Origin of the sequence: Lachnotalea glycerini, assembly GCF_003201285.1 — a bacterium.
Taxonomy (GTDB): domain Bacteria; phylum Bacillota; class Clostridia; order Lachnospirales; family Lachnospiraceae; genus Lachnotalea; species Lachnotalea glycerini.
Genome location: NZ_QICS01000001.1, coordinates 313035 through 428377, shown reverse-complemented (window position 1 = coordinate 428377; position 115343 = coordinate 313035). Strand labels below are relative to the sequence as shown.

The window sequence follows — 115343 nt, the reverse complement described above, 5'->3', positions numbered from 1 at the left end:
AAAACTGATTTATCGGTAAATTCATTGAATTCTTCCTCATTAATTAATCCATTAATTGGATTACCTTTTTTATCAATATCTGCATCAAAAATTGCTGACCATTCCAACTCACAATATACAGGTTCGTTGAAAATTTCAATATTTGATCTGTCAGCTTCTCTAAAATTTTTGCCCATATTTTTTTGATCAAAATAACGGGTAACCTGAGACGGAAGATTTGGTGAAATCTGAGGGAAGGAACCCTTAAAATTTACTTTTGTATAAACTTTAAAAGGAATATGAACAGTAGTATCTTTGATAGAGCCACCAATTGCAGAACCTCTTGAACAGGTTCGGGTAGCATATTCTATATTTTTTCTGATATATCCTTCAAGAAAGACTTTATCAGTGGGAGGGATATATCTGCATTGAGTTAAGAACACCTGTTTTTCTATTCTTTTAATTTCATATGCTGGTTCGTTCAGTTTGATTACTGATTCTGTATCTATTTGAACAATAAATTCCGTAAGAACCTTAGGAATTTTAAAATCTCCTCCACAGCAAGGATAATTATCGGCATTTGTAAGGGTGTCTGCATTGATTACTGAAGCATTACATTCATTACCACCGCTAGTATTGATTGCGTCTGTGCTAACTACTTTTACGTTATTTGTAACGTTTTTATTCATACTGTTCATCATTACATCCTCCTTTTTGATAATATATTAGGAATGAAATACACTTCACTCCTAATATATTATTCAAACAAGTAAAATTGTGTGATATAAAATAATGTTTTTCTTTTTTTTGCAGTTTATTGTAATATTTTCAGAATGTTTCTATAGATAAAACAATCGGCTCCTGCACTTAGTTTTTGTTCTACTTATAATTGGTACAAACAGGGAATATAATGATTAGTAATAAATAGTGGGGAGGGATATTTTATTAAGCTGTTGAAATGCAATGAATAGAATGAAAAAGGAGATGGGAGAGCTTATGTTACAAAATATTGTAAAGTATCTGTTTTGTTTGAGTGTTTTTTTTGTGTTAATTTTTATAGGACAGGCTCAGCACCTTCAGGCGGAGTCAAAGAATGATGAAACTACTTTAGTTAACGGTGAATTATGGTATGACAGTGATGGAAATGATATTCAGGGACACGGCGGAAATATTTTAAGTTACAATGGAAGATATTACTGGGTTGGAGAGTATAAGCAAAGTGCTAATTTTAGCGGTATTGCGCTGTATTCATCTAATGATCTGATGAATTGGAAGTTTGAACATATGATTTTGACTCCTGAAACACCTAAGGGGGATACTACAATTGGTTTTTGCACGATAGAACGTCCAAAACTCATATATAATGGAAGTGATTTTATATTATGGGCTCATTGGGAAAATGGAAATGATTATACGGAATCTAAATTACTGGTTGCCAAGTGTGATATAATAAACGGCAATTATGAATTTGTAAAGCTCTTTAATCCTCAAACAACTCAAAAAGGTGAAAATGGGGAATTTTTATATTCTACAAATCGCTCACTGGATTTTACAATTTATAATGATGCAGTTGACAATGGAAATGGAACAATTAAAAATCAGGCATATCTTATTTCTGCATGCGGTCATGACATGTGTGTTTACAAACTAACGGAGGACTGCATGGATGTAGTTCCAAAAGAGAGCTATAAATTTTGGAAAGGTGCAGGGCGCGAAGCTCCATCTATGGTAAAAGTGAATGATTATTATATATTGCTTACTTCCGGGCAGTCAGGGTGGTATCCGAATCAGTCGATGTATGGCTACACGAAGGATATTTCAAACCCTGATGAATGGACTTTAGCCAATGCTTTGATTACGATAGGAAACAACTCGACTTATTACAGTCAACCTACGAACATTGCAGTAGTGGAGGATAAGACAGGCAATAAACAATGCATTTATATGGGAGATCGTTGGGATAAAGAGAATTTGGGTGAATCAACCTATGTTTGGCTTCCGATGGACATCATAATTGATGAAAACAGTGACAAGAAGGTTCAGATTTCTATGGACTATTTAAACCAGTGGTCTTTTCAAACTTCCACTGGAACGTTTATTAAACCGAAGGAATCTTTGATATCAGAAAATAAACAGGTGACCGTAAGTATTGCTGGAACACAAAAACATCCTGCATCACAAGCAGTTGATGGTATTATTGATACGGATACGACATGGGGAAATAGCAATTATTATGAGTTGTCTCAGGCAAGGGTACCATTTACAATTGAGATTGATTTGGAAGAGGTATCTCCTCTAACTCGTATGGATCTTTCCACCAGACTGTGTAATGGTTCAGAAACCTATTATCAATACATTGTAGAGGGAAGTGTAGATGGAATTAGTTGGAGTACAATTTTAGATGAAAACGCGAATAAGGTGGTTGGGTTTCGAAGTCATAAATTGAAAGGAGATTATCGTTATGTTAAATTGACTGTACATGCTATTAAAAACATACATAATGAAAATATGGCAGTATGGGCCGCAGGCATTGTTGAGTGGCAGATTTACGCCTCCAAAGCTTTCTAAAGATGCACTTCCTTTATTAAAAAACAAATCACTTCTGGTTTGATTTCAACAGCCTGGTGGTAGATAACAATAACTGTATTGCCCTCAATTGAGCTCAATTTAGCCAATTTAGTAATTGACTATACAAATCGTCCATTCGTGCTTCCAAACAGTCCGCTTGTGATTTGTTATTGAAAAAAAAATTGTATTTTGTTAAATTGTTAATAGGATTTTTTAGCAAACCACTGAAAAAACTAGGAGCAAGGCAGATAATAGAGGTAACTAATGAGTCCCACTTACGGAAATTGCCATTTAAAATAGTATAAAAAATATTAGAATGATCTAAAGACCAAGGAGTAAATATGAGATATACCTATGTAAAACAGCAGGATGCAACCGATTGTGCAGCGGCGTGTCTGGCAATGATATGCTTGCATTATCGAAAAGAAACAACGATTACAAGACTTAGGGATATGATGGGAACGGACTTAAAAGGAACGAACCTGATTGGTCTTAGTAAATGTGCGGATGAGCTTGGATTTACTTCTCAGGCGGTATGAGTGGATAAGGAAGGTTTCTTAAGTAAGTATACACTTACTGCCATTGCAAATATTATTACGAAGGAAGGTTTAAGTCACTTTGTAGTAATCTTTAAGATTACAGACAAGCATGTGGTTCTTGGTGATCCAGCCAAGGATTTAATTATAGAAGGCTTTATCATTGAAAATTTAATTCATATTGAAAAATCGATAAATTCTGATAGGAGTCTATAGATGAACAAATTAAAACTAATAAGAACAATTTCTAGGATATTTTATATTGTAGCTTTATTAATTATTGTTACTATGGTATTAAGTGATTTATATGTACCTTCATATTTAATGATATTTGTGTGGGTTGGCACTATCGTATTTTGTATCACAGATTTAATACTTAATATTAAGAACAAAAAATAATTATAATTAAAGCAATAGTTAGAATCATTTAGAGTAGAAAGTTTTTCGGTTTCATAGGTGCAGTTGGTGCAGCAGGAGCTTGCTATTATTTAGCTACTCACAGAGTATTCTATTAGTATAATAATACGCCCAAGTTATTCTACTTGGGCGTATTATTGAAAGAGGTGATAAGGTGATATATTATATTTATATTATAATGGAAATGATGCTATTAGGCTTAGGTTTAGGTCAATCTGATTTTTTTATTAACTTAGGCTTTTTAGGTTTTGTTCTATCCATGATGGGGATTTCTTTATTAAATATAATATTGATTATTAACATTGGGAATATATTTCGATATATTTATAGTGTGAAAAAACATATATCATATTTTCCGCTCTATTTATGTCCATTTATAATAACAAGTATTAGTGAGAAACACATAAAAATAAAATATATAGGTATTAAAAAAGATTTTTTTCGAGTCATTTTACCAAAAGAAATTATCGAAGACATATTTACTTCGAATGATAATCATGATATAAAAAACGATAGGATTGTCTTAATTAAAAAAAGTATTCAAATCCAGATAGTTGGAAGATATTTGGGGATTATCGTTATAACATTAGTTGAAGCTATAACATTGCATTCTATTTCTATTTGTATGTATGGTATTGGATTGATTGTAATTCAAAGAGCACTTTCAGACTGGAGTTCAATTGACTATTATGTAGGTGAAGCATGGATACAAAAGTCATTTGATAAACCGAGTGATAAATTTATAGATTACTGTGCCTCACAGATTTCGTATCATGATACTGAGTATAATGTTTTATATAAAGTATACCAAGAAAATTTGCTTAGCCGCGACAATCTATTTTCAATAGATTGGTGTTCTTATAATTTAATGCATATGTATATATTAGAATACAGTAAAAAAATTGTTTTTACACAGGAATTTATCACACATCTGCAACATCAAATTAATCAAATAGATTCAATACAGGTATCCTCATATCAGTGGTATGGATTTGTGACTAATTTATATTGGGAAATTCTAACAAATAGAGAAAATACAGTAAAATCTTTTATTAGTATTATAGAATCAGTAAAAAATTCATATGAAATAGTGCCAGTCAAGATAAGGAGAATTCTCCCATTAAAAATATTTGATTGGTACTTAGACTTAGCAAAATGTCATAAGATTGGGCGAAAAAATTCTGGAAAACCAAAATATAGAATATTGATGCGAGATTCTTTATGTGTAATATCAGCGGAATATTTCAGTTGCTATCGTAAATTTGAACAGGAAATAGAAAAAGAAATGAGTTAAGCTGTACTTTTATTAAAATACTATCATTAAAGAAGAGATAGTAATTTTATAAATCCATGTATGATATAGAAATTAAAACATGAAAAATAATAAATAATGTTTGTGGATTATTTATTAGTCTAATTTATAACTTTAATAATATTAATTATTTTAATGGAGAAAAGAATGAATAAATTACTATTTAGTAATAACAAAACTCTAAAATTATCAAATGTTCTAATAAATAAGTTTATTTTAACAGATGATGAAGAAAGTTTTAATTTAACAGTAGAACAAATGCAAGCTTATATTAAAGTAAAAGGAGCTCTTCAAATAGGTCCACTTATACAACGATCAATTCCATTGTTAATACTGCAAATCAAATGGACATAGATACATTTTTGATGCTTCAATGCAATAATTACCTACATTCAGTAGAGAAACCATATCAGATGGAATCTGTAATTGAGTTCAACTACCATTTTGAGGATATGGTCTTGACATATGCACACCTTATGGAAAAGGGGTTTTTTAAAGCTAAAAAAACTGGACGCAGGAATGAATATGCACCTATCGTGACAGAACTAACTTCAATAAAGTCACGGTATTATATTGATAAAACTTGGATAATACTTGGAGGAAATAAATTGAAAAGATATAAGCAGTGGATGCTAGCTGGATATTTAATAGTAAGTGTAATTAGTTTTACAGCTTGTGGGACGCAGGAACAAGATAGTTCTAGTAATTCAGTTCAAAATGGAACAATGGCAAATGACAATGCTAACATAAATGAAAGCGAGAGGACTAATACATCAGAAAGTCAAAAGCCAAATCATTTATCGATGAATGTAACAGATCATATGGTAATTGATGCTGATATTGAGAATGAAACTGTTGGACAAAGTATGATATATCAAACATTACCCAAAGAATTTGATTTAGATAAAGTAAAACAATTATTTTTTTCAGACAATGGGGAATTAAATATCAGCAAAAATGGCCAGTCTACAATTATAGAATCAACTAATGGAGCTCTATTGATGATGGGGGATGGGGGATTAACATATACAATAAGTGAGAACATATGGGATTTAGAGAAATATATTAAGCAGGCCTATTATTCAGAATTAGACTATGGCACTCCACATGAACAAGAATTGAATGCAGTCGAACAAGAGTCGATTGTTCAAAACGTAGAGAAAAATTTGAATGAAATATGTGGATTAGAAGAAGGAGAAGAACTTTCACTGAAAGCAGGCGTTAGCGTTGATACAGACACAATATTAAAAATGCAGGAACAGCAAAAAGAATATTTAGAAAATGAAGGTGCATATCAAGGGGAAGTAGAGTGTGGTCTTTTTAACGAATTAGGTAAAGATTGGGAGGCAAATGAATGCTATTATCTTTCCTTTATTATTAAAAAGAATGGTATTCCTCTGACCAATTCAAACGAACCTTCAATAAGCAAGAGGGATGAAAATGCGATAACAGAGAAAACAAATTTAGAGGTAATTGTAGATGAAAATGGAATTCAACTACTTTATATAACAGGAATTTTTGACTTAAAAGAAACATCTGAAGCAAAAATTATGTCTGTACAAGATGCGGCTTCGCTCTTAAAGAAAAAATACAATCTTGAGATTATTACTGGTGATTGTGTAGTTGATAAGATATGGCTTGAATATCTTTTTGTTCAGGATTCTTCTACGCAGGAAGCTGATGAGGGAACCTTGGAGCCTTATTGGTGCTTTCAAATAAAAGAAATAGAAGAATATGAAGGGGTAGAAGACATTTCTTACGAAGGAGAACGATTTCACGCAGTAACAGGAGAAGACTTTGAATATGAATAAAAGAAATAAAATGTTATATTATTTAAGTGGATCTTTTAGACAATCCCTATCTTATCGAGCGGGATTTTTAATTATATCGATTGCTTTTTGCGTTTGTCTGGATACATGGAATCAGCTACCGTTTTTATGGACGGGCGCAAGAAATAGCATGGCCATCTATTATTATATATTTAATTCGTTGACGTTTGGAGGACATTATGTTCCTTATTTAGTACCAATGTTGTCTGTTGCGGTCTATACCATTAGCTATTACAAAGAAAGCAGTACTGGAATGGATGCATTTATTATTGGGAGACTTGGCAGCCGTAGAAAATATGCAGTTTCCAAATTAATCGCCTCCTCCATAAGCGGTGGTGTGATATCAGTAATGGGTTTTTTACTTTTTATCGTGGTGGCTAACCGATTTCAGCCTTTATATTTAAGTGAATTTGATATGGAGGCATCAGGTTTTCCTTATTTTAAGGCATTAAGTACTGGAAATGGAGTGGGTTATTTCATTATTATATTTTATTTAATATTTATAAATGCAGTATTATGGAATACGATTGCTTTATTATGTTCAGCATATTTTAAGAATGTGTATGTTACTATTGCTAGTCCGTTATTATTATCTTATTTTTTAAGCCGGATTTATACTTATTTACGAGTACCAGATAAGTTACGTATGGATTTTTGGTTATCAGCTAGAATCGTATATGTATCAGACAGGGTAACATTAATGCTAAGCACTTTGTCTGTTTTGGTTATCGTTGGAATTTGTTCATGGTTTTTTATTCGGAAAGTTAATTGGGAAAGCGGAGGAAAGTAAATGGGATATATAAGGAGAACTTTACAAGTTACACTATTTCAGCTAAGACGTGAATTATTATCAAAGCGGACAATCGTATTATTTCTTATCATAGGAATCTTTATTTATTCTAATATGGAACCGGTAGCAGTTTTTTGTGCTGCGGTTGGGATAAAGGCTACACCACTTGGTTTTGTTCATATGATAAATGATTTTATATTTCAGACAGTATTTATGCTTGGAATTCTTTTCTTACTCAGTAGTGCTCCGTTTCGAGGTGATTTTTATCCATATATTGTATACCGCTCTGGAGATAAAGAGTGGGAAACCGGAAATATTTTATACATTTTTATCATGACGTTTCTATATACCGTATTTCTTGTAATTATTAGTATGATTGGTTTAAAAGGAAGAATTGATTTTGTATGTGAGTGGGGCAAAATATGGGGGACGTTAGCGAGAACGAATGCAGCAAGTCAGTATGGAGTCCAATTTGCGGTAAGTGATTATATCATAGGAAAATATGAACCTTTGTATGCTATGGTTGTATCGTTTCTATTAGAGTGGATTTGCTTTATTTGGGTTGGGATGTGCATCTATTTCGTTAATATTCTAACAAAGAAAGCTGTTGGTGTGTTTTTAGCTGGCATTTTTGTGTTTTTAGATGCTATGATTTACAATTCTTGGACGCCTTGGGCATATCGTTTTTCGCCAGTTACCTTGTCTCATTTATCTGCTTTTACAAAAGGATACGTGTATTATGGAATTACATTGCAATACGCATGGCGATTTTTTGGTATTACAATTATAGGTTTTATAGTTGGAACAATTTTATTAACGAAGAAGGTTAGAGATTATGAATAAAATTAAAGTGTTGCATGTAGGGAAAAGAATTAGAGAACAAATCATATTAAATGATATCAATCTAGAGTTTCAAGACTCAAAAATATATGGCTTAATAGGTAGAAATGGTTCGGGAAAGACAGTATTATTAAAATGTATTGCCGGATTTATGAAACCTTCTGAAGGTGAAATTTGGTTCAATGATAAGAAAATAGGAAAAGATGTTAAATTCCTTGAAAATATGGGATTTATTTTAAATACGCCAGGGTTTTTGTTAGAATTATCAGGTTTTAAGAATCTTCAATATTTAGCTTCCATAAATAGAAGAGCAGGTAAAAAAGAAATTTCAGAGGCAATGGAATTAGTAGGTCTTGATCCAAAGAATAAAAAAAGTGTTGGAAAATATTCGCTAGGAATGCGCCAAAGGTTAGGCATTGCACAAGCAATCATGGAAGATCCTGAAATATTAATATTGGATGAACCAATGAACTCTCTGGATGAACAAGCAGTAGAAGAAATTCGTAATATATTACTTCAACTAAAGGAAAAAGGAAAGTTGATTATTATTACCAGTCATAACAAGGAAGATATTGAGTTTTTGTGTGATGAAGTATATCAAATTCGACAGGGAATCATAAAGAAGATAGAGAAAATTTAATATATCTGGATAAAAAGGAATTATAAAAATTTGTAATACTGGAAGTGTTGTTATATAATGATGTAAGCAAAATATATAGAAAAGAGGTTTATATGAAATCATTAGTTATAGCGGAAAAACCTTCCGTTGGAAGAGATATTGCAAAAGTATTAAAATGTTCAAAAAATATAAATGGTGCTATTGAAGGAGAAAAATACGTAGTGACATGGGGATTAGGACATCTTGTTACATTAGCTGATCCAGAGGCTTACGATGAAAAATATAAAGAGTGGAAAATGGAATATCTTCCGATGTTACCAAAGAAGTTTGAATTGGTCGTAATGAAACAAACCAGTAATCAATATAAAACGGTAAAGACGCAGATTCATCGAAAAGATATATCTGACATTATCATAGCAACGGATGCAGGTCGAGAGGGCGAGTTGGTTGCCAGATGGATATTAGAAAAGGCAATCAATCAAAAGCCCGTCAGGAGACTTTGGATATCTTCCGTTACAGATAAGGCCATTAAAGAAGGATTTTTACATTTAAAAAATGGAAAAGAATACGAAAATCTCTATCAGGCGGCAGTAGCAAGAGCCGAGGCAGATTGGATAGTAGGAATGAATGCTACAAGGGCACTGACTTGCAAATACAATGCCAGTCTTTCTTGTGGACGTGTTCAAACGCCAACTTTAGCAATGATTGCTGCTAGAGAAGAAGAAATAAAGTCATTTACTCCTGTCCCTTATTACGGATTAGTCGGGAAGATAAATGGAATGACTATTACCTGGACAGATAAAAAATCAAACGGTCATACTACCTTTGAAAGAAGTAAAATAGAGGAGTTATATAGTAGGGTAAAAGGAAAAACCGGAGTTGTTTGCGAACGTACATCAACGGTGAAAAAAGTATATTCCCCTGGACTGTATGATTTGACAGAGCTTCAAAGAGATGCAAATAAGAAATTCGACTTTTCAGCAAAAGAAACGTTAAATATTATGCAGCATCTGTATGAAAATCATAAAGTATTAACCTATCCAAGAACAGATTCCAGATATCTTCCTAATGATATTGTAGGTACGTTAAAAGAGCGTTTAGAATCCATTAGTGTTGGACCGTATAGGAAATTGGCAGGAATTTTAGTAAAAAAACCGATTGTTACCAATTCATCCTTTGTTGATGATCAGAAAGTAAGCGATCATCATGCAATAATTCCAACTGAACAATATGTTAATTTGGAAAATATGAGTTATGATGAGAGAAAAATTTATGACCTTGTAGTTAGAAGATTTCTGGCTGTATTATATCCACCTTATGTATATGAAGAAGTCACCATAAAGATTGACATAGAGAAAGAAGACTTTATTGCGAAAGGTAAAATCGAAAAGTCATTAGGGTATAAAGAGGTTTATGAAAAATCTTCTGAAGATGAAACAATAGACGATAAATCTACGGTATTACCCAATATAAATAAAAATGATGTTTTAGAAGATATTGTATTTTCAATTACCGAGGGAAAAACAAAGCCACCAGCACCATTTAATGAGGCAAGTTTATTATCTGCAATGGAAAATCCGGTTCACTTTTTAGAACAAAAAAAGAAAGCACTCATTCAAACGTTAGGTGAAACAGGAGGACTTGGAACTGTTGCAACACGTGCAGATATTATAGAAAAACTCTTTCATTCTTTCTTAATGGAGAAACGTGGTAAAGATATTTTTATTACATCAAAGGGAAAACAGCTATTAGAGTTAGTTCCTAAAGATTTAAAAACACCAGAACTAACGGCGCAATTGGAAATGAAATTATCTAAAATATCTACTGGAAATCTAAAAAAGCAAGAATTGATGAATGAGATGACAAATTATACGAAAGAAATCGTTGCAGAAATTAAAACAAGCGATGGAACATTTCGACATGATAATATGACTAATACGAAGTGTCCAAATTGTGGTAAAAAAATGTTGCTTGTCAGTGGAAAAAACAGTAAAATGCTAGTGTGCCAAGACCGTGAATGTGGTTATAGAGAGACAATAGAACGAACAAGCAATGCAAGATGTCCTGTATGCCACAAGAAGATGGGATTGAAAGGAAAAGGAGATGCTCAGATATTTACCTGTGCCTGTGGTTACAAAGAAAAATTATCCGCATTTACACAAAGACGCAAAAAAGAGGGTGCCGGTGTTGGTAAAAAAGATGTTGCAAACTACATGAAAAAAATGAAATCCGAAGCACAAGCCCCTGTAAATAATGCTTTTGCAGATGCTTTCGCTAAACTAAAGTTGTAAAGCAATAATAGAACTTATGATAGCGATATAAACTTTAACATTGGGAAAGGTTACTCTATCCTGTGCGCAGCCCTATTTTCTTAATTGATTATTAGATTACTTTTAAATATTAAGTTAAGACAAGATATTATGTGCTCGTATTCTAAGAGTTCATTATTATTGTACATATATTCGAGTAAAGATAAAATAGTCGAAGAAAATATATGCGCACAGAGTTCAAGGTCTTTTCCATGCTTTTTTAGCAAATTATGATTCATCATAATATAGATATTTTTTAATACACATTGCATATCGTCATAAAGATGAATATCATCGGTATGTATTTTTAATAAAGAAGTTAACAGTTCTCTTTTTTCAAACATAAAACGATATATATTATTAATTACTATAGGTAATTCATTACTCGAACTATAATTTTGTCTACGGTTCAATAATATTACATATTCATCCATAAATTCCTGACATAGTATATGAGCTAAATCATATTTGTCCTGATAATATTTGTAAAAGGTTGCCTTATTAATTCTTGCATTTGCAAGTAATTCTTTTACTGTGATAGAATCAAAGTCCTTTTCTTTTAAAAGTTCAAGAAATGCTTTCTCAATACTTTCTTTACTTTTTATGATACGAATATCTGTTCTTTTCTGTTCCATATTTCTACCTCCATCAATAAATTATACCATAAAAGTGATAAAAAACAATAATACTGCTAAACGATTATTACTAAAAAGTATGTTAATAAACTTTAAGTTTATTATTGTCGGTTGAAAGTTAGTTTTATACAACTTATACTAAATAAGAAATGATTGAAGAATGAGTATCTTCGTCATTATAATAAATATTTCCAGTTAATGGAACTTGAAATTAAAGAAAAATAGAGTAAAAAGATACGTATCATATAAAGCACCAAATTAAAGAAAGTTATAAAAACTTACAGTTGTTCACAACTAAAGATAGAAAGCGAGGTATTGAAAGTGAACTTAGATAAACTAGAAGTTGGCAAAAGTGCAATAATCGAAAGTGTAGGTGGAAATGGGGCACTCAGACGTCATTTCCTTGATATGGGATTGATTCCAGATACTGAAGTTACATTAATGAAAATTGCACCTTTGGGAGATCCCATTGAATTGCGTATCAGAGGTTATGAACTAACACTACGCAAAGAAGACGCTGCAAAAATAGGAATTGGAGTTCCATATGATAAAAAACAAATAGACGAAACTAAAAAAGATGCTCAAAGAAAAATGATTCCGCATCCCAGAGAAGGTGAAATGACAGCCTATCATCCTAAACAAAGAGGTACCGTAATACCAGATGGTAAAGCATTAACGTTTGCTTTAGCCGGTAACCAAAACTGTGGTAAGACTACACTTTTTAATCAATTGACAGGAGCAAATCAGCATGTTGGTAATTTTCCGGGAGTTACAGTAGATCGAAAAGATGGAAGTATCCGAAAACATCCGGAAACACTGGTAACGGATTTGCCAGGTATTTATTCTATGTCTCCGTATTCGAGCGAAGAGATTGTAACGAGAGAATTTTTGATTAAAGACCGGCCAAAAGGAATTATTAATATTGTAGATGCAACAAATATTGAAAGAAATTTATATCTAACTTTGCAACTTATGGAGCTGGACATACCAATCGTCCTTGCGTTGAACATGATGGATGAAGTTCGTGAAAATGGTGGAACCATTATGATTAATGAATTAGAAGCAGCATTAGGGATTCCGGTAGTGCCTATTTCAGCTGCAAAAAATGAGGGGATTGAAGAATTAATAGAACATGCGTTACATGTGGCAAAATTTAGGGAACGTCCTGGCAGAATCGATTTTTGTGATATGAACGGTGATGAAAAGGAAAGTGCAGTGCATCGATGTATACATGGAATTATGCCACTAATAGAAGACCATGCAGTAAAAGCTAATATTCCGAATCGGTTTGCCGCCACAAAGTTAGTGGAAGGAGACAAACTTATTTTAGATGCATTAAAACTTGATGAAAATGAAAATGATATGCTTGAACACATCCTGATTCAATTAGAAAAAGAAAGTGGAATTGATAGGGAAGCAGCTTTGGCCGATATGAGATTTAAATTTATAGAAAAGGTATGTGCGGATACGGTGGTAAGTCCCAAAGAAAGTAAAGCACATGCAAGAAGTGTGAGCGCGGATAAAATATTAACAGGAAAATGGACTGCGATTCCATCATTTATAGGAATTATGGGATTAATATTTTGGCTGACATTCAATGTAATAGGTGCAGCACTTTCTGATTTTCTAATTTTAGGAATTAATGCACTCACTGATATATGCGATAAGGGATTGACTGCGGCCAATGTAAATGCAACCATTCACTCCCTGGTAATAGATGGAATATTTGCCGGTGTTGGAAGTGTTTTAAGCTTCTTACCAATTATAGTAGTTCTATTTTTCTTTTTGTCAATTTTAGAGGATAGCGGATATATGGCCAGAGTTTCATTTTTTATGGATAAATTGTTACGAAAGATAGGCTTGTCTGGTCGGAGTTTTGTGCCGATGTTGATTGGCTTTGGCTGCTCTGTTCCGGCAATTATGGCAACCCGAACACTATCCTCTGAGCGCGATCGTAAGATGACCATTTTATTAACTCCATTTATGAGCTGCTCAGCGAAACTACCCATTTATGCTTTGTTTACAGCAGCGTTTTTTCCAAATCATCAAACTTTCATTATGATATTATTATACGTAACTGGTATGGTGATTGGAATATTATTTGCACTCATATTAAAAGTAACAGGTTTTAAAGGAAAGCCAATACCTTTCGTATTAGAGCTTCCTAATTACCGGATTCCAAGTCCGAAAAGTGTAGGCCAGTTGATATGGGATAAGACGAAAGACTTTGCGACCAAGGCATTTACCATTATATTTGTAGCATCGCTAATTATCTGGTTTTTACAGACGTTTGCAGTAAATATGAATCAAGTAAGTGATTCTTCTGAGAGCTTATTAGCATTAATCGGAAGCTTAATAGCACCTATTTTTACACCATTAGGCTTAGGAGATTGGCGAATATCAACTGCATTAATAACAGGATTTACTGCAAAAGAAAGTGTAGTGAGCACATTGACCGTGTTACTAGGTGGCACAACAGCTTCTTTGTCTACAATTTTCACACCGTTTACAGCCTTTGTATTTCTTATCTTTACACTTTTATATACTCCATGCGTAGCTGCAATTGCAACTGTAAAAAGAGAACTTGGTGGTAAATGGGCAGTAGGAGTTGTATGTATGCAATGTACTGTAGCTTGGATTGTAGCATTCATAGTACACACAATTGGTTTATTGATAGGATTAGCTTAGATTAAATGTTCTAAATTTTATTTGGGAATTATATTAAAAACAATATAACATGGAAAACGTCGATTCTGATATTCTTTCAAAATCGACGTTCTCTTTTTTATCAAAGTGTACCGTCAAGTATTATTAATGTTGTGCTTGGTAACAAGAAATAACATCTGTTAGAGCAGTTCCTCCAGTAATTGTAAATCGTACATATTGCAAGAAGTTTGTAACTGTAATCATCTTTGAAACACCAAAGTCTAGACTAATAACAGTTCCTGTATCTGCAACCCAGTTTGTTTGATCTGGACTCAATTCTACGATTAAAGTAATATTTTGATCAGCTATAGTTCCAGTATTTTTAATGAACCAGTTAAAGGATGATTCTGTCGAAATATCCTGTACGCTTGAACTTACCGTTGCTCCGATACCAACGCTTTGGGGCGTCAATATGGTTTCTGCACCAAAGGAATCTACACTAGTAAATACCAACTGACTTTCAACTTTACCAATCAAATTACTTCCTGCAGCTAACCCTACGGTGAGAGCAGATGTACCATTTACAACGGGTACATCATTTGTTATGGTACCAACCGTGGTGACAGTCGAGACAGTGTCAAGATCGGTACCGCTTTCTAACCCTACGGTAAAAGCAGATGTGCCATTTACAACAGATACATCATTTGTTATGGTACCAACCGTGGTGACAGTTGAGACGGTATCAAGATCGGTACCGCTTGCTAACCCTACGGTGAAAGCAGATGTACCGTTTATTACGGGTACGTCATTTGTTATGGTACCAACTGTGGTGACAGTCGAGACGGTGCTAATATCTGAACCGGCTGCAAATGATACCTCACCACTTATAGGAAGACTTGAGCTTGCATCTAACTGCAAAGGCACCACATTATTAGAACTATCTTCAACATAAATTTGGCCTTTTAGTTGAGTGGGTGAATCTTGAAATATAGGCATTCCTGGCATATATATTTACTCCTTATTTTTATGTGAGTTACTCAATAATTATAATATGCAAATATATCATAATTGACAACATCCACAAATTATCGCAACAATCAATGTTTTTGGATCTATTGATAATATAGTTGGCATGAAAATATTATTTCAATGGGTTGATGGAAAAGTTGAGTTTGAGAGGGTATATCAATTACTTGATTCACCCATTGAAGAGTGGGTTGATAATGCTATTTCAGAAGTAATAAGGCTTGGAAAAAATATTAAGATTGTACTTGTTGACCGCCCCTTGCCAATCGAATATTGCGATGAATGTAAAAATAGTATATCAAGAACAATCGATAATAATATAGCAACAATGGTAACTTCGGCAGACTGGAAGGAAACTGCTATTTCGACAATATACATTAATCCGAATCAAGCATCACTTGCGATTAGTATTTTTTATAAATCTCAAGAACCAATGTATTCTATGTCTATACATAAGTGCAATGGTAAGTTACATATTCTTGTTAATAAAAAAGATGAATTATTACATTTTTCCAGAAGACCATCAAAGAGAGCACAAGTCGTTAAATTTATTAAAAAAACACTCAAAATGTGGAATATAGATAAAATTATAATTGGGACAGGTAATGAAGAGAATCCCACATTAATAAATGAATTTAGATTGCCTAATTACTGGGAATATTAGCGATGGTAAATTTTGAACTGCCCATTATATTGTGTATATATTACTTATATTATTAAACGAGGTGTCTACTATGATGCAACAACTAATTAATGATGTCAACAAAGCATTAGATGCAGAGTGTTATTATGCCGCTCTGTCATTAGTTCTTACCTTTCCAGATATTTGTGGGAAGGCTGAATATCCACAAGAAAAAAGTACTGCAAAACGATATAAAGATTGGTATGATGAGTATATTGGTAAATACGAACGGTGTCCATGTGATTATTGTAAGAATACCCCAATGCCTTATTTAAGTGGAGAAGTTGTATACAGTTTAAGAAACTTTTTATTGCATCAGGGAACGCCTAACATAGATCCTCTTAGAATAAAAAATTATAATAATAAAATTGATAATTTTGAACTTGTCATTGAATCTAAAAAACCATTTGATTTTTATTCTGATGCATCAGGAATAATTGATGGTAAAGTAAGGACTTATCGTATAAATGTAAGACGCTTTTGTTTGATAGTTTGTAGTAATGCTAGAATGTATTATGAAAGCAATCAAGATAAATTTAATTTTTTTAACTTTTCAATTATTAACTGGGATATAGAAATTGAAAAAAATAATTTGAGATAGAATTAATTAAATAAAGACTACAACAAATGGATTAAGTAAGTACAAGTAAGGTTTGCAGCAAAGCAGTTAAGGAGAGCTTGTATTGAGCCTGATTTTAGAAGAAGTTGTTGAGGAGGATTAATGGATTTAGAGAAAAAAGTGTTTATATTGGAAGAATATTTTAATGAGGAGCGGGAAATAAATTTAAATCAGTATACCCATATAAGAGCCTATCATGCTTGCCGCCCTTTAAGTGTTCAAGATTACTTCGCCAAAGGAATAGAACCAATTAGTTGCGAGAGAGCGCTAGAAGAAGCACTGATACGACTTAAATCTGAAGGCTTAAATAAGGACAAAATAAAGGGGCAATTTAAAATTGCATGGAAAGATTTGAATGAAATACACAAAAAGGTTTGGCTAATCATTCATAAGGAATTATTATTAACTAAATCGGGGCATTATCTGATATATGGCAGTGAATTTCTTAATGCACTAGCAATGGAGTTGGGGTATAGAGATTCTTTAAAACAAGTGGGGATACCAACAATTTTTCACTGTGATATTCCTATAAAGAATCTAGCATGTAGTGAGATATCCTATATTGAAGAGGGAATTGAGTTGGGAAGAGAATTTGGTTATGATATATCTATTTCTGTTGATACAGTGCCACCACAGTATATAGTTGATTATGAACATCCGAATAGGAAAATACCTGATCCATACTATTATGGAGTAAAATACAAACCTGATTATAAGGAGCTAAAAAACTTGGGTATTTAAGTGAAAAAATATGATGGTGGTGAGTTAAAAATAATTAAAGAAATATGGGATGTTCTTGAAGATAGAAAGGCATTAATCAAAACATTAGAGGACTTTAAGAGATTTTTAGATGAAGTGACAAGAAAAGAAGATTTTAAGAAAGGTGATAAACCAAGATTTAATTGGATTAATAGTTTTACTTCTTTTGAAGATATTGTCGGTTTTATTTGATTTTCTCCTAAAAAAATTTTCCGGATATTATGTGTTCGTAACCAATACTTAACTATTCGCGAAACACAACTTTAACGAATAAAAAGCAGTTTTTTTCTTTTAACCAAAAAAATTTTATATTAAAGTTTATCAGAAACGACATTATACTACTTTAACTAAAAAATATTAGAAGTTATTACTTTCTCCTTATCCTGTGTATTCCCTCCATAATAATTGCACCACTTATAGATCCTAAATCAAAAATGGACCTGTAGATGATTGAGATAATACCATCCATATAAAACTGGCAATCAAACAAAGAATACCTATTAACAGTACACTAAATTTTTTCATAATCACTCCTTTTAATTCGTTATTTCAATTGACATACCATAATGTATTAAACCTACAATAACAAGAAGAATAAAAGGTACGATTTTTACGCTTGTAATAATATTTTGGAATTTAGCACCTGCATCCATCTTAATCATGTGCAGCAGTGTAAAGATAATAATAAGTACAATAGACACTGCACGGACAGTTCCTGTATTCCATCCCGTAAAGTATGCAAGGTAATTACCAACTGTAAGAGCCATAATGCCAATACCTACTGGGTCTGTTGCCCAAAAACAAGACCATCCTCCAAAAAATGATAAAAAATTCCATCCTGCTTCACGGAAGTAAACAATAAAAAGTCCATCCTCCGGATATGCAGTCATAAGCTCTGTATAGCAGAGATTTTGAGGAATCATAATCAAACCACCGATTAAGAACGCAAGTATCGTTAACATTGGCGTTCCAGCTATCCCGGCAACTCCTCCTACAGATGTAAAAATACCAGAACCTACTGTAGTTCCGATTCCTAAAACAAGTGCGGACATTAATCCAAGTCTTCGTACCAGTTCTTTTTCTCCTCCACCTGTATTCGGTGTAACATTTGTGCTATTGTTGGCCATGACACACTCTCCTTTCATTAGATGAGTTTAAAATCTATAAGTTTAATATTATCAAACCACAAGTGTATTATATATGCTCAACTTGTATAATACAATGATTTTTATCAAACTTTATTATTTTCAACCTTTATCACAAAATTTATATCAATATTTTGTACATTTTTTTATCATTTTATTCATAATTTTGTTGTTTTCGCCATTTTTATTTTGTTATAATAATATATCCATCACATAATGTTATTAATTTTGTTCATTTGCGGTATGATTATTTCACATCTTGTATATTTGTTTTCAGCATTATAGTAGTCTGCATTTTGATAAAAATTGAAAGCAATTCTATATGGCATTGACGCACGCACTACAGATGAAGTGCAACAACTTACAGATTTGTAAAGGAAGAGCAGATTAAGAAATGGTACAGTTGTCCTTTATGTTCCAGTGATGTCATGTCAAAAATTTCTGGATCAAAAATAAGGAGCCTGAAATTTATGCAAAAGCACAAAAATTTCAGGCTCCAGTTTTATTGCCGCTAAAAGCACAGGCAACTATGTAATTGATCGTTTTCTTGGTCTTGCCAGCTTTGGTAATGCCCTTATGGCTGCCTCCGGTATTAAGCATCCCGGATTCGAGACTTTTGCCAGTCTTACAACCTTTATTAAGCCCGGCAAAACTTATACGCCAAATATGGATTAGCATGAAATATACAAAAAATATCAAGTCATCTATGATGCGTTCTATCCCGCAACAATTGACTTGATACATTCGATTGCTAAACTGTAATATGTAAAAATTATAATGAAACGAGAACTATCCAGTAAAAATACTGAATTATAATTAATCATGCAACTTGATACTAAATGAGCTCTTATCGCTCCTTATGAAAGAACGGCTGTGTGCAATAATACAGCCATTCTTATCATGATAATCACAAGTCAACATAATAAGTGCAACACCATCTGGCACATCCAAAGATTTTCTCACCTTTGGTTCTCCACTAACAATTTCCATTGTCTGTTGCATGCTGTCTAACTCTATCTCATAAAAAGCAAAAATATCTCTCATTGTAAAGACGGAAGAATTAACCGCCCCCAACTCAGGAAGTACATTCTTTGGTATAAAAAAATCCTCTATAGAAACAATTTCGTCAGCAATAGTTGTAAAATGTCTTAAATAAAATATTAGATCATCCGGTTCAATATTGAATAATTGGCATACTTATTTCCCGCCAGACGAAGCATTTTCACCTGTTCTTTCACAGAGACTTTTTTTTGTCCGGATGAAACTGTATTGACAAATCCTCCATATTCCTCCAACGCTTCCTCATACTTGTTTCCTACAACAAATACACCTTTTCCCTGTACTCTTTGAAGAATGCCCTCATTAACAAGCGCATCCACTGCATTGCGCACCGTTAATCGGTTAATACCAAAGATTTCTGCCAGCTTATTTTCAGAAGGAATCGCTGTTCCTGGTAAATACTCGCCTTCCTCTATTCTACTTCGTACAATCTCTCGTAACTGCAGATAGATGGGCATACGATAATCCAATTTATCACTCGCTTCTTCATGATTCACTTTTTCATTGTTTTCAAGCGTTTCCACGATTTTATCCATACTAATCTCCATTCAGTCACTTAAACTCTACTCTTTGTTAATCATACTTACAAACTTGAATTGATCAGAACGCAACAACTGCTTATAATATATAATAGGTACTCTCTTATCATCCTCTACAACGCCCGAAGTAAAAAATAAAGGAGTCCCCTGCTCTATTTCAAACATTTTTGCTTCGTTCTCACTGGCATAAGTTACGCTGATATGTTCTTCCCCAGAATTTTGTTTTTTATGGTAAATATTTTTAAAAATATAATTCAAAGATGTTTTCTCTGTATAATACTCATCAAGTCCTGGATATTGCTTACAGTCTATATATGTTGTCTCTAAAATACTTGGAACGTAATCTGCTTTTCGTATACGTATATATTCGTATACCTTCTGTCCCAATGGAATTTTTAATTTTCTTGAAATTTGTCTGGTAGCTTCGATAGTACGGGCACTGATAATCTTCTTTGTAAAGAATATACCCTGTTGCCGTAATTCTCCCATCATAGAATCGACACCTACTATATTTCTGTTCTTTTTGGGTACTGCTACATACACTCCCGATTCTTTCACACGATACAATACTCCCCAGCTAACCAGTGTATCCACTGCCTGTCTAAGTGTAGAACGGCTAACCCCCCACATTTCACAAAGATTTCTCTCCGATGGTATTCTGGTATTGGCAGTCAATCGATTCACCACAATAAAATCTTCTAATTTCTCAACCGCTTCCATTCCAGGCGGTATTCGATAGTCTTCCATTTCCACACCCCTTAATTCATAGCCTTCCGTAAGTCATAAGTGAAAACTAATTGTTTTTATTATTCTAATTATATCATACAACAACTTCCTTTTTCAACCGCAACTTACATCTACAATTAAGTATAGAATACCATATCATTCCGTTGAAAAATCTTGAACATTATCTTTCATAATTATTTTGACCGGATTTTTATACCAAGGTTTTTCATCTACTATTTGGGTTCGATATTTTCGTTTATTGCTATTTTCACGTAGCTTTATTGCAAAATATAGTTATTTTATTACAACAGATACGCCATCTGGTATTACGGTTATCGTCGCATTCTTTCCTTTAAGCTGAAAAGCTTTTTGCAGTGCTTCATCAAGTGTAAATGCATGCTGTATGTGCATATTACAAATTATTTCAGGATCACACATATCTGTAACAAGGATTACAGTGTGCTTATCAAGAATACGTGCCAAAATCTGAAATTCCCATTGATCTGGAACTGTCTTTGTTCTTTCCACTTTAAAAACCCGATCAAGTACTTCTCTTGGACTGCTAGCGTTAGCCATATTATCATAGAAAGATTTACCTCCATGTCCATCATTACAAGCAGACACCATAATAATGACCCCACCTTCCTTACAGGTTGCCTCTGCGGCTGTCATACCTTTGACAGACTGATATATATTCTGATCCAGTGGATAGCCCCCATTTGATGAGATAACAATATCAGCTTTCACTGCTTGAACACAAGCAAGTTCCATGACAAATTTACAGCCCTCTTCGTGGGCAAGCTGGCTATCGCCTGCAAATGCGTTGATTACCTCTTTTTCACTGTTTATAACAACATTTAATATAAAAGCCAGATTTGCCTGCTTCGCTGCATAGAGCATATCCATATGAATCGGATTGTTTTTTGTGACTCCCGTCCTGGCATATTCGCTTGCTATAAATTCGGAGCAATGATTTGCCAGAACCGTTTTTGCTGCGGCAACGCCGGGAAGAACACTCTTTCGTCCTCCCGAAAATCCGGCAAAAAAGTGTGGCTCTATAAATCCTTCTGAAATCAATAATTCCGTTTCCATTGCAAGCTTATTTAACCATAGCTCGCCACCGGACGGAAGGGTACCGACTCTAACAACACTGCTTTCATCTTCAGATAAATGATTTATAATTACTTCTTGATCTACAATTTTCTGTCCAAATTTCTGAATCATTTCTTCTTTGGTAGTCGGTCTGTGAAATCCGGTGGCAATTAATATTTTGATATCAATATCAGGGTTTGCATTTCTGATTCTCTTAAGGAGTATGGGCATTGTTATTTTACTTGGTACAGGCCTAGTGTGATCGCTTGTTATGATTACCATATTCTTCTTGCCTTTAACCAATTCTTCTAAGCTAGCACTTCCTATCGGGTTATCTAATGCTTGATGTATGATTTCTTCTTGACATATTTTGGGTTTGAAAATATGAGTTTTTGACTCCAATATAGCTGACAGGTTATAATCTGGAATATCAATCTCTAAATGCTTTTTTGAATAAGGTATTTTTATTTTTGCCATAAAATATTCCTCTCTTCATTTATTACTGACATACTTTTCCTGGATTTAGTATATTTTTCGTATCAATTGATAATTTTATATTCTTCATTAATTCTAAATAATCAGAACCATATTGTTCCAATAGATAGTGTTTCTTAGCAAAGCCTATTCCATGTTCTCCAGATACCAGACCTTTTAATTCCCTTGATTTGCTGTACATGGCTTCAAAAACCTTTGAAAGCTTCTCTTCCCAAGCGGTTTTTGTAAGATCATCTTTTAATATATATACATGCAAGTTACCATCTCCTGCATGACCAAAGCTTCTGATTCTAACATGAAATTGTTTTTGAAGTTCATCCGTATATTTAATGAATTCAGCTACTTTGTTTCTCGGAACAACAACATCACACTCATCCATATCCGTTGTGGATGCTTTGACAGCCTCTAAAAAGGCTCCTCTTGCTGACCAAACGGCTTCTTTTCTTTCTTCGGTATCCGTGATAAATACATCAAGAGCACCTTCTTCAAGGCAAATATCAGCTACTTTTTCATATGAATTTTCTATCTCTTGCGTACTATTTCCATCAAAAGTCAATAATAGATATGCATCAGAGGAATTGTCAGGGAACTTTTTACCCAGATACTCTTCGGCAGCGAGGATTACTTCTCTTTGCATAAATTCAATTGCAGTTGGCACGACTTTTGATTTTACAATCTTTTGAACCGTATTAATTGCCATGTCAAGATTTGTAAAAGGAATCAACAAAGATATCACTTTCTTAGGTAAAGGAATCAACTTTAAAATTGCCTTTGTGACGATTCCCAGAGTTCCTTCTGAGCCACATATTAAGTCTTTTATACTGTAGCCGGAAGAGTTTTTTACTACCTTTCCTCCAACCTCAATGATTTTTCCGTCTGGGAGTACGATTTCTAATCCTCTGATATAATCTCTGGTAACGCCATACTTAACTGCTCTCATGCCACCAGCATTTGTATTAATGTTTCCTGCAATCGTTGCAGATTTTTCTCCCGGATCTGGAGGATAGAATAAATCATGCTCTTCCACAAATTTACTGATTTCCATTAATAGAACGCCTGGTTCAACAGTTAAAGCTAAATTATCTTCATCTAATTCTAGTATTTTGTTCATTTTGGACATATTTATCATAATACCGCCATAAATCGCAACACAAGCACCGACTAAACCTGTTCCCGAACCTCTTGCCACAACGGGTATTCTATTGTCATAGGCATATTTCATAATCTTAGATACTTCATTCGTTGTAAGTACTTCGACCACTACATCCGGCATTTTGCTTATTTTACCCAATTCATCATGACTAAAATCATTATGTATTCTTTCTCCTGTAAATACTCTTTCTTTATCTAATACAGATACTAAAAATTCAATATCCTTATCATCAATTTTTTTGTAATCCATATAACTACCTCCTTTATTTAATACCTGCTTATGAAATAACACTCCGCTTTTAAATGTATATCACATGATTACTGAACTTTTTATATCATTTATTAATTTAGGTACTATTTCATAAATATCTCCTACAATACCATAATGAGCTACATTGAATATAGGTGCCCTTTCATCTTGATTTATGGCGAAAATATGCTCTGCATTGTTCATACCTGCTACAAATTGAACCGCACCAGATATTCCAAGCGTTATGATTAACTTGGGCTTTACTGTTCTTCCTGAAAGACCGATTTGTTTCTTGGCATGAATCAAACCAGCTTCCACTAAGGGTCTTGTTCCAGCTATTTGAGCATGAAGAAGTTCTGCTAAATCTTCAATCATCGTCATATCTTTTTCTGATTTAAAAGCTCTGCCAACAGCAATGATAACCTCGGCATCCGATATATTTTCCTCTGTTTTTTTCTTTACCACCTTTAAAACTTCTATATTTGATTTTAATTTTGTTTTAGCTATTTCACATACGGTTATTAATCCCTTTGAGTTAAACTGTTTTTCTGGTGCATTCATAACTTTATATCTTACGGTTGCCAACTGCGGTCTAGTATTTGAACATATGATTTGTGCCATAATATTACCGCCAAAAGCCGGTCTAATCTGTACCAAATCTGTATTTTCTTTCATATCAAGAATGGTACAGTCAGCCGTTAAACCAGTCCGAAATCTTGCGGCTACTCTTGGAGCAAGTGATCTGCCAAGCGTTGTTGCACCAATCAGTAAGGAGGAAGGCTTAACCTTATTTATAAAATCCTCCAAAGCTGCGGCATAAGGTTCTATCCTAAAATCTTTTAATTCTTCATAATCATATACAAAAATTTCATCAACTCCATATTGAAGCAATTCCTCTGCTTTTTCCTTAATATGATAACCGATAAACACACAATAGACCGGAAAATGAACAACTGCGGCAAGATCTCTGGCTTTTCCAATCAGCTCCATTGTAACCGGATGTATTGACCCTCCTACATGGTCAACATATACGCTTATTCCTTTCCATAAATCCTTATTTACTTTTTTCGTTTCCGTTTCAATAAATTCCATTACTCCTACAGGTCCTTTTTTAACACATAGCTTACACATTTTACATCCTGCATTTACTTCGATTTTTCCATCCGTATACTCAATAGCGCCAAAAGGACAGACCTTTATTAGCTCTTCTATATTCAATTCATTTACTTTATCTTGGTTACATACTAATTGTCCCATGCAAACCCTGCCTTTCTTTATATAAATTTTAATTCCTTAAGCTTTGCTGTCAATTTTAAACTTAGCTGTTCACCGCTGCCCGTCCATGTTTCTCTGTCATTATTAATGGCTGGTGGAAAGATTCTTTCAACCTGAGTAGGGGAGCCGTTTAAACCATATTTCTTTTCATCCTTATCTTCAAAATCATTTAAAGTTAAAACTTTAATTTCTCTATCCTTTGTAGCTATTTTTTTTCTATAGGATGGAAGCCTTGGCTGAAAAATATCTTTTTCTACCGTCAATAGACATGGAAATTGAATTTGAGCAACTTCTATCGTATCAGGCATATCCATTTCAACTATCATGGATTTTTCTTTTATTTCAATTATACTTATCACGTTTGTAATATGCGGAATTCCAAGGTACTCGGCCATTTCAGGACCTACTTGGGCAGTATCGCCGTCTGTCGTTTGCTTTCCGCATAATATTAAATCAAATTTTCCCATTTTTCTTACACCCTGAGATATTGTGTAAGAAGTAGCAAGTACATCTGCTCCTGCAAATTTTCTGTCAGTAACTAATATGCCTTCGTCTGCGCCCATCATATATGCTTCTTTAATAACATCTTTTGCCTGAGGTGGCCCCATACTTATTACCTTAATGATTCCTCCCATTTGCTCCTTCATTCTTAATGCAGTTTCTAAAGCATACAAATCGTAGGGATTCATTTTTGAATCAATGCCATCTCTTTTTAAAACTCCTGTCACTGGATCAACTTCAACCTTTGAAGTTCCCGGAACTTGCTTGATACATACAAAAATATCCATATGTTTTCCTCTCATTCTTAAATATTTTATTATAAAAATTTTACTTGAATATATCTTTTGTGCCTTTATCACTTTTCTTTGATAAATGTATATATTAAAGTGAAACCAATGGTATTATGGTCTGACCACTTAATAAAACTATCATATCATACAATTTTTAAAATATCTATATCTTTAGTTAAATTTTAACAAATGTTTCATGTTTTTAATTAAACAATGTGCTTTATTCGTTAAAACTTGTGTGTCCTGCGTGGAAGGATTCTCTTAGATGGTTTCCATACGAAGTAATCCATTTATTTTCTAGTATAGAAAAAGGTGAATGTAATATAACAGATTACACTCACCTTAGAATTGATTTATTTCATTTAGAACATTTTACTATATTTATTGGTATAATCTAAATGCTCTCGCATTGCTCTTCGAGCAGCTACAGAATTGTGTAATTCGATTGCTACATAGATTTCCTTATGCTGTGAAAAGAGTACCTCTCTATTCTCTTTCTGAACTATTATTAACTTTCTCGCATCCTTAATGAAATCATCGACAAGAATGGAAACGGTTCTTAGGATGTTAAATATTAATGCGTTACCGGAGTACTCTGCGATTTTATAATGAAATTCCTTGTCAATAGTTACATTAACCTCTTCATCCTCACAATCTTCAAATCGCTTAATGATCTCTTTTAATTCCATTAGCTGTTCCTTTGTGATTCTCTTAGCAGCAAGACCGGATGCCCCAACCTCCAAGATTTTTCTGAGTTCTAAAATCTCTTCTGAATTGATTCCTTCTAACATAAACATGATCGATAAAGGCTCAAACAAATTATCTTGAAAACTTGATTTAATAAAATTACCCTCACCCTGCCTGCACTCTATCAAGCCAATTACTTCTAAAGCTCGTAAAGCTTCTCGAATAGAAGCTCTGCTCACTTGTAATTGTTCCACTAAATCCCTTTCGGAAGGAAGTTTATCTCCTTTTTTCAGAGTTCCTTTATCTATCATTTCTTTTATTTGTTCTATTACCTGCTCATAAACTTTTATGTTTTTTATTGGACTAAACATCGTACTCCTCCTACCTGTTATTTCATCTCTGATATATTTTAACATAATAGGTGAAATTAATCTAAGTCTAATAACAATGTATTAACCAAATTTTTCTGCAAGCCCATAATAAAGTATAAAATAAGTTCATCTTCCAGCTTTCGTCTGCTGATACAAATTATTAATATCTTACTGAAACAGGACAGAATTTTACTGCTTCATTGCTATTCTAGAGTATATGAAAAATTGGCCTCTGGTATTCCAGTAGTCTGAATTCCCAAATTTATGGTCCCACCAGCATCAATTACCTGGTTCCAGGAAAGGGGCGTAATCATGTATGTATCATCTGATTCTGTTAATACTCCTCCCCAAATATTTGAGATTGTAATGTCAGATTTGTTTATTATTAGTTTCCAGCCGCTTACTTTAGCGTTTGATGTATTTTTTATATACAAATTTATAGTGCTGCCAGTTGACCATGCATTGGTTTCTGTTGTTAATTGTAACGTACCATCAAGATCAGATGCAGTGGATGAGGGAGTGGTTGGTGAAATCGCTAAAAGAGCTGCTAACGTTTCATACCATTTATCACACATCTTTTGACTGCCTGAATTATTAGGGTGAACTCCATCATAAGTATCCGTACTTGTATCAAAACCACTATATTGATTTACTAAAGTGATTGGAGATTCACTGGTTGATAAATCACGGGACCAACTTAACATTGATGAGTTAAGATCTTTGACACGCGCAATATAATCCGCGTCATCATTTGGGTGCAAAGGTATAATTTGTGCCACTACTATTTTCATATTGGGATTATTTGCTCTCATTTGTGCTACGAGAACGGTGTACGCATCAAGAATTGCTTCTGTACCTTTGTTACTCCAGCAATCGTTTGTTCCAAAGTGCATCATAACTATATCGGGATTTGAAGCTGATAGCCAGTCAGTTAAATTTGTAGTAGCAGCTAGATCGGTAACAAGCATGCCGCTATGGCCTTCATGTGTACCTTGAGATCCAACAAATTTGACATCGTATCCATTCACAGTTAGTTTATTGAATAGTAAAGTACGCCAAAAATCACAGTCTGTGATGGAATCACCTAATGGCATTATTTTTGTAGTTGTTGTTGCAGCATAAACAACTGGCATTGTATTTTGAATCATAAAAAATATGAATAAAAATATTGTCATACCTTTTAAAATTGTATTAAATTTTATTTTTTGCGTTATCATCCTATTAGTACCTCCTTTATAGGTGGTGTAAATCTTACTTTTCACCATTCATGATTTTATTTTGCCAAAGTTTTGACATTGAATTTGTATTTAGAAGCAAAACAACTTCCATTCTTATAGAATTTCCATAAAAATGGAAGTTATCAATATTTTTATCTACTAGATTTAGTAATCTAATGAAATACTATACATCATAATTATTCTATGAGAGTTCCATCATAATACACATGCAATACTGGATTGCTTAAAGTTTCATATGTCGACCAGTCTGTCTTGGCAAAGCGGATATCCATAACCAGTTTGCAGTTCTCTGATAATTGAGTGTTTTCCGTTATGGTTAACATTAATGTCTGATCGTCTATGCTTCCAGTAACATAGTTGATAATTGAATCATACCAAGGTGCAAAATTAAGCTGAATGGCAGCATTGTCACACCAGACATTTTGGCTGACACTGCTCATCCCATCAGCAGTAAAGGTAAGAACTACTTTTGACAAGTCAATTGTACCACCATTTGCAGTTACCGTATATTTTTGGCTGATGCTATTTCCATTATTTGTTGTAGTTACGGTTGCCGTTGGCGTATTTATAGGATTCACATCGATGTCTGTATCCTTATCGGTATCCGTATCTGAATCTGTTTTCATTCCTTCAATAATGGAATAATATGCAGGCTTTGCTTTATAATCTTCATCAAATAAAAGTGGATATCCACCCAACCAACTGGTTCGATCTGTAATTCCCCATAAGACAACTGCCGTAATATTAATTCCTTCTTCTTTTAAATCGATTACTTTGTTCATCAGCAGTTTGTAACGGTTTGCTTGAGCTTGAAGATCACTATCCTTATTGCTTGGCTGACTGATATCCAGTTCCGTTAACTGCAATTCCAAACCAAGGGAAGCGTATTTTCTTGCTGCAGTTTCAAACATGTCTATGCTTGGATAGTCCATAGTCCAATGAGACTGCATTCCCATACCGTCAACCAAATTTTTATCTTTTAAATCTTTTAAAATTTGATAGATATAGTTACTCTTTGTAGTCTCATATTCATTATAGTCATTATAGAATAACTTACAGCCTTTTGGAGTATATTTTCTGGCATATTCAAATGCCTTTTCAATATAATCTGAGCCAACGGTCTGCATCCACAAAGAATTGCCTGATGTGGTATTATTGGAGCCAGGATTTCTCATACCCGTAGAAGTATTGGGATCTACAGCTTCATTTACCACATCCCAAGAATAGAACTCTACCGTAGGATAAGTTTTTTCTAACAGTTCCATTAGGTTTTTAATGTAGTTTTCCATTCTTTTTAACATGACTTCTTTAGATACCCACGGAGTTGAAGAATCCGTGGAATAATTTTCCCTAAAAAACCAATCCGGTGTCTGATTATGCCAAACTAGCGTATGGCCCCTTACAGAAAGATTATTGTCCCTTGCAAAATCAAGCAAAGACTTTGCTGCCCTTATATTTACCTGTGGATTGGTCTGATCATCAGGATTTTCTTCAAGGTATGCAATCGTTGCATCATAATCCAGAACACTATCTGGTTTTAATTCATTTCCAGGAGTCAGCATATTATAATGCTTTAAAATTAGTTCCTTTGATGGAGCCGGTGCCAATTCGCTGGCTGTTGAAGCAACGCCCATACTGAAATAAGGTGAAAATACGTCTTTTAAACTGGCAATATCATCTTCTATATCAGGTAAAATTGCCGGAGTTGCTGTAAAATCATCAATGTAAAAATCCATTAAATCCTGTGTGCCAGGAGTTGACTTGAATTCACTTTCCACATAAATGTAAGCATTTACTGCATCACTGGGAATGGTGTATTGCCCTTCCAAATATGTCCAGGAGTCCCTTTTAACTGTCTCGGTTTTTATGTTTTTATATTGGTCATTTACCCCATCGTTGTATTGTAGCTGAAGGCTAAAATTTTCGGTATCCGAATAAGTATTCCCCGTATAATATATCCAAATTCCCAACACATAAGTTTCTCCCAAAGTCAGTTTATCTGTTATATTACTAGTTGCTCCATGCCATGTTTGGGTACGGTTACTTATCTTAAGGCTGTACTCACCGCTATGTGCCTGATTTGTACTTAGGCTTAATGCTTCTGCATCAATACCTCTGGCTTCCCAACCACTTAAGCCTGTCTCAAAATCGTTTACTATTAACTCCCCATTTGCCGCCGTTGCTGATATATTAGGTATATAACAGCATGTGCCTATTAAAAAAATATAAATCATTAGGAAAGATATTACTTTCTTTCGATTCATATAACCACCTCCTATAATTTTACAATTGTATTTTAAAATTTATACTTGACCCGTATCCTTATTAATTTTATCTTCGAGTAACTTCTTTCTACATCGAGCGATTCCATTATCGATACTTTCTACTTCAATTTATCGTATCACGGCATACACGAAATCCCTGATCAGAACCCATACCGCTAGCCTCAAATTTGCCTCGGTATGATGCTTCACAGCAAGTTTCACCGCCGATCCATCCGCCACCTTTCCAGACACGGTATAAACCACTTTTATATTCCGAATCTTCATACCAGTCATAGCACCATTCTCTTACATTTCCTGACATATCGTATAGTCCCAATTCGTTAGACTTCTTATCACCAATTAATTTTGTTTTACAATTATTATTTTCTATCGTAGGCCAAATCCAATCACCTGATAAGTATTTATTCCCCGAATTTCTCCAAAACCATGCTACCTCTTCTGTCTTATTACTACCACTATATTGATAATTCAAACTTTTCTGTCCTCCGCCTGCGGCATATTCCCATTGTGCCTCAGTTGGTAATCGATAGCCATTTGCCCCTTCATTGATTGTTATCGTCCATTTTATGTAATCATATTCACTTTGATTATTGGAATCTTTATGATCCTTATCAATATTGTAATATGGCTGTAAATTTTCTTTTATACTTCTTTTATTGCAATACTCAATACAATCATACCAACTCACCATCTCTACGGGTAAATTATCGTCTTGAAATTCAGAGGGATTACTGCCCATTACCTCTACCCATTCTTTTTGCGTTATTTCGTATTTGCTCATATAAAAGTCAGAAATAGTTTCATTTGTATCATAATAATTTGACTTTGAATTAACAAAGCTTCCTCCTTCTACAAGTACAAGGCTATTGGATTTTTTACTTGTACAGGCACTACAAAGCAATATAAAAACAAGTGCAAGAAAAATCAGTGCTTTTTTCATTATTTTTCTCCTTAAACAGATTATCATGTTAAACTTAAGAACGTCGAAAGCCGTTTCTATAGCAAACGGCCTTCGGCGTTCTTAAGCTGCTAGCTTACAGTTGAAATTCTACCACACCGTCACATTAGCATATCCACTGCTTTTATAGCCTTCTACACACATTGACTGATAATTCCAACTGCTTCCAAGATTCATGCCTTTACTTTTCCAAGCGTTAACGTGATTTTGGAATGTAATTTGAGCATTGCTTCCAGTTGCTCTCTTAGACTGTCTGACGCTCCAGTACTGTTGAAATGTTTGTGTACCATCGATAGAAGGTGCATTATATCTCATAGATGTATAAATGTCATAGGTGCCACCATCACTTGTAACAGTACCCTTATAGGTTCCGGTAGGTCTGTATGTGCCCCAACTGTCAACAACATAATACTCTATAAGTGAGTTTCTGGTCCATCCGTAGAAAGTTAAATAACCGTTGCCATTTGGTGAAAATACACCAGCATTGTAGTTAATTACTCTTGATGATGTTCCAGTTGTCCAACCCTTACCAACTACAAAGTTACCACAGTTTGTCCAAGAAACACTAAAATTACCATTGGAGCCATTGGTAACATTCACGGTTCCCCCGCCGTCCGACCAATTTTGCCAATAATTAGTTGCTGCAATTGTTGTGATTTCGAAGAAACCGCTAAAACACATTAAAATTGCAAATAATACCGTTAAAACTCTCTTATTAAATTTACTCATACTATTTCCCCCCCTAATTTATGATCTAAATTAATTCACTTATCTGTGTACAGGTATTTTTTATCGCCTTTCCCCCTCCCTTTTTTGAATTTTCCCTTATTTTGTGACGTTTACCAGAGTTTTCAATTGCCACCTCCTTTACTTATAGCATTTTCTATTAAAAAAACCGCAAATTTATAAAGCAGTTCTTTTAATCCCCCTCATTTGAACCTTGATTATCTTTATCTATATCCCATTTTCTTTTGCCTGCTTTATATAATCTGAATATACATAATCGGTATATTTTTTAAAGCATTTTCCAAAATAATTTGGGTCGGGTATACCAACCAATTTTGCAGTACGATACATAAGAATTCCCTTTGCAGCATATTGCATGGCCTTTTCCATTCGGATGGATGTAATATAATCAATCATACTGATTCCTGTCTCTGACTTAAACATCCTGCTTAAATAGCTAGGATTAAAACCAAAGTATTGTGCGATTGAAGTTAAATTTATATTAGCATTAGCATAATTTTCCATTATATATTTCTTTATATTTTGAATATTTGTATTCTCATTAAATATTGTTTTATTTATTTCATTTTGTGTCTGTCTTGGATCATGATCTAATTGTTCAACTATTTTGATTAAATTCTTTTGTATATCTGATTTCACGATTGGCTTAAGTAAATAATCACAGACGCCAATTCCGATGCATTGCCTTGCATATTCAAAATCACTAAATGCAGATAAAATTATGATTTTTAAATTAGGATATCGTTTCATTGCAAGCTTTGAAAATTCGATTCCGTCCATAAACGGCATACGAATATCCACGAAGATAATATCTGGTTGAATATCATCTATTATATTAATTGCTTCAATACCGCTTTCTGCCTCTCCTACAACACATAAATTGAAATCTTTCCATTTAATTGCTACTTTCAGAAGATTACGCAATGCCCTCTCATCATCAATAATCATTACCTTGTACATTATTTCCCCCTCTAAAGTGGAAGCTTTAAATCTATTTCAGTAAAAATACCTTCTTCACTTTGTATATCAAATATGTCTTCCATTCCATAATAATATCGAATTCGCTTTATAATTCCTTTGAATCCAAAGCTCTTTGTATTCGATTCAGTCATAAGTGCTTCTATTTTTGATTTGCTCATACCAATTCCACTGTCATATACCACAATATGAAGATTTGCTTCATCTGCATATGCAGTTATTTTAATAATACCTTTTTCACCCTTTAGCCGAATACCATGATACAGACTGTTTTCCACCAAGGGTTGTAAAATTAATTTCGGTATTTTAATTTGTTTCAAAGATTCATCTATCTCATATAAATCTTCGAATATATCACCATAACGAAGCTTTTGAAGCTTACAATAGTCTTTAACAATTTCAATTTCCTCCTCAAGCGTAATTTGTTTGCTCCCCTTACTTAAAAATTTCCGATAAAAACTTCCAAGTGTTTCTATGGCACTGTACACTTCTTCCTTTTCACGCTCCAAAGATAAAAACGCTATGGTATCCAATGTATTATATAAAAAGTGCGGTTTTATTTGTTCCTGCAATATTTCAAATTCTGCTCTATGTGTTTGCTTTTCATTTTCAACTAGTTCATCTATCAACCTGTTAATTTCAATCAGCATATTATTATAGCTGTCCTTCAAGTCTCCAATCTCATCTTTTGAGGTTTTTAAACTGACTCTTTGAAGCCATCCGTTTTTCACACTGCTCATGGACCGCGCAAGGCGCTGAATCGGTGCTGTAATATAATGCGCAATGAAAAACCCCAGAACTGAAAGACTGATAAAGGTTAATAAAATAATAAACAAAATGAATAAAAGTATTTCCTTTGAAACAAATTTAGTCAAAGACAAGGTCTCTATTCCGGCAATTCGAAGGGGGGTGTTGGGTACATGGTAATAGGATACCACTTTCTCTTTAAAAAAACCTCCTACCGATATCTGCTCGTAATCTTGTGTAGTAATATTAATTCTTGATATCTCATCCACCTGTTCATTCTTGGAAAGCATCTGTCCGTTTTCATCATAATAGGCATAATGCTTTCCATTGTCTAAGACCTCTTGGTAAGATTCATTTAATATATCCTCAGACAGGTTGATGATTAAAATACCGATTCTCTTTTGTGAATCAATATCATATACTGCTCTCATCATTGAAATCATTGGTCTTCCTGAGAAATACTCAAAGGCACCTCCTGCGTTTACTCTTACGATATAGCCGCCGCTTTTCAAATAAATGTCTTTTATCCACTCCGAATCACTTAAATATTCGGTATGAAAATAGGTGATACTATTACTTGCATCTATATAGTTACCATCTGTCCGAATTAAATAGATGGAGGATACATATTGTATATTGATCATCATATTTCGTAATGCGCCCAATACCTCGGGATTATAATTATCCTTTTCAATCTTCGGACTCTTCAAATAATTGCGGACGCTTGGTTCTCCCATTAGAAGCTGACTCATTTGGCTGATATTATTAAATTCTCCATTTAGATTGCTGCCAATGGAAACCAAAGTATTCATATTGCTGGTCATCATATAATCAAACATATTTCTACGTATTACAAAAGTGTACATAAATAAAAAAACAATTAAATAAATACATATGATAACTAAAAATAAGTATTTCACTTTTTGATTTAATTTCCTAGTTGAAACCCATTGTTTAAAACACTCCCATCTCATCCCTTGTTTACCTGTATCCTTCCCCTTTTTACTTCTATTTTAACAAAGAATACAATACTTTTCAAAAAATCTTCTTATCCTTTTACGGCACCGGCGATGAGACTATTCTGTATTTTTTTACTCATAAACAGATAAACAAACAGTGTTGGAAAGGTTGCAATAACCAATGCAGCTCCAATTGGTCCCCAATCAGTCGTATATGAGCCTGACAAAGTCTGAATACCTACGGAAAGTGTTCTGTATTTTGAATCACTAATGAAAATAACGGCAAACATTAATTCATTCCAAGCTTGAAGAAAAGTAAAAATGGCAATGGTAGAAAATGCAGGCTTCATAAGCGGTAATACAATTCGAAAAAAAATTCTGTAAACCCCACATCCATCAATACAAGCAGCTTCTTCCAGTTCAAGCGGAATATTTTCAATGAAGCTTTCACAAATCATAATTGCCATGGCAAGTGAAAAAGCTGTATAGGGAATAATTAAAGCCTGATACGAATTTGTCATATGGAGATTTCTTAATATGATAAATACGGGTAATATCGCGGCATGTATCGGAACCGTCAGACCAAGCATAAAAATATTGTTAATAGTTTTTTGCCCCTTCCACACCAGCCTTGTTAATGCGTAGGTTGCCATAAGCGATGTCATTACCGTTAATACTATTGTAAGTCCAGTTACAATAAAGCTGTTTATAAAATAAACTGCCATACTACCGGTGGTAAGTGCTGCATGATAATTCGGCCAAATCCATTTTTTAGGAAGTCCCATTATGTTTTCACCGAATATTTCTTTGTTGCTCTTTAAGGAAAAAGTAAGCATCCAGTAAAGAGGGAAAATACTAATAAAAGTCCAAAAAGCTAAAATGAGGTAAGAAAAAATACTTAATGGCTTTTTTGCTATGTTACGTTTCATCGAAAACTCCCCTCATATTAAAAATTTTTTTAATCAGCAATGCAAAAAAGAAGCATAAAAATATAATAAATAGAGCAATTGCACTGCCAAAGCCGTATCGATTACGACTAAAAATCATGTCTACCATTAAAGTACTTGGTACCTCACTGGCATGGGACGGACCTCCATTAGTCAAAACATAAATTAAATCAAAAGCCTTTAACGAACCAATTACAGCAAAAATCACACAGATTCGAAGAACAGGTCTAATCATCGGTATTATTATAAAACGATTCACTTTCCAGGAACTTGCACCATCAATCATGGCCGCTTCCCTTAACTGCAAAGATACTGATTTAATTCCGGCATACATAAGTAACATATGGTATCCGACATATTGCCATAAGATTGGTATAAATACAGCAACTAATACAGTTTGTTTATCTCCAAGCCAAATCCTTGTCAAAGCATCCAGCCCAAGGCAACGCAAGGAAGCATTTAAAATACCATATTCAGGATTGTATATTTTAAGCCATAGTTGACCGATTACGACAGTTGAAATAAGTACAGGAATAAAAAACACTGCAATAAAAAAGCGTTCACCTTTTATTCCCCTTGCAAGCAATAAAGCAAAAGATAAAGAAATCGGCAATTGAACTATGACTGACAATAGTGCTAGAAGTAATGCATTTCCAAGTGTTTTAACAAAGCCTGCTGAAGGGCTTTGAAACAAATTTATGTAATTTTTCAATCCAATTAATACGCCCTTTGTCATTCCATCCCAGTCAAGTAAACTGTAATATGCTGACATAAAAATAGGTACGATAATTATCAGAGTAAAAAGAATAAGTGCCGGTAGTAAAAACAAACAAACTGCAAGTTTATTTTTTCTTAATTTATCCATACAACCCTCCTTATTATGAAAACCTCCTTTCAGAACAAAGAATTAACATAACTGTTTTGCCCAAAGGAGGTTTTTCATAAAAACATAATTAGTTGCCTAATTGATTTGCCATTGCTTTGGTGAAATCGTTTGGTGAGATATCTGCACTATATAGCTGCTGAAGCAGGGACAAATATTCACCTGCGTCATCTGCATCCATTAATGTATCAAACCAAATAGTAAAGGAAGTTGCATTTGCTGCATAATCAGCTATTTTTTTTGAAAGATCACTTACATTACTGTCGTCATAGTCTTTCTCCCAGGCTGCGACACCAGTACCGTCCAGATAAGCATATTTTGAAATGCTTCTTGCCAGTTCAAATGCAGCTTTTGCTGCTAAATCCTTATTCTGCGATTGGGCATTTACCATCAGAGTGTCAACAGCACCACCCATAAAATCAGTGATTTTTGCATTATCTGAGCATATTGGTACCGGTACAGCATCAAAATTCTCGGGATGGTCAGCATTCTCCTGAATACTGCCAGCTAAAAAGCTTCCGCTGATAAACATGGCTACTTTTTCCCCATAGAACATAGCCGTAGCTTCATCATTGGAAAGACCAGCAGCACCTTCACTGAATGCTCCCATTTCTACCAATTGACTGAATGCTGTTGCAGAATTTAAAAAATCAGGATCGTCGTAGCTTTGTCCGTTTTTTGTCAAAGCGTTTACTAATTTATCAGGACCTGTATACTTTAAGGTAAGTGCATCATGTGTCATAGCTAATACCCAAGTATCCTTTGCACTGATGCCAATTGGTGTAATGCCTTTTCCTCTAAAGGTTGCACAAACATCAATCAAATTATCAAATGTTTCAGGTACTTCGATTTGATTTTCCTGAAACAGTTTCTTATTATAAAACAATACGGAAATCGGTGTGGTAAAGGTTGTTCCATATAATTTTCCATCATAAGTGGCATAGGTTAAAGCTGCTTGTGGAAGTTGCTTTTTATATTCCTCCGTAAAATAATCATCTAACGGAAGTACTTTGCCGGATTCTATAAATGATTTAGAAAAACCGCCTCCCCATGTATAAAAAATATCGGGCAGCTCATTTGCGGCTACTGCGGATTTTATTTTAGTTTTGTAGGATTGATTTTCATATGTTTCCATTTTAATGGTAACGCCGGGATTTGCTGTTTGAAAATCCTCAATTGCCTGTACATAGGCATGATTAAAGGAATCACTTTCAGTGGCAATACTCCACAGTGTTAATGTAGTCTCTTTGGTTTCTATAGATGTTTCAGAGTTCTCTTTGGTTTCTGTTATAGCATTTTTATCTATGGATGTAGATGTACTTGACGAACCACAGCCATTTAGTAAGGATGCTAACATAGAAACACTTAGTAAAATGTAAAACAATTTGCTTTTCATTTCCATTCCTCCAAACATTTTATATCTTAATTATAAAAAAACAAGTATTAAATAGGAATGTAGATTTTTTACTTGAATGTGTAATATTTTTACATTTATAGTTAGATTGTCTTAGAATTTTTTAGGCAGCAATTGAATATAGCGTTTTAAGAATGGTGTTACACTCTGTTACTTTTTGATACAATAAAAATATGAAACTAGAATTTACGGAATCAAAATGCTTAGGTGAAATTCTTTCATTAAATAAAATTAAATCAGGCGCTGCTGTTTATTAGGCTGCACCTGATTTAATTTTTCATAGGAAATACCTTGCTATGGTAACGTAAAAAAGTTTGATTCCTATGAAATAAAAACACAATGCGCACGAATGCAGGTGGAAAATGTCACTGCGTAACAGCATTCTGCGCGGCAAAGCGGTCAAGTCCTTCATGAGTGAGGGATTAGGGAGCTAAAGCGGACTTATCCGCTTTGTTCTATAATAGGAAATTCCGAGAATTTCCTATTATAGAAACCCTCTGGGGGAGGCACACCACGTGGATAGGAAGTTGTTGCTACGCAACCCGCGTGGGCGCGAGAGTGTCTGCAAAGCAGACACTTTTTTCTTACTAATATAGATCTGTCATTCCATTTATCGTTACATGTTCATTTTCCTCAAGGGGAATGATAATGCATTTTCTCCCATCAAGCATTTGCGCTTTTATTTGATCCATTTTTTCGTCCTTTACCTGAAGCATTATATCATATCCGTCATCTGTATTTAATTCCTGCATATTTTGCTTGTCTGCAGTCTCTGCAGAAACAGCCGTTTCCTTTAATCTCTCCTGCAAGATATTGATCTGCTCAACAAGTGCCTTATTGGTCTTATTCTTTTCATTTTCTGCCAATATTTTCTTATCCAGTAGATGCTCCACTACAGGAGGTTCTTCGCAAAAAACTTCTGAATAGGAGGTTTGAATTTTTTCTGCAATATCTCTTGGCAATGCACTTTCAGTTAAAACATCCAAAACGGATTCTGCGGTAAGAATTACAGGCTCCTCGCTATCCTTGGAAATCTGTGCCTGCTCTTCTACTATTTGGTTCAGGCTCTCTTGAATTTCACCAATGACTATTGTAGTTTTTTCTGAATCGTTGATCGCATTTTTTATGATGGTATGAAAGGTGTTTTTTTGTTCTGTCGCAGTTGCTTTTGGAGGACAGCCCAAAGTCAGTTCAACTAGCTCATTATGGGGCTCCGATGCGTTCTTTGTATAAAACATGGCAGAATGAATATCCGTACTTCTCTCTGTAAAAGCAGGAAAAATAAATCCGGTTTCCGGCACACCAACTACCCAGTCACGATTACGCGGTCCGATTTTATTCTTGTCTTCCAAATAGCCGAGTCCAGGTTTTGTTAATGTTACCGGACAAATGGCACATAATAAGTATTCATATACTTCTTCCGATTCATCTAATTTGGAATTATCACTTGTTTTTGTTATAACATCATACGCATCATGAAAGACAAGAATAAGATAATTTCCTGCATAATCATAGCTATCAATGATAAGCTGATAGAAAGTTTCAAGCAAACCCTCGTTCTTTAATTTACTTTCTCTAAGTCCCATAAGAAATTGCTGCTTACCACCCTGATCTTCTTCCTCTAGGGGAAAATTTAATTCAATAAGATTATTTCCTACTGTACCAGATAATGTCTTTTTAGCAATCTCTAAATATTTATAAAATTCATCTTCTTCCAAGTTTAAAAATGTTTCATTAAAATTAACCAGAGTTTCTTTTGCAGCATTGACGTAGCAGCCACACATTTTTGTAAATGTACACCCTGTTTTTTTAAATCGGTTTTTCAACTCAAATACATCTTTTTTATTCATCTTTACCTCCATTGCAATTGTGTTATAAAATATCAATTACGTCTAATATTTTATTATAAGGCAAAAGAAAGAATAAATCAAAGAGGTAAATGAAAATTAAAATTTATGTATCTTTCGAAGTACAGGTAAGCCGTTCTATTCGAATTATCTGTTCCTTAGATTTATCTTTAAGCAGCTAACCAATTCCTTGACTTGCTATTTTTTTTTCAACAATTTTTAAAACCATAGTATCCGCATCTATAAGAATATCAACTTTCTTATTTTTAAACATATCAAGATCGGCTACGGTTATACTGTTGCCTATTTTTGCTAAATCAACGAAAACTACGTCCACGAAGTCTTCAGGAAGTGCTGCATATGGAATATTAAACAAAATTTGTTCAACAATACCTGAAACCATATCTGTATTTAACAGAGCTATTTGTGCCACACTGTTTACTTTTTTATTTGGGTCTAATACATGAAAACTAATATGTTCAATTTCATTTTTTAATGTGTTGTATGAAATTTCATTGATTAAGGTAACCATTTTCTCTCCATTTACTTCGATTTCTACCTGATTACCTTCTCTTTTTTTCCTAAGTAGCTGCATTGCATTACTTTTATTAATTTGGATTGATATGGATTTTTCCAGATTTGGTCCATATACACAACATGGTACAAGACCTTCTCTTCTAAGTTTTTTTGATTTTACATTTGCATCTCTGATTTCTGTTTTTAATACGTTCATTATTACCTCCTGTTTTAAATGATTATAATTACTTTTAAATTTCTTTCTCCTTTCTAAACTAAAAAAGGAAAGACTTTCCATACAACGCTATATAGCGTAATACCAAAAGCCCTTCCATTAAAAGACGGTTCTTTTATATTTAGTTTTTATTTTGATTTATTATATCATATTAAATTAAAAAAAGCTATATCGTCCTACAATCTATTTACATAACAAAAATACTGATAAAATTCAGATACTAATTGTTGACGTTTCAAATCAGTTATCTTAGTTTGTATATCATTTAAGATGTGCTGCATTTTAATGTTAGTAAAATATTTCATTTCAGCGCCACCCCATTTTTGAGAACCTTCGTCATTCGAAAAATAATCCCAAAAGGATAACATCTCATTTGTCTTAAGTTTTATACGAAAATTTTCGTGACTTTTGATAATTCCATCCTGGCAATTAGAACCAACAAAATCGTCATTGACCATAAAAGCACCAATAATGCGTCTTTTGCTTTCAGCTTCACCCGCTAGACACTCTGTAAGTAAACATGCAGAATTTAATTTAAGCTTTAACGGAGGTTTTGGTTTTCCTTTTGATTTTCCACTCAGATAATTACCAGAAAATATAGTCCAAGTGTCAAACACATTTTCTTTAGCATTCTGAATCATTCCAAAAGCAGCCTGAGAATTCAACTCAACTTTTAGAGTTTGAATCTTATGCACACGTTCCTGTTCTCTTATTTCAGCTTCCCGATCTTTTTCCTCCTTTGATATCATTCCATCTAATATGATATCTATCTTTTCTTGCATTTTCTTATCATTAAAGACAAGAAATTTAAAAAATGCGTCTGGGTATAAAAATTGTTTTTCTCCCTCTTCAAACTGTACAGTAATATATTTTCCTCCCGATTCCTTTACTATGCCTTTCCCAAATTTCATATGTTGAATTGATTTTCCTTCTAGTTGCATTGTTAGCTCCTTTCATATGGATCGTTTAGATAAGTTAAAAAGAAGAGCTTTTAGCTATGCCATTTAGCACAGTGCCAAAAGCCCTTCTTAAAAAGACGGTTCTTTATTTGTTGAATTAAATTTAGTATAACATAAAAACATAGATAATGCAATACCTTGTTTATCTGTCTATATTATTATGTTCAATTTTCCTTTATTTTTCATATAAAGTTTAGATTATATAAACTTTAAGAATTATATACCTAGATATATTTCTTTCACTTTTTTGTTCTGAAGCAATTCCTCACCTGTTCCTTCTAAAACATTCTTTCCACTATTTATTAAATATGCATAATCTGCAAACTGTAATGTATCAATTGCATTTTGTTCTACAATAATGATTGTAAGACCCATATGATTAATCTTTTTAATAAATTCAAACATTTCTTTCACAATATTTGGAGCAAGCCCTAGGGAAGGTTCATCCAAAATCAGTAATTTAGGTCGGCTCATTAGCCCTCTTGCTATTGCTACCATCTGCTGTTCCCCGCCGGAAAGTGTTTCAGCAAGCTGATTCTCTCGTTCTTTTATCTTAGGAAATATATTATAAATTTCCTCCAGTTCTTTTTGAATCAGTCTCTTATTCTTTACACGATATGAACCCATGCACAAATTATCTGCAACTGTCATCTTCCCAAATAAAAGTCTGCCTTCTGGTATCATAGAGATTCCCAATTCCACCATCTTATAGGTAGGTATATTCAATATGGATTTCCCTTCATATAAAATAGCTCCTGAAGTAGGCTTTATCTTCCCTACAACACTCCTTAATGCAGTTGTTTTTCCAGCCCCATTTGAACCCAATAAAGCCATAATTTTGCCCTTTTCCACGTGAAACGACAGGTCATAAAGAATTGGAGTTCCCTCGTAGCCCGCACTTAAATGCTCTACAAACAACATATCATTTATCTCCTTTCCAATGCAATGTTCTAATGAACCGATCCTCCCAAATAAGCCTGAATTACTTGCTGGTTCTGCGTCACTTCCTCCGGTGTCCCTTCTGCTAAAAGTTTTCCGGAAGAAAGAACAACAACTCGGTCGGATACGCTCATAACCACCTCCATCACATGCTCTATCATTAAAATGGTTATTCCCGAAATTCTGATTCGTTGAATCAAATTAATGGCTTCCTTTCTCTCTACTCCACTTAATCCTGCCATTGTTTCATCCAGCAGTAAAAGCTTAGGCTCTGTAGCTAAAGCTCTTGCAATCTCTAGTCGTTTTTTTTGCATTACGTTTAAATCTCCTGCATTCATAAAAATAAAGGAAGCTAAACCACACATCGCAATTACCTTTTTAGTATGTTCTTTTGCTGCCGAAATACTTTGATGTCTGTTTAATGATGCCACCAGTACATTTTCAAATACACTCATCTCATTGAGCGCTTGTGGGATTTGAAATGTTCTGCCGATACCAAGTTTACAAATTTCATAAGGTTTTTTTTTGGTAATATCAGTACCATCAAATATAACATGTCCTGAGGTGAGTGAATGTGTACCACTAATGGAATTAAATAAGGTTGTCTTTCCTGCTCCGTTTGGTCCTACCATTCCAATAATTTCTCCCTCTATAATTGAAAAGGTAATATCTTCATTTGCGATAAGACCTCCAAATTTTTTTGTTGCATGTTTCATTTCTAGTATGACTTTCATCTTATTTTCTCTCCATTTCCAGAGGTGTTAGAATCTTGTTTTTTTGCTTCTTATTAAATAGAGATATGAGACCATTTGGCATATACAACACAATGATAATAACTAATACACCATAAACAAATAAATCAAACCCATTGATGTAAGAAAAGGTTGCTCTTGTGTATTCTGAAATAATTGTCAACACGATTGCTCCTACCAAAGGGCCTATCACTGTTCCGATTCCTCCCATAACTGCAACTAAACAAATCATCATAGATATATTCAAGGGCATCACAACAGTCGGATCAATATATTGCAAATAATTTGCATATAAGCTTCCGGCCAAACTTACTATGCCTGCACTAAGCATAAATGCCAGTAACTTGTATTTTGCAGTATGGATTCCAACACTTTGTGCAGAATTTTCATTTGCTTTAATGGCTCTTAAATAATAACCAAATTTTGATTTATCTAATCCTTTTGTAAGTAGTAGAATCAAGGCTACAAAGAAAAGAAATATATAATAATAGGGATACTTTGACGTAAACTGCATCGTGTACCAACTTGGTTTTGATCTATCAAAAAAATCAATTCCCGTTGCTCCACCCACATAGCTCCAGTTTAAAAAGATAATGCGTCCACATTCTGCCATAGCCATGGTTGCTAAAGCAAAATAATGCCCTTTTAAGCGTAGTAAGGGTGCTCCTAATACAAATGCTATACCCATAGAAATCATAACTCCAATCCACATGGTAACCCAAGGACTGGCACCAAAATTTTTCACGCCTATTCCACATGTATAGGCACCTATTCCATAAAATAGTGCATGACCATTTGAGACTTGCCCGGCATATCCTCCAATAAAATTCCATCCCATTCCCATAATCGCCCAGATACAGATTAATATCATAACATGTAAGGGGAATGGTGTTTTTATAAAAAGAGGCAATACAATAGCTGCTAATAGTCCTGCAAGAAATTTCACAATAAAGTATTTATTTATATTAATGAATTTTCTCATTATTTTTCCTTTCTCCTTAATATTTATTCGAACCTATTTTCCAAACAAACCTTTCGGTCTTAGCGATACAACCAACATAAATAAAACACAAACTGCCACATATTTAAATGCTGTATTAAAATAAACCCCCGCAAACACATCCACAAGCCCCATTAAAATCCCTCCTATGTAAGCACCAAAAATACTTCCAAATCCGCCTAACGCAACTGCAATAAGGCCAAATAATAAGAATGAGGTTCCCGCTGTAGGTGTAATATAATAATAATAAGCTAAGACGCATCCGGCTATCCCTGCAATTGCACTGGCAATTCCAAATGCTAAGGCATAAGAAAATTCTGTATTAATTCCTACCAGCTCTGCAGCGTCCTTATCCAAAGACGTAGCCCGAATTGCTTTTCCAGTATTTGTTTTATTCATAAAGAAAAATAAGACCGTAGTAACCAAAATAGAAACTGTCAATGGCACCAATTTTTCTTTACTGATTACTAAAAAACCAAAGTCAATGATTCCAGAAAATGTTATCTTTTGAATTGTCCGAAATTCACTGGTAACAAGCATAAGCATTCCATTTACCAATACCATACTTAGAGCAAATGTAATTAATCGTTGTGAAAGAATTGGTCCTTTTAGTGCCTTTCGAATCAAAGTTTTATAAATTAACAAGCCTATCAAAAACATTAAAATTGCTGTAAATGGTATAGATAGAATTGGATCAATTCCCCATTTTTTGTTTAAAAAAAATGTTATGTACATGCCAATCATTAAAAATTCTCCCTGTGAAAAGCTTAGTACATTCATAACTCCCCAGATTAATGCAATTCCCATTGCAATTAGAGCAAGTATGGAACCTATTACTATCCCTTCAAAAATACATTGAATTACCATAATTCTACCTCGTTTTCTTATTTTTCCTCCCATGATGGAAGTGGAAACAGTCCATCATAGGCTTTGATACTATCTGGGTAAACCGTTTGGTATTTACCGTCTTTGATTTGGCATATTAAAGCACTTGTTCCTACATTCTGTCCAACTTCATTAAAATTAAAACCTGTTCCGGCTATAAATAGCTTGTCCTCTGGATATATAAGATTAAGCATGGCTTCCTTAATGGCATCGGCATCGGTGGAACCTGCCTGATTAATTGCTAAACATAACACATAAAGGTCAGTGGAGCACTTTAATACATCAGCTATCATATCCACTCCGTCAGAATAGTTTTCTTTATATAAATTACCAAGTTTTGCAACTAATGGTATCTGTAAGTCCAATGACCATGCACTGGTTGAACATAGTCCCTCTGCATCGCTTCCTAATGCGGTAAAGAGTTCACTTGTCATAAATCCGCCTCTTTGTCCCATAATCATTTTAGGCGAGTAATTAAGCTGTTTAAAGGTTTTTATATACAAAATGACATCTGATATATAGGATGACATCATAACCACATCTGGATCTGCCTTTTTTAATTTTAATGATTCACTGATTAAATTAGTAGCATTAGAGCTATAGGTAATGTTTTCCACAATCGAAAATCCATATTTTTCTGCACATTCCTTTTCTACATTGGCTATGTTCTTACCAAATTCAGTATCTTCTGAAACCAAAGCCACGGTCTTAATATCTGCTTGCTTTGTTTCGTTTAGTTCTACAAGATATAGAAAAGAATCTTCAACATACATCGTATCATCTGGAAAAACGCGAAAAAAATATTCATATCCCTTTTGTGTAAGTGTGGGGGAAGTACCCTCAGACATAAGTGGTACACCATATTTTTCTGTAGATACTGCAGCTGTTTTTGTATTGGCACTACTAAATAAACCGCAAATACCCACTGCACCTTCGGAGGTAATTAAACGCTCTGCTTCTGATAGTGCAGTATCAGCAGACTTTAAATCTCCATATACCAGTTCAATTTTTCTTCCTCCAAGATTAGGTAATCCTTGCGACTGAGCCAGTGGAATATCAATATCATCTGTACTTTCGTTGATAATATCGACAAACATATTCATTGCTGCTTTTACTTCTTGCCCGGCTTTGGATTGTGCTCCACTCATGGGTAATAAAACACCAATCTTTACCGTCTCTTCTTTACTTTCTTTAATTGATATTGGACTTTCATCCTGGCTGTAATCATTATGCTCTATTTGTTTCTCATTATATTTTGTGCATCCACCTAGTAATATTGTTATAAAAAGTGATATTCCTAAATATTTACAAATAATTTTTGCATTACGATTCATTGCTTTTTCCTCCAATACTGCCTATAGAAATTTTCTCTCCTTACATTATTCTATATTATGATTTTGCAACATATTTTCTGCTTTGTCAACAGTATTATGTCTGTTTCAAATATTTATTGTGTTTTTCGTCTATTTACACAAAAAAAGAAAGTCTTTTTCAGTAATAAATAAAGACTTTCTTTTCATCAGTTCATCTAAAATATAAGTTTTACGTTTTTGCTTTTTAAGAACTCAATCCAAACATCACTTGGTTTTGCATCTGTCACAATATAATCTATGTGTTCAAAATCTGATAACTTTAAAAATGCTGTTTTATCAAATTTACTATGATCTATTAAAAGTACAACCTCATTAGACTGCTTTAACATTTCACGTTTAAGTTCCGCCTCAGCTTCATTAGAATCTAAGGCACCCTTGTCACGGTTAAGCCCTTTACAACTTAATAATACAACATCAAAAATATAATTCTTTATCGTTGCTTTAGTAATTGCGCCCTGCAAGGATAATGCACTTTTATTAAGGATTCCGCCTGTGGATACAACCGTCATATCCGACTGGCTTAATTCCCGTAACGCTTCTGTTGAATTAGTCAATATGGTTAATTCATTATTTCCTTTTATCAGCTTTAAGGCTTCCATAACAGTAGAACTGGAATCAGCGGCTATGGTAACTTTATTCTTTATTAGTTCCATTGCCTTAACTGCAATTGCCTGTTTTGCTTCATGATTAGTAGTCGTTCTTTTATAAAAATGAATACCTTCAAAACCACTCTCAGAATTTAATACGGCTCCGCCATAAGTTCGTGTTAAAAAGCCTTCATTTTCCAGCTTTTCTAAGTCTCTTCTAATGGTTTCCTCCGTCACTTCAAAATGTGCACTTAAATTAGCTACCAACACTTTTTTTTCATTCATCACAAGTTGTTTAATTAAATCTAATCTATCTTTTGCTGCCATATACTCACCTCATTTCTATCTAATATTTAATATCATAACATAAAAAATCTGCTTTTCAAAGTATTTTTATTGAAAAACAGATTTTTAATGTTTTGTCCACTTTTTATTGATCTGCTTCCTCTGCTAGTTTTCTCATCAATGCAAGGTCGTCTTGGCCTATTTCTAATTCCATTGCTTTTGCATTTTCTCTGAGTTGCGCTACAGTTGAGGCACCATTAAGTACACTGATAAAATCACCCTGTGCAATGATCCATGCAAGAGCTAGAGTTGGAACACTACTGTTGTATTTTTTACATAATGGTTTCCATTTCTCCATCATATCCATTGCCTTTTGCATTTTATCAGGTCTAAACCATTTTTTATTGCACTGAGCACCTACTGGAACATAATCTCTTGGGAACGTACCTGTTAACAATCCCTGTTCAAGTGGAGAATATGCCTGCAAAATAATATGGTTCTCCTTACAAATCGGAATTAAATCCTTTTCAATTTCTCTGTCAAGCACCGAATACTTGCCCTGTACAATGTCTAATTGTCCGTATTTTATGTATTCTTTTATATGATCAGGGGTGGCATTTGCAGCTCCAATAGCCTTTATAAGTCCTTCTTTTTTCATATCGTTTAACACTTCCATGGTTTCTGAAATAGGTGTTAGAAACGGCTCAACAGATTGCCAATGTGTCATATATACATCTATATAGTCAATACCCAACCGTTCCAGACTTTCTTCAATTTCTTCACGGATAGACTCTTTTGAAAGATTTTTATATAATTGAGTATCTCCTACCTTGTTAAATAAGCTTCCTTTTCTTTTCCACACGATACCACACTTGGTAATGATTACAATTTCTTCCCGTTTGATGCCTTTGAGTGCTTCGCCAACTATTTTTTCGCTGTTTCCAAAATTGTAGCCCGGTGCAGTATCGATTAAATTAATTCCTAATTTTGGTGCCTCTTGAATGGTATTGATACATTCTCTTGTATCTTTATCACCTCCCCAAGCGGGTCCGCCTCCAATTGCCCATGTTCCAAGCCCAATTTGTGATATTTGTGTATCTCCATTGCCTAATCTGATTTTTTTCATTTAATCTCCTCCGTAACGCTTATGCACCGTCCTAAAGCTCTGTTTGGCACTTTTGCAATTACACGTGTTGTTCATTGTTATATACTATTAGTTGCTGATCCACCTGTGCTCTGGATACAACCCCTGTGGTTGCTCCTAGGCTTTGAACAGAAATCGCTGCCGTCACATTTGCATATTGTGCGCATTCTTTTATGTTCTTACCATCTAATATAGCTGTAATAAAACCAGAAGCAAAATTATCTCCTGCGCCGATTGTATCAATTGCCTGAATACCTTTTTGTGCAGGCACTTCAAGGGTTTCATTCTCATTTTTGATATAACAGCCTTTCTTACCAGTCTTTATAATTATATTTTTAACTCCACATTCTAAAAAGCAATCTGCAATTTCTTCTAGCTTTGTTCTGCCTGTCAATAAGCATGCTTCATCATAGTTGGGAAAAAAATAATCTACATAACTTAGTGCTTCTTTGATATCCTCAAGTGTTTCTCCTAATCTTGCCTTAATTATATCTGCACAAATTATCATCTCATTTTTCTTTGCTCTTTTAAAAATTTCCACCAAGGCAGCTCCATTAATCAAAGGATTATTAAAAATACTTGCAAAAGATAATAATCTCGCTTCTTGAAAACGTGAGAAATCAACATCCTCGATTGTAGTTTTCCACAGACTTCCATTTCTATTTGTTACAAAGGTACGCTCTCCATCTTCGGTTACCAATCCAACGTTTATTGAGGTATCTATTGTTTCATCAATATGTAGGCTTTTAATATCCACATTATTTTTTATGCATGCTTCTTGAATAAATATCCCTACGGCATCTTTTCCCAAACGGCTCATTAAGGCTGTTCGATATCCCAATCTTGAAATTATGGTTGCTTCATTAATTGCATCACCGCCAATAGTCATTGCTATTTTATCCAGAGGATAAGATTCGATATCAAAAATATTCTTGCTGACAGGTTGTAAGGGAATGTCCACGATAGCAGCTCCAATACAAATTACATCTAGTGTTTTTTCCAATCCTATTCCGCCCTTCCTTTTGTACCAAATAGCTCAATCTTTTCTAATGCACGCTCTTTTACGGCACTTCTTACTTTACGTTCAATTTCTAAAAAGCTGTCATTTGTATTTGCCTGTATAGCGTCCATTGCAGCTAGGCATAACTCGGTATGTATATTAATCTTGGCAATTCCTAAGGAAATTGCTCTTTTTATGTCAGCGTCACTGATTCCGGATGCCCCATGTAACACCAAAGGTACATTTACGGCAGCTCTTACTTTTTCTATTACTTCAAAATTTAATTTCGGTTCTGACGTATACACTCCATGTTGGTTTCCGATTGCCACAGCAAGCGAATCACAGCCGGTTCTTTGCACAAATTCTGCTGCCTGATCTGGATTGGTATACTGATAAGAGGCTAATGCTTCTTCATACACGGTTTCATTTCCCACATGTCCGAGCTCTGCTTCTACAGGTATTCCCAAAGGATGGAAATAATCTACTACTTCCTTTGTTAATTTTATATTTTCTTCAAATTCGAAAGCAGAGGCATCTCTCATCACAGAATTCATTTCATGATTGTATGCATTTTGTACAATTTCCATACTACGTCCATGATCCCAGTGCAAAATAACGGGTACCGATGCTTTTTTTGCCATGGATACCATCATATGACTGAAATCTTCAAAGGAAGTATTACCTACAAATCCGGTACCAAAAGAAATAATGACCGGCGCCTTTGCTTCCTCCGCTGCATCGATTACTCCCATCAGCATTTCTGCATTCCACACATTAAAGTGTGGAATTGCATAATGACCTAAAAGCGCTTTGTTTTCCCAGTATTTGATATTTCCTAACATATTTTATTCTCCTATTTTTTCATTTTGATGACACTTTTGATTATGTCTTTCTTACAGTTTACTGATTCTTCGAAGGCCTTTTGTACATCCTTATAGTTATAAATATGGGTAACCATTGATTTTACGTCAAAGCCTCCTTTTGAAATAGCTTGAATCGTAGTGGGATAATCATTGGCATAGCGAAAAACAGTTTGAATAACAACTTCACGATTAATTTTTAGGAAATCAATTGGTGTCTCTCCCGGTATTGTTCCTACAATCATAATCTTACCACCTCGCATCACCAGCAGAGGAGTTTGCCTTGCAGTTACTTGTGATCCTGCTGTCTCAAATACAATATCTGCACCTAAACTTCCAAGTACTTCTTTGCACCTTGCAACAGTATCCTCTTCAATACCGTTGATTACCTCCATTGCACCAAGCTTTTTTGCTAATTCCAAACGTTTTTCTAATACATCAACAACAACTATTTCTGTTGCACCCATTGTTTTACACGCCTGCAAAGTCATAAGTCCAATACAACCTGCTCCTAAAATAACTATTTTTTTCCCAGGTGTTACTTCTGCCTTGGCTGCAGCATGCATCCCAACAGCGGCTGGTTCTACTAGTGCACCTTCCATCATACTCATATTATCTGGTAATTTATAAGTAAAGCTCTCTGGATGAGTGAGATAATTGGTCAGAGTGCCTCGATAGTTTGGCTGTGTTGCCATAAAATCTACATCTGGACAAATATTATATTTTCCTTCCAAACAAAATCTGCATTTTCCACAAGGTACACCGGGTTCAATATTGACACGGTCTCCTATTTTAAATTTTTTAACTTTCGCTCCCAATCCTACTACCGTACCTGAACATTCGTGGCCTAAGCCAATTTCCTGATTCGGATCGGATGGAGGAATAAATGGTCCTGATTCAAAACCATGTACATCTGATCCACAAATACCGACATACTCAACTTTTATCAATACTTCATCCTCATTTGGCATAGGCACTCTTGCTGGTTTTATTTCCATTGTGCCCGGAACTACTAAAATTGCCTTTGTATTATCCATTTTTTCCTCTCCTTTTTACTTTATCTTTAAGCTGCTTCTGAACCAATTTCTTCTACAGATGCCCCCTTAGTCTCAACGCCTATAAAGAGGATAACAACTGCAACAATTATAGCTACACTGCCAAGCAGTACAAACACCCCGGTAACTCCTTTTGTGTCTAATAAGTTAGCAACTGCATAAGGAGCAATAATTCCACTGATACGTCCTACTGCATTTGCAACTCCAGAGCCTCGAAGCTTCGCTTCTGTTGGCCATATTTCAGGAACATACACTGCTGAAGCATAGCAAACATACATATATACAAATGTAATAAGAAAAAAACCGATTAGGGTAAGCATACTCATACTGGTTTGCAAGGAATAGATGTAACCGAGTCCTGCTATCAAAAGTAACAACCCTGGTCCCATTACCTTACGTGGAATCTTATCCATAATCAGCATTGCAATAAAAATACCAAATGGGGCACCAAACATACTCATTGTATTTAAAACAATGGAATCTTTTAAATTAATTCCTTGAGAAAGAAAAATAGTTGGAAGCCAGTTAATCAAGGTATATTGAACCACATTCATTGCAATTAGTACAAAAGAACCTAAAATAACCCTTTTTAATAAAGCTCCTTGAAACAAATGAGAAAATGGAATTACTTTTTCTTCTTTTTTCTCTGTTGCCAAAGTGATGGTTTCTAATTCTTTTCCTGTTTTACTCTGAATAGACTGTTCAATTGCAGTCATAATCTTATCTGCTTCTTCGTATCTACCTTGTGCCTCTAGCCATCTTGGTGATTCGGGAAATTTCTTTAATGCAATCAAGGTAGCAATCAGTGACAAGACGGATGGTACTACAAACTGCACTCTCCAATTCATAGCAGCAGCAATTGCGGGAGTAATAGCCATTGCAATGATAGAACAAATAGGATAGGACCAGTTTCCTATAAAGGAAACTCTGCTTGACCAAGTACCACGATTACGCCCAGGCATGTATTCTGTAAATCCTGCAAATAATGTTACTAATAAAGCTCCAAGCCCAAATCCCATTACAAAACGGCAAACAATTAAAAATGACATATTAGGTGAACATGCACCTACAAGCATTGCAATAATATGTATGGTTTCAAATAATAAAAAACCTCTTTTACGTCCGATTTTATCGCCTACAATTCCGCCAATGAGTGCTCCAAAGAACATTCCAGTAGTTGTTAAGGATACAAACGTTGCACTAATGTTATTATCTGCCCATCCGATTTCCTTTAATTGAGCTAAAACTAATCCTCCGATTGCATTACTCCAACACACCAATAAACTAAATGCAACCATTCCAAACATAGACCAATGCCATTTGCTGTTTGGCAGACGATCCAGTCTTGCCCCACAATTTGGTTTTTGAACAGTATTACTCATAAAATAACCCTCCTAAAATAGTTTAGTTTTTGTCTCTACACATACTATAATAAAGCTTATTTCCTTTTCCATTTAAAAGATTTCAACACCCTAAAGAGAGATAGCAATTATTTTCTTAGCAATCGCAATTGTAATCAGCTAATCACAGTCATAATGCATAATTACCTTAATGGCTTCTTTATTTGCCATCGCTTCAAACCCTTTTTCCCACTCAGATAACCCTATTCTATGAGTAATCATTGGCTTTACCTGAATGGCTCCTGATTCTAATAAGCGTAAGGCATTTCTCCAGGATGTTGTATCATATCCCATATGACCTATGATATTAATTGCATTGACGGTTATATCATTGATGGAATATTCCAGTGGTTTAAAGCCCATGCCTACACGTACCACCTCACCATTCGGTCTTAACATGGCAATTGCTTGCTGCAATGCAATATTGGCTCCTGAACACTCTACTACCAAACCCAAATTATCTCTTCCGCAGATATCTCTGCATCTTGACACAACATCTTCCTTAGTGGCGTTTACAACATGAGTTGCTCCTAATTCTTTGGCAATACCAAATCGAACCTTGGTATCTTCCTCTAATCCAACCATAACAATATTGACAGCACCCATAATTTTGGCAATCTGCAAAGAAAACAATCCTAAGGGACCGGTTCCGAAAACAACAACATCCTGCCCCGGCAATAATTTGGATCTTTGTGCAATTGCTTTGTAAGCATTACAAATGGGATCCATTACGGCTGCCTCTTCATAAGTAATATTTGATGGAATTTCCCAAATTGCATGTTTGTGAATTCGAAGTATTTCGCCAGGTATGATACAATATTTGGTAAATCCTCCTCCCCATCTGTTATTATCCAAGCCTAAGTTAACCTTTTCCGGACAGGTTATAAAATCTCCTGTTTCACAAGATGGGCAAACACCGCATACATGACCAGTATTATCTGATACTATTCTCTGTCCAACGTGCCAATTCTTTACATCTTTTCCAATTTTAACAATTTCACCGGCAAATTCATGTCCACGAATAGAATTAAATTTGTCCGAACCGTTCTCCACTTTGTAGTGTTTCATATCTGCTCCACATATGGCCGCTGCTTTGATTTCAACAATAATATCTTCATCTTTGCACACCGGCTCTGGAACATCAATAAAGCGGTAACCTCCAAATGCTTTCCCATATCTAACTAATGCTTTCACTCAAAATCCTCCTTTGAAATAAACATAATTTATTTGTTATCAACATAATACTACCGATATAAAGAAAAGTCAACTTATTTATTGTTTGTTTTAAAGATTAAATGTTGTTTTTAAACATTTTTATCATTACATATTTTATCAATGTAAGCTACTATTTTTTTGAAACAGATAAAACGGATAATGATAAGCAATAGGTGTTATAAAAGTAAACCTCTTATTGAGGATTGTACCCAATATTTTTTTAAATATAAAATTAATCCCGAAAGCAATTCTATTCTATTTTTAGAAATGCTTTCGGGATTGATTTTATATAACATGTATCGTTATTCTATTTTTTTGTTCCACTTACTGCAAGGAATGCCAGTATAACTTAGTTACAATAATGCAATACCTTGTTTTATCTGTCTATATTATTCATATTACAGACTGAATACACCACTTCTTAAATCTTTGTTTGCAGAGCTGGTTCCAATATAGATTTCATATTCCATATGTTCTAATTCCATTGATTTTGTCTCTTCATTATACCAGCATAATTGCTCGATGGGACAGGATATTGAAACTTGTTTGATTTCCTTTGGATCTAAGCGGACACGCTGAAAGCCTCTTAATATTTTTACAGGTCTGTCTACGTTAGAATTCTTAAATCCAACATACATTTGAATAACCTCAGTACCGGCTCTGTCTCCTGTATTGATTACTTCACAAGTGGCTGTAATAGTTTGAGCATCTGCCATAAACGAAGGATGTCTCACTGCAAAGGTTGTATAGGATAATCCAAAACCATACGGTACGCAAGGCTGAATCCCTTCCTTTTCTAATTTGGTATAACCATGATAATAGTCATACCATTGTGTCTGTGTATCCCAATCTACATGAGGCAAATCAGTTTCTTTAAATGGAATAACAAAAGGAAGCTTTCCACTAGGGTTAACATCACCAAACAAAATTTCTGCAATGGCTGTTCCGCCCTCCATTCCCGCATAATATGCCATAATAATAGCACTTATGCTATCTTTCCATTCCTCCATCATAATCATGTTGCCTCCGATTAAAACTGCAACAGAATTTTTATTTACAGGTCCTACTTCATTGATTAAGGTAATCTCGTCTTGATGAAGCCCAAGAGAGTCTTTTCTGTCTCCCCCGATCGCACCTGTGTAGGAGTCATCTTGATCTTCCGAAATAAATTCCCCCTCGTCATCATGATCATAACCAACTACAAAAATAACTGCATCTGCTTTAGCAGCCAATTTTTTAGCATGTTCTAAATCTTCACCGTTGTAATAAATGACATCTGTTTTAGGACTTATATTTGCAATTCCTTGTATCGGAGTGACGATGTAGGCCGGATGCACCTGACTTGAGCCATGATCTCCGATTACTTCCTTTTCTCCCAGCTTTCCAAGTACAACGATTCTATTTGTATTGTTCTTGACCAGTGGAAGTACTTGATTTTCATTTTTTATCAGGGTAATTCCTTCTCTGGCGGCTTGAAGTGCCAGTGCTATGTGTTCTTTGCATCCAATGACACTTTCATTCGGTTTATTCTCACGAGCCTCTTCAAAGCATAGCAGGGTACGGATAATTCTTAGTGCTGCATCGTTAATTTTGGATTCTGAAACCTTACCTTCTTTTACCGCATTTACAAGCTTTTCTCCAAAAAACTCTGTACAGCACATTTCCATATTCTGACCGCCGTTGGCTGCCTCTACTGTATCCTTTACGCCCCATATAAAATCACTCATGATGAAGCCGTCAAAATCCCATTCCTCTTTTAATACCTGATTTAATAAATAATCATGATGTCCGCATTGTATTCCCTGATATAGGTTGTAGGAGCTCATAACTGAGGCGGCTCCTTCATCAATACAGCGTTTGAAATGAGGAAGAAATACTTCTCGCTCTGTTCGCTTGTCACAGTCAACACTAACTTTAAAGCGTGAAATTTCCATTTGGTTAAAGGCATAATGCTTAATGCATGCAATGATATTTTCATCTTGCACACCTCTTAGCAGAGCACTTCCCATTTCTCCTAAATGAAAGGATTCTTCTCCGTATGTTTCCTGACTTCTGCCCCACCCTGAATTATAAGGAAGATTAATACAAACACCTGCAAACAGGTTTCCTCCAAATGCACGTATTTCTTTTCCTATGGCGTGGCCGATTTGCTCCTCTAATTCGGTATCAAAGGTTGCTCCTCTTAACATGGATACCGGAAAACAGGTACTTTTTCCTGTTCCGCAAACCACACCTCTTGGACCGTCGCAAAAAAGCATTGGTGGCACGCCTGCCTTTTCAATTCCACCTGCCGAATACGGTATGTAATTATAATGGTTATTTGCATCTGCTGTTAAGTCGGCCATCATTTCCTTAAGCGATACATTTCCTCCCATCAAAGATACTTTTTCTTCCAGTGTTAATGAACTTACTATTCTTTGTGCCCGCTTGGTATAAGTTAAGCGATGATTTTTAGTACACTTCATAATATCCTCTCCTTTAAATAATTTGTTTCATAATGTATATAGTAATTATATGATTCTTATTTTATTAAATATATACAATTGATTAAGAGGAAGCAAAATGAAGCTAAAAAGTTTTAAATACAAGGATAATTATGTAATTAATGATTAAATGGTTAAAAAAGTTACTCTAATCTGTTATATTTTTTTAATACTCGTAATGTATCAACTATACTATAAATTGGCCACCAAAGTTCACCTAGAGAAGCTATCTCGTTGATTTTTTGTTCCGGATTATCACATTTTAATCCGTGTTCGGACCAAATTCCGTTTACTATCTGATCAACCATTGTATCAAGCTCATGTGAATCTATTTTATCTTCATTTTCGATTCTTTTTTTGCAATTTTCGTATACGTCTTGATTGGCAGTTGGTTTCATAATATTCAATAGCTCTGTAAAAAGCTGTACACATTCGTCGTTGCTTTTTAGGTTATATTTTTGTAGACATCTTATAAATTCAATCCAATCGTTTGTTTCTATTGTTTGCTCGATATCACTTTTGGCAAATGTAAAGAAATTAGAAAGCTTTGACATAAAAGATAGTCGGTAATCAATTATATTGTATACGTTATTATAAATTTTTGAGTTCTTATCAAAGTAGTTAAGAACAAACTTTATAAAATTGGCATTCGTATAATTTTCAGGAGGCCAATCTTCTGGAAACCATGGTGCATTTGGAAAGAGATACCAAGGTTGAACCGGATATTCATTGTTGGTGGGTATCGACCATAAGCATCCATGCTCTGTCCAAACTTCTCCTCTCTCAAAATATTTCATCATACCCTTGATAATAGGATTTTCTTTGTCATCACAACCAATTTCTTTTAGTATATCCCATGCAATAAAGGTACATACAGGTGTTGAATTCGGATTCCAGCAATCGATTTCAAGAGCGTGTCCAAACCCTCCATCTTTGTTTTGATAAAACAAAAGTGCTTCTAACACATCCTCCTTGCTTCCATTTTCAAAATGATAGCGCCATCTTGTTATATCAAGATGCTTGGCATATCGATAAACCCAACTGCGTACACGCTGATAGTCCTGTACAGTTAATACTTTCATTTCGTATCCCCCTATTCATTTATGCAGTTTATTTTGATAATTTGTAAAACAGATCTCCAAATACACAATCACGCTTGATATAGGTACAAACTCTCATTGGATGACGATTTTCATCAAATTTCCAATGTGCATCGTCTGTAATAATCGGCGTTGTTGTCATGACTGAATGTACCCAATTGGGATTTACTACATATCCTACCGTTGCAATATCCCATATTATTTTTGAATATGCATATTTTTCTACGCTGTAATCATTGATACCGCATAAGTCATCCGGATAATCTGCTGTCCCCTCCAGATACTGATCTACAATACTATTATACTCCTTGAAAAATGATTCGTCTTTCGCGAAGTTACATACCGTGTCTGCAAGGTAGGTACCAATTACACTTTTTCCCTTTAAATAATGGTTTAATTCATAATCTGTAGTCATTAATCCGCTGGCAACACCCATACATGGTATTTGTATGAGCGCTACACCACTGTCGAATATTACCTGAGCTGCTTTGATATCGCCTTTTAAATTAAATTCCCAGGTATGTTTCCAAAAATGTGGATGCCCTCCAAGCCATACAACAACCATGTTATTTATGATAGACGGATCAATTAAAATAGCGCTGGCGACATTTGTAATTGCAGCAATAGCAAGTACATATAAAGGTTTGGAACTACTCTTTACTCGTTTTATCAAATCAAGAGCAGCCTCTGAAATGACCGGTGTTTCTTTGTCGGTTAAAAAGCAATCACTTCCATGAAATACTTTACCGTCAGAAGCCTCGTTGGTCAGTTGATATATCTTTAATATTTCATCATAGCTTTTCTCCATCCCTTCCTTTGGACTTTTAACACGTCCGTTAAAAAATGGAGCAGCATATACTGCTTCTACCTCAAGCTTTTCAACTGAGCGTAGGGCATAGGCAAGTGCAAACTGGTCATCTGCTTCGTTATAGGTGTCCGTATCTAATACCATCCTCAGCTTTTTCTGAGGCGGATTTAATAGCTCGATTCTTTTTTCATCATTTAATTTAGGATATATCATCTATGTTTCCTCCATTTTCTCTTATAACAGGTAATTTAATAATAACCTCTGTTCCTTCCCCTTCTTTTGACTGAATGATAAAAGAACAGTTTTCACCATAAATATACCTAATTCTTCCTTTGATATTTCGTATTCCAATATGTTCCCCACGTATTTTTGAAACAGATTGCTCCTCTAGTTTTTCAAGCATCTGTTCCGACATACCAATTCCGTTATCTTTCACAGAGATAAGAATGTCCGTATTGGCCTGTATTGCATTAATTGTAATACAGCCTCCAATCGTTTCTCCATCCTCGTCTTTATTGCATAATACCCCGTGAAACAATGCATTTTCAACCAAGGGCTGCAATACATTTTTGGCTACATAGAAAGTTTTTACCTCATCTTGAATATTGATTTGCGCTTTAAAGGTATCTGCATACCTGTAATTTTGAATAATTAAATATTGCTCTACTACCTTAATCTCTTGTTCCAGTGTATCAAATACATTTTTTATATCAACTCTGAGCCGATCCTTTAGAATTTCTATCATAGCTTTATTCACAGCGATTACATCCTCGCTTCTTTCTTTTTGAGCCAGATAGGTAATGGTATTCATGGTATTATAAATAAAATGTGGATCTACCTGTGAAATCATTAGGCTATAGCGCATTTTTTGCTCCCGTTTTTCCTGTTCCAGCATTTTATCAATATTTTCCTGCAACTTCTTTGCCATAATATTAAAGGCTCTGCCAACCTCTGCGATTTCATCTTCCGATTTGACTACCACCCTTGCTTTAAGATTTCCCCTTGCTATTTCTCCCATTTGCTCTGATACTTTGCTTAATGGTCTTGTAAATTTCTGAACAAGAGGAATCATGATAAGAACGACACAGATTCCAAATACTGCAACTAAAATTTGATCAAGAAGAATCAATGAGCTGTTGTTTTTAAGAATATCTGCTCTGGTAAGCCGACAAACAAGCTTCCATTCACCATAGTCTGAATATCGGACGGTAGTGATTGCATCTTTCTCTTTAAAAAAGCCTTCTTTATAGGATTTTCCATAGGTAAGATGGCTCAACGCTTTCGTAATGTCTATTTTGGAGTTTTCTACACTTGGCTTGATTGCCTCATTTTGATTATCCAGTAGCAGGTAATCATGACTGTAGTCTTTCATATTTTCTGCAATATATATAATCTGGTCAAAGGATGCAATAACGGTTACACTTCCTTGCATTTGATTTACACTGTATGGGCTGATAAAGCCATAAGCCATATTGAATTTGTTTCCAAATACAGTCGTAGAATCACCGTCATAGGTAAATGGATCGATAAATTTTCCCGTTGTGTTGTCCAGACTGATTGTTGGAATTGTATTCTGTACATAATTTTTTAAACTGGAGGAGAGTCCTACGGTTGTAAAATGAAGCTCTTTTTTTGAATTTTGAACATTAACGTAAATACCCAAAACTGCGTATGATTGTATTTTATCCCTGATGCCAAGTCCTGATAAATAGAGTCTTATTTTGGATTCGTTTGCATTAGTTGGCTCCTTATTATATGTTTCTATCAAAACATTTAGCATTTCATCGTTTGCGACAACTAATGTAAAACGCTCCAGTTCCTCGAAGTACTGATCAATACGCGTCATGATTTGTTCGTTTAGCGTCATGGCGTTTTCACAGTCTGTTTTGCTTACCGTCATATATACTATTTTAGAAAGTACAGTGTTCAGTGTAATAAACATAGTCAGAAAAACAATGATTTGGGAAATCAGCAATTTATTTTTCAGTTTCATGCAACAATCCTTCTTTATCCATATGGTTTTTACGATAGCGGTTTGGAGTGACACCAACAAAATCCTTGAAAATTTTGCTAAAATACTGGCTTGATGTAAAGCCTACCTGTTCAGAAACCTCATAAACCATATAGTCTTTTTCATCAAGCATTTTTTTCGCATGCTCAATACGTACATTGTTTATAAAATCGCTGACACCGATGCCTACCTCCTCTTTAAATTTCGTTGAAAGCCATGAAGTACTGATATTGATGTTGCCTGCCACAACTGCTGAGGTAAGCTGTGGATCACAATATTTCTCCCGTATACATCGGATTGCACTTGATATAACACTTGAATAAGCTATGGTTTCACTTTCACTGATGATATACCATATCTCCTCTAGCTTAAAGGTAATAAAATCAACCAGATCATTAGGATTCCTAAAATCATATAAGGCACTATTTTCTATCAGCGAAAATTTTCTGCCGCTTTTCGCACCTGAGAGTGCGCCCTCAAAAAAACTGATTGCCTCAAACATGTTCTTGATATACCACAGATAGGAAAAATAAGACTCTTCTGTCACGGCCTTTTTGATTATTTGCATACATTGTTCAATATTTTCTTTCTTTTTTTGCTTAATCATCTGATAGATTTCTTCTGAGGTAATTGATTTTGGTTCTTTCATCTGCTGCTCATTATTTTTAAACTCATTAAATTCCATAATTTGAGCACGCTTTTTTAAATATCGTTGTGATAATTCATTTTTGTTTTCGTGATAAAATCGTCCGAATTGCCTTAAGGACATTTTTTTATTGTAATAATAGATATCAAACTGATGCTCCTGCTCTTGATTCATTTTGCTAAATATCTTTCGGGAAAATTCATACAGTTTTTCAGTAACATCCATTTGAGAAATCATACTGGAATCAACATTCAATACTGCCACATATTCATTTTTATTGATTGCAACAATGGCAGCCGTTTGTATCTGGCTATCTTCCTGAAAGCTATGACATGCATTGCTGAATTCAAATTCAAAGGAGGGGGCTGGCAGACCCGATTGTCCAAAATATTTATCCAAAAACCTTGGTGGAATTTTTTGAGCCAATATAATATAAAAATATTTCTTGTGAATACGGATATAATCGTTTTCATCTAATATAAGCTTATAATGTTCTTCTGGTGTATTTTTATTAAACAGTTCCTCCATTATAATTCCTGTTGTATATTGGCTTTTTGCCTTTTCCTTATCAATTTCCTCCTTAAGGTTCAAAATCTTTTTCAGAAAGGTTTCTTCCTGCAAATCACTTTTCAACAGATAATCATCAATATCCAAGCGAATTGCCTGTTTTACATAATCAAAATTTTTGTATGCCGATAAAAAAAGGATATGCGATTTTCCACCATAATCTCTGATTTCATTTACTAATTCCAAGCCATTCATTCCAGGCATCTTTACATCAGAAATAACAAGCTCAGGCTTATACTTTTTATATAGCTGCAATGCCTGTTCTGAATCTGTTGTTACCCCAATTAGCTGAAAACCATAATACTCCCAGCTTATAATGTTTTCTAAGTACTCTAATGCCAGACGTTCATCATCAACTAACAAGACTTTTATCATAGTATTCACCCCGAATATTTTCTAAAGATAAGTATATAACGGCACCCGAAGCCATGCAAGAGTATATCCTGTATTCTATGACTTTGGGTGCCGAATTATTTATTGATTCGCCTTGATTAATTCATTCTTTTTCTTTTGACTGTTAATAAAGTCAATGACTCTTTGATTATTATAGGTAAAAATCATAATAATTAAAAGGAAAATACCAGATGCCGTATCCTGTAGGGAAGCAGACAAGCCAAGACTTAGTAAGCCGGTTGTCAACATGTTTAGTACAAAGTTTCCGATAAAAATCCCGATAAGCAGGTTACAGTACTGTTCTAATGCAAGTCCTACATAGATTCCTAACATACAGTTAAAAATAATGTTTGTACTTGACATATACATTGGAGTATCAATAGATCCTTGTATTGATATTTTTAATAATGCTGCCACACCCAAAAACAGGGCGGATACCACATAGCATAAAAATGCTGTTTTTCTTGTATTGACGCCAATGTTTTTGGCAATTTGCTGGGAGCTTGCACAAGCTCTTACATGATATCCAAATTTAGTATAATTAAAGATCAGGTAAAACAGTACAAACATCAATCCAAAGAGAATGAAGCAATAGGGAAATCTTCCAAGCATTGTAATTTCACCGCTGATTGCTGTTACCCAGGATATGCTTGCAAGGTTAGACAATGTTTCATATACCATGCATACGCCTAATGCTGTAACAATGGCCGGAACCCTTAAAAACAAATACATTGCACCAGATATAATTCCCAAAACAACTCCGGTTAAAACAACAATTAATACAAACGGGATCAGGCCTATTCCATAGAGATACACTAATTTGGCACCAAACATTGCCGATAGCATTACAACTGCACCTGCACTTAAATCCATGCGGTCACAAAGCATATTACAGCACATTGCGTAAGAAATCAAGGTTGGAGCAAGTGTCTGTTTCAAATTCATGAGTATACTTGTTGGCTTTCCAAAGCTGCCTCCTGAGCAGATAAAGAATAAAGCATATACAAATACAGGCAATAATATTACTTTCCATGAATTTTTTAAATTGGTGGATATTGTATTCATCTTCTTCTCCTTTCCTAAACGGACGGATTATTCACCATGTCTTGCAATCGTATCCTCGATACTGTAGCTAGAACCCATTTTTAATAAATCAGCAGAGGTTGCAGCGCTGTTTTTCGACTTAATTACTTTGTCAATCTCATCCGTTGTCCATGCATATACGCCGTCATTATGCAAATAAGTCATATAATCTGAAAATTCTTGTCCTGATTTACAAATAATAAAGTTAACTGGTACTTCTACTTTATCAAGAGGATTGCCTTCTAATGCGTTATAAAGTAATACAAATGGGAATACAACATCTACATACTGTCCGCCGATTGCGCATACGGTATCACCACTGTTTAAGCTATCCTGACAATTTTCAGACAAGTCGCAGAATGCAATTTTAACTTGGCCATCTCTGCCTGCTGATTTAATAGGTTCTGAGCAATATTCGATACCTAGTAAGGTGATTGCGATACCATCTATCGTATTATCTGAAGCCAGAAAGTCTTCTACTGCTTTGGTAAATTCAAGACCTCTGTATTCACCTGCTTTTTTCACTTCAGGATGATCCTTAAATGCTTGCATCATACCTTCCCAACGTCTGTCATGGCAAGTAATACCCGGTTCATATCCAATTGCTGCAATGTTGGTACATCCAGAATCAATTAAGCTTGTAATGATTTCGTAGCCCGCATCATAATCTGCTTCATAGGAACCACCTACAAAATATTTGCTGGCATATACTTGTTCTTTAATACTATCATCAATCTGAGAAAAACCAACGCTTAAATAAACACCGTTTTCTTCACAGGTTTTTAAGCCTTGTAAAACTGCCGTACCTGAAAAATTTGTTGTAATAATAGCATTAACACCTTGTGCACATAAATTTTCAATAGCGGAAAGATAAGTTTCATCTGCAAAATTTTCAATGATATAATAATTAAATTTTACGCCATAATTCTTTCCTAAATAGTCTGTATAAGCTTTATACTTAGAACATAAGAAGTCAGTAGTGGTATGAATAATGACACCAATTGTATATTTACCATTTTCATCTCCACAGGTTTCACCAGCCCCCGACTGATCAGACCATACTTGTCCCTGTTGCGTATTTGTAGTGTTTTCGGTTGCATCGGTTGTTTCAGTTGTATCAGTTGTTTTTTGAGTTTGATCATTTGTTGTAGTATTTGAACTTCCACATCCTATTAATGAAAAAACCATGATAAAGCTTAGTAATAATGCTGCAATTTTCTTCATACCTTTTCCTCCTATTTTAAAATCCCATCTTTGTTCTTAACGTATGTTAAGAAAACCAATAGTAATAAAACGATTCCTTGAATTCCTTCAATGACACGTTCATTCACTCCCATAATAATCAGACCATTACGTAACAGGATAACTGAGAAGCTGCCAACTAGTGCGCCAATCATTTTGACGCGAGAACCTCCTGAAAGAGGAACGCCACCTAAAACCAATGCAGTTATGACATTCATTTCCAACCCCTGTCCGGTAGAGGTACTGACACTTCCTGCTCTTGCCATCAGTATAAAGCCTGCAATCCCAACTGTGATGCCACTGATGATATAAGCGATCATCCTTGTTTTTATTACATTTACTCCAGCTTGCTGTGCTGCCACTGAATTTCCACCAATTGCCTTATTCGCTTTACCGATACTGCTCTTTTCAAATAGCAGATAGCAGACAAGATAGACTCCTATCAGCATACAAAGCTTGAATGCCTGATTATCATAATCATACAGATACACAGGAATACTATATTTTTGTGTTGCACATACTGTATTTAAGATACCACGACACATGTACATTATACATAATGAAGTAATAAAGGGAGACACTTTTAAATATACCGAAACCATTCCGTTTAAGAGAAACCATACCAATGCTGCTAAAATATTCGTTATGAATATAACAATTACGGGTGCACCGGTATTTGCTACCAAAATAGAAATTAAAACACTAAAGCCTATGACACCGCCATATGACAGATCCATTCCTCCATGGGAATAGACAAAAATTGCACCAAATGCCATGATTGCCACATAGACGGTCTGATTTAGAATACTGTTTAAGTTTGCTCTTGTCAAAAGCTTACCGTCTCCAAAAAATTGAAAAACAAGAATCATTAGTATAATTCCAAGAAAGGGAACAATTTTTCTTAACAGCTCGCTTGAATTTTGCGCTGTCTCCTGTCTTTTTGTTACTGTGCTATTCACAATCGATTCCCTCCTATACCATTTCCCGAATCAGTTTGGTTTCATTCAAACTTTCTGATCGTTCAAAGGATTTTTGAATTTTTCCATCTTTCATAATCAATATTCGATCGCTCATTCCAATCAGTTCAGGAAGCTCCTCTGAAATCATGATAATGGATTTTCCTTCTTTTTTGAGCTGATACATCAGTTGATACATAAATGCTTTCACGCCGATATCAATTCCTCTTGTCGGACAATCCAAAATAAATATTTCAGATTCATTACCAAGCCACTTTCCAAATACTACTTTTTGCTTATTTCCACCACTTAATTCTCGTACGTCCTGCGTAATTTCCCGGCATTTAATGTTTAAGCTTTCAACCTGCTTATTTGTAAACTCTTTTTCTGATTTTTTCAAAATAAGAGGTCCCTTTTTAAGCTTTGGAAAGGATGGTATTACGATATTCTCCATAATGCTTGCAGATAATATCAAAGCTTCCTGATCGCGGTTTTTGGAAACATAGCCTATTTTATTTTTTATTGCCTGCTTTTCTGAAATGATTTTTTCTTGATTTTGCAGCCTCACCTCACCATATAAAGGAGATTTAACTCCAAAAAGTGCTTTTCCAAGTTCATGCATTCCACAATCGGTAAGCCCTCCAATACCAAGAATTTCACCTTTATGAAGCTTAAGCGATACGCCTTTTAGGCTTGTTCCTATATATAGATTATCTGCACTTAAAACCACTTCATCCTCACAATGACCATCATAATCGCTTCGATAATAATCACCGGTCAGCTTTCGTCCTACCATCAATTCCTTAATTTTTTCTTCATTAAACTCTTCTTTTTCAAGCTGTGCAATCAATACTCCATCTCTTAATACAATCATTTGGGTACAGATTTCCATCAGCTCTTTCAAGTCATGTGAAATAAATAGTACGGTCTTGTTTTCTTTCCTAAACTGTTTGATAATTCCATAAATAATATCTCTTCCTCGTTGGGAAAGTGCGGTTGTCGTTTCGTCTACAATAAAAATCTTAGGATTAGAATAAAGAGCGCGCACAACCTCAATGAGCTTTCGTTCCTCAAGACTATATTGAACAATCGGTGCTTCTGGTCGTATGTTGGTAATTCCTATTTTTTCCATTGCCTTTAAGGCTTCCTGATACATTTTTTTGCGGTTGATTACACCCGCTTTTGCAAATAAATGCTCTTTTCCAAGAAAAATGTTATCGGCAACTCGTATTCCCGGTAACGTTCCCATTTCCTGAGCAATCATACTGATTCCATGCATTTGGGCATCCCTTGTATCGGATGGTTTATAGAATTCGTCATCCAACTCAAGTTCGCCTAAAGAAGCCGGATAAACGCCTGAAATAATGGATGATAAGGTTGACTTGCCGGAACCATTTTCACCAATCAGTCCGATAATCTCCCCCTGTTCTATTTCCACACAGACATCCTTTAATGCATGAGTCAGTCCAAAATCCTTCGATATATTTTTTACTTTTAATATCGCTTTCGAGTTCATTACTACCTCCATCCCCAAAGGCTATTGCCCAAGGATAATCACATTCCATGACATCTTTGGAAGAAGCACGGTCAGATTTTTTGAAGCCTCAATTGGCAGCTCTTTCATTACGACATTATCTGGATTTTCAAAGGTATTTCGTGCTTCATAATCATCACCACTTAAAACAAGATGTTTCTTAACTTGCTTATTGCCATAACCTTGCAGTTCAATTTCAAATTCAACTTCCTCTTCCTGATCACAGTTTAGCACAAAGATACGTACTTCATCCTTCTCTTTATTGTAAACAACCGCCGATTCAACGACAGATAAATCACCAAAGTCGCAATGATATTTGGGAGCCTCTGTGCTGGCTTTCATTGCAGTTCCTCTTCCATAAGTACTTAACATATGAAACGGATGATAAATGGCCTGCTTGAAAATTCCGCCGTTTTTCATGGTTGTGATTGGAGCAATGACATTAATCAACTGCGCAAGGCATGCAATTTCCAGTACATCTGCATTATTTAAAAGTGTAATTCCAAGTCCTCCGACTACAATTGCATCCAGCAGGCTGTATTTCTCCTCCAGTATCGGCGGTGCAATTTCCCATCTTCCGGCTGATGTCATTTCAAAGGTGGTAAGCCCTTGCAAATCATCCAAAGAGTCAAGTTTAATATCCTGAAAATTCCATACATTCCATTCATCCAAACAGATTTTAATATCTTTTTCGCAATGCTTTTTGGCTTTTACATATTCAATTGCACATGCACTGTTTTTAATATGCTGATCCAATTGCTTATAAGATGCCACATAATTAGTGGTTCCCTGTCCGGCATTCATGGTGTAATTATGTGTTGACAAATAATCTACCTGATTATATAACTCTGAGAGCATGGTTCTGTCCCAGTCAAGATACGTCGGCAGCATTTCATAACTGCTTCCGCAGGCAACTAATTGAATGGTTGGATCAACCCATTTCATTATTTTCGCTGCCTCAAGTGCCTTTTTTGTGTAGTCTTCTGCTGACAAATGACCTGCCTGCCAGCTTCCCTCCATTTCATTGCCAAGACACCAATACTTAACATTGTAAGGCTCTGGGCTGCCATTTTTGGCTCTTAAATCACTCCAATAGGTTCCCCCCGGGTGATTACAATATTCAACCAAATCACCGGCATCCTTAATGATTCCAGTACCAAGATTGACCGCAATCATGGGTTCGATTCCAACCTTTTTGGCCCACCTGCAAAATTCATCAATTCCAAATTCGTTTGTTTCGATACTGGCCCACGCATAATCCATTCTTTTTGGACGCTTGTCCTTGGGGCCGATTCCGTCATGCCAGTCATAACAAGAAACAAAATTACCTCCCGGATATCTTATGACAGGAACATTTAATTCTTTCACAAGTTCCATGACATCTTTTCGATATCCATCTTCATCTGCATCCGGATGTCCAGGCTCATAGATACCTGAATAGATACTTCTTCCCAAATGCTCGGTAAAAGAAGAATACAACTTGTCATTAATTTCTCCTATCGGATAATGACTGTCGCTGAAACATTTTGCCTTTTTCACACTGTTACCTCCTTCTGTAAAAAATCATTAACAGTTATAGGTTGATTTTAGCGCTTCTATTAGGGCATATCTATGTGCTATTTTTTTTCAAATGTATAATATTTTTTTGTTTTTCGACAAAAAGTGTAAAAAAGTGTATTTTTTTTTGTTTGATATCATATCTTGATTGAAAATTGATATTGACTAGACATCGCAGACACTTTCGCGCCCGAGCAGATTGAGAAGCAATAGAAAATACTTTTATATGTTAACAACATGGACTTCCTATGAAAGAACAAAACAAAAAAGCATTGTATCAAATAGTATATTTAATAATACTAATTTAATACAATGCTTTATTTTACCCCTAATCAGGAAATTGTACATTTCCCGGCACAATATATGCCGCTGAAGTTCCGCTTTGAGGGAGTGAATCAATCGTATCTGTGATTACGTGATTGCAGATATCTGTCATTCTAATCTGAATGGTGCCTGTTCCCATATTCGTTCCAACGAAATGATTCCACTGCATTTTCTCCATATTAATCCATTGCCCATCCTTATAATATTCCATCTTTAATACCGGATATTTATGGTTTCTGACCTGAATAGCTGCCCACCATTGACTGCTGCCCTCTTTAATGCGGTATGATACATTTCCGGTAATCGGTGCTTTTATTACTTTCCATGAAATATCGATTTTGCCTGCCGACATATCACCTATTTTGGCAAAAGAAGTGGGACATAAATCAAGTGCTCCATTCCCTCCCTCTGGATATAAATCGGTAACATAAACAATAGTAGAGCCGTTTGGTCCTTCCACCTGTAAATATGCTCCGGCCAAAGCAGCCTTTATACCATAACTATTATAATCATCTGGATTCAAGGCTGTGATTTCCATATCGGATGATATTGGATCAAGTAATGCACAGCCTCCTGAATATCCTGAGCCGGTATAAGTAGCATAGCCAGAATGCAGAGCATTCCACTGATCTGTAGAATCAGATGATATAGCTGTATTGGCAAATTTGTTAATAGAAGCATTGAATAAAACTGTACTATCGGCATTAGCAGTTATTCCTGCTGCGGATGTGATGCATGTACATGCAATTAATATAGAAATAATTTGTTTTTTCATAGTATGTACCTCCCCTTTTTTCGAATTATAGCATTAATAAAGAGAAATGTAAATACTATTTTACGTATAGTTTATTGTTGTTAGATAATATAGTAAATATTTCCTATATCACATATTTATCCATAATAATTGTACTTGTTTTTTGCATTTTGTTTTATTTGTTTGACCTTTCTATGTCAATAACCTTCTGCACCCAATCCCGATAAAAAGCTTCCTCATGAGAGACTAATAATACTGTACCTGAAAAATGAGACAAGGCTATTTTCAAAGCTTCCTTTGCTTGTATGTCAAGATGATTGGTCGGTTCATCCATTATCAAAAAATTACAAGGTTTCATCAGCAGCATACACATTCTGACCTTCGCCTGCTCTCCTCCACTCAAAGTCCCAACTGCTTGCACTGCGTGTTGATTCAAAATGCCACAACGTGCAAGATGCTTTCTCACCTCCTTTATGACAAGGGATGGATTGTTCTCGGAAATAATTTGAATAGGTGTTTGTGTTTCGTCCTGCCATTTTAAGTCCTGTTCAAAGTACCCAAATTTCACTTGCTCAGAGAAAGCAAACGATCCTCGTATAGACGAGATTTGCCCTACTAGTGTTTTAAGCAGAGTAGTTTTTCCTATTCCATTGAAACCTGTAATCACCACTTTTTGCCCGCCATTAATCGAGAAATTGATGTCTGACAAAATGGCTTTATGATATCCAGCATATAAATGCTTTACTATTAAATGTTTCGTATTTGTTAATGAAATTTCATTAAAATGAAAGGAAGGCTTTATTTCTTTTTGATTCAATGCCTCCATTTTATCCATACGGTCAAGTTGTTTTTGTCTCCCTCTTGCCATTTTTGACTTTCTTCCTGCAATATTCTTGCGAATAAATTCTTCCGTATTTTTGACTTCCTTTTGCCAAGCAGAATACTGCCGAATATAATCCTCTCTCAAAAGCATTTTCTTTTTAAGAAATTCTGAATAGGTTCCATAATATTTTGTTATTTTTTTATTATCAATGTCGCAAATGCGATTCGTAATTTTTTCCAAAAAGTCGTAATCATGTGAAACCACCATAAAAGCGTTTTCAAGATTAGACAGGTAGTCAGATAGCCACATAATATGATTCTTATCAAGAAAATTTGTGGGTTCATCAAGGAGTAAAATATCTGGTTTTTCAAGTAAGAGCTTTGCCAGAATTACCTTAGCTCGCTGTCCCCCGCTCATTAGCTCAATAGGACGCTCCAGTCCCAAAGCCAGAAGTCCCAATCCGTTTGCTACACGTTCAATCTGTGTATTTATTGAATAAAAATCGTTCATTTCCAATTGCTTTTGATATTGTGCAGCAAGCTCTAAAAGGTTCCTATCACCAGCAGCAGCTTGATAATAAAGTTTGTTCATTTTTTCTTCCATTTCATATAGCTTAAGAAACGCTGATTTTAAAAAGGTTTCCATTGTCATATTCTCATCTATCTGAGCATATTGATCCAGGCAGCCCACGGTAATCCTTGGCTGCCATACAATTCTTCCTATATCAGGAATTATTTGACCCATACAAATTTTGATAAGGGTACTTTTCCCTGTTCCATTTTGACCAACGATTCCAATATGCTCTCCTTTGTTTAACGATAATTCTGTGTTTTTGAAAATCAAATTATCGCTAAATGAATGTGTTAATTCCATAATATTTAATAAACTCATAATTTTAATAATCCTTTCCTTACTATAACTTCTTTATGATAATCAATACTTTTGTACGATAACAACAAGGTCTTTCCTATAAATAACAAAGCGGATAAGTCCCCATAAGGTCTTATGAAATAAAAAAAGCAAAGGGCAAAGATACAAAAAAAGTATCTGCCTTTTGCTTAATGATTAAATCCAATGAATCTAATACAACAAAAGGCCATGGACAAAACATTGTCCACAGCCTGATAAACATTAATAGCACAGGGAAATAGGTATCAAAATAAAACGAAAAATTCCGTTTCTAATGTCTTTCTTTAGCAAAAGACATGTCTGATTGATATATTTCCCGATGAAAATTAAAAGCTTATTCTATCGCTATACTCTGCACAATGCTTCATCGTGTTTAATTGTACAGAGCTCATTCGTCTTGTTATCTTATCACTTCTATAAATACTCATATCAGTTCTCCTAAATTATAATGACTTATTTTATCACAATATTCAATCAATTACAATATGTAAGTGATTTTAAAAACATATATTTGTAAGTGATTTTAGAAACATATATTAGTATCCTATTACATTCTATTCCAGCTCGTCAAAATTAAATATCGCTGCTTTTGTGTAATTGGTTACTTTTGCTTCAAAAAAATCCGTTTTTGTACTGTTTAGGTTGGAAAAGCCTTCTATCCATGCCATTGGATTTTCTGTTATATTTGGATATAGCTCTTCTAATCCAATTGCCTTAAGTCTTTGATTTCCCAGATATTGAATATATTTTTCAATTAAACCATCATTAATTCCAAGTATTTCATTGTTGGTTACATATTGTCCCCAGCTTATTTCATGTTCTACACCTGTTCTCATCATTTCACGAATTTCCGCTTGAAGCCTTTGTGTAAATATTTTTGGATTTTCATTTCTAAGCTCTTTAATGATATCCTGAAATAAAACCAAATGTGTAATCTCATCACGATTAATGTATTTAAAAATCGTACTCGTGGCAGTCATCTTTCCTTGCCTTGCCAAAGTATAGAAAAAGCTAAAGCCTGAATAAAAATAAATTCCCTCTAATATATAATTGGCAATCACCACACGAATAAAATTGTCTATCGTTTCATTTTCATTAAATTCCTGATAAATATTGGCAATATACTGGTTTCGTCTCAAGAGGTGCTTGTCTTCTCTCCACTCATCATAAATCTTATCCCGCGTGATTGGATTGGTTACTGTATCTAAGATATAAGAATAGCTTTGAGCGTGTATCTCCTCTTGAAAAGCCTGAATATTCAACAGCGAAGAAACCTCTGCCGCCGTGATATATCTGGAGAGATTGGGTAGATTTTCGCTTTGCACAGAGTCTAGAAAATTTAAAAAAGAAATGATTTTATCAAAGGCATTTCTTTCCCCATCTGTCAGCAGCGGAAATTGCTTAATATCCTCATTTAATGAGATTTCTTCTGGAATCCAGAAGTTGTTTAACATAGTTCGGTAAAGGACATTTGCCCAGTTATATTTAATTCGGTTCCATTCCCTTAAATTCGTAGTGTTTCCATTGATTAATGACTCGGTTCCTCGTATTCCGTATTCATTAAATATTTTCTTTTTTTTCATACCTTTGGCTTCCTTTCTTTACTTAGCTTGAGCAACTCGTGCATTCATCCATTTCAAGAGACTGGTTTCTTACATAATATATTGTCTTAATCTTGTTTTCCCATGACTCTATGTATAAATCCAAGATATCCTTTGCTTTTAGCTCGGGTGTAATATATAGATTAAAGGATTGTGCCTGGTCGATATGGCGTTGTCTTACTCCACATGCTTTGATACTGTACCGCTGGTCAATATGATGTGCTTCTTTATAGAGCCAAAAATTTTCTTCACAAAGCTCTGGGGCTGCTTTTGGTGTAAAGCTTCCCTTTTTTTCTTCTATAAAAAATTTCTTAAATATCGGATCGATTCCGGCTGTTGTACCGGCTATGTTGGAGGTACTTCCGGTTGGAGCTACTGCCATAATATAGCCGTTTCGAAGTCCATATTTTTGTACCTGTTCTTTAAGTGTTTGCCACCGTTTTGAATCGTAGCTTCTTCTCTCAAAATATTTGCCCGACTGCCATTCCGAGCCTTCAAATGCCTGATACGCACCTTTTTCTTTGGCTAATTCCATCGAAGCTTTAATTGCCTGATAGGCGATTTCCTCGTATAGTTGATCGGCTTCTTTGAAATGCTCTTCACTTTCCCAAGTAATTTTGTGTTTTACAAGATAGTGATGATAGCCACTTGTTCCAAGTCCGATGGCTCGATATTTGTCACTCGTTATTTTGGCTTCTGCAACGGGGGTCTGATTCAGAGTAATGACATTATCTAGCATACGAATTTGCAGTGGAATTGTTTCTTTCAGCTCCTCCAAGTTCACTCGTCCTAAATTTACAGAATTTAGGTTGCAGGTTACCATATCACCAGATTGAATTTGTCTAATTACATTAAAATGATCGTTTTTATTTTCTGCCACTTCATCAATAAATGTGGATTCACTCACATTCTGAGCTATTTCATGGCACAAATTGGAAGCGTATATCATACCGGCGTGTTTGTTAGGATTTGCCTGATTTACAGTATCTCGAAAGAAAATAAAGGGAGTTCCTGTTTCGACAGCACTTTTCATAATTTTTTTCATAATATCAAGCGCTGTTACGGTGATTCTACCAAGTTGTTCATTTGCTTCACAAGCTAGATAACGCTTGGTGAAATCTTTATTATCTACCTCATCGTAAAAGTCTTCTAAATGAAAACGCATCACTTTATTAACCATATACGGATCAAATAAAGACCAATTGCCTCTTGCTTTCAGACGCTCCATAAAGATGTTTGGAATGCTGACAGATGGAAAGATATCATGAGCTTTCCTCCTGTCATCCCCATTATTGGTTCTCAACTCCAAGAATTCGTACAAGTCTTGATGCCAGACATCCAGCGTAATGGAGGCTCCTCCTTTTCTGCGCCCCAGTTGATCTACCGCAACGGCGGTATCATTATATAAACGTATCCATGGGATAACACCACCGGATGCATTTTTATGTCCTCGGATTTCACTGTTAAGTGCTCTTATTTTTCCAAGATAAATACCCAAGGCTCCGCCATGCTTAGAAACACTGGAAAACTTTTGATTGACATCATAGATAGACCACAAATTATCCCCCGTTACACAAATGAAACAACTGCTTAATTGGTGAAACGGTGTTCCGGCACCTGCCAGAGTCGGGGTTGCAGTCGTCATCTTAAGCTCACTTAATATATCATAAAATTTTCTGGCATAGAAAAGCCTTTTTTCCCTTTCAGGTATGGCAAGATGCATTGCAATTACCATAAAACGTTCTTGTGGAAGCTCTAACACTTCTTTATGAAATCCACGAATTAAGTAACGGTCGGCTAAAAGCTTTAGTCCTTCGTAATTAAAGAGCAAATCTCGCTCTGGCTTTATGTAGTCTCCTAACTCCTTTATTTCCTGTGTACTGTATTCTCCTTCCAGATATTCTCCATAATAGTGAAGCTTGGTTAATTGATGTATCAGTTGTGTGAAATCTCCATAGCCAAAATAGTCGTAGCCACGATGGATAGCTGCCTCTTTGTAAAGATCTGACATGAGCAATCTTGCCGCCACATACTGCCAGTTTATATTTGTCTGCTTGATCATCGCTCCATTGATATCCTTCGTAGTCTGTATTACTTTTTCAATTGCTGTCTGAATCAAAATCTGCTGAATTTCTTTCGTGCTCATACCGTCGTGAAATTGTAGATTGGAATCTATCTCAAGTTCAATCGGATTACAGCCATCCAAGCCCTCACAAGCGTATGCTACCATTTTCTTTGTCTTTTCAACAATAAGCTGTTCATAGCAGCCATTACGCTTTTTAATTTTGATGTTCATCTTGTTCATCCTCTCTTAGTAATTAATTCAATAATAATAACTATTATTATATTTATTTTATACTAAGTTTAAGAGTTTGACTAGGGGTAATTTTAAAAGCTTTTACTTTTCCAGCCACATTTCCAGTAAAACAGCTATATCCTCTGAAAATTCACGAAGAGTTTGAGTTTCACTCTTTTTCATTTCTTCCAGTACTTCAAAAGAAAACGAGCTAGCTCCATACTGTTTCCAATCTACATCCATAATTATTTCAGGACAAGAATTTATCATAATGGAAAATTCAAAGCGCTTTTTTGCGCTTTGCAGGTCTTTTGTTGACTTAATCCATTTATGGTCATTACCATTGCATTTGATGCAGTATATTCCGCCAATTACTTCTCTATCTTTATATTGTTGTTTTAATTCTTTTTTCGTAAGCTTTTCCATAATACAGACCCCTCTTTCAAATAACATTGTATTTTTTAATTAACACTATTCATGATAAAATCCAAAGCCCGTGTTGGCTGCAATAGTAGTATAATATGCCGCCATTTTTATATTTGAGTTTACCACCATTTAATTTTGGAAAACGCACAGATGCAGTTTGCTCTGGATAGAGTTTTATAAGTAAAATGCTATCCCCTGTAACGTATGCAAGGAAGGAAATATAATGTGCTTTGCTCATTTCATGTTGAAAGGTAACATAGTATTCTCCATCTATCTCCTCCACTTTGGCTTGATGCATTTGGTCTGGTACATTTGCCTTAAGGGCAAACAATTTACGCCCACAGCAAGAAATCTCAGAATGACCTGTACTTGTAATTACATTTCCACAGTTTGGACACACATAGAATTTGATTCTTTTTATATTTCCGGATTCGATTTGATTTTGTTCTAAATTACCGGCTAGCATTCTTTCTATATTCACTTCCAATATATTGGAAAGTTTACCAAGCAAAGATACATCAGGACATCCTAATCCACGTTCCCATTTTGAAATTGTTTTATCGCTTATATGCATCATATTGGCAATCTGCTTTTGCGTCATGTTTTTTTCTTGACGCAGACTGCGCAATAACAATCCTACATTTTGATTATTCATTTTTTCGCCTCCATTACCTTATCATAATAGAACGAGTGGCAAAATGCAATCAACGCATCGTAGATATTGGATCGCATAAGAGCTTAATATAGTGTTTTTCCTATTAGAACAAAGCGGACAAGTCCGCATCAGCTCCCTAATCCCTTATTCACGAGGGAATTGACCGCTTTGCCGCGCCGAATGCTGTCACACAGTGACATTTTCCACTTCAATAAATTATTTTATTCATACCTTAGTGCTTCAATTGGATTCATTTTTGCAGCCTTATTTGCCGGATAATATCCAAAAAATACTCCTATGGTCATTGCAAAAACAAGTGAGATCAATATGCTGGTAACAGATGCACTGGCAGGATACCCTAATATCGTTGCTGCAACATTACCTAGAATAACGCCTAGAATAATTCCCAAAATACCACCAATCAAACAGATAATAACAGCCTCCACGATAAATTGCAGCCGGATCGAGCCATTCGTTGCTCCAAGTGCTTTTCTGGTACCAATTTCTCTTGTACGTTCTGTGATTGATACAAGCATTATATTCATTACTCCGATTCCACCTACCAAAAGCGCAATTCCTGCTATAACTGATATCGCAACTGTAATGGTAGAAAGCATATCCATCATCGTTGAAACTATTGACTCCATACTAAAAGCACTTACTTCAAAATCATTATTATTGCGGTAATATGGTTCAAAAAAGCGTTCAATCTGAGAGACAAAGTTTGTTGAATCAATACCTGTTTTAGTTACAACCGAAAATTGTGAAAAACCAGTGCTATGATCTAAACTGATTGCTGTTTTTAACGGAATATACATATTAGTCGTAACGGTGTCATCCGAAGCAGAAGAAAAGCCTAAGCTGGATTCTTCATATTTGTATACACCAACGATGGTATATCCAATATATTTATCGTTTGTTTTTACTTCGACTTCACTTCCTAATGCTTTTTCATTGTCTCCATCAAACATGTTGTTAACAAATTTATCAGATACAATTGCTACTTTTTTAGCTCCGTCATAGTCTCTTTCTGAGAACGTGCCTCCCTTTAAAAAGGTCAGGTTACTTGCAACAAAATAGCCTGCACTTGTTCCTATTACTTGTGTATTTGCAGATGTGTTTCCAGATTTGGACTGTCCACTTCCAACTGTAATGCTGGCAGAGATTGCTTCAATGGAATCAGGATAGGTTTCACATAGTTTTTCAATCATTTGTGTGGTCAGATAATCTTTATCTGTGGCCGCTGCACTACTATAATTTGTATTACCAAATACTGCACCGCTTTCATTTACCTCTTTCTCTTCACTTTTTTGCTGAAGTCCCACTGTAATATTATTTACTCCCATTGATTCCATCGAGGAAGATACTGAATTGGTCAAAGAGTTTCCTACTGTCATAATTGCAATTACTGAACCAATGCCAATAATAATACCTAGCATGGTCAGAAGCGCTCTCATTTTATTGGCCAGTAAGCTGTTAACGGCCAATAATATATTTTCCATAATCAGCATCATAAGTCAATCCCCCCCTTTCTTTCATTTTTTACACTGCCATCCTTAATCGTAATGATACGACCTGTCTCCTCGGCTAACTCATTTGAATGAGTAATTAAAACAATCGTTTTACCTTGTTCCTTATTTAGCTTGTGAAATAAATCCATTACCATACGACCTGTTTGAGAATCTAAAGCTCCGGTTGGTTCATCTGCAAGAATAATGGAAGGATTATTCGCCATAGCCCTTGCAATTGCAACTCTTTGCTTTTGACCTCCTGAAAGTTCTTCGGGTTTATGTTTCATACGTTCCCCAATCCCAACCAAATCCAAAAGTTCCTTTGCTCTTTCGATTCTTTCTTTTTTCTTTTTTCCTCCATAAAGCATTGGAAGCTCTACATTCTTTAATGCAGTTGTTTTTGAAACAAGATTATAAGTCTGGAATACAAATCCAATCCGTTGATTTCGTATTTTAGATAGTTCATTGTCTTTTGCCGCATTGATATCAACACCGTCAAGAATATAATTTCCTTCTGTAGGACGATCCAGAATACCAATGACATTCATTAGTGTACTTTTTCCCGAACCTGATTCACCTACTATGGATAGAAATTCCCCTTCCTCTACAGAAAGTGAGATACCATTTAAAATTTGAAGCTCATTAGGCTCACCAATATAAAATCGTTTAATAATATTGTCTAACTGTATAATTTTTGACATTTCTATACCTCCTAAAATCCTCCCATTGGTCCCATATTAGTTAATTCCGATGTATCGGTACCGGTAGAAGGTACTACTACAAACATGCCCTCTGTAATCTGGTCACTGCTAATTTCAACATAATAGTCTGTTTCCATACCAAGTGTTACGGTTATTGTTTCTGGTTCTCCACTACTTTCTTTTAATACCTGAATAGTTCCCTGACCATCCGCAGTTTCGGTTATCACATCATAAGGAACGGCATAAACATCATCCTTGGAATCTACTATGATACTTAACTTTGCAGTCATCCCGAGTCTTATTTTATCATTCGTACTATCAATTGATACTTTAACAATATAGTTTACATCACTGCTTGTTGTAGTGGTTTGTGACTCTGGTGTTGGTGAAATGTAGGTAATCGTTCCCTTTAATTCTTCATCATCCGTTGCATTGGTTTTTATAATAACTGGCATACCCGTATAGATATCACCAATATCGTATTCATCTACAGTTGCTTCAACCTGATAAGCGCTGTCATCTTCAATTATAAACATAGTTTCGCCTGTATAGGTATTTCCTGCACTTATATTCACTGCGGTTACAACACCATCAATTTTTGCTGTGACATTCCCTTTTTCTAACTGGTCTTCGTAATTTTTTAACTCAGTCTTTTTAGAATCCAGATTAGTTTCATTGGTAAGTGCAGTTGAGGACAAATTTTCCTTTTGAGAATTTACTGTATTCTCGTTGGCACGATTGGTATTATCACGTTCTGATATTGCTCCGTCATATGCGGTTTGAGCCGTTTCAACGGCTGTTTCGGCAGCATCTAATTGAGTCTCAAGTGTAGATAGATTGGTTTTTGCTGTCTCGTAAGCTGTTTTTGCTGACTCATAGGCTGTTTTTGCCTCCATATAGGAAGCTTCTATACCAGACAATTGAGACTTGGAGTCACTTGTTGCCTGTAATTTTACTGCTAAATCTTCTTTGGCGGTTGTTAATTGATTTGTCAAGTCCGTAAGCACTGTGCTGTCAGAAGTTGCTGCTATTTGCGAATTTAAATTATCTACGACTGCCTGCGCCGCCTCTGATGACTTCAGTGTTGTTTCGTATGCCGTATTCTTTACGTTGTAATCTTCCTCTAACGCTGCATATGTTTTTTTTGTACTGTTATAGGTCTTTTTTGTACTGGACACCTTATCTTTTGCAGATTCTAACTCACTTTCAATATCACTTTGATTACTCTGTGCTTCTGAAAGCTTATTCTCTGCTGTTGATACATTGCTATCTGCCTGTGAAGCCTGTGCATCCATAGTCTCTTGTGCATAATTTAAAGAACGTTCAGCAGATTGTGTACTCACATCATTTTGTTTTTCACCAACCTCAATGCTCTTTTGTACTGTTCCCAATGATTCCTCGATATCACTGACATCTAAGGTACATAATATATCGCCTGTCTTTACGCGGTCGCCTACCTCTACATTCACTGAGGTGATTTCATAATTGGTAAGAGATGTTTCTTCTTCCTGTGAGTCATTTGCTTGAATTGTTCCTGTTGCACTAATGCTGTTTGTAAGCGATCTCTTTTCAATCAGTTCTGTTTCAATTTTTGTTTTTTGTAGATTTTTCTTTTTATTTGCCAGAATCGTGCTTACTCCAAAAACTCCTGCTATGATAAGCACAACAGTTACTAAAAGTACAACGAATTTTTTAGAATGTTTCTTATTCGTACTGTTTCCTTTTTTATGTATTACTTCTTTTAACTTATTCAAAATAATATCCTCCATTTTTAATTGATTTGAATAAGATAGCAAACGAATTTGAACTCAGTTTAAACTAATTTTTTTAATTTATATTTGATTTACAAACTTGTGTTATTCTTTTATAATCATGTACAATACGATATAAGATTGAATGAGTAGTCAAATCGGAGTGTTTAAAGTCTATCAAAACGGAGGTGTTTTATGTTTACAATTTTAGTTGTAGAAGATGACGATAATTTACGCAAGTTATTTTGTACTGTCTTAAATAAAAATGGTTATCAAACTATTGATGCTAAGGATGGTTATGAGGCATTAGATTGTATGGACAAGAATTATGTTGATTTATTAATCTCAGATGTTATGATGCCAAATATGGATGGCTATGAGTTAACCAGAGAACTTAGAGCCGCACATTATGAAATACCTATCCTTCTTATTACTGTAAAGGAAAGCTTTCAGGATAAGCAAAAAGGTTTTCTGTCTGGAACGGATGATTATATGGTAAAACCCATTGATGTTAATGAAATGGTGCTTCGTGTAGAGGCACTGCTGCGCCGTGCCCAGATTATTACAGAAAGGAAATTGACGATTGGTTCGACGATACTTGAGTATGATACCTTAACTGTTTTTCAAAATAAATTACCGATACTGCTTCCACAAAAGGAATTTTATCTTCTTTATAAATTAGCATCCTATCCAAATAAAATATTTACCCGTCAAAGTATTATGGATGAAATTTGGGGAATGGATAGTGAATCTGATGAACGTACCGTTGATGTTCATGTGAACCGATTAAGAGATCGTTTTAAGGAAAATCAGGATTTTGATATTATTACTGTTCGGGGATTAGGTTACAAAGTGGTGAAAAAAAATGTTTAGAAAAAGCAATATTAATCTTTGGCTGACCTTCGTGTTAACTGTATTTTTTATCATGCTGTTTTCCACTATATTAATTGGTATCATAGCTATTCTTATGATACATCTGGGGTATTTAGCTCCTACAGATAAAAGTCCGATTACTCCTATGTTTTTACTCCTTCTTCTAAGTACCTGTGTTGGAACTATTTTCTCAATGCTGAGTGGTAATGTTATATTAAAACCAATCCGAAAATTCAGCAAGGCAATTAATCTTGTGGCTAAGGGAGATTTTACAATTCAACTGGAGGAAAATCAAAAAATCCACGAAATCAATGAAATGGCAAAAAATTTCAATAAAATGGTTGCTGAACTATCGAGTATTGAAACTTTAAGAAACGATTTTATTACAAATGTGTCACATGAATTTAAAACACCACTTTCTACGATTGATGGCTATGTTACCTTGCTACAGTCAGAAGATTTAACCACAGAACAAAAACAAAGTTATATCAATATTATTATGGGGAGTACCAGACAGCTCTCCAACCTAACCAGTAATATTTTGAAAATTTCAAAATTAGAAAATCAGGATCGAATATTGATAAAAAAACTATTTTCTCTTGATGAACAAATTCGCCAGTCTCTTCTTTTGTTAGAAAATAAATGGAATGAAAAAAATATTAATTTAGAGCTTGAACTTTCCCCAATCATTTTTTATGGAAATGAAGAGCTTATGATGCAGGTTTTTATTAATTTAATTGACAATGCAATTAAATTTACCCCAAAGAATGGTGAAATTAAGATTAACGCCTATAAAACAGACTACGCTGTTTCCATTTCCATTTCTGATAACGGAATTGGAATATCTCCTGAAATGCAAAGACATATATTTGAAAAGTTTTATCAATCGGACAAATCCCGTTTATCAGAAGGGAATGGTTTAGGGCTTACGTTAGTAAAACACATCGTAGATTTATCAGGAGGTAAAATAAAAGTAGACAGTAAATTAACTATTGGGACTACATTTACAATCACATTTCCCATATAATCCAAAGACAAATTTGGAACAAAGTGTCTGCTTTGTAGACACTCTCGCGCCCACGCGAGTTGCGTAGCAACAACTTCCTATCCACGTGGTGTGCCTTCCCCCAGAGGGTTTCTATAATAGGAAATTCTCGGAATTTCCTATTATAGAACAAAGCGGATAAGTCCGCTTTAGCTCCCTAATTCCTCACTCACGAGGGACTTGACCGCTTTACCAAATGCTCATATTCCTATTGCTTTGCATTTACTGTTACATTGTCAATATTAGGGCCTTCTGTTCCAGTTGTTACTACTTTCAAGGTATTTGTACCGCTTTTCATGGCAACCTCCAATGTTTTTTCATTCCAAGTCGTCCAACTTCCGGTTGCATCAAAGGTGGCATCGCTAATTACCTTTGTTCCATTTACATAGAGATCTAGTTTTCTGGTTCCTTTTTCTAAGGCATATCGAAACGTTACATTTTTGGTTCCGTCATAAGCGCAGTAAATGCTGTTCCACTGAATAGCTGCCTCAGAGTTAGCGGTAAAGTTAATGTATCCGTTACCACGAAAGCCTGAATTCGTAGTCTCAACTATCGCATTTGTAAGAGTAGTATCTTTCTCTGCTTCATAAGTAGTACCTGTATTTTGTTCGCCCTTATCAATTTTTAATGTATAGTTTTGAGAGGTTGTATCATCCTCTGCCACTACTTTTATTGTCAATGAAGTGGTTTTTGAAGAAAGCTCCACCGTTCTTGTAATAGTATCATCAATCAAAATGTTGTCCACATAAACCAGTGAATTCTTTTGTACGGGTGTAAACTTAATTTCAGCTTGGGATGCATTTGTATCTACTAAGCTAGTATATTCTGTGCCAGAAAGATTAGCTAACATGCCATTTACGGTTATTTGTGATAACTTGGCATTATTGCTATAAGCTTTCATAATGGTTACATTTTCAAACACTCCACCTACATAACTGTTTCCCCGATTGGCAAATTTAACTGTAACCTTTGATTTACCTGCTATCATTTGGGATGGTATCTGATAAGAAACATCATAAAAACCAGTTGGATTTTTAGACTGAATTGTTTCTTCCTTTAAAAGCATATTGTCTATGTAAATGTTAAAGGTTCTTCCAGCATCTTTGCTGTAGTATTTCGTACACAGATAATTGGTGCAAGAAGAGTCTACTTTCATATCATAGCTAAACCAACCCTGACCATCTGTTGTACCATAGACATGACGATAATTATAGCCTCCATAGGTACCACTTGATGAATTACCTTGCAAGTTGTGTACCAATTCAAATTGATCATTTGTAACCTGTACATCATCAATGGTAGCTTCTTCCTTTTTTGCAGCCGCTTTGTTGTTTATAATATTTTCCTGTACTGAGTCAGAATCCTGTGCAGATAATATGAAATAGATGCCATATCGGTCGGTATATCTTTGATAATGAGGCGTAAATTTCAAATTATCGTCTGAATCAGTATTTCGAAGTGTAAACTCAAGCTTACCTTCCGTTTGAACCAGATTACTCTTAATGTTTTTCAGCCATTCATCGACTGATTCACCATCTTTTATAAGAATATAATCCTTAATTGTAACACCATCAGGTATCGTTGCTTTAGCAGATGCCATATGACCTGTGGATACCATTTGCTCCGTACCAAGCCCTGCACTTAAAACAAGTGGACCATACGTAAATGCTACTGAATTTTGATTGTCCGCAAGTCTGGAAGCTTTTACCTCAATTGGGAAAGTCAACTCTACCTTATCACCGCTTTTCCAGTTTCTATTAATATTTAAATAACCATTTGACTTTGTTACACTATATGCAGTCCCATTAACTTTAACCGTCACTTCTTGATTAGATGCAATCCAGGAAGGTGATCTGAATTTAATATTTAAAGAAGAAGAAGGTGCATTGTTAATCGTAAAAAGTACTTGATTAGATAAAGGCAAATTAGCTTCTTGTGTAAGGGAAAGTCCTTTTTCTGCCCAATTTAGTGTAGAGCTTAGGTACATATTTACGTAAAGCTCAGAATTATTATGAAAGTATAGACTGTCATTAAGCTTTGTGTAATTTTCCATACCACTGCCTGTACAGCACCAAAAGGAATTTGTTTCTGAACCAAATAATTTAAAGTATCCGGTTCCCATTGGTTTAAAGTAGGTAGTCATACCTGTTTCAGGGTTTTGAGCTGACATAATTTCATTAATCAATGCATTTTCGTAATAATCAGCATATTGTACATCTCCGGTCACCTTAAAAAGCTCTCTTGAAAGTTTGAGCATATTGTAGGAATTACACGATTCATTATTTAAATTATCTCTTGTGGAATCTAGTTGTCCTGCTGCTCGAAAGCGTTCATTTTCACTATTTCCACCTGTTACATAAGTATGATCCTTTACTACCATGGCAAAGAATTGCTGAGCCGCATTATAGTAGAATTTTTCAGACGTTCCAAGGGTTCGGTAGCGGTTTAATGCTCCAACAAATTTGGGTATCTGTGTATTGGCATGCTTGTTTTCAAGCACATCCTTGCCATTGGAAATCGATGTAAACAAGGAATCTTCATCAAACTTATGTGCTGCTGTTAAATGGTTTGCTTGATTGGTGTATTTATAAAGCTCGTACAAGCAATCGTTCATACCTCCATATTCTACTCCAAGTACTTTGCTTTGAAGTGTGCTATCCCACTTTGAAGTCCTATTATAAGTCCAATCTCCCAGTTTACTTGCTATTTGCAGTGCAATTTCATTTCCCTCATATTTATATACATCTACAAGACCTGCAATTATCTTATGCATGGTATACCAAGGTACCCAACTGTCACCGGTTGCTTTGCCTTCAATAATGTCAAAATGTCCTTCAGGCGATGCAAATAAATATCCGGTACTACTTTTGTCTTGAAATGATTTTAGTTGAGTCATAATATAATCTATTTTTTTCTTAATCTGCGAATTTTGTATTGAATAATCATTTTTCGTCTGCTTATAGGCCTGTGCCATTGCAGTCAGATAATGTCCCAACGTATGTCCCCTTAATAAACTCCAACTGCCTTCCCAACCTCCATACAGATTTAATCCGGTTGCAGTTTTTGGATCTTTTCCTTCTGACACAGCTTTAAAACCAGCCATAAGCCGGTCTGCATCAAGCGACAAGAGATAGGTCATATCTTTCTCAAATGCATTTACATAATAAGAGTCAGTAATTTTTACCTGCTCCATGTCAAATTCTTGTAGGATTTCAACAGAGTTTGCTGCAGCACCATCTGCTGGAATAAAACCAGAAAGAGTTAATGATAATATCATCAAATTCGCACATATCATATAGTATGGTTTTCTTTTTTTCATAAACTGCTTCTCCTTTATTTTGAATGAAGTTTTTTAATTATAGAATGGAAAATTTTTTAGAATTACCCTGTCTGTAAAAATAGGCTGTCACAATATAAAATTAGAATATCAGAAACGTTATGATTTGATTTATTACTTCCTGTTATTTTTATTTTATTTGTGACAGCCTCATATGTTTAAGCTTTCTGCTTTAAAAACATTATTGAGCAGCCGATACAGTAATATTATCTATGTTTGGACCTTCTGTACCAGTTGTAACAACTTTTAAGGTATTCGCACCGCTTTTTAAAGCTACCTGAATTGTCTTTTCACCCCAGGTTAACCAACTACCTGTCGCTGTAAAAGCAACATCGCTGTTAACTTTTGTTCCATTTGCATATACGTCTAGTTTTCTGGTATCACTTGCTAATGCATATCTGAATTTTATGTTTTTGGTTCCATCATAAGAACAGTAAATACTGTTCCATTGAAGTGCTGCACCAGTATTTGCATTAAAATTAACAAATCCACTTCCAGTGAAACCACTAGTTGAAGTATCTACCTTAGCATTTGTTAAAGTAGTATTTGACTCTGCCTCATAAACAGTACCGGTTTGAGTACTTCCACTACCAGTTAGCTCAGCTACAAAAGTAGTAACGCTTTGTGCCGGAAGACTAGCTTTAAAAGAGCCATTTGAAACTGAAATTGCTGAATTAGCAGCTAAATTTCTTGTTTTGTCAGTTACCCATGAAGAAACAGTGGTTGCAGATCCATTTTGAAGTACAAAATTTTGAGATATTGTAGATGTACTCTTGTTAATTGCAACTATAACAACCTTATTATCACCTTTATATGCTGAAGTATAAACATTTGTAGCAGGATTCTTTGTTGCATCAACTCTTACATATCCTGGTCGGACAAATTTAGAAAAATGAGCCATATTGTATCCACGCTTACTGATTGTTCCGTCTTCTTTCATTGGACCATATTGTCTACGAATATACCACCAAACATATGCTTGAAAATCACCTTCTACCATTGTACTGTGAATATGGTAAGAAACATCCAAAGCTTCCGGCCAAAGATCAGCCGAATTATTGTTACTGTTTGGATAGTATACTTCTGTCATCCAAAGTTCTTTTCCAGCGCCTTTTTGCTTGAAAAGAGGATATGCAAAATTACTAATACTGGTACCGTAAGTATGCGCGCCAAGAATATCCATGTTTGCAAGAGCTGTAGAGTCATTCAAAATTGGATCGGACATTGTCTTTACGTAAGAAAATGACTCGGGAGCAATCACTCTGCAATTGATTGAGCCAGCATAATTTTTCATAAAGTCAAGTATTTCTGCGGCAGTCCACCATGTCCATGTATGAGCATAATCAGGCTCATTCTGAACGGATATCGCATATAAATCTACGCCGTTACTCTTCATATAAGTAACAAAGTTATTCAGATGTTGAGCATATGCCGCATATTTATCATGTCTAAGACGTTTTGCAGTTGTATCACCATTACGATTAAATGTTTCTGTCATTTCACTTGGAGGATTCCAAGGTGATGCAAAAACAATTGCTCCCTTTTCAATAGCCTTTTTTGCAGTTGCTATTTCTTTGTACCAATTATTTTTATTATCATCTACATAAATTCTTAAAATAGTAAAACCTAACTGGTTATCTCCATTACCAAAAGCAGTCTCTCTTTGTGCTGCAGTCAAATCTCCAACCCATGCAGGTAGGTTAATTCCACCAAAGCCACGGATTACTTGTTTTTCCGCAGATAAGTTAACGGTTACATTACTTGCCGCCATAACTTCAGTCGATGCTGGTTCTGTCAGCATAAGTGGTAATGCCATGGCACAAGCCAATAACATACTGAGTGATTTTTTTAAATGTTTTTTTATCATATTTCCTCCTTATTAATTATAAATTTTCATACTTATAGACCCCGAGAAACGCCGCCTCAATGAAGCAGTAATTTAAATCACCTGTTCCAACCACCCCCTTTGCAGTAAAGAACAGACAAGATTTATTTAGCTGATACAGTGATACTATCTATATTTGGCCCCTCTGTACCAGTAGTTACTACTTTTAATGTATTTGATCCGCTTTTTAAAGCTACTTGTATCGTCTTTTCCCCCCAAGTTGACCAACTGCCTGTTGCTTCAAAAGATACATCACTGCTAACTTTTGCTCCATTTACATATACATCCAAATTTCTTGCTCCTTTTTCAAGAGCATAACGAAACTTTACATTTTTCGTTCCATCGTAAGCACAATAAACGTTATTCCATTGAATGGCTGCATCTGAATAACCATTAAAATTAGCATAGCCAGTACCGTTATAGCCTAAATTCAGTGTTTCTACGACAGCATTTGTGAATGTAGTATCTCCTTCAGCTTCGTAAGTGGTTCCATTATTGCTGCTATTTTGTGAAAATTGCCAGTAATCAAAATTAAATAAATTATTAGAACCATTTCCGGTGAATACAAAGAATACATTATGTACGCCCGTTGCATTACTTACTGTGGTCTCAATTTCTTTCCAAGTCTGTGTTCCTCCGGTTGACGGTACATCAAGGGTACCTACAAGTGAACCTGTTACACTGTCAAGACGAATTTCAATCTTCCCCCCTACAGTGGAGGCCACATTTGCTTTCACTGTTTTAGCTCCATCAGAACCAAAGTCAGCGTTGCCAACAGCAATCCAGTCACCGTTATGAATACTTGTAACGTCTTGATTACTTACCGGTCCGCCACTTGCAGAACACTTCTCAGTCAGAATGCCTGCGTTCCAGCCAATCGTTTCAGCTTCAACTCGATTGTATGGATTTAGATTGGAAATTTGGGAAACTCCTTTATAATCTGCTGCAACCTCTTGAATCGTTCCATCCTGATTTTGTACCAGCTTATTGATATGAGGAGAGCGATAACCTTTACCGGCACCAAATAAAGCCTGACTGACCGTCTGAGCATGATATACGACATACCATTCATTGTTCAAATTGAAAACACAATGATGATTATTTCCGCCTGACTTAAAGAAAACACCTGGGTTTTTCAAAAAATGTCCTTTATAAGTAAATGGTCCCATAGGACTTGAGCTAGTCATATATCCTATTTCTCCTGCCGGAATATTACTTGGATGTGTACCACTAAAGTTAATACAGTAAGAATAATAATAAGTTCCATTATATTTATGAATTCCTGAATCTTCAAACATAAAAGGTGCATCGATTGTAACTGCACTTCCAACAATACTTGTCATGTCAGAACCTAATTTTAGCACTCTGGCAGTTTTGGGATTGGCTCTTTGTGCTTGTGTTGGATTTGAATCACCAGGAATACCACCTCCACAGTATAAGTATCCTGTTCCATCACTATCCACAAACACTGCTGGGTCAAACAGCCATACGACTCCGGACATTCCAGGTGTACTTAATGTGACCAATGCTTTGCCAATTGGGTCAGACCATGGTCCAATTGGACTATCCGCTGTAAGTACTCCAATACCTCCGGCACTATTTGCAAAGTATAAGAAAAATTTATCCTTGCCATTAATATTTTTCACTGTAGCTGCGGGAGCCCAAGAGGCGCCTGCCCATTTTGCGATGCCCTGACCTGAGTTGGCTCCATAGGCACCTGCTACCGGAATGGAACCATGATCTGTCCAGTTCACCATATCGTCAGAGGATATAACATTTACACTTTTTAAATTAGCAAATGAATTATCCTTAATTGTATTGTCACTGTTGTATTCATAATTATCACTAGACATATAAAGATAGACCCTGCCATTATAGGTGAGTGCTGACGGATCCGCTCCTAAATGATGATCAATCAGTGGATTTGAATTCCCCACTGATTTAGCAATTGTACTTGTAGCTGCGAATGCAGGCATACCAGACAGACTGCTTGCTAATAATGAAATAATTAATAAAAATATTTTGTATTTCCTTTTCATTTCAATCCTCCTTCAAAAATGTTTTCCCCTACTTAATCTTTTAGTGTAAATAAAATCTTTCCTCCCCCTTATTTTTTTAGACAAAAACAGTCCACTCTTTCTGCTATTGTGATTATTTCTTCCAATAATTCACTCTTAGTTCAATTAGGCATTCATATTATGCTTTGCTTAAATGTCATATAGCAGAAAATGCGTGGACTGCTTGTGTACTTTATTAACAGACCTGCTGCTAGAATAAAGTATAAAAACTCTTATTCCCTATTTATTTTTTCACATACTTTACTCGTTCCATATTGTAACACAAAAAGATATATATGTCTATAGATTTAGTTTATTTGATCCGATTTTGTTAATTGTATATAAATTATATATTATTATTTTATATATTTTTAATATTTCTTGCTTTGTTTAATAAAAATAAATTTATATTATAATTTAGCCCATTTCATAAATTTCTTTTTCTGAATTTTAGCGTAAAATGCGTTTGTAAATGGAAAAATTCGAATTAAAATTCTGGCAATGGCAAAGTGTTTGGATGGATAGATAAATCGTTTTTCCTTTTGAATCCCTTTGATCACACTTTTTGCTACTTGATCGGGAGCCTGTACCGGCCAAGGTATGGGAGCTTTATCAGCAGCCAGCTTGAAAAAATTAGTTTTTGTAGCAATAGGGTAAACAAAAGAAATAATTTCATTTTTTCTTGTCTCATATTGAAATACTCTTCCAAAACCGTTGATGGCATGCTTGGTTGCACAATAAATTGAATAGCCAGGCAACGGAACTTCACTTACGGCGGAACAGGTTATTACGACACTGTATTTTCGACTTCGGTTTAGAACTCTCATTTTTTCTAGTGAATAGATAGGCGAGTAAACATTGGTTCGAAAAATTGCATCGATCTTTTCCCAATTTGCTTCATTAATATCCTCACACACACCATAGCCGGCATTAGCAATAAAAATATCGATAACTCCCAGCTTCTCCTGTGCAAAATCAAATAACCGGTCTATCTCTTCTTTCTTTGATACATCGCAGGTATAAGGAATGACCTTATTATTTACAGCCTGTATTTTTGAACTGTTTCTTCCAACTGCAATCACTTTTGCATCATATTTCAGAAGCAATTTAAGTATCTCTTTTCCAATTCCTGAGGATGCACCTGTTAAAATAATATTTTTTCTGCTTAACTCCATCGTAATCTCCTTTTTATAAAATTGTTATAATTGCCTGCTTACCACATAAGTCATTTCTTGTAAATTATGAAATCCATCGTGAGAAGTGCCTGGATAATGGATTGACATGTCACCTGGTTTTGTTACAATGCTGACACCTAGCAGCGTCATTTTTTCGATAAATTCCTCATTATCTCCACTATATCCCATTGTTTGCAAATAGGATTTCAGATTATTGTTTATATACTCTAGCACTTCATCACTGCTTTCATAGGGGCAAACAAAAATAAATCGGTTAAAGCAGCGGTCAATATCTTCTTTATCGAGCAGGGAATCATTTAAAATAACAGTATAATCAGCATTGTAGGAAGAATATAATTCAACATTCTGCTGCTTCTTTACCCCATATTTTAAAAGACAATACTGTCTGTCCTGAATGATTTTCATAGAGTTCCAGGGATTTAAATATGCCTTTGGCAGAATCGATGTATATTCCTTTAGCTTATCTGCAATTGCCTGTGCCAATTGTTTTGTGTCTAAATTTTTATTGACAAATACGATACGAGGTGACAGACACGCCTTTTGCTCCCAACAAATTACATCTCTTGCAATTAGGTCGGCGGTATGATTTGCATTATTGATTTTATCTATAACCTCAAAACTGATTTTAGCACCATGCATAATTAAATGGTTGTCAAATTTGGCACAAAGCTCGCCCATCATTCGACCTGAATGTTCTCCTCCCCAATGAATGACGCAATCTGTATTTTTTACAATCGTCTTATAAATATTTGAATATTCGCTATTAAAGTAAATAACAGAAAGCCTGTCTTTTATTGAGGGATCAATTTCACATAAGCTATTATAAAATGCGTAAGCAAAATATGGTTCATCACCAGAAACCTTAACTAGGTTACAGTTTTTTGACAAGAGTCCCATCGAGATACTGGTTGGAACAACGACAAATGCATTACCTGAAATATTATGAAATATAACACCCCTTGGTTGACGATGTACTTTTCCATAACCAGTATTCACCCAAGTATCCAGAACTTCTTTTGTTCCAAGCTCCTCTTTTATTGTTTTTTCAAGATTTTCCTTTAATAGCATTTGCATTGTATGCTCTAGCTCATAGATGACAAGTTCTTTACTTTGACTTAAGATATGCGATAAGATTTCAACATGCTTTTTTGAATACTCCCGATTGAGCCAGAGTTTACCACATTGGTCTAATAAATCAATCGTATACTGCAACGGTAAGTCATGTGTCTTAATTGTATTTGCCCTTAGTTTATTGATTTCATTTATAATTTCATTTTCCTCTGAGCCGATCAGCTCAAGATTAAGATCGTTGATATTCTTTGATAGTGCAGTATTTCCACAGGTATATTCTATTCTCACTGTTTTTCCCCCTCTACATTTAAGGTAGCTCCGCAGCCTTTTGCTTCTGCTCCCTTTACACGGCCAATTATTTTGATTGTCATACATTTTTCTTTGCAATCGGGGCATTCGTCCATAGAAACAATTTGTCCAATATCGTCAACTATAATAGATGCTCCCGCAAAGGTGCTTGTTCCGTACGCATTCAACATTTGAATAAAGCCTATATCACCTGGATTATGAAGAGGTTTTAGTGTTTTGATATCTCTTATGATAACCTGACCCCATTTTGGAATATGAAATAAGTAGTCCTTATATTTTGGGGAATAGTGTCCGGTAATTGGAAAACTATTTTCTGTAAAAGAATAGGAATCAATAAAATTTTCCTCTGGAATTCCAAGAAATTGTGATACACATTCTACGAAATCCTTTCTTTGAATTGCAGCGTCCATAGTAATGGTACCTTTTTTACCATCCCATCCGCCTCCGCCGGTATGTACTAAAACATTTGCTCCCAGCTTTACCGGTTCCATTTCATCCTTTAATTCATTGACAGCGTTATAGATTAGTGGTGTAGAACCTCTTAGAGACAAATGATGAGACAAACCATCATTCGTTTTTATTACTCTTTTAAATTCTCCAAGATCAACCATTAATTCATTGCCTTTTTGTTTTACAAAAAATATGGCGTCTTCGTTAAAATGAAATGAGTCTAGAAGATTTCCCATATAAGATTCTGTTCTCTTGCCATATATCATCTCGCTTTTATAGCTCTTCATTACTTCAGGCTCGGGGTAGAAAACGCATTCCTGTGAACTACCTGGTTGAAAAATTCCCCGATTCAATTCATTGAATCTCTCCATTTGCATAAGATCGCATTTTCTTCTTCCTACAATGCTTGGATCACCACTTGTACTGCTTGACACAGTCCATTTATCAATTGTTTCTAATGGTACGCGAAGCAAGCTTGTAAACATTTGTGCAGATTTTTTAAATAGAGTTGTAGCAATAAAAGGTACGGACTCCATATCCTCTTCTTTGTTTAGGTGAATATTAGGATCAAATCCCTGATTATCGCAAAGATACTTGTAAGCAGGGCAGGTATCATATTGCTCAAGCAAATTGTCCCTAAAATCTTCAAAAAAATTCTCCATACTTTAAACCTCCTAATTTTTATACTCTCCGGTAGCTTTGTTATACTATTAATTGTATTATTTTGCAAAATTAGTTAGGTATAAAATTGACAATTTTTTGCGGCGGTATGTCTAATTAACTCGTCAATTCTTGCTTTTTCTTTTATTTTCATCAGTATGTTTTTATAAAATATTCAATTGATGTCGAAAATAGTAAAAAAGATAACATTAATAACCCTTTAAGGATTTTTAATATTATCTTTTTAAAATATAGTTGAAATATATTTAATAAATTTTTAATAGAATGTTCTTAACGATTTCATAAACTTAATCAATTTTGTCTTTTGTCTCTGAGTGAATTGATTCCTCTTCATAAATGTTATCGTTTGTTTCATCAGACTCTTTGGCATTTCCTTCTACAATTTGAAACTGAGCGCCGCATACAGAGCAATAAAGTGCTTCTGCAGGTGCCTCTGCACCACATTTTGAACATACCTTATAATTTTTGATAATTTGAATTTCTTTTTTTATTTTAGTGATTTCATCCATCGACTCTGAGATAATCTCAAATTCAGAGCCAAACTCATTGGTAGTATCGAGTTTGTTTTTTTCATAATATTTTTGACCTATTTCGATATAAGCCTTTCTTATGATTTCTTCCTGTGTATTTATTTTGGCGTTTAAGCTGGCTACTTCCGCAAGTTCCTTTGCTCTTTTGGCAACGTCTTTGCCTTTTGTTGAAATCGTTTCTCCTAGTTTATCTAAGAATGCCATATTCATTCCTCCATTTTATTTAAAAATATTTTATGAATCACTAATTCTTTGATACTATTTAGATTTCCATATTCTGATTAAATTATATATGATTGAAACTAATTTAGCAAGGCATTGAATGAATTGCAACATTCACTTTATAACAGAACTATACAAATAGATTTACGTTTGACTCTTCTGCATCTCCCAGGTAGGAAGCAACTCCAGCTAATTCTACACCATCAATTAATTCTTCCTTTGTAATTCCCATCACATCCATCGACATCGTACAAGCTACCAGCTTAACGCCATTTGCCATAGCCTGCTTCATAAGTGCTTCTAAAGAGTCAACATTTTTATCTTTCATAACCTTTTTCATCATCTGTGTGCCCATGCCGCCCATGTTCATTTTTGATAATTTCAGTTTTTTAGTTCCTTGCGGCATCATAATTCCGAACATCTTTTCAATCAATGGCTTCTTTACCTTAACCGTCTCCGTTTTCCTAAGAGCGTTGAGTCCCCAGAAAGTAAAGAACATGGTGACAGGCCTTCCCATTGCAGCAGCTCCATTTGCAATAATGAAAGATGCTAACACCTTATCCAAATCTCCACTAAATACAATGATTGTTTTTCCTTGCGGCAATACTACTGTTTCATTTGTACTGCGTTCCATTTCACAAAATCCGGTACCCTTTTTTATATAAACAATATTTTCTTTATCCTTGCGTTCCTTTTTCACTAAAGTATTACCCGTTCTTTTACACCATGCCTCAATATCTCTGGCAAATCCCATATCAGTTGCACTAACACGAAGAATCTCAGAGTCCTTCATTTGACTCATTGCATCGTTTACTTTGACAATAGGTCCCGGACACTGCAGACCACAGCAGTCTAATACCTTTAGCTCCTGATTGGCTGTCACATTCTCACTTGGTGCTTCCTTAATCTGTGCAGCCGTAACAGTTGATTTCATTTCATTTTCCTCTTTCAGCATATCCGCGTGATGCATCGATTTATAAAAGGATGTTCCGCCTGATAATACCGCTACCCTTTTAAATCCATTTTGCATGAGTAATCGGGCGGCATTATAGGAGCGGACTCCGATTGCACAATACGTAATGATTAACTTTTCTTTGTTTAGTTCATGAAAGCGCTCTTTTAACTGTCCCAATGGAATATGATGGGAATCAGGAATTTGAAATACCATACGCTCAATATCCTCAGTAACGTCAAGCACTGTGTACTTTGATTGATCACTGTTTAGAATCATCTCATCCATTTCATTGTATTCGATAAATGAAACATAGCCGTTTAAAACATTTTCAGCTACAAAGCCAAGCATATTCACAGGATCCTTAGCGGAAGAAAAAGGAGGCGCATAAGCCAATTCAAGTTCCGTTAAATCATATATTGTACCATTTAACCGCATTGTTACAGCAATAGTGTCAATTCGCTTGTCTACTCCATCCTGTCCTACCGCCTGTGCTCCGTATATCTTACCTTCATGGTCAAATATCAGTTTCAGTGTAATTGGTGTTGCATCGGGATAATATCCGGCATGTGATTTCTGATTAATTAATACGGTATAGTAATCCTTATTTTTTTCCTTGCCCTGAGTCATTAGTGTTTTTTCGTTCATACCAACCGTTGCAACACTTAAATCAAATACCTTGGCAACTGCTGTTCCAAGAGAGCCATTATATCGTTTCTTGTCTCCTGCAATATTATCTGCCACAATACGTCCCTGCTTGTTTGCAGGACCTGCCAAAGGGATCATGGTTTTATTCTTAAGTACGTAATTATCTACCTCTATCACATCACCAACTGCATAAATATCAGGTTTTGAGGTTTGCAGATGTTCATCAACTATGATGCCTCCCTTGCTATTTAGAGCGATTCCTGCATTCTTGGCCAATGCACTGTTTGGCTTAACCCCAATTGATAAGATAACCATATCTACCTGAATGGTTTTACCACTGTTTAATAAAATAGATGTGATGCCGTTTTCATTGGAAAATGATTTAACGCCATCCCCTAATAGAAGATTCACATTATTGGCTCTCATATTTTCATGCAATAATTGTGCCATTTCAAAATCTGCCGGTGCCATTACCTGATTTTGCATTTCTATTAGAGTCACATTTAGACCTTCGGCGTGCAGATTTTCTGCCATTTCCAAGCCGATGAAACCTCCGCCAATCACAGCCGCGCGTTTTGGTGTGTTGCTTTTTAGGTATGCTTTGATTTTGTCCATATCCGGTATGGTCCACAAGGTAAAAATACTTTCGTTATCAATCCCTTCAATTGGAGGTTTAATTGGTGAAGAACCGGTTGCAATAATCAATTTATCATAGCTCTCTTCATATTCTTCATCTGTTTTTTGATTTTTAATAAGAACCTTTTTTTCATCTGGATTAATTTTTATGACCTCTGATGAAATTCTGACATCAATATTAAATTTCTTTTTCATGGCCTGTGGTGTTTGCAGTAATAAAGCATCTCTGTTTTGAATGACATCTCCGATATAGTATGGAAGCCCACAGTTTGCATAGGAAATATAATCGCCTTTCTCAAGCATTATAATTTCCATTGCTGCATCTCTTCTTCTCAGGCGTGCTGCTGCACTGGCACCACCTGCCACACCGCCAATAATAATCGTTTTCTGATTCATAGTAATTACTCTCCTTCTCTTAGAATAACTATGTTAAAGATTTAACTTTTTAGGACGTTTTTATCCCAAATAAGCATTTCTTCTACTTTGTTTTGATTATAAGCTTCTATAATCCTCAATTCTGTAACTAAGTCACATTAAGTAATTACTTATGATGAGTGATTTATTTTTTTGTATTATTGCTTCTGTTTTGATCCTCTTTTACCTCTATTTTAGCTTTTATTTCTTCAAGCTTAGAATGAAGCTTGGATTCTTCTTTTTCATTACGGTTATAAAATTTGTGAAAGGTATCTTCATCAATATAATCTAAATTATAATAATCGGTTGTTTTATGAGGCAGATTATGTGCAATTAAACTCCTATTTACGAACGCTTTCACTAAGGCATATATTACTGCAAATACAGGTACACCGATGAACATACCCAAAATTCCGAATAAGCCTCCGCCTAACAAAATAGCTACAATAATCCAAAAGCTAGACAGACCTGTTGAATGTCCAAGTATTTTGGGTCCTAATATATTGCCGTCAAAGGTTTGTAATATAATAATAAATACGATGAAATAAAAAAATTGAAGAGGATCTACAAACAGAATTAATATTCCGCAGGGAATTGCCCCTAAGTAAGGTCCAAAAAAAGGAATTACATTTGTCACTCCAATAATTACACTAACAAGCACGGGATACGGCGTATTCAATAATTTGGTACCAATGAAACATAGTATTCCAATAAGAAAGGAATCTAAAAGCTTGCCACTGATGAATCCACTAAACATATCATTGGTCAAACGAAGATTTTTGATTAAAATATTTGCTCTGTAAGGCTTTAGGGCAGCATATACCAGTTTTTTCGATTGAGCTGCAAAAAGCTCTTTACTGCTTAATACATAGATGGAAACTATGACTCCAATCAGGAGATTGTTTAGCACACCTATGAAATTCAAAATACCCGAAGAAAATTGAACGAAAATATCATTCATTTTCGGTAATATTTGTTGATTGAGATACTGTTCGATATAACCTGAGACAGCATCTAAATTAGAAGTAACCGTGGATTCTAAATCAGGATTTTTAACTAATATTTCTCCAAGTAATTTGGAGAAATTTTCATAATTAGTTGGAAATGTTGCAATTAGGCTGCTCATGCTGATAAATAATTGTGGCAGTAATAACGAGAATAGTCCAACCACACTTAAAATTGCAATGGAAAGTGTAATAAAGATGGCGAGTCCTCGGATACGTTTTCTGCTTTTTTTCTTTTGTTTCATATTACATTTATTAAAAAAGAAAGGGAAGAAAATATGTTTTTCTAAATAATTGACTACCGGTGCCAGTAAATAAGCAATAATCATCCCATAAATAATGGGCATTAAAATAGTAATCAATTTGTCAAAAAAATTAACTAATTTGTTATTGTGAAAAACTCCGTAAAAGAACAGAATACTTACTGCAATCACAAAAAAAGCAGTAACGCCCCAATATAAATATTTTTTGTCCCAGTGATATCTCATGCCCTATCCTCCAAGTTACCAGCATACTATCATGCACTCTTTTATTATTATAAGCGAATGCATTAAGAGTATACGGTATCATTTATTATGTTTTAACTGTGCCAAGATTTTGCGAAATAATCTTTCTGGCAAACTATAAAAGAAATCTTCCATATTATAACACAACAGTATGCACCCTTCTACAATTTATGTTATAATAACGTTTACTGAAAATATTTTAACGAATGAAATAATTTATTTTGCATTCAGGTTCAATGCTTTATAATAATAGAAATAGACAAATGGGAGGATATCAACATGAAAGAACATACCTATCATGAACAGGTGAATATTGATAATGCAATGAAGCTTCGTACTCTGATTGCTTCACTGCCCAAATTTTGCAGTGATTTTTTCAGGGGAATTGAGCCTTCTACCTCTTCCAGAACCCGTATTGCTTATGCTTATGACCTACGTACCTTTTTTATATTTTTACATGAAAACAATTCCTATTGCAGATCAATGGATATTACTAAAATTCCGCTTTCTATTTTAGATCAGATTAAGGCCGTTGATATTGAAGAATATCTTGATTATTTAAAGTATTATGTAAAAGACGGCACTGAACATACAAATGATGAACGAGGCAAAATGCGAAAGCTTGCGGCTTTAAGAACCTTTTATAATTATTACTACAAAAAAGAATTAATTGAAAAAAACCCTGCTCTGCTTGTTACTATGCCCAAAATACATGATAAAAACATTGTCCGTCTTGATGTTGATGAGGTGGCATCTCTATTGGATGAAGTCGAACAGGGGACTGGCTTAACCAAGAAGCAGCAGCAATTCCATTCTAAAACAAAGCTTCGTGATTTGGCTATGCTCTCACTTTTGCTCGGTACAGGAATCCGTGTATCAGAGTGTGTTGGATTGGACATCACTGATATTGATTTCAAAAACGGTGGAATTAAGATACATAGAAAAGGTGGAAATGAAGTAGTTGTATATTTTGGAGAAGAGGTTGAGCTTGCATTACTGAATTACCTAGAGGAGCGTGAACTTATCATAGCAGAGGATAAAAGTCAGAATGCTCTATTTCTTTCCTTGCAAAATAAAAGAATCAATGTACGCTCTGTAGAAAATCTGGTAAAGAAATACTCAAAGCTTGTTACGCAGCTTAAGAACATTACGCCGCATAAGCTTCGAAGCACCTATGGAACGAATCTCTATCGTGAAACAGGTGATATTTATCTGGTTGCTGACGTATTAGGCCATAAGGACGTTAACACAACCAAAAAGCACTACGCGGCTATTGAAGATGAACGTCGTCGCAGTGCTGCTAAGGCGGTAAGGCTGAGAGAGAAACTTTAAATAATATTTAAGTAAAAAAATTCTTATCCAATGACAACTGGCTTATTTGTTACTAAGTTATCTAATTCACTTTCCTAACCCTAGTATTCAAGAAGTTAGATGCATGCTTTATACTTAAATGAACACCGATTATTACAATAAAGATTTCTAGTCTACCTAAAAGCATTCCTATCATTTCAATTATAAGTGTCATTTTGTTTGTTGCAGGTCCAGTCAATCCAATGGAAAGTCCTACTGTACCAAGTGATGAGGCAAATTCAAACATAGCATCACTTAATGAGCAAGATGCAGTTAAAGTTATTAATAGTGAGCCAATAATGAATATTACAATATAAAGAAATATAAATCCAACCGTATCTGACTCCAAAGTTTGATCAATATAAGTCTTTCCCTGCGCTCTATAAAAATAGGGATTGCTAACTGTCCTTGATGCTAATAATCGCTTTTTTATGTTTTCTTTCATTATGCGATACATTAAATAAACTCTGGTCAATTTCATACCGCCTGCGGTTGATCCAATACCACCACCAATTATCATAAGAACTATCATCATTCCAATACTAAATGCAGGCCATTGCGCATATGACATGGTTGAAAATCCACTCGTTGACAATGCTGAAACAATATTAAATACAGATAATCGAAAGCCTTCACCCATACTAATGTATAAACCAGATGCAAGAGAACCTGCAACAGCTGGAACTGTAAATATGAGTAATAGAAGTAAAAATCTTACTTCACTTACTTTTGCCACCTGCTTAAATTTTCTTTTGGAAATTAACAGTAATACAGCAAAATTAGTTGTTCCAATAATCATTAGGAATATTGTCACCGCTTCAATAGCAATGCTATTGTATACTCCAATACTGTCATATTGTGTTGAAAACCCTCCTGTTGATAATGCGCACATAGAATGATTTATTGCATCAAATGCTGACATTCCAAAGATTATGTAGAGCCCTGTACCTAGCAAAAGATACGTCATATACATTAAAAATATGGTTCTAGCCGTTTTCCCAAGATTGGGTACTAATTGATCTGAATGACCTTCTGCACTATACAAGCTCATTGCCTGCTTTCCCTGAATCAGCATTACCATAACCATTACAAATCCAAGACCACCACAATACTGCATAAAGCTTCTGTAAAACAAAAATATTTTTGGTACTTCTCTTACATCCATAGCAGAAAGTCCTGTTGTTGTCCAACCGCTTACTGATTCAAACAAAGCTTGAATAAAGGTCAACTGTCCGCCTAATACAAATGGAAGTGCTCCAATAAAAAAACTATAGAGCCATACAAATAATACAGTAATACTACCTCTTTTTGTTGTAAATGTCTCTTCATTATTTGTACTTTGCGTTACAACACAAATTAATATCCCTAAAACAGCAGAGAGTAATCCTGGTATTAGAAATGACGGAGTATATATTAAATCTTCCGGATAAAATGGTATTATTATTAAAGGCAGAATAATGAATAAACTAACCAAAAGTATTAGTTTTCCAATACTACCAGAATGTACAAACAATTTTTTCATTGTCATCACCTTCCTGTCAACTCTCTGATTGCTGATATTTGGTTTTCTTTAGAAGAAATTAATACAAGTATATCTCCAGCTAAAAGTCTGGTATCCCCTCTTGGAACCATACTATTTTCACCTCTCAAGATACAGCCAATAATGACTTCTTTCGGTAAATCTATTTCCCATATTTTTTTATCCACACTTGGTGCCGACTGTGATATTGGTACTTCAGCAATACTTAGGTTTCCTTGACCAATAGGTAAAACAGTAGCCATTTCATCCATAAACGCCTGTTGCTCAATAATTCCTGTAATTGTATTAATCGCACACACCACTGAATCAATTCCCATATTGTGAAAAAAATCTGTTTTTTTGGGATCATTCACTAATGACACTGTTTTTTTAATTCCAAATTTTTTTTTGCACAATTGGCAAATCACAAGATTATCTTCATCATGCTGTGTAAGTGCTATTGCTATTTCATTATCATATGCTTCCGCATCATCTAATACATATGGTTTCGATCCATCTCCATGAATAACTTTTAACTTATTGTTTTCAGCAAGACTCATACAATCAGAATAATTTTCGTTTATAATTGTTACTAAATATCCTCTGTGGATGAGTGAATTTGCTAAGGCTGTTGCCTTATGGAATCCACCTACTAATAATACTTTATTTTTCATTCTTTTCCTCCTTATCTAGAATTCGGTCAATTTCATTTGCCGATAACAAAGCTGGGAAAACGGTCTGAATACAACACTCTTTGTAAACACATTCCTTCTCAGGATCGTATAATCTCGCAATTACTTCCTTTATATCAAAAATACTTTTCGCCATCTGTGCAATGAGAATGTTTACATTGTCATTATCTGTAACAGCTATTAGAACATCTGCTTTAATTATTTCTGCTTCTTTTAATACTTTTATATCTGTTGCATCCCCTTCCATTGACAATCCACTAAAAGATGGTGACAGTTTCCGAAAAGAATCCTTATTTATGTCTACAATAGTTACATTTCTATTTCTATTTGATAATGCATTCGCAATACTTGCACCAAGTCTGCCGCATCCAATTATCAAGATCTGATAATCATCCTTTATATCATTGATTTTCATATGTATTCCTCCTCGCAACATGCCCAATATTATTTTCGCCATATTCCAATTTATAAGGATTCTTTTCCTCAAGTGCTGGGCAATCGCTTTCATCATATGCCCCCATTCTCCTTGAGAAGAACGATCCATATACATCAAGGTTATGCCTTGCCGGCAAATAGGAGGGATCTAAATCCCATGATGCTCTAAAGTGCTTCATGGCTAAAAGATGATCTCCTTGCCATTCCAAAATCATTCCCATAAGATTATGTGGTTCTGGTGCATGAGGTGAATTCATCATTTCTTCTACTATTATCTTATAGCAATCATCATATAGATCACTTTTTATTAATTCTCTTACCTGTGCACTCAAAGTCAACTGATTGAATTTAGTTTCATTCTTATTTTGTCCTGTCATAATAAACACCTCCTCTTGTATTCACTTATATTCTAATTCTTAAGTTGTGACTTCAGTGTGAGAATTCTTTTATTTGTGTGAGATTTGTGTGAGATTTTTACATAAAGAAACTGCTTTGTTTCCAAAGCAGTTTTCATTCATCAACTAATCTATAACCCACTCCAATTTCAGTAATAATATATCTTGGTTTTGCAGGTGTTTTCTCAACTTTTCTTCTTAGACCAGCCATCAGAGCTCTTAGTGCTTGTGTATCTGATCCATAATTCATACCCCAAATTTCCTTTAAAATACTACCTGTAGTTATTACTTTTCCAGCGTTTTTTGAGAGTAAATTAAGCAAATTATATTCATTTGGCGTTAAATGTATTTCCGTACCAGCCACCGATACAATCCTGCTTTCAAAATCAATTTTTAAATCTCCTACCAAAAAATATGGCTGTACTGCTTTTATTCCTTTTTTATATAAATGCCTGATAGCAACTCTGATCCGTGCCAATAATTCTGTTGCCGAAAAAGGTTTTGTAATATAATCATCTGCTCCTGTATCAAGTGCAAGTACTTTTTCTTTATCTTGATCCCTTGCTGAAACAACGATAATAGGTGTTTCTGACCATTCTCTGACCTTTCGAATTACTTCAATCCCATCAAAATCTGGTAATCCCAAATCTAAAATAATTAAATCAATTTTTTCCGTAACGATGATATTTAATGCATTTTGTGCATTGGCAGCACTAAATAATTGAAACCCTTCTTTTTCTATTGTATATTTTATAAAATTACGTATTTGAGGATCATCCTCAACAATTAGAATTGTTTCATTGTAATTACTCATATTTTTTCCTCCATTGGTAAAGTAAAACGAAAAATCGCTCCACAATTATCTTGTCTATTTTCCGCCCTTATGGTTCCTCCATGTGCTTGAATGATAGCTTCACATATACTTAACCCTAATCCAATACCATGTTTTACATCAGTAATTCGACAATTTGATGTGTAGAACATTTGAAATATATTTGGTAAATCTTCGGACGTAATTCCTTCTCCATGATCAATGACAGATACTTCAACTTCCTTTTTAGACTCCATTTCCATTACCTCAATCCGAATTTCACTGTTTATTTTGGAATGTTTCATAGCATTATCTATAAGATTTATTAGTACCTGCATAATCAGTTTCGCATCTACTGGTATCATGATAATTTTTTCAGGTAGATCTACTGTAATCTCAAACTCTAGTGATCTGCGTGAAAAATGCCCAATTGCACTACCAATCAGTTCTTCTAGCACCTCATACTGTTTGTTAATCACTAATTTACCTTCTTGAAGCTTAGTCAAATTCAAAATATTTTCTACAAGAGAACGTAACCAATCTGCATCTTTATATATGGCAGATACTAAGATATACTCCTCTTGTTGTTCTTTTGTCATATCCATTAAAATTTCCGCTGTACCCATAATTGCTGATAATGGTGTTCTAAGATCATGAGAAATCGCTCGTAGTAAGTTACCACGATAACGCTCCTGAACTATCTCCTCTTTTGATTTAAGACGTTGTTTTGACTCTCTTAACCGGTCCATTGCCAGAGCCGTACTTTCTAACATTGTATGCAATAATTTAATCTGTGAATCCTTTAAACTCTCTGAAATTTCTTTAGGAATACGAAGAATTCCAAGAATTGTCTCTCTTCCATAGATTGGCCAATCGCAGAACTCATCACTTATATAATATGCAGTTCGTAATTCTTCAATTCTATATTTGATTTGCTTAATATCATCAATTTCCCTATAAATGTATTTTTCCTTTGAGACTTGCTGAACAAATGATTTTTCAGGAACTCCATTCTCATCAAAGCAAAGAAATCCTATTTTATATGAAACTATCTCACTAATTGTTTCTGCTGTGATTTTTGCAATGTCATGCATATCAATTGCATCTGTCAAGTGATTGGTAAGCTGGTACAAAGCTCTGGTTTCTATTTCTTTTCTGGATGATTCTACAGCATTTTGCTTCACTCTGGATGTTAACGCACTTGTAATAACAGCCGTTATAGTCATGATTATAAAAGTTATTATATACCCGGGATCGTTTACTTGAAATGTGAAATATGGCTCTGTAAACAAATAATTATAGGCAAACATAGAGGCTATTGATGATAAAATACCATAAAAATATCCTGATGTTAACCTGGCCGATAATAAAACAAACAAAATATATACAATTACTATATTGGTTTCAGAGAACTCTAACTTTTGAAACAGATATCCTATCATAGAAGCAGTTCCCAGAAATAACGTCACTAAAAGTAAAGAATAAATCTTTCTATTCAATTTATCTTTTTCTAAAATCATAAACCTTCCCTTTCCCCAATTCCTCTAAAATTTCTCCTAACTTTCACAGCAGCCTTCCTTTGCTACAAGGAACAGAGCACTAAAATAGCCGCCTGCTTTCATTAGTTTTTCAAAGTTTCCGGCTTCTTCAATCCTTCCATCACGCATTACAAGGATTTCATCGTATTTACGCAGCAAAGACTCTTCCAGTCTGTGCGTTACAATAATTCTTGTAATTCCTTCAATCTGCAGAATTTGGTTCTCTACCAGATATGCCGTGGCATTATCAAGGGATGCCGTAGCTTCATCCATAAGCAGTACTGGTGTTTCCCGAAGTAAACACCTTGCTATAGAAATCCTTTGTTTTTCACCGCCTGACAGGTTCGAACCGCTCTCACCGCAGTTGTAATCCTCACCTTTTTTTGCAATCAGATTCTTAAGTCCTGCCAGCGAAATAGCATGCTCCATTTTCTCTTCATCAAATTCCTTAAACATGGTAATATTATTCTTAATGCTCTTATCAAACAGGAATACATTCTGTTGAATCACAGAGACTACATCATACAAGCTGTCTAAATTAATTGTTGAAAGTTCTTTGTCGTCATATTCCACTTTACCACCATAATTCTCAAAATATCCCAGCATAAGCTTTATCAGCGTAGACTTACCACTACCGCTGCCTCCAACTATGGCATAGCTTTTGCCTTTCGAAAAGACCATATTTATATGATTCAATATATAGGTGCCTTCCTCATATTTCAGTGTAACATCTTTTAGGGTAATCCCCCTTTTGATTTCGTTGATATGTATTTCTTTGACAGCCTGATTCACTCTCTCTTTAATGATATCAGCCAGTTTACTAATCAGGCCTATAGAGGCTTTTTTATTACTAATCAGCGAAACCAGTTGTTTAATGGGATCAGTAATATAATTAGAAAGCTGTACGCAGCCAAGAACTGAAGCAATCGTCATTGTACCTTTAAAAATAAAAATAATTCCCAGAATAAAAATGATGATAATAACCACCAAAGAAGAAATCTGTCCAGCGATTAACATGGTATCATTTGTATCACGCCGCTCTCTCTTGGTTTCTTCTAAGGTAAAATTTTGCTCTCCAAATAACGCAAGTACTTCGTTTTCTGCCTTAAAGCTCTTAATTTCTAAGAATCCGTTTAATAAATCCTTTATCTGATCTACAAAAGTAGCATTCTCATCGGAGGTTTTCCTCTCCTTAGCGACCAATTTCTTTCCCAGAATCAATGAAACAGCAACGGGAATAAGACAACCAAAAAGCACACACAAGGTGATAACAAGATTGACATAAGCCATAGCCAAAATAGCAATAAAAAACATAACCCCGTAATTGAAGATAGCAATATTACCATTTAAATAATTCATCTCGATTGAATTCAAGTCATTGGTGAAAGCACTAATGAACTTGCCTGAAAATTCATTGTTAAATTCGCTGATTGACTTTTTAAGAATCTTTTCAAAAACATACTTTTTAAATTGAGACAAGGCTCTCTTCATATAAAGATTCTTAAAGTATTTCAGCAGAGTGCTAAATAGAAAATAGATGACCACTACCAGTAACATAAAGAGCATGGAACAAAAAAACAAAGACTGGTTCTTCTGTTCCATCGAATTTACAATCATCATAATAAAAAAAGCAAGCGAAACATTCGTGATTACCACAATTACCTGAACAACCAGAGTCATGAATAAATTCATACGGTTATGAAGCCTAAACTGTTTCAGGCAATTATTAAATTCCTGACTACTACCTGACATGCTTACCTCCTTTTGTACTAGAAGCGGCTTTTTTCAACATATGAATGATATTTTTTGAAAGCATATTTAGGCATAATCATTCATTCCTCTCATTAAACTTTTAAAAATGAGACAAGTCTTATTTTTAATTTTATATCACGTTTTATTATCTGTCAATATATACTGATGACCAGCAGCCCACTGTCTTTTTATAGTGATAAAAATACGATTGCTTGAAACTCTTTATCTTCTATAAAACAATTTAAATATCCATTATATTTTTTTACGATAGATTCAACACTTTTAAGTCCTATTCCATGTATGCCTCTTTCTTCTTTGGTTGTTAAAAATCCTCCTTCCGTTTTACATAGCTTTCCGGTAAATCTATTGGTAATTTTAATGACACAGAAATTACCTTCGTTTTGCATAAAAATTCTTACTTTTACACTTTTATTATTCTCACAACTAGCTGCTGCTCTTATTGCATTATCAAGAAGATTTCCCAATATAGTAATTAAATCAGAATCTGTTACATTTCCTAAGTGTATCACTGGTTCTACATATACATCAAAACTTATCGACTGTTTTTTTGCCCATAAACCTTTGGCTGATAAGATTGCATTCAAAACAGGTGTTCCACTATATATTTTCATCTCATTGTTCTCTAATTCTATATTTAGTTCTTTCACTATTTCCAGAATGTTTTCGATTTTATATGCTTTTGCTAATTCTCCAATCACTTTTAAATAATTGCTTGAATTGTGTATGAATCTTTTATTTTCTTCATTTACTTCAGTAATTTGAATGTAATATTTCAATTCAACATCCTTTTTCATTATAATTGATTTTTGCTGAATCCCATTGTAAACTTCTTTTTCATAAATATTAAAAGCATAAAACATTAAAACATTTCCAATTAACATAAAGCAAAAGCATATTAACATCATAACTTTAATCATGATATTATCAGAAAAATCTACGCCTGAATAATATGTAATTAACAAAATGCATAAACTTGCTATTGGAACACATAAATACATTAAAAATATTTTTCCAGATAATTTGTTTTTCGATTTAGAGGATACTTGTTTTAATATGGTAAATAATATATATGTTAATAATTTCATTTTCAATACCTGCCAAGTGATATCTGTCAGTTCCATAAAACTTGTTTGTTTCACAAAATAGCTCGGTATCTTTAATAAAATTACAAATATAAATTCACATCCCACAATAATAGAAATAGAAATAACCAAATAAATCAACCTTGTTCCAATATCTGTATCAAATAATATCGTAACATAGATCCACAATATTATAGGAAATAGACTTAAATTCAAATATGCTTTTCCGAAAAGATTAACAACAAATAATAATGTAATAATCAATATGCTGATTATAATAATCACTAATTGACTTTTTACTATTTTTCTTATATTAAAAAAATTATTATAAAAATCAAATACCATATAAACTTCTGCTACACATCCTGCGAATAAAATAAATTTGTCCAATAACTCCATACTTTTTCTCCCGATGCTTAATACTTCTTAGCTAACACCTTTGCAAATTCTTCTCGAAAATTTTTTGCCTTAGACCTAGAAATTGTCAATTTTGTGTCATCAACTAGTTGTAGTTCTGTTGTTGTTACTTTTTTTATATATTTCAAATTTACAATATAACTATTATGTGCATATGCAAATCCATAATCTTTTAGCAGATTATAAAGGCTTTCGATTTTCTCTTTTGATGTGATATTTTCTTCAAATTTATATTCTATTATATTTGGACATATATGAATACAACTTCCCCGTTTAGCAATTGCTATATATAAAATATCACTTGGTCTTAATTTAACTAAATTATAATGATTATTTCCTATAATAAACGGTTCTACCTTTTTATTTATCATTTCATTAATTATGGTCTTCATCTCAAATCGCATACGTTCATCGGTATACCCTTTTAACAAATATCTAAAAGGAATTGTTTCAAAATTTCGCACAGTAGGCATACAAACACCTGAACAAAATACTAAGGTAGTAGTCGGAAACACTTTTCTAAATTCTTTTGCTGTTTCATTACCGTCCATATTCTTCAATTGCATATCTAGAATCAGTAAATCAAAGCTAGCTGTTTCTTTTAGGTAATCAATAAATTCTTCTCCTGAAGAAAATTCATAAAATATAACTTCTCCTCGTTTTAATCCTGCATTGTATATAATGTTTTTCATATACTGAATAAATCTTTTTTCATCATCACAAATTGCTATATGAAACATGATCATACCTCCTAAAATACCTTCTAAATACCTCCTAAATTATGGTAATATTATATCATATTTTGACGAAAGATAAATAATAAACTGTCATATTTTGTTATTTTTACACATTTTCCGAAAATATAAACTTTTATCAATTTTAATCATTGTAATTATGTCTATATATGTACATTGTTTCATTTTGTGTCAAAATTCAATACAATATATTTTTAATTTATTTAATTGATAGTTTTCTTTATGCGTTTATACAAACAAAGAAACTATGATACCCTTATATCATAGTTTCTAAAAATTTTTGTTATATAAATCCCTATATTTAAAAGCTCATCTACTAAGACAAGTTTCTAAATAAAATGGAATAAGTTTTTCTGATTTTTCCTCATTCGAAATACTACAAACTGCTTTTCTTCTTCTATAATAAAGTAAATATTTTATTCAAATAGGACATTAATTGTCCTGACTCTATATTGTATGTAATAACTTTTATGCATTATTATAACTAGGAAGCCGAATGGCAAAATGTTAACTCATTACGTGCTAAAATCAATGCAAACACCTGAACAATATGTGTTATGATAATAGCATAGCAATATTTTTTCCATTCAATGCCAAAAAGAATTATCCCTAAAATTAATTCAATTATTAGAATCACTTTAATATGTCTTTTATAACTATTCTTTTCATTGGTATTTAACTTTTTGGTTAAACTTTCAACAGGTGATAATTTTACTATGAAAGCGATAAGTATTATTTCAATTAAAAAGAGTAGAAATAATTCTATACTGCTGATACTTAAATAAAAATATTTAAATATTAAAGTAATACTTAAAATAATGGTGTTTGACAATATAATACAAAGCCACGCTTTTGGAGCATGATACCCTCCACAATAACTTCTCAATGGAATGAAACAAGTTAAAAAAAATAATACAACTGGCAATTCACCCAAAAAATATCCTATTAAAATTGCAATTAATAAGTTAATTAACATTTCTAACATAAGCGTATATCCATATTTATATATACAAATGTCTTCTTTTGAAATCAATCCTACTCGAAATTGATATTCAATAAATTTATTTACAATTTTATCAATCATTGTTTTTCTGTTTTTAATTTATCCTGAAAGCTCTATACCCATTCATATGTTTTATATCCACTGATACTCTCTGTGAAATTCTTTTATCTCAGTTAAATATAAACGATTCTTTCCTTTCATTGATTCCATAATACCCGGAATTAAATCAAAATTCATAATACAATTACGCGTTCCAAATGGTATGAAATTGCTTTGCATCAGTAATTTATTATACTCCTCAATAGAAAGCCGATAACGCTGGCTCAACTGACTATCCACATCATATCCCAGTATAATATCCTTTCCCTTTTGGGTGACCACACCACTGTAAAATTCACAACAGCAACCAGAACCATAGCTAAAGCATCCAATTCGTTTTGGTTGTTCAAAATTTCCATTATGAATGGTACTCAATAAGGATAGAAAAACCGTTGCTCCCATTACATTTCCAACTCGCTGACAAAACGTCATACCAGGTGTCACTCTTTCTTTAAAATCTTTTTCTATTTCTGCTGGTTTTGCTTTTACCATCTTTCTCATCATTGTCCGATGTACTCCCTTTACCATTCCTCCAAACGGAGTATGATAAGCGATATAATCAAATGTCTTTTGATAGTCTGCATTCTCTACTTTTGACTGATAATGTAGATATGCCTGCTCGCAGCAATCCAGATAAGAAAGCAATGACAAGTCCGAATTACCGGCTTCATTATCCGGTACAGGACGGCAAGTATCCATTACTTCATATCCGTAATAACCATTCGCTCCTATATCCACTTGAAACACATAAGGTTTTTCACTCACTAGGATAGCCGCGGCTCCTGCTCCGGAGCTTGGTTCTGCAAATGACCAATCCTCAGTCAGCACTTCACCAGCATCAACTGTCATAAATCTTGCAAGATCACTTGCAATAACAAGTGCTTTGGCACCGGGAGAGCTTTGAGATAAGATAAAATTTACTGCCATTTGAAACCCGGCTGTTCCTGAATAGCAGGCATTTTTTATTTCCATAAGGCGACAATGCCTGTTCAATCCCAAATAGTCGTGTACGTAAGTACTTAAAGACTTTCCAAAATCAATTCCTGATTCAGTACAGGTAATTAAAAGCTCAATTTTGTTTTTTTCTTCTTCCGATAAAGAATCAATAATCGGTTTTGCCGCATTGACACCTAATGTTACTGGATCTTCATATGGTAGTATAACGGATTTTTCTTTCATTAATAAGTTTTCAAATCGGGTTGTATCAAGCTTACGATATTCTGCCAAATGTCTGACATTAAGGAATGCGGTTCCTCCAAAAAAGTTAATTGCTTCTATACCAACGTTTAACATATCTTCACCTTCTTATAAGTATTTTTATAACTATTTTTTAGCTTTATTGATATATTTCCTTTTCATTATTTATCCCAGGGAAATTTTCCATACTCTTCAAACTGATAAATCCATTCCCTGATTTGACGATCTTTAAACAAATCTACATTTGCCTGGACTGCCATTTCTTTCTCTTGATACAAGTTTGGACGTAACTGGCTTATATAGCTTTTATATTGCTTAATAGCTGACTTTTGTAAACGTTTCAAGCGAAGCAAGTGCTTTCTTAATAAAGATTCACTATTTTTATCATAAGCATCGACCAGTTCCCACTCATATGCTGTTTCTACTCCGATCGACTGTGTCATAAGTGTCATATAGTTTGCTTTTTGATATCCAATCCTTTGAATAAGAAACGGTAATACACATGCCGGATATAATCCAAAGAGTAATTCTGACAAACAAAAGGAAGCGGTACAATCTGCCAGAACAATATCGCAAGCAGCTACAAATCCAACGCCTCCTGCATTTGCTTTTCCACGAACATGAGCAATCGTTATATAAGGGCCATAAACTAGTTTAAGCCACAGCTCATACAAAAGCTTAGGGTTGTTCTCAGACTCTGTGTGACTGGTCATATCATCATGAATTCCTTGAAAATCAGCTCCAAAGCAAAAAACATCTGAAAGTCCTTCTAAAATTATAATAGAAGCTGACGTATCACACTCTTTCAAAACTTCTGATAATTCTATAACCATCCTGTAGTTAATTGTATTATTGGCTTCTGGGCGATAAAACTGTATATAGCATACCTGTTCTTCATAACGTACCCGTAATGTATGGTAATCCATAATGTCTCCTATTTAACTCAATCCTTTGTCTTTTAACACTTTATTAACAGATTCTACCGCTTTCTTAATACATTCTTGATCCACCTTGCGAAGCTGTATACCAAGCCTTTTATTATTTTCTATATACTCTTGATTCGTAATAGCCTCATGAATTGCCCGAGTTAGCTTTTTGCTTGTCAGCTTGGAACGATTAATTGCTTTGGGTGTTAATTTCTTTTTATAGAGCAAATCACCCTGATAATAGTGATCCAGCATATGAGGTACGATTACCTGTGGTACCCCTGCATGAGCTGCGGTGTATACTGTTCCGGGTCCTCCATGATGAACCACACAAGATACTCTTGGAAATAATTTGCTATGTTCAACAAAACCAACCATATAGACATCCTTGAAATCAAAATCTTCACTTAATTCTGCCCAGCCCTTTGATACTAACGCCCTTATTTTAAGTGTTTTAATTGTCTCATTAATAATCTTAATCGTCTCTTTTGGATTTGAATCACTCATACTTCCAAATCCAAAATATACTGGGGGCGGTCCGCTTTTTAAAAATACTTCCAGTCCCGGCTCTAGTTCCTCTTCCTTAACTTCTGGAATCTGCCACAATCCTGTCTGAATATACTTAAACTTATACTTCGGTGATACATCTAAATAAGGGCATATTGCTATAATACAAAGAGCTATATTATTTAAAAAATAGTCGTAAAAATCCTTTATTTTATCTAAACCTAACTTTATTCTATTTTCATTTATCTTTTTTATCAAAGACAGATTAATGAGAGAATTAACCAGTTTCCAAGCAATTGTGTTCATAAATCTGGGCATATTCTGCCATGGTATTACAGTTGGTGGATAATGATTCGATGGCATAAATTGCGTAACTAAATTCACAAAAATATATGGTACATTTAAATATTTTGCAATGGAAGGTGCTGCGAAAGGTTCTCCCCCTCCTATGATCAAATCAACCCCTTCACTTGCCTCTTTGACCAACTCAAACTGACCGCAGATAATATTTTCTAAAGTAGCCTTAACTGCTTTTAATAACTCAATGGGATGCCCCATATATTTATTTAAGCCATTAATTAGCTGATAAACATCACATCCTGCAGAATAAAATTTAAAGCCATAGCTTTGAATCCACTTTTCTTCATTTGGTGGAGCACATAGAATCACATCATGTCCGGCATCTCTTAGGGCAACTCCTAAAGCAAGCAAAGGTCTTACCTCCCCATGCGTTCCGATAACAACAATTTCAATTTTTGCCATGAAAAACCTTCTTTCTTATAAAATATTTTATTTAAAGATAACCATTTCGTGTATCATCTATCATTTGCTGAATTCCCTCTTCAATTGACACTTTTGGTACCCAGTTAAGAATTGCTTTTGTTTTTGATATATCTGCCAGTGTAATTTCTGCATCCCCTGCACGTCTTGGCTCATAAATTTGATCTTTCGAAATTAAATCGGCTAGTTCCTGAATGGATATATTCTTACCGCTTCCTACATTTAGAACCATGCCTTTGGCTTCACTTTTAAAGGCTGCGATATTAGCCTCTACAATATCACTTACATGAATAAAATCACGACGCTGTTCTCCTTTTCCATGAATAAGGAGTGGCTTGCCTTCTTTTAGATTCTTTAGAAAAATACCTAGTACCAATGCATAAGCACCTTCTGATGGCTGCCTCCTTCCGTAAACATTAAAATAACGCAGACTGATTGTTGGAAGTCCATATAAAACCGTATACAATTCACAATACTGCTCACCAACGTATTTAGACAGTGCATAGGGATTTAATGGATCTGGAAGCATTTCCTCATTTTGTGGTGCCTGTCTGTTTCCGTAATAGCTTGAAGAGGCACTATATACTACTTTTTGTACTTTACATTCTCTGGCCATTAATAAAACATTCAATGTTCCTAACACATTTTGTTCCGTACAATACTCAATTTTTTCGATGGATGGCGCTACTTTACTCATTGCTGCCATATGAAAAACGCCTTTTGCTCCTGTAAAAACTTTTTTAAGCAAGTCCTTATCTAAAACATTACCCTCATAAAATTCTGCTCCATCTGGGATATAATCTGGATTGCCCTGACATAAGTTGTCTATAATTCTTACAATATATCCTAAATTCAACAGCTTCTGTGATAGATGGCTTCCAATAAATCCTGCTCCTCCTGTAACAACCATAATTTCCTTCAAAATAATACCTCCTTATAATTAAAAACTCAGGAATCTCTAACCCTTATTTTTGCTAAACAATGAGATTCATCTTTTATAAAATCCACTATTTAGTTATGAAATACTCACAAAATATTTCTTTACCATTTCCATTATTTATTTCTACATCACTTTTCTTTATTCTAATTTTTTTTCCATTTTTGGACAATAGAATTGGTAATTTTTGTAGTTTAAAAGGAAACTTTTGCAAGTGTTAAAGAAAATATGGCTATTGACAAACTAATGATATCGATTTATACTGAACGCATTCAAAACATATTCAAAAAACGATAAGGGAGGGCAGCTTTTTACAAAACGAGAAAAAGACATAATATTAGGGGGTATCGCAATGAATCGTAACGAAAAAGATGTAAGACAGTGCATGATTAAGGCAACGATCGAACTATTGAACGAAATTCCAGATATCGAAAAAATAACGGTACGCCAGATTGCCAAGCGGGCAAAGGTAGGAGTAGGTTCCATTAATTATCATTTTAATTCAAAAGATAATTTGTTAAGTATAGCAGTCAGGGATGTTCTTGCAGAAATGGCGATTAATCTTTCGAAACCAACTGCAAATTTAAATTTAAATCCTCGTGACCGATTAAAAACTATGTTGAAAGAACTGTGTAATGCAGCGGTGACGAACGAAAAATTGACTCAATTTATGGTTACACATGATATTTTAAGTGGAAACATGCATGCGTTGCTTTATATTATTCCTATTTTAAAAGAAATATTTAAGGATAAAAAAGAAGAAATAGAATTGCGAGTTATCGCGTTACAAATTCTACAACCTTTGCAGGTTGCTGCTATAGCCC

96 protein-coding genes and 1 pseudogene (2 of these 97 cut by a window edge) are annotated in these 115343 nt (G+C 34.6%); 18 read left to right on the top strand and 79 right to left on the bottom strand.

Features of this window, described 5'->3' with window-relative positions; all coding sequences use genetic code 11:
* Positions 1-680 carry the 5' portion of a CsxC family protein gene (locus tag C8E03_RS01745; protein ID WP_242993339.1) on the bottom strand. Its footprint begins 148 nt before the window's first position, so 680 of the gene's 828 nt are visible here — the first part of the coding sequence; the start codon lies at positions 678-680; the stop codon falls past the left edge of the window.
* Between the two features lie 295 nt (positions 681-975).
* On the opposite strand from C8E03_RS01745, the gene C8E03_RS01740 reads away from it, so the two are divergent.
* From C8E03_RS01740 to C8E03_RS01695, 9 genes and pseudogenes are all read left to right on the top strand, one after another.
* Positions 976-2547, top strand: coding sequence for a family 43 glycosylhydrolase (locus C8E03_RS01740; RefSeq protein ID WP_207657775.1), 1572 nt, complete (start codon positions 976-978; stop codon positions 2545-2547).
* 341 nt (positions 2548-2888) lie between these two features.
* Positions 2889-3299 (top strand): annotated as a pseudogene (locus tag C8E03_RS01735) (cysteine peptidase family C39 domain-containing protein).
* Positions 3300-3654: 355 nt separating this feature from the next.
* A complete protein-coding gene (locus C8E03_RS01725; RefSeq protein WP_110290115.1) occupies positions 3655-4794 on the top strand; it encodes a hypothetical protein in 1140 nt (379 codons plus the stop codon).
* Positions 4795-4959: 165 nt separating this feature from the next.
* Positions 4960-5166, top strand: coding sequence for a hypothetical protein (locus tag C8E03_RS01720; protein ID WP_094378184.1), 207 nt, complete (start codon positions 4960-4962; stop codon positions 5164-5166).
* A gap of 254 nt (positions 5167-5420) precedes the next feature.
* The gene (locus C8E03_RS01715; protein ID WP_146212294.1) at positions 5421-6623 is read left to right on the top strand and encodes a hypothetical protein; all 1203 of its coding nucleotides are present in this window, start codon (positions 5421-5423) and stop codon (positions 6621-6623) included.
* Positions 6616-7431 (top strand): hypothetical protein, encoded by an 816-nt coding sequence (locus tag C8E03_RS01710; RefSeq protein WP_094378186.1) that lies wholly within the window; start codon positions 6616-6618, stop codon positions 7429-7431. The genes C8E03_RS01715 and C8E03_RS01710 overlap by 8 nt, the downstream gene beginning before the upstream one ends.
* Positions 7432-8274 (top strand): hypothetical protein, encoded by an 843-nt coding sequence (locus C8E03_RS01705; protein WP_110290113.1) that lies wholly within the window; start codon positions 7432-7434, stop codon positions 8272-8274.
* Positions 8267-8911 carry an ABC transporter ATP-binding protein gene (locus C8E03_RS01700; RefSeq protein WP_094378188.1) on the top strand — a complete coding sequence of 215 codons (645 nt, stop codon included), beginning with the start codon at positions 8267-8269 and terminating at the stop codon, positions 8909-8911. Before C8E03_RS01705 ends, C8E03_RS01700 begins: the two co-directional genes overlap by 8 nt.
* A 92-nt stretch (positions 8912-9003) precedes the next feature.
* The gene (locus C8E03_RS01695) at positions 9004-11181 is read left to right on the top strand and encodes a DNA topoisomerase III (RefSeq protein WP_110290112.1); all 2178 of its coding nucleotides are present in this window, start codon (positions 9004-9006) and stop codon (positions 11179-11181) included.
* A gap of 80 nt (positions 11182-11261) precedes the next feature.
* Here C8E03_RS01695 and C8E03_RS01690 read toward each other — a convergent pair whose 3' ends face one another.
* Complete coding sequence (locus tag C8E03_RS01690; protein ID WP_094378190.1) at positions 11262-11834, bottom strand: TetR/AcrR family transcriptional regulator; 573 nt, start codon at positions 11832-11834, stop codon at positions 11262-11264.
* A gap of 321 nt (positions 11835-12155) precedes the next feature.
* Between C8E03_RS01690 and feoB the strand changes: the two genes are divergently transcribed.
* On the top strand, positions 12156-14522 hold the full coding sequence (gene feoB / locus C8E03_RS01685; RefSeq protein ID WP_110290111.1) for a ferrous iron transport protein B: 2367 nt from the start codon (positions 12156-12158) through the stop codon (positions 14520-14522).
* 123 nt (positions 14523-14645) lie between these two features.
* Here feoB and C8E03_RS01680 read toward each other — a convergent pair whose 3' ends face one another.
* Positions 14646-15485, bottom strand: a complete 840-nt coding sequence (locus C8E03_RS01680; RefSeq protein WP_110290110.1) for a DUF6385 domain-containing protein — start codon at positions 15483-15485, stop codon at positions 14646-14648.
* 127 nt (positions 15486-15612) lie between these two features.
* On the opposite strand from C8E03_RS01680, the gene C8E03_RS01675 reads away from it, so the two are divergent.
* The 4 genes from C8E03_RS01675 (at position 15613) to C8E03_RS01660 (ending at position 17758) form a co-directional block, all read left to right on the top strand.
* Positions 15613-16170 (top strand): hypothetical protein, encoded by a 558-nt coding sequence (locus C8E03_RS01675; RefSeq protein WP_110290109.1) that lies wholly within the window; start codon positions 15613-15615, stop codon positions 16168-16170.
* A 70-nt stretch (positions 16171-16240) separates the two neighbouring features.
* A complete protein-coding gene (locus C8E03_RS01670; RefSeq protein ID WP_110290108.1) occupies positions 16241-16789 on the top strand; it encodes a hypothetical protein in 549 nt (182 codons plus the stop codon).
* A gap of 120 nt (positions 16790-16909) precedes the next feature.
* Positions 16910-17548 carry a hypothetical protein gene (locus C8E03_RS01665; RefSeq protein ID WP_110290107.1) on the top strand — a complete coding sequence of 213 codons (639 nt, stop codon included), beginning with the start codon at positions 16910-16912 and terminating at the stop codon, positions 17546-17548.
* Complete coding sequence (locus C8E03_RS01660) at positions 17549-17758, top strand: hypothetical protein (RefSeq protein ID WP_110290106.1); 210 nt, start codon at positions 17549-17551, stop codon at positions 17756-17758. It abuts the gene before it with no gap.
* A 344-nt stretch (positions 17759-18102) separates the two neighbouring features.
* Here C8E03_RS01660 and C8E03_RS01655 read toward each other — a convergent pair whose 3' ends face one another.
* The 53 genes from C8E03_RS01655 to C8E03_RS01405 form a co-directional block, all read right to left on the bottom strand.
* Positions 18103-18693 (bottom strand): amino acid permease, encoded by a 591-nt coding sequence (locus C8E03_RS01655; protein ID WP_242993337.1) that lies wholly within the window; start codon positions 18691-18693, stop codon positions 18103-18105.
* Positions 18694-19238: 545 nt separating this feature from the next.
* Entirely contained in the window at positions 19239-19361 is a 123-nt protein-coding gene (locus C8E03_RS22560; RefSeq protein WP_278321160.1) for a hypothetical protein, read from the bottom strand.
* 166 nt (positions 19362-19527) lie between these two features.
* The gene (locus C8E03_RS22345; RefSeq protein ID WP_330410688.1) at positions 19528-19872 is read right to left on the bottom strand and encodes a UTRA domain-containing protein; all 345 of its coding nucleotides are present in this window, start codon (positions 19870-19872) and stop codon (positions 19528-19530) included.
* Positions 19872-20306 carry a GntR family transcriptional regulator gene (locus C8E03_RS22340; protein ID WP_242993335.1) on the bottom strand — a complete coding sequence of 145 codons (435 nt, stop codon included), beginning with the start codon at positions 20304-20306 and terminating at the stop codon, positions 19872-19874. The genes C8E03_RS22345 and C8E03_RS22340 overlap by 1 nt, the downstream gene beginning before the upstream one ends.
* 27 nt (positions 20307-20333) lie before the next feature.
* Positions 20334-21056, bottom strand: coding sequence for a GntR family transcriptional regulator (locus C8E03_RS01645; RefSeq protein ID WP_094379825.1), 723 nt, complete (start codon positions 21054-21056; stop codon positions 20334-20336).
* A 273-nt stretch (positions 21057-21329) separates the two neighbouring features.
* Positions 21330-22604: a nickel-dependent lactate racemase gene (gene larA, locus C8E03_RS01640; RefSeq protein WP_094379823.1), complete on the bottom strand. Its 1275-nt coding sequence runs from the start codon at positions 22602-22604 to the stop codon at positions 21330-21332.
* A 22-nt stretch (positions 22605-22626) separates the two neighbouring features.
* Positions 22627-24024 carry an FAD-binding oxidoreductase gene (locus C8E03_RS01635; RefSeq protein ID WP_110290105.1) on the bottom strand — a complete coding sequence of 466 codons (1398 nt, stop codon included), beginning with the start codon at positions 24022-24024 and terminating at the stop codon, positions 22627-22629.
* Positions 24025-24084: 60 nt separating this feature from the next.
* Positions 24085-25281 (bottom strand): electron transfer flavoprotein subunit alpha, encoded by a 1197-nt coding sequence (locus C8E03_RS01630; protein WP_094379819.1) that lies wholly within the window; start codon positions 25279-25281, stop codon positions 24085-24087.
* Between the two features lie 17 nt (positions 25282-25298).
* Positions 25299-26087: an electron transfer flavoprotein subunit beta/FixA family protein gene (locus C8E03_RS01625; RefSeq protein ID WP_110290104.1), complete on the bottom strand. Its 789-nt coding sequence runs from the start codon at positions 26085-26087 to the stop codon at positions 25299-25301.
* A gap of 365 nt (positions 26088-26452) precedes the next feature.
* The gene (locus C8E03_RS01620) at positions 26453-27148 is read right to left on the bottom strand and encodes a FadR/GntR family transcriptional regulator (protein ID WP_094379817.1); all 696 of its coding nucleotides are present in this window, start codon (positions 27146-27148) and stop codon (positions 26453-26455) included.
* A gap of 203 nt (positions 27149-27351) precedes the next feature.
* Entirely contained in the window at positions 27352-28365 is a 1014-nt protein-coding gene (locus tag C8E03_RS01615) for a GDSL-type esterase/lipase family protein (RefSeq protein ID WP_170122863.1), read from the bottom strand.
* Positions 28366-28562: 197 nt separating this feature from the next.
* Entirely contained in the window at positions 28563-30650 is a 2088-nt protein-coding gene (locus C8E03_RS01610) for an endo-1,4-beta-xylanase (protein WP_110290103.1), read from the bottom strand.
* Positions 30651-30774: 124 nt separating this feature from the next.
* Positions 30775-31611 carry a formylglycine-generating enzyme family protein gene (locus C8E03_RS01605; RefSeq protein WP_110290102.1) on the bottom strand — a complete coding sequence of 279 codons (837 nt, stop codon included), beginning with the start codon at positions 31609-31611 and terminating at the stop codon, positions 30775-30777.
* A gap of 108 nt (positions 31612-31719) precedes the next feature.
* Positions 31720-32358, bottom strand: a complete 639-nt coding sequence (locus tag C8E03_RS01600) for a glycoside hydrolase family 11 protein (protein ID WP_094379810.1) — start codon at positions 32356-32358, stop codon at positions 31720-31722.
* A gap of 225 nt (positions 32359-32583) precedes the next feature.
* Positions 32584-33336: a response regulator transcription factor gene (locus tag C8E03_RS01595; protein ID WP_094379808.1), complete on the bottom strand. Its 753-nt coding sequence runs from the start codon at positions 33334-33336 to the stop codon at positions 32584-32586.
* A gap of 11 nt (positions 33337-33347) precedes the next feature.
* On the bottom strand, positions 33348-34913 hold the full coding sequence (locus C8E03_RS01590; RefSeq protein WP_170122862.1) for a sensor histidine kinase: 1566 nt from the start codon (positions 34911-34913) through the stop codon (positions 33348-33350).
* Between the two features lie 236 nt (positions 34914-35149).
* A complete protein-coding gene (locus tag C8E03_RS01585; RefSeq protein ID WP_110290100.1) occupies positions 35150-35989 on the bottom strand; it encodes a carbohydrate ABC transporter permease in 840 nt (279 codons plus the stop codon).
* A complete protein-coding gene (locus tag C8E03_RS01580; protein WP_094379802.1) occupies positions 35979-36872 on the bottom strand; it encodes a carbohydrate ABC transporter permease in 894 nt (297 codons plus the stop codon). The genes C8E03_RS01585 and C8E03_RS01580 overlap by 11 nt, the downstream gene beginning before the upstream one ends.
* A gap of 88 nt (positions 36873-36960) precedes the next feature.
* Positions 36961-38286, bottom strand: coding sequence for an extracellular solute-binding protein (locus tag C8E03_RS01575; protein WP_110290099.1), 1326 nt, complete (start codon positions 38284-38286; stop codon positions 36961-36963).
* Between the two features lie 605 nt (positions 38287-38891).
* Positions 38892-40154 (bottom strand): DUF4317 domain-containing protein, encoded by a 1263-nt coding sequence (locus C8E03_RS01570; protein WP_094379798.1) that lies wholly within the window; start codon positions 40152-40154, stop codon positions 38892-38894.
* A 175-nt stretch (positions 40155-40329) separates the two neighbouring features.
* Positions 40330-40884 carry a 50S ribosomal protein L25/general stress protein Ctc gene (locus C8E03_RS01565; RefSeq protein ID WP_170122861.1) on the bottom strand — a complete coding sequence of 185 codons (555 nt, stop codon included), beginning with the start codon at positions 40882-40884 and terminating at the stop codon, positions 40330-40332.
* A 194-nt stretch (positions 40885-41078) separates the two neighbouring features.
* Positions 41079-41843 carry a hypothetical protein gene (locus C8E03_RS01560; RefSeq protein WP_110290098.1) on the bottom strand — a complete coding sequence of 255 codons (765 nt, stop codon included), beginning with the start codon at positions 41841-41843 and terminating at the stop codon, positions 41079-41081.
* A 234-nt stretch (positions 41844-42077) separates the two neighbouring features.
* Complete coding sequence (locus C8E03_RS01555; RefSeq protein WP_110290097.1) at positions 42078-42782, bottom strand: ABC transporter ATP-binding protein; 705 nt, start codon at positions 42780-42782, stop codon at positions 42078-42080.
* Between the two features lie 29 nt (positions 42783-42811).
* A complete protein-coding gene (locus C8E03_RS01550) occupies positions 42812-43534 on the bottom strand; it encodes an ABC transporter ATP-binding protein (RefSeq protein ID WP_094379790.1) in 723 nt (240 codons plus the stop codon).
* Between the two features lies 1 nt (position 43535).
* Positions 43536-44534 carry a branched-chain amino acid ABC transporter permease gene (locus C8E03_RS01545; RefSeq protein WP_094379788.1) on the bottom strand — a complete coding sequence of 333 codons (999 nt, stop codon included), beginning with the start codon at positions 44532-44534 and terminating at the stop codon, positions 43536-43538.
* Between the two features lie 33 nt (positions 44535-44567).
* Positions 44568-45419, bottom strand: coding sequence for a branched-chain amino acid ABC transporter permease (locus C8E03_RS01540; RefSeq protein ID WP_110290096.1), 852 nt, complete (start codon positions 45417-45419; stop codon positions 44568-44570).
* Between the two features lie 17 nt (positions 45420-45436).
* Positions 45437-46771 (bottom strand): ABC transporter substrate-binding protein, encoded by a 1335-nt coding sequence (locus C8E03_RS01535; protein ID WP_110290095.1) that lies wholly within the window; start codon positions 46769-46771, stop codon positions 45437-45439.
* Positions 46772-46965: 194 nt separating this feature from the next.
* Entirely contained in the window at positions 46966-47724 is a 759-nt protein-coding gene (locus C8E03_RS01530; protein WP_094379782.1) for a DeoR/GlpR family DNA-binding transcription regulator, read from the bottom strand.
* 103 nt (positions 47725-47827) lie between these two features.
* Positions 47828-48808 carry an NADH-dependent methylglyoxal reductase gene (gene ydjG, locus C8E03_RS01525; protein WP_094379780.1) on the bottom strand — a complete coding sequence of 327 codons (981 nt, stop codon included), beginning with the start codon at positions 48806-48808 and terminating at the stop codon, positions 47828-47830.
* A gap of 58 nt (positions 48809-48866) precedes the next feature.
* Complete coding sequence (locus tag C8E03_RS01520; protein ID WP_110290094.1) at positions 48867-49829, bottom strand: carbohydrate kinase family protein; 963 nt, start codon at positions 49827-49829, stop codon at positions 48867-48869.
* A gap of 2 nt (positions 49830-49831) precedes the next feature.
* A complete protein-coding gene (locus C8E03_RS01515) occupies positions 49832-50668 on the bottom strand; it encodes a class II fructose-bisphosphate aldolase (RefSeq protein WP_094379776.1) in 837 nt (278 codons plus the stop codon).
* A gap of 11 nt (positions 50669-50679) precedes the next feature.
* A complete protein-coding gene (locus tag C8E03_RS01510) occupies positions 50680-51723 on the bottom strand; it encodes an NAD(P)-dependent alcohol dehydrogenase (RefSeq protein WP_110290093.1) in 1044 nt (347 codons plus the stop codon).
* 26 nt (positions 51724-51749) lie between these two features.
* Entirely contained in the window at positions 51750-53123 is a 1374-nt protein-coding gene (locus C8E03_RS01505; protein ID WP_094379773.1) for an MFS transporter, read from the bottom strand.
* A gap of 138 nt (positions 53124-53261) precedes the next feature.
* Positions 53262-54335, bottom strand: coding sequence for a zinc-binding dehydrogenase (locus C8E03_RS01500; RefSeq protein ID WP_110290092.1), 1074 nt, complete (start codon positions 54333-54335; stop codon positions 53262-53264).
* Between the two features lie 419 nt (positions 54336-54754).
* On the bottom strand, positions 54755-56821 hold the full coding sequence (locus C8E03_RS01495; RefSeq protein ID WP_110290091.1) for a beta-glucosidase: 2067 nt from the start codon (positions 56819-56821) through the stop codon (positions 54755-54757).
* Between the two features lie 161 nt (positions 56822-56982).
* Positions 56983-57921, bottom strand: coding sequence for a hypothetical protein (locus tag C8E03_RS01490; RefSeq protein ID WP_110290090.1), 939 nt, complete (start codon positions 57919-57921; stop codon positions 56983-56985).
* A gap of 28 nt (positions 57922-57949) precedes the next feature.
* Positions 57950-58960: a nucleoside hydrolase gene (locus C8E03_RS01485; RefSeq protein ID WP_110290089.1), complete on the bottom strand. Its 1011-nt coding sequence runs from the start codon at positions 58958-58960 to the stop codon at positions 57950-57952.
* On the bottom strand, positions 58947-60740 hold the full coding sequence (locus C8E03_RS01480) for a sensor histidine kinase (RefSeq protein WP_094379763.1): 1794 nt from the start codon (positions 60738-60740) through the stop codon (positions 58947-58949). The genes C8E03_RS01485 and C8E03_RS01480 overlap by 14 nt, the downstream gene beginning before the upstream one ends.
* Positions 60724-62346 carry a response regulator transcription factor gene (locus C8E03_RS01475; protein ID WP_110290088.1) on the bottom strand — a complete coding sequence of 541 codons (1623 nt, stop codon included), beginning with the start codon at positions 62344-62346 and terminating at the stop codon, positions 60724-60726. The genes C8E03_RS01480 and C8E03_RS01475 overlap by 17 nt, the downstream gene beginning before the upstream one ends.
* A gap of 99 nt (positions 62347-62445) precedes the next feature.
* On the bottom strand, positions 62446-63429 hold the full coding sequence (locus C8E03_RS01470; protein WP_094379759.1) for an ABC transporter permease: 984 nt from the start codon (positions 63427-63429) through the stop codon (positions 62446-62448).
* 27 nt (positions 63430-63456) lie between these two features.
* Positions 63457-64671: a sugar ABC transporter substrate-binding protein gene (locus C8E03_RS01465; RefSeq protein WP_094379757.1), complete on the bottom strand. Its 1215-nt coding sequence runs from the start codon at positions 64669-64671 to the stop codon at positions 63457-63459.
* Positions 64672-64682: 11 nt separating this feature from the next.
* Positions 64683-65648 (bottom strand): ABC transporter permease, encoded by a 966-nt coding sequence (locus tag C8E03_RS01460; RefSeq protein ID WP_094379755.1) that lies wholly within the window; start codon positions 65646-65648, stop codon positions 64683-64685.
* Positions 65649-65661: 13 nt separating this feature from the next.
* Entirely contained in the window at positions 65662-67161 is a 1500-nt protein-coding gene (locus C8E03_RS01455) for a sugar ABC transporter ATP-binding protein (RefSeq protein WP_110290087.1), read from the bottom strand.
* A gap of 21 nt (positions 67162-67182) precedes the next feature.
* Positions 67183-68718 (bottom strand): arabinosylfuranosidase ArfA, encoded by a 1536-nt coding sequence (gene arfA, locus C8E03_RS01450; protein WP_110290086.1) that lies wholly within the window; start codon positions 68716-68718, stop codon positions 67183-67185.
* A gap of 346 nt (positions 68719-69064) precedes the next feature.
* Positions 69065-69835, bottom strand: coding sequence for an expansin EXLX1 family cellulose-binding protein (locus C8E03_RS01445; RefSeq protein ID WP_278321159.1), 771 nt, complete (start codon positions 69833-69835; stop codon positions 69065-69067).
* A gap of 154 nt (positions 69836-69989) precedes the next feature.
* Positions 69990-71528 carry an ABC-F family ATP-binding cassette domain-containing protein gene (locus C8E03_RS01440; RefSeq protein ID WP_110290085.1) on the bottom strand — a complete coding sequence of 513 codons (1539 nt, stop codon included), beginning with the start codon at positions 71526-71528 and terminating at the stop codon, positions 69990-69992.
* A 572-nt stretch (positions 71529-72100) separates the two neighbouring features.
* Positions 72101-73129, bottom strand: a complete 1029-nt coding sequence (locus C8E03_RS01435; RefSeq protein ID WP_110290084.1) for a ribonucleotide-diphosphate reductase subunit beta — start codon at positions 73127-73129, stop codon at positions 72101-72103.
* Between the two features lie 22 nt (positions 73130-73151).
* On the bottom strand, positions 73152-75443 hold the full coding sequence (locus tag C8E03_RS01430; RefSeq protein WP_110290083.1) for a ribonucleoside-diphosphate reductase subunit alpha: 2292 nt from the start codon (positions 75441-75443) through the stop codon (positions 73152-73154).
* Between the two features lie 102 nt (positions 75444-75545).
* Complete coding sequence (locus tag C8E03_RS01425) at positions 75546-75869, bottom strand: GIY-YIG nuclease family protein (RefSeq protein ID WP_094376805.1); 324 nt, start codon at positions 75867-75869, stop codon at positions 75546-75548.
* Positions 75870-75918: 49 nt separating this feature from the next.
* Positions 75919-76524, bottom strand: coding sequence for a helix-turn-helix domain-containing protein (locus C8E03_RS01420; RefSeq protein ID WP_094376804.1), 606 nt, complete (start codon positions 76522-76524; stop codon positions 75919-75921).
* A 221-nt stretch (positions 76525-76745) separates the two neighbouring features.
* Complete coding sequence (locus C8E03_RS01415; protein WP_242993333.1) at positions 76746-78038, bottom strand: ABC transporter permease; 1293 nt, start codon at positions 78036-78038, stop codon at positions 76746-76748.
* Positions 78035-78736, bottom strand: a complete 702-nt coding sequence (locus C8E03_RS01410; protein WP_110290082.1) for an ABC transporter ATP-binding protein — start codon at positions 78734-78736, stop codon at positions 78035-78037. Before C8E03_RS01410 ends, C8E03_RS01415 begins: the two co-directional genes overlap by 4 nt.
* Positions 78737-78747: 11 nt before the next feature.
* Positions 78748-80490: an HlyD family efflux transporter periplasmic adaptor subunit gene (locus C8E03_RS01405; RefSeq protein ID WP_170122860.1), complete on the bottom strand. Its 1743-nt coding sequence runs from the start codon at positions 80488-80490 to the stop codon at positions 78748-78750.
* A gap of 192 nt (positions 80491-80682) precedes the next feature.
* Here C8E03_RS01405 and C8E03_RS01400 point away from each other — a divergent pair, with 192 nt between their 5' ends.
* Together C8E03_RS01400 and C8E03_RS01395 are read left to right on the top strand one after the other, a co-directional pair.
* Positions 80683-81360 carry a response regulator transcription factor gene (locus C8E03_RS01400; RefSeq protein WP_110290080.1) on the top strand — a complete coding sequence of 226 codons (678 nt, stop codon included), beginning with the start codon at positions 80683-80685 and terminating at the stop codon, positions 81358-81360.
* Positions 81353-82387, top strand: coding sequence for a HAMP domain-containing sensor histidine kinase (locus tag C8E03_RS01395; protein WP_110290079.1), 1035 nt, complete (start codon positions 81353-81355; stop codon positions 82385-82387). The genes C8E03_RS01400 and C8E03_RS01395 overlap by 8 nt, the downstream gene beginning before the upstream one ends.
* 226 nt (positions 82388-82613) lie before the next feature.
* Here C8E03_RS01395 and C8E03_RS01390 read toward each other — a convergent pair whose 3' ends face one another.
* The 9 genes from C8E03_RS01390 to C8E03_RS01350 form a co-directional block, all read right to left on the bottom strand.
* Positions 82614-85724 (bottom strand): beta-L-arabinofuranosidase domain-containing protein, encoded by a 3111-nt coding sequence (locus C8E03_RS01390; protein ID WP_110290078.1) that lies wholly within the window; start codon positions 85722-85724, stop codon positions 82614-82616.
* Between the two features lie 199 nt (positions 85725-85923).
* Positions 85924-87609 carry a carbohydrate-binding protein gene (locus tag C8E03_RS01385; RefSeq protein ID WP_110290077.1) on the bottom strand — a complete coding sequence of 562 codons (1686 nt, stop codon included), beginning with the start codon at positions 87607-87609 and terminating at the stop codon, positions 85924-85926.
* A 122-nt stretch (positions 87610-87731) separates the two neighbouring features.
* On the bottom strand, positions 87732-89666 hold the full coding sequence (locus C8E03_RS01380) for a carbohydrate-binding protein (protein WP_110290076.1): 1935 nt from the start codon (positions 89664-89666) through the stop codon (positions 87732-87734).
* A 428-nt stretch (positions 89667-90094) separates the two neighbouring features.
* Positions 90095-90859: an SDR family NAD(P)-dependent oxidoreductase gene (locus C8E03_RS01375; protein WP_094376796.1), complete on the bottom strand. Its 765-nt coding sequence runs from the start codon at positions 90857-90859 to the stop codon at positions 90095-90097.
* Positions 90860-90883: 24 nt separating this feature from the next.
* Positions 90884-92239, bottom strand: coding sequence for an acyl-CoA reductase (locus C8E03_RS01370; RefSeq protein WP_110290075.1), 1356 nt, complete (start codon positions 92237-92239; stop codon positions 90884-90886).
* Positions 92236-93372 (bottom strand): LuxE/PaaK family acyltransferase, encoded by a 1137-nt coding sequence (locus C8E03_RS01365; RefSeq protein ID WP_094376794.1) that lies wholly within the window; start codon positions 93370-93372, stop codon positions 92236-92238. Before C8E03_RS01365 ends, C8E03_RS01370 begins: the two co-directional genes overlap by 4 nt.
* Positions 93373-93678: 306 nt before the next feature.
* Positions 93679-94125, bottom strand: a complete 447-nt coding sequence (locus C8E03_RS01360) for a zinc ribbon domain-containing protein (RefSeq protein ID WP_110290074.1) — start codon at positions 94123-94125, stop codon at positions 93679-93681.
* A 148-nt stretch (positions 94126-94273) separates the two neighbouring features.
* Entirely contained in the window at positions 94274-96775 is a 2502-nt protein-coding gene (locus C8E03_RS01355) for a CoA-disulfide reductase (protein WP_094376792.1), read from the bottom strand.
* A gap of 163 nt (positions 96776-96938) precedes the next feature.
* On the bottom strand, positions 96939-98285 hold the full coding sequence (locus tag C8E03_RS01350) for an AI-2E family transporter (protein WP_094376791.1): 1347 nt from the start codon (positions 98283-98285) through the stop codon (positions 96939-96941).
* A 297-nt stretch (positions 98286-98582) separates the two neighbouring features.
* Here C8E03_RS01350 and C8E03_RS01345 point away from each other — a divergent pair, with 297 nt between their 5' ends.
* Positions 98583-99635 (top strand): tyrosine-type recombinase/integrase, encoded by a 1053-nt coding sequence (locus C8E03_RS01345; RefSeq protein WP_094376790.1) that lies wholly within the window; start codon positions 98583-98585, stop codon positions 99633-99635.
* A 61-nt stretch (positions 99636-99696) separates the two neighbouring features.
* Here C8E03_RS01345 and C8E03_RS01340 read toward each other — a convergent pair whose 3' ends face one another.
* The 14 genes from C8E03_RS01340 to C8E03_RS01275 form a co-directional block, all read right to left on the bottom strand.
* Positions 99697-101175: a TrkH family potassium uptake protein gene (locus C8E03_RS01340; RefSeq protein ID WP_110290386.1), complete on the bottom strand. Its 1479-nt coding sequence runs from the start codon at positions 101173-101175 to the stop codon at positions 99697-99699.
* A 5-nt stretch (positions 101176-101180) separates the two neighbouring features.
* Positions 101181-101846, bottom strand: coding sequence for a potassium channel family protein (locus tag C8E03_RS01335; RefSeq protein WP_094376789.1), 666 nt, complete (start codon positions 101844-101846; stop codon positions 101181-101183).
* Complete coding sequence (locus C8E03_RS01330) at positions 101836-102279, bottom strand: potassium channel family protein (RefSeq protein ID WP_094376788.1); 444 nt, start codon at positions 102277-102279, stop codon at positions 101836-101838. The genes C8E03_RS01335 and C8E03_RS01330 overlap by 11 nt, the downstream gene beginning before the upstream one ends.
* Complete coding sequence (locus tag C8E03_RS01325) at positions 102266-102676, bottom strand: hypothetical protein (RefSeq protein ID WP_110290073.1); 411 nt, start codon at positions 102674-102676, stop codon at positions 102266-102268. The genes C8E03_RS01330 and C8E03_RS01325 overlap by 14 nt, the downstream gene beginning before the upstream one ends.
* Positions 102677-102809: 133 nt before the next feature.
* Positions 102810-103508: a response regulator gene (locus C8E03_RS01320; RefSeq protein ID WP_110290072.1), complete on the bottom strand. Its 699-nt coding sequence runs from the start codon at positions 103506-103508 to the stop codon at positions 102810-102812.
* Positions 103505-105025, bottom strand: coding sequence for a sensor histidine kinase (locus C8E03_RS01315; RefSeq protein ID WP_242993331.1), 1521 nt, complete (start codon positions 105023-105025; stop codon positions 103505-103507). The genes C8E03_RS01320 and C8E03_RS01315 overlap by 4 nt, the downstream gene beginning before the upstream one ends.
* A 36-nt stretch (positions 105026-105061) precedes the next feature.
* Positions 105062-106795 carry an ABC transporter ATP-binding protein gene (locus C8E03_RS01310; RefSeq protein ID WP_110290071.1) on the bottom strand — a complete coding sequence of 578 codons (1734 nt, stop codon included), beginning with the start codon at positions 106793-106795 and terminating at the stop codon, positions 105062-105064.
* Positions 106796-106983: 188 nt separating this feature from the next.
* Positions 106984-108297 carry a sensor histidine kinase gene (locus C8E03_RS01305; RefSeq protein WP_094376784.1) on the bottom strand — a complete coding sequence of 438 codons (1314 nt, stop codon included), beginning with the start codon at positions 108295-108297 and terminating at the stop codon, positions 106984-106986.
* A gap of 17 nt (positions 108298-108314) precedes the next feature.
* Complete coding sequence (locus tag C8E03_RS01300) at positions 108315-109055, bottom strand: LytR/AlgR family response regulator transcription factor (RefSeq protein WP_170122859.1); 741 nt, start codon at positions 109053-109055, stop codon at positions 108315-108317.
* 499 nt (positions 109056-109554) lie between these two features.
* Positions 109555-110154: an accessory gene regulator B family protein gene (locus tag C8E03_RS01295; protein ID WP_094376782.1), complete on the bottom strand. Its 600-nt coding sequence runs from the start codon at positions 110152-110154 to the stop codon at positions 109555-109557.
* A gap of 51 nt (positions 110155-110205) precedes the next feature.
* On the bottom strand, positions 110206-111465 hold the full coding sequence (locus C8E03_RS01290; RefSeq protein ID WP_110290069.1) for a hydroxymethylglutaryl-CoA synthase family protein: 1260 nt from the start codon (positions 111463-111465) through the stop codon (positions 110206-110208).
* A 65-nt stretch (positions 111466-111530) separates the two neighbouring features.
* Entirely contained in the window at positions 111531-112295 is a 765-nt protein-coding gene (locus tag C8E03_RS01285; protein WP_094376780.1) for an enoyl-CoA hydratase/isomerase, read from the bottom strand.
* A 12-nt stretch (positions 112296-112307) separates the two neighbouring features.
* Complete coding sequence (locus tag C8E03_RS01280) at positions 112308-113564, bottom strand: glycosyltransferase (protein ID WP_110290068.1); 1257 nt, start codon at positions 113562-113564, stop codon at positions 112308-112310.
* A 31-nt stretch (positions 113565-113595) separates the two neighbouring features.
* Positions 113596-114504: an NAD-dependent epimerase/dehydratase family protein gene (locus C8E03_RS01275; RefSeq protein WP_110290067.1), complete on the bottom strand. Its 909-nt coding sequence runs from the start codon at positions 114502-114504 to the stop codon at positions 113596-113598.
* A 367-nt stretch (positions 114505-114871) separates the two neighbouring features.
* Here C8E03_RS01275 and C8E03_RS01270 point away from each other — a divergent pair, with 367 nt between their 5' ends.
* Positions 114872-115343, top strand: partial view of a TetR/AcrR family transcriptional regulator gene (locus C8E03_RS01270; RefSeq protein ID WP_094376777.1) — the 5' portion only. The gene runs 107 nt beyond the window's last position; the window shows 472 of its 579 coding nt (coding positions 1-472); it begins with the start codon at positions 114872-114874; its stop codon lies off the right edge, out of view.

Coding starts and splice junctions, on each gene's coding strand:
- C8E03_RS01325 (WP_110290073.1), bottom strand. CDS start 102,676: ATGACAGGACAAAATAAGAATGAAACTAAATTCAATCAGTTGACTTTG.
- C8E03_RS01390 (WP_110290078.1), bottom strand. CDS start 85,724: ATGAAAAAAAGAAAACCATACTATATGATATGTGCGAATTTGATGATA.
- C8E03_RS01680 (WP_110290110.1), bottom strand. CDS start 15,485: ATGCCAGGAATGCCTATATTTCAAGATTCACCCACTCAACTAAAAGGC.
- C8E03_RS01610 (WP_110290103.1), bottom strand. CDS start 30,650: ATGAATCGAAAGAAAGTAATATCTTTCCTAATGATTTATATTTTTTTA.
- ydjG (WP_094379780.1), bottom strand. CDS start 48,808: ATGAAAAAAATCAGATTAGGCAATGGAGATACACAAATATCACAAATT.
- C8E03_RS01550 (WP_094379790.1), bottom strand. CDS start 43,534: ATGAAAGTCATACTAGAAATGAAACATGCAACAAAAAAATTTGGAGGT.
- C8E03_RS01625 (WP_110290104.1), bottom strand. CDS start 26,087: ATGGATATTTTTGTATGTATCAAGCAAGTTCCGGGAACTTCAAAGGTT.
- C8E03_RS01385 (WP_110290077.1), bottom strand. CDS start 87,609: ATGATAAAAAAACATTTAAAAAAATCACTCAGTATGTTATTGGCTTGT.
- C8E03_RS01540 (WP_110290096.1), bottom strand. CDS start 45,419: ATGGTAATTCAATGTATTTTTGAAGGGATAGTAATAGGTTCCATACTT.
- C8E03_RS01470 (WP_094379759.1), bottom strand. CDS start 63,429: ATGAATACAATATCCACCAATTTAAAAAATTCATGGAAAGTAATATTA.
- C8E03_RS01530 (WP_094379782.1), bottom strand. CDS start 47,724: ATGGCAGCAAAAGATAGATTAGATTTAATTAAACAACTTGTGATGAAT.
- C8E03_RS01340 (WP_110290386.1), bottom strand. CDS start 101,175: ATGAAAAAATTGTTTGTACATTCTGGTAGTATTGGAAAACTAATACTT.
- C8E03_RS01440 (WP_110290085.1), bottom strand. CDS start 71,528: ATGAGTTTATTAAATATTATGGAATTAACACATTCATTTAGCGATAAT.
- C8E03_RS01495 (WP_110290091.1), bottom strand. CDS start 56,821: ATGAAGTGTACTAAAAATCATCGCTTAACTTATACCAAGCGGGCACAA.
- C8E03_RS01480 (WP_094379763.1), bottom strand. CDS start 60,740: ATGAAACTGAAAAATAAATTGCTGATTTCCCAAATCATTGTTTTTCTG.
- C8E03_RS01575 (WP_110290099.1), bottom strand. CDS start 38,286: ATGAAAAGCAAATTGTTTTACATTTTACTAAGTGTTTCTATGTTAGCA.
- C8E03_RS01740 (WP_207657775.1), top strand. CDS start 976: ATGTTACAAAATATTGTAAAGTATCTGTTTTGTTTGAGTGTTTTTTTT.
- C8E03_RS01655 (WP_242993337.1), bottom strand. CDS start 18,693: ATGGCCAACAATAGCACAAATGTTACACCGAATACAGGTGGAGGAGAA.
- C8E03_RS01665 (WP_110290107.1), top strand. CDS start 16,910: ATGGATTTAGAGAAAAAAGTGTTTATATTGGAAGAATATTTTAATGAG.
- C8E03_RS01635 (WP_110290105.1), bottom strand. CDS start 24,024: ATGGATTACAAAAAAATTGATGATAAGGATATTGAATTTTTAGTATCT.
- C8E03_RS01475 (WP_110290088.1), bottom strand. CDS start 62,346: ATGATAAAAGTCTTGTTAGTTGATGATGAACGTCTGGCATTAGAGTAC.
- C8E03_RS01345 (WP_094376790.1), top strand. CDS start 98,583: ATGAAAGAACATACCTATCATGAACAGGTGAATATTGATAATGCAATG.
- larA (WP_094379823.1), bottom strand. CDS start 22,604: ATGGCAAAAATAAAAATACCTTATTCAAAAAAGCATTTAGAGATTGAT.
- C8E03_RS01565 (WP_170122861.1), bottom strand. CDS start 40,884: ATGAACGTATTAAAAACAGAAATCAGAGATGCAAATGTAAAATCAAAA.
- C8E03_RS01620 (WP_094379817.1), bottom strand. CDS start 27,148: ATGTTTAGTCCAATAAAAAACATAAAAGTTTATGAGCAGGTAATAGAA.
- C8E03_RS01545 (WP_094379788.1), bottom strand. CDS start 44,534: ATGAGAAAATTCATTAATATAAATAAATACTTTATTGTGAAATTTCTT.
- C8E03_RS01435 (WP_110290084.1), bottom strand. CDS start 73,129: ATGAAAAAAAAGAAAATATTTAATGAATACGGAATACGAGGAACCGAG.
- C8E03_RS01510 (WP_110290093.1), bottom strand. CDS start 51,723: ATGGATAATACAAAGGCAATTTTAGTAGTTCCGGGCACAATGGAAATA.
- C8E03_RS01300 (WP_170122859.1), bottom strand. CDS start 109,055: ATGTTTCATATAGCAATTTGTGATGATGAAAAAAGATTTATTCAGTAT.
- C8E03_RS01280 (WP_110290068.1), bottom strand. CDS start 113,564: ATGGCAAAAATTGAAATTGTTGTTATCGGAACGCATGGGGAGGTAAGA.
- C8E03_RS01375 (WP_094376796.1), bottom strand. CDS start 90,859: ATGGAGTTAAGCAGAAAAAATATTATTTTAACAGGTGCATCCTCAGGA.
- C8E03_RS01630 (WP_094379819.1), bottom strand. CDS start 25,281: ATGGGACAATTAGTATGTAACCAAGATAAAGTAAATGAATTGAATATA.
- C8E03_RS01695 (WP_110290112.1), top strand. CDS start 9,004: ATGAAATCATTAGTTATAGCGGAAAAACCTTCCGTTGGAAGAGATATT.
- C8E03_RS01350 (WP_094376791.1), bottom strand. CDS start 98,285: ATGAGATATCACTGGGACAAAAAATATTTATATTGGGGCGTTACTGCT.
- C8E03_RS01295 (WP_094376782.1), bottom strand. CDS start 110,154: ATGATTGATAAAATTGTAAATAAATTTATTGAATATCAATTTCGAGTA.
- C8E03_RS01570 (WP_094379798.1), bottom strand. CDS start 40,154: ATGAATAAAAAAGATGTATTTGAGTTGAAAAACCGATTTAAAAAAACA.
- C8E03_RS01415 (WP_242993333.1), bottom strand. CDS start 78,038: ATGATGCTGATTATGGAAAATATATTATTGGCCGTTAACAGCTTACTG.
- C8E03_RS01690 (WP_094378190.1), bottom strand. CDS start 11,834: ATGGAACAGAAAAGAACAGATATTCGTATCATAAAAAGTAAAGAAAGT.
- C8E03_RS01590 (WP_170122862.1), bottom strand. CDS start 34,913: ATGAATACTTTGGTTTCCATTGGCAGCAATCTAAATGGAGAATTTAAT.
- C8E03_RS01670 (WP_110290108.1), top strand. CDS start 16,241: ATGATGCAACAACTAATTAATGATGTCAACAAAGCATTAGATGCAGAG.
- C8E03_RS01420 (WP_094376804.1), bottom strand. CDS start 76,524: ATGAATAATCAAAATGTAGGATTGTTATTGCGCAGTCTGCGTCAAGAA.
- C8E03_RS01675 (WP_110290109.1), top strand. CDS start 15,613: ATGAAAATATTATTTCAATGGGTTGATGGAAAAGTTGAGTTTGAGAGG.
- C8E03_RS01320 (WP_110290072.1), bottom strand. CDS start 103,508: ATGAGTAATTACAATGAAACAATTCTAATTGTTGAGGATGATCCTCAA.
- C8E03_RS01515 (WP_094379776.1), bottom strand. CDS start 50,668: ATGTTAGGAAATATCAAATACTGGGAAAACAAAGCGCTTTTAGGTCAT.
- C8E03_RS01425 (WP_094376805.1), bottom strand. CDS start 75,869: ATGGAAAAGCTTACGAAAAAAGAATTAAAACAACAATATAAAGATAGA.
- C8E03_RS01605 (WP_110290102.1), bottom strand. CDS start 31,611: ATGAAAAAAGCACTGATTTTTCTTGCACTTGTTTTTATATTGCTTTGT.
- C8E03_RS01445 (WP_278321159.1), bottom strand. CDS start 69,835: ATGAAAAAACAAATTATTTCTATATTAATTGCATGTACATGCATCACA.
- C8E03_RS01410 (WP_110290082.1), bottom strand. CDS start 78,736: ATGTCAAAAATTATACAGTTAGACAATATTATTAAACGATTTTATATT.
- C8E03_RS01645 (WP_094379825.1), bottom strand. CDS start 21,056: ATGGAAGACTATCGAATACCGCCTGGAATGGAAGCGGTTGAGAAATTA.
- C8E03_RS01335 (WP_094376789.1), bottom strand. CDS start 101,846: ATGAAAAATAAAGTATTATTAGTAGGTGGATTCCATAAGGCAACAGCC.
- C8E03_RS01355 (WP_094376792.1), bottom strand. CDS start 96,775: ATGAATCAGAAAACGATTATTATTGGCGGTGTGGCAGGTGGTGCCAGT.
- C8E03_RS01315 (WP_242993331.1), bottom strand. CDS start 105,025: ATGATTTTAGAAAAAGATAAATTGAATAGAAAGATTTATTCTTTACTT.
- C8E03_RS01455 (WP_110290087.1), bottom strand. CDS start 67,161: ATGAACTCGAAAGCGATATTAAAAGTAAAAAATATATCGAAGGATTTT.
- C8E03_RS01310 (WP_110290071.1), bottom strand. CDS start 106,795: ATGTCAGGTAGTAGTCAGGAATTTAATAATTGCCTGAAACAGTTTAGG.
- C8E03_RS01465 (WP_094379757.1), bottom strand. CDS start 64,671: ATGAAGAAAATTGCAGCATTATTACTAAGCTTTATCATGGTTTTTTCA.
- C8E03_RS01290 (WP_110290069.1), bottom strand. CDS start 111,465: ATGTTAAACGTTGGTATAGAAGCAATTAACTTTTTTGGAGGAACCGCA.
- C8E03_RS01330 (WP_094376788.1), bottom strand. CDS start 102,279: ATGAAAATCAATGATATAAAGGATGATTATCAGATCTTGATAATTGGA.
- C8E03_RS01600 (WP_094379810.1), bottom strand. CDS start 32,358: ATGAGTAAATTTAATAAGAGAGTTTTAACGGTATTATTTGCAATTTTA.
- C8E03_RS01485 (WP_110290089.1), bottom strand. CDS start 58,960: ATGATATATCCTAAATTAAATGATGAAAAAAGAATCGAGCTATTAAAT.
- C8E03_RS01285 (WP_094376780.1), bottom strand. CDS start 112,295: ATGGATTACCATACATTACGGGTACGTTATGAAGAACAGGTATGCTAT.
- C8E03_RS01505 (WP_094379773.1), bottom strand. CDS start 53,123: ATGAGTAATACTGTTCAAAAACCAAATTGTGGGGCAAGACTGGATCGT.
- C8E03_RS01720 (WP_094378184.1), top strand. CDS start 4,960: ATGAATAAATTACTATTTAGTAATAACAAAACTCTAAAATTATCAAAT.
- C8E03_RS01595 (WP_094379808.1), bottom strand. CDS start 33,336: ATGTACAAGGTAATGATTATTGATGATGAGAGGGCATTGCGTAATCTT.
- C8E03_RS01560 (WP_110290098.1), bottom strand. CDS start 41,843: ATGCAACTAGAAGGAAAATCAATTCAACATATGAAATTTGGGAAAGGC.
- C8E03_RS01395 (WP_110290079.1), top strand. CDS start 81,353: ATGTTTAGAAAAAGCAATATTAATCTTTGGCTGACCTTCGTGTTAACT.
- C8E03_RS01555 (WP_110290097.1), bottom strand. CDS start 42,782: ATGTTGTTTGTAGAGCATTTAAGTGCGGGCTACGAGGGAACTCCAATT.
- C8E03_RS01380 (WP_110290076.1), bottom strand. CDS start 89,666: ATGAAAAGGAAATACAAAATATTTTTATTAATTATTTCATTATTAGCA.
- C8E03_RS01705 (WP_110290113.1), top strand. CDS start 7,432: ATGGGATATATAAGGAGAACTTTACAAGTTACACTATTTCAGCTAAGA.
- C8E03_RS01360 (WP_110290074.1), bottom strand. CDS start 94,125: ATGGCATTCTTAGATAAACTAGGAGAAACGATTTCAACAAAAGGCAAA.
- C8E03_RS01580 (WP_094379802.1), bottom strand. CDS start 36,872: ATGGATAAATTAAGAAAAAATAAACTTGCAGTTTGTTTGTTTTTACTA.
- C8E03_RS22340 (WP_242993335.1), bottom strand. CDS start 20,306: ATGGATAAAATCGTGGAAACGCTTGAAAACAATGAAAAAGTGAATCAT.
- C8E03_RS01615 (WP_170122863.1), bottom strand. CDS start 28,365: ATGATAACGCAAAAAATAAAATTTAATACAATTTTAAAAGGTATGACA.
- C8E03_RS01585 (WP_110290100.1), bottom strand. CDS start 35,989: ATGAAACGTAACATAGCAAAAAAGCCATTAAGTATTTTTTCTTACCTC.
- C8E03_RS01365 (WP_094376794.1), bottom strand. CDS start 93,372: ATGGAGAATTTTTTTGAAGATTTTAGGGACAATTTGCTTGAGCAATAT.
- C8E03_RS01535 (WP_110290095.1), bottom strand. CDS start 46,771: ATGAATCGTAATGCAAAAATTATTTGTAAATATTTAGGAATATCACTT.
- C8E03_RS01710 (WP_094378186.1), top strand. CDS start 6,616: ATGAATAAAAGAAATAAAATGTTATATTATTTAAGTGGATCTTTTAGA.
- C8E03_RS01305 (WP_094376784.1), bottom strand. CDS start 108,297: ATGGAGTTATTGGACAAATTTATTTTATTCGCAGGATGTGTAGCAGAA.
- C8E03_RS01490 (WP_110290090.1), bottom strand. CDS start 57,921: ATGAAAGTATTAACTGTACAGGACTATCAGCGTGTACGCAGTTGGGTT.
- C8E03_RS01430 (WP_110290083.1), bottom strand. CDS start 75,443: ATGAACATCAAAATTAAAAAGCGTAATGGCTGCTATGAACAGCTTATT.
- C8E03_RS01700 (WP_094378188.1), top strand. CDS start 8,267: ATGAATAAAATTAAAGTGTTGCATGTAGGGAAAAGAATTAGAGAACAA.
- C8E03_RS01400 (WP_110290080.1), top strand. CDS start 80,683: ATGTTTACAATTTTAGTTGTAGAAGATGACGATAATTTACGCAAGTTA.